Raw genomic sequence first — 115,343 nt, forward strand, 5'->3', positions numbered from 1 at the left:
CTGACCCCGTCGGAGGCGACGGGCGAGACACCGACAGCGGCCGCCGATGGGTCCGGCAACGACGACCTCGGCTGGTTCTTCGTCTTCGAGGAGCCGATGGGGGAGACGCGGTTCGGCCTCGACACCGACGTCGACGGCACGGACGTCGGAACGGTCCCGCGGGGCGTCACGACCGACGGCCCGGAACCGACCGGGAGTACCGCCGGGGAGTCTGGCTGGGACGCGCTCTCGTGGGGACACGTCACGCCGAACGGCTCCCAGCCGGCGGACACCCAGTTCCTCCGCATCAGGGACGGGCTCCCGGACGCCGGATCCTGGCGGATCGAGGGCCACGGCGACGACGCTGCGACGTGGGGCCACAACAGCGCCCACATGGCGCGAATCACGTGGCAACGCCCGGTCCGCGTGTGCATCCACGCCGCCGACTTACTACCAACCGACGACACCTGACGATGACAACCACCTCACGGCTGACAGACGCTCGCACCGATTTCCGTACTGCAGACGCGGCCCGCACCCGATTCGGCTACGCCCTCTCGACGCTGGCGGACCGTCACGCCCGCCTCGCTCGGGGCGCGGAAACCGATGGACCCGCCCGGGTCACCCGCGCGTTCGAGCGAGCATTCGAACCACCGGAAGGAACCGATCCGACCAGCAGGCGGGCCGAACTCTCGTTTCTGACGAGACCGATCCTCGAGGGCCCGGACGGCCCGGTAGCATTCGATGCCCGTGCCCGGGACCGCATCGACGCCGTCCCGAGCGGGACCGACACCACTGACCTCCACGCGTTCGTCGACGCAGTCGAGGACTACCTCGACGTCGACGGAACCCCGGCCCCCTGGCGGGATCCTGTGGACGCGTACGCGGGTGTCGCCGCGACCGACGACGTGGCGACCATCGCCGTGCTCGCCGACGTCCTGTCGCTTCTCGTCGCGGCCGCCCGCAACGCGCGAGACGACGCGGTGCTCGAATCCCGACCCGATGCGCCGGCGGAGAGTCCCGACGAGGGAGCAGCCGCTGGGAGCGACGACGGCGCTTCCGATACAACCAGTCGCGGACCGCTCGAGGAGTTCGCGGCCGCCCATCCCGACCTCGGTGACGCGCTCGCGACCGAGCCGCTCGTGTTATTGCCGGTCAGGCTGGAGACGCGGTTCGTCCGACCGTCCACGAGCGATGTCGACCGCCCGGAACTGTGGGTTCGGGTGTACCCCGACGACGTTCACACGGATACGCACGAGCCGGAACTGACCGAGGAGGCGGTGTCCTGGGGCCGTCACTACTGGGCGTCGCTGTGGTTCGCGTCGCACCCGTCCTTCGAGCCCGACGACCGATGGACGGACGGTGACGGTCGGCTCGAAGCCGCCTATGTGGAAGCAGAACTCTCGGACCCGTCACGGATCGCGATGGTCCGCGCGCTCGATCCGGCGTCGTTTCCCGAGGACCCCGACGAGCGGAAGGCGGCGGTACGCGAGCGTGCGTGGGGCCGACTCGTCGATCGGTTCGGACGCGAGCGTGCCGCCTACGTCAGGGTCGCAACAGAACCGGCGGAGGCCGAGCTCCTCGAGGGGCCGGTGGTCACGGACGGATTCGTCACGCCCGCTCTTGCGTTCGACGCCGTCGATCGGCGTTCGGAGTCGTGGACACGGGCCCCGACGGCCCGACTCCTCCCGGATCGGTGGTCGCTGTACGGCATCTGGACCGACGGCTCCGATCGGTCGACGGTCGCGGTTCGCAGCGATCCAATCCGGGAGCCACTGGCCGTCGGGCCGACGCCCGAGGCGGTCGCGAGCGCACTCCGGACGACGGACGGACGGGGCACCGACCGCGCCGCCGACCTTCCCGCCGCGTCAGCGATGGCCGACGTGGAGTGGATGCTGGAGTTCAGAAGCCGCCGAGCGAGCCGGAATGGCGCTCCGCGTCACCGCCGACGACGTGGCGGACGGCGGCGGCCCGACTGATGCGACGGTGACTGACGGCTGGTTTGAGACACTCCTCGTGGCCGGTGTCAAGGCGAGTCGCGACCCCGGGCGGACCGCCGACGACCTCGCCGACCTGCTCGATGCCCACCACTACACCGACGGCCTGGCACTGGTTCCGCCGGGCACACCGACGAACAACGCGGAGACGGCCGCGGGCTACGACTCCGGATCGGACCCCGGAGAGAGCGTGGGGATCGAGACGGGCGGCCCGCTCGTTCGCCCAGGCGACCACAGCGACGGCGATACCCTCGCCCGAACCCTCGGCGTCTCGCCGGCGTCGACGGACGCCCCGCACGTCTTCGGCCACGTCGCCGGCGCGGACGGTCGCATCGCGACCGACTCGTGGCACATCAACTCCGCGCTGTGGCCGGCAACCACCGGGTACTACCTCCAGAATATGCTCCTCTCGAACGACCGGACCAGTGCCAAGGAGGGCTTCAGCCTCTGGCCGACTATCGAGGGTGAGCGGGAGCAGGACGTCACCGTCCCGTGGCTCGCCTCGAACGTCGCAGCGGTCGACGCCGTGGGCCGCCACTTCATCGAACACGTCCGGCCTGGGGGGCCGTTCCCGACACTCAGAGTCGGGCGACAGCCGTACGGACTCCTCCCGGCAGTGGCGCGCACCGACGACCCCGTCGTTCTCCCGTGGAGTGCCGCCGGTTCAAGCGGGCCCAGTGACGGTGACGCGAGCGAGACTGAGTCCGACGATGGAACGCTCACGGGCGGTGAGTCCGACGATGGGACGTCCACGGGCGGTGAGTCCGACGATGAGACGTCCACGGGCGAGGGAGACACTGCGGACGACGAGTCTATCGGGTCCGGGACGACCGACAGTACGTCCACGGATTCGATCGATTACAGCGCCATTCCCGACCCGGAGGAGGTCGCGAAGTGGCTCGCCGGCATCGATGCCGACGGACCGGACCTGCCCGAGGGGTGGGACTGGTCGGACATCCCCGCCGACGAGTTCGCGGACCTCGTCGACCCCGAGGTCGCTGCCGAACACTTGCCCCCCGCCGCCTTCGCAGCCCGGTACCCACTCGAGGACGCAGCGGCGGTGTTCGATGTCGAGACTGTGACGACGCTGTATCCGACTGCCGACCTCACCTCAGTGTACACGGCCGACGAACTCGCGTCAGCGCTTCCCGCGAGAACCGCTGCCTCCGTGCTCGAAGCGGACGACCTCCGGGCGATGTACGCTGACACGACCCTGTACGGGGTTGGCGTCGATCCGGAGGCCGCCGGAGACCACGAGGGGGCGGACCTGTGAGTTCCATCCCGACGGTTGATATCGACGACACCCTCGACGAGTGGCTCGACGTCCTCACCGCGGCGTGGTTGGCCTCGGCCGATCCCGGCGACCCGGTCGACGATGCGGAGCCGATGCCCGGTGTTCCACGGGTCGGCCGTGCCGGGACGACTGCGGAGATCGAAGCCGTGCTCGCGATGTCGGCCACGCCGACGGGGTACCGCTACCGTCGGTACTACACCGGCGACCGGACGCTGTGGACGCTCCCGGAGCTGGATATGCATCGGCTGTTCGAGTCGTACGACAACGTCGCCGGCATCGAATACCCGATCATCGGGTCGTTCGACACGACCCTCGAGCGGCTCATCGACGGGGATCCGTCGACGGTGCAATCCCGCGTGAAGGACATCATAACGATGTTTCACAACGTCGAAACCGCCGCCGGGGGGGAACTCGGCGGTGTGAAGACGTCCCGGTCTGCGGTCGCCGAACGCCAGCGCGGGTTCGTCGCGGACTCGCTGGAGACAATCGTCGGCGATCACAGCCTCGATCCGCGGGTCTCGAACCTTCTGTATGCCGACTTCGAGAGCGACGAAGACCTGCTCCCGGTCGTCGACGACGGGATCGCCGCTCACCTGATCGCACTCGCGGTCGAGGACTACGACACGGTGACGAGTATGGGCCACGAAATCCGGTTCGAGCCCGACGGCCGGGTGTCGAACTCCTTCAAGGCGCCGTACCGGTCCGTCCCCGCCGACGATCTGTTTACCGAACACGCGACCGAGGCCAACATCGGTGACCCGGCCTACACCCTCCTCGACACCGGAGACGGGCGCCAGTTCTTCTGTGCGTTCGAACCGCGGGAGAATCGCCACGAGATCGAAAACGTCGAGGAGACGAACGCACCGCCGAATCTCCCCCCGCTGAGAGACGCCGCCACGACGCACGTCATCGACGAACGACTCGCTCGGTTCCGGAAACTGGGAACCCTCCACGAACTCGCCCAGCGACCGTACGCAGAGGGAACCCAGCCCGGCGCGTTGACGTCTTTGGCCCGGCACCTGTTCCGATTCGGAACCCTCCGTGCCTTCGTGACTGCCGGTATGCGCGACATCCTGATCGAGGGCGTCCCGGACACCGACGTAGACCCGGATCCTGATCCGGTGATCCCGTTCGACAAGCTCGAGTACCGGACCGATATCCGCCAGCGAGGGAAGTTCCGATCGGGCGCGGACACCGAGATGCGGTTCCCGACGCTCCTGGGCGGTCGGGTCAGCCGTGAGGCGGACCCACGGCTCCGACAGCTCGCAGCGACCCATCGCCACCTCGCGGCGCTTCCACCGGCGTACCTCCAGCGACTTTTCGAGACCGCGCTCGACGGGTCGAGCCACCGGCTCGACGCGTGGCTCACGGCGCGGGCGACCGCCGAGCTCACTGGCCACCTCGCGGCCCGTGGGCACTGGACGCGTCCCGGTCCGATGACGTACGACGACTTGGCGGATCAGTCCGCATACCTCCCCCCGGGAACGCTCGTCGCCGATCCGGACACAGACGAGTCCACCGGGACGCAGTCGCCCGGATCGGTCCGGATCGGCCCCGGTGAACCGGTCGATTACGACGAGGAAGTCGTGCGTGCCACAGCAGTCGCGGCGGCGGCCGGTCGTCTCCACCGACTCACCGTGGCCGGGGGGTCGCCGACGACGACGCGGTTGCTGGACCGGTTCGACGCCTTCGCCGACCGACCGCTCCCGGATGGTGTCGTCGGCGCCCACCGTCAGCTGTCGTACCTCAGCGATTCCGGATTACCGGATGATGACACATCCGCGGCGGGGGACGCGTACGACCGGATGCGCGCGGCGATCGCGAATCGGACCCCGTCGGCAGTTGCCCGCACGCGGTTTGAGGGGTTCGTGGATACGCTGGAAGCGTACGCCGCGACCGGGGACGGATACACGAGTCTCCGTGACCGACTGTCGGCTATCGCAGACACGGCCGAGGAGTCCACGCTTGAGACACTCGTCGCGGTGCTCGCGGTCCTACCGACTGCTGCGACCGCGGCACGGGAGACACGCCGACCGGACGACGACCAGTACACCGACCTTCCGGCCCGAGCGGACCGACGGACGAGCGGTCGCGTGCACGTCGGTGGCTACGCGTTCGTCGAGGACTTGCACCCCGACGACGGCGGCGACCCCGGCGAGTACGTCCACGCGCCGTCCGTCGAACAGGCGACGACGGCCGCGGTATTGCGCGGCGGCCACGCGGCCTTCGAAGCCGATGGGGGTGACGGGACAGTCTCGTCGATCGATCTCTCCGCCGACCGCGTCCGCGATGCGAAGCGACTCCTCGAGGGACTCCGCGACGGACACACGCTCGGCGCACTCCTCGGATACCGGGTCGAGCGACGACTCCACGAGACCGACGGACAGCGTCACATCGACGCCCTCAGACGGGCGTTCCCCGCCCTCGAGGGGAGTCTCGGCGACCGACCGACAGCGACGGAGGCTGCCCGTAGTGACGTCCTCGACGGCGCCGCACTACACCGGAGCCTCCAGGACGGGACGTACCCCACTGCCGCCGACCTGCCGGCCAGAACGGACCCCTCCGTCGCCCCGGCGTTCGACGCGCTCCACGACTCGATGGACGCGCTGACGGACCTCCTGACAGCCGAGAGCGTCCACCAGTTCACCCGCGGCAATTACGACAGGGCGAACGCGGTGCTCGACACGCTCGAGACCGGCGGAACGGTGCCCGAGCCGGAAGTCACCGACACACCGCGGACGGGAGTGGGCGTGACGCACCGCCTCCTCGTCGGCGCCGCCGACGCCGACGGCGTGACCCAGTCGGACGCCTGGCGATCCGACGTCCAGGTCGACCGCCCGGCACTGCCGGCTGCAGGTGACAGCCCGGAGACCCCCTCGCTCGACCCCACGGACCGTGCAGTCCGGACCGAGGCGGAGCCGACGCTCGAACGGTGGGCCGCAGAGCACCTCCCCGACCCATCAACCGTCGGCTGCCGGGCGACCTACCGGTGGACTCGCCAGCGCGGCGTGTCGGCCGGTACAGTGGCGTCGCCGGCGACCGACGGCGAAACGACCGTCTCTGACCTTGGTTTCCAGCCGGACCTGATCCGATTCACGGCCACGCCGGCCGTCGGGCCGGACGGCGAGGATCTCGCTGCGACAACCGGTCGAACCGGGTGGGCACACGGGTTCGCCGGCAGGGCGGCCGAGGGAACCATCGACCAGCGATCCGTCGGGGTTGGCGCCGGAGAAGACGGGACGGCGACGAGCGTCGTCTCGACCGATGCGGCGCTGACCGTCGCCGTCCACGATACCGAGACGAGCGTCGGCCGGATCGAGGCCCGAGTAACCGGGACGACAGACGACGGGTTTACGCTCTCGTGGACGGTCGACGACGACGCGCTCTCCGGGGAGGCTCCCCGCGTCGACGTCTCGTACATCGCGTACGCGACTGGGGGAGCTGACGGCGTCAGCGTCGGTCACGAGACGATCACAGCGGATGCAACCGACACCCCGACGCTCCAGTTGCCCTCGGGCGCGGACACGGTGTGGACCCTCGCGACCGATGCCGCCGAATCGGTGCCGGACGGCGCCGACCCGGGAGCGACGGCCGGCCGGACCGACGCGGCTCCTGTCACGCTCTCACACGGCTCCGTGGTCCGGGCCGACGCGGTCGTCCAACGCGCGGCGACGACGACGCTCACTCCGGGTGGCGACCGCGTCGTCGCCGCCCACGACGACCGCGCGATTCACTTCCCCTCGGCGGACGCGCCGACGACCGCCACCGCAGGAGTCGCCGGGGCGTCCATCGAACTCGGGTTCGACGGTGTGCCCGACCGCGACGTCGTCGTCCTGTACGCAGCGGTCGACAGTCGCGGGAGTCCCCCCGTCCTCGGAACGATCACGGGCGAGGAGACGCCGCTGGACACGCGACCCGGCGCGATCGAGTTCACGAGCGTGCCGGGCGGCACGTCGGTCGGGTCGCGCGTCTCAGCGAGTACGCTGGCCCACGGCCGCGCGCTGGGCACGACCGACCAGGCTGCGCTCCACGTCGCTACTGATGGAGAGGGCGGGGTACACGGCGCCTCGACGCGTGTGGGGATCGGGACGGCGGCTGCGGGGGTCTGTGCGAACGTCTCCGGCGTGACCGCCGACGGGTTCACCCTCGATACCGGGGGTTCGGAGGCGGACGCCGTGACCTTCTATTTGGCCTGGGCCCGCGACCCGGAGACGGTGACGAGAGACGTCCAGACGACCGTCTCCGTCGCCGACTTGGGGCTGTCGGCGCTCGACGTCGTGTACGGAAGCACGGGCCCCGAAGAGGGCGCGCGAACCCCGATGGAAGATCACGTCGCGTATCACCTGCTTCGGACGCGCCGGACGGCCGACCCGGCCGTTCCGGCGAACGCCACCGTCGAACTGGCGCTTCGAGACGCGCCCGATTGGGCCGACACGAGCGTCGCGGAACTCCTCGTCGTCGGGCGGTGCGTGCGCGACGTCCTCGAAGACGCTCGACCGGCGACCGCGGACGATCTGCTTCCCCCGGCCGAACGCGGCGGGACCGGATACACCGAGGCGACGGTCGCCGACCTCACTACGCGGGCGGACGACGCGACGTCCACCCTCCGTGGGATCGGCGACGCGCTCGCGAACCGTGCCGCGCGACTCGCACCGGTCGCCGGGAAGAGTGGCGATCCGTCGTTGGTCGTCCGATCCGCCGACGCTAGCGACACGCTCATCGACGTCGACAACGAGATGGACTTCGGCGCTATCGGTGACGCTGCTGGCCGACACGCTGGCGGGAGCAACCCCGGAGGCGACCTCCTCGCCGCGCTGGAACAGCTCGCGCAGTCGCTCCCAGCGGGTCCAACTGCGACCGCTGACGGCGTCCCCACAGTCTCTGCGCTGCGAGCACAGCCGATCACTATCCAGACGGACACGCCGGACACGGACGTCGATGTCACGGTCGTCGTCACCGACGGCGCCGAGCGGACTGTTCTTGAGGACTCCACACGTACGGACGACGACGGGATCGCGGTATCGACGTTCGACCTCACCGGGCTGGCAGCCGGTGCCGGGTACCTGCTGACCGCGACTGTGGGCGGAGACGCCGTCGCGACCGGCGCGGGCCGGATCCTGCCGCCGCGAGCCGACTTCGTCGCCGAGGGACGCACCGACGAGACACTGACCGGCGAGGTGCCGACCGTCTCCCCGGGCACCGATCTGTCAGTCACGGTCGACCGCGTCGAGAGAGGAGATGCGACGACGATCCACACCTCGACTGAAACAGTGGGCGACGATGGCCGCTTCACCGTGACTGTCGACACGAGTGGTGTTCCCGACGGAACCGAACTCCGAATGATCGCGGAATCGGGATCCACCCGGCGCCTCAGTGCGGTCGGGTTCGTCGGTGAGCGAGCCCAGGACCCCGAAGCGGTGTTAGATAGCGCGACGGGGCTCCTGCTCACCCGGTGGCTCGCCGGCAACGTCGCCCACGACACGACCGATCCGGAGTGGGCGGGCCCCGGACTCTTCGATGCGTTCGACCGCCTCGACGACGCGGCGCTGCGGGCCGAGCGCGACCTGGCCGCAGCGTGGGTCGCGTCCGCGGAGCGTGCGCCGACGCCCGCGAACGGCCGCCGTCTCGATCCCGTGTTCGAGGACGTCGCCATCGACGCCATCGACGCGCTGCTCGGGTCGACTGACGCCCCAACGACACTATCGGCGCTGGTGGACGATGCGGCGGTGATCGCGGCGCCGTTCACTGCGACAGGCGCAGACGACCTCCTCGTCACCGTCGGCGGTCCCCGGGCCGAAGACGCACGGCTCCACCTCTCGGCGACGGACGGTGCTGCCAGCGTCCGAACCGCGCTCGCGACCGCGGTCCGGAACCCGTCGGGCCTCTCGACGCCCACGGTCGCACCCGTCGCTCCGGAGTTCCGTGCGTTCGCCGCCGGCGAACCGTCGCTGCCCGAGAGCAGTGCCGACCGATTGGCGAGCCACCTGGAATCGTTGTCGACGCGGGTCGACGCGGCTGTCCCCTCGGCGGCTGACGATCCGACGGCTTCCGCGAGCGCCTTCGCGCTGGTCGCGGGGCTGAAGGACCTCCTGCTTCACCCGGAGTCGTTCAGTGCCGAGCGCTCGACGTTCGAGGGAACGGTCGGCGAGTTCCTCGCGGCCTTCGACGGGGTCGGCTACGAGAACGAACTCGACGCTGCCCGTACGGCGCTCGATAGCGTGCCGGAGTCGACCGGGGAGGCGGAGCGGTCCGGCGTGCGGAGTGCGCTGGGCCGTCTCGCTGGCGCCGGTTCCCAGTCAGCGGCGACGGCGGCGTTCGCGTCCCTCGAGACGGCCGTCGATGACCTCGATGCGACCGCGACCAGCCAGGCCGCGTCCGACGCAGTCGCCGCACTCGATGCCGCGACCAGGACACTCGATACGGCCGTGCAGGCTGCCGACTGGGGCGCACTGGAGTGGCTCACCGAGTGGCTCGGCGACGCACCCGCGGTACTGGACAGGCGAGGCATCCAGCGCGATGACGCCACCGCCGCGACCGATCTGATCGCTCTGGTCGACGCGGTGGGGCCGCGACTCACCGACTACCGGAACGCCCTCGCGACGGCACAGACCGACGAGGCGTTCGATCCGGCGGCCGCACGCGCGTCGTTCGCGACGAGACACGCCGATGCGGCCACGGGTATTGCGGACGCTGCGGCGTCTCTCGCAGGGGCGGCGAGGACTCTCAGACAGTCAGTCGACGTCGGCGACGCGCTCAGGCAGATCCTCCTCGACGGCTCACGCGTGCCGCTGTATCGGGCCGCGGCGTTCGGCGTCCCCGGCGCGGTTCCGGCGAGCGCCGCCGGTGCAGCTCTCGAGGACGCGCGCGTCCTCCGAACGCAGGTCCAAACGGTGTACACCCGCTGTGCCGAACGAACGGCCGACGCGGTCGCGGCCGGGGCCACTGCTGCCGGTGACATCGACGAGCGTGTCGAGCGCGAACAGGCCCGACTCGAGGCGCTGTTCGGGGATTCGTTCCTCGTGGCTCCGGCCTTCGAGCCGGCGAACGCGGCGGAGGTGACTCAGGCGTTCTCGGCGACTCGACGGGCCACGCTCTTGGCGGACGCGCGACCGCTCGCCGTCGAGACGTGGATCGGTCGAACGGCCAGAGTCCGGGACCGGATCGGGACCTACCAGGACCTCACGACGTATGCGGAGGCGCTCGCCGGGGCATCCCGCGAACGCGTCCACCTCGCCCAGTTCCCGGACGGGGGGACAGCCCCGTGGGTCGGACTGGATGGGACCGTCCCCGAGCGCGGGTACGTCTCGGTCGTCGCCGGGTTCGAAGCCGGAACCGCGCAGGGCGACAACGTCATCGGTTCGCGCATCGCCGCAGTGCTCGTCGACGAGTGGGCCGAGTCGGTCCCCGCGGAGACGGAGACGACCGGCATCGCGGTGAACTACGACGATCCGAACACGGAACCGCCACAGGCGATTCTTATCGCACCGCCGCCGACTGACGGCTGGTCCGACGGCGCGGTCGTCCAGACGGTCCTAGACACGTTCGACATCGCTCGGATCAGGGGGGTCGACCTGGGCGTGCTGGGGAAGCCGACCGGCGGATCGATGCACGCGCTCGGCCAGTTGTTCCCGGGACTGTACTTCCCGTTGAACACCAAACACGTGCCGGACCTTCCGTCGGTTGACTTCGACGTCGACCGGTGGGCGCTCCCGGACGGTCCACTCGAGTACAGCCCCGTGTTCCTCGCGACCGTCGGGGAGTACTTCCTGCCGGTTGTCTCGGTCGGGTCGACGGTTCCAGGTGCCGACGCGCGGACCGACGGAGGTGGCCGATGAGTTCGCCGTTCTCCCGCCCCGCCGGGCGCGAGTGGCCCTGGACGAAATCGCGGACGTTCTGGTCGCGACTCGAACCGCGGACCCGGGACACGACCCTGAGTCGGACCCTTCGCAGCGACGTGCACGACCCCGCGTGGATGCTGTGTCGGCAGTGGCAAGTCGGAGAGTTCCAGGGAGAGGACGCCGGCTCACCGATCGATGCGACGTTCGAGTACGTCACCGAACGGGTGAGTCGGTACGCCCTCGGCCCGTGGAGCCGGACGCCAGAGCCGATCGAGCTTCCCGGCGATCCGCGGGGGTTCCCGGAGTCCCTCGATCTCTCTGTCGAGCAACGGCTGCTCGAAGACGTTCTGGGCGAGACTGACGCACTCTTGAGTGCCATCGAGAACTCCGGCTCCCGCGACCCGGACGCCGTCGCGGGCGTCCTCGAATCGTGGCTCGTCGCCGGCACGTCTGCGAACGTCAGGCGGAGCGAACTTCGATACCTGCGGGTGTCGCTTCCGGTCGGGGCGGGCAGCGACGTCGACTTCTTCGACCGGACGACCTCGTACCTCGCCGCACAGCCCGCCGCGGCTGTCAGCGATTCGGGCGTGAGCGTCTTCCAGTTCCTCGCCGCGCTGGAGGCGTACGTCAACGGCTGGCAAGGGGCGAGCCAGGCTGTGTTCGCCGCTGATCTGATCGCTGCGACGGCAACTGCACCAGTCGTGCGGACGTTCAGAACTGTCGTCGGGTTCGCCCACGACGCGGCAGTCGCCGCGGCGACGCCGCCCGACGCCGACTCGTCCACGGAGACCGACGACACCGGTTCGGAACCCTACACCGGCGGCCCCCTCGAGGCGATCGTCGAGCGAGAGCCCGTCACCAGCCTCTCTGACGGTCCCGACGCGCGAACACGAGTCGAAGCGGGGCGCCGCTTTCTCGCGGGACTCACCGATGCTGGATACGTCGCCGAGGACGGACCGTTCGTCGCCGCCGACTTCCCCGGGTTCCGGTACGAGCGACCGGACGAACCGCTCGACCCGGAGAGCGAGCGGTTCATCTCGGTCGCCGCGGGACGGACCCTGGACGGGCACGCGGTCTACACAGCGCTCGTCGACGGCGTCGCGAACATAACGGACGCGGCGTCGGCCCCGGCTGACTCGTTCGCCTGGTCCGACGCCGACGTCGGACGCTTGCCACTCCCTGCAGACGAGTCGGCGACGTCGCTCGATGACCTGCCGGCGGAGTATCGCACCGCGGCCACCGAGTACTATCAGTGGTACCGGGCGTTCTACTCTCAGCCCGACCGCGACCCCGACCACGCCGGGACTGAGACTGACGACGGCTCCGACCCGCGGGCCGCGACCGCGTGGTCGGCCGACCGGATGGAGTACACGTTCCGGGTCGCGACCGGACCGGAGGCCGGGTCGTATCCGGGGAGCGACGGCGACGACGTCGTGTCCGGCGAAACCGTGTTCGAAGCGAGGGCGTACCCCGGCGGACGGCTCGACTGGGACTCGTTCTCGACGGTCACGTCTCCGTTCCACGGGTCGCTCGACGCGCCGGCGGACGCCGACCTCGTGGCGACCGGACGTGAGAGCACCCTCCCGTCGAAGGTGTCGTTCCCGGGGATGCCCGCACCACGGTGGTGGGAGTTCGAGGATGCCGCCGTCAGCCTCGATAGGCTGTCGACCGGCGCGGAGTCGCTCTCGCGGCTGCTCCTCCTCGACTTTACCCTCGTGTACGGCAACGACTGGTATGTCGTACCCCTCGACGTTCCGGTCGGATCGCTAACGAGGATCGTCTCCTTCAAAGTCACAGACACGTTCGGGCAGACGACCGACATCGAACCGGTGACTGCCGACGACGACGATTGGAACGCGTTTATGTTCGACGACCTGCCGGCGGGAGTCGCGACCGACGGGGAACCGGGGCTGTTCTTCCCGCCGGTGCTCGGGCGGTCGGCCGAGGGCGACCCGATCGAACGGGTCGCACTCGCCCGCGACGAGGCGGCCAACCTCGCGTTCGGCATCGAGGAGGTCGTCGAGAGCGCCGCCGGTCGCCCCCTCCGTCGAGCGGAGTTCCGGACGCCGGCACTCGACATCGAGGCGGTCACGATCCCGGACGCGTCGCCGACGGCTGGGACCGAATCGGAAACCACTACCGCCGGAGACACGGCCTCGACCGAGGAGCCGAGCGGTGCCGAGTCGGTCACGCTTCGCAACGTCGGCGACGCACCGCTCGCTATCGGCGAGTGGCAGGTCGAATCGGCGGACGGGACCGTCCTGTACGTGTTCGATGCCGACGCCTCACTCGGTCCCGATGCGATCGTCACCGTCCACTTCCGGACCGATGGTGTCGACGTGAACGTCGATGACGCCGACGGGGAGCACGTGGTCGTCGACCGCGAGACTGCCGTGTGGCCGGACGGGACCGGCGCGGTCGAGGTGTACCACGACGGCCCCGGCGACCGTGACGAGCGATTCATCGCCCGAGAGCCGGTCTCACGCCCCGCGGAGTGGCTCCCGGACTACCGGCTGTCGACTGCGATCGCGGAGAACTGGTACCCGCTGAAGCCCGTCCGTCCGCGCGACGAAGGACGAGACGACGACGAGTACCGCCTGGCGCTGGCCAGACTGCTCGACGCGAGGTCGATGGACGACCCGTTGGGCCGGCTTCCGAAGCCGGCAGGGGCCGTGCTCTCGCCGGAGCAGCCGCTTAGACTGTACGAGGAGGAGGTCCCGCGCGCGGGACGGCGCGTCACCCGGTCGGATCAACTCGCGCGTTGGAGTGACGGCCAACCCTATCTCTGGCGCGGGCGACGATCCACGAGCGGGCGGGGAGAGCGGGCGAGCGGGCTCGCATACGACGTCCTGCTCGAGGGGTCGCGACCGACCCGATCCACGTCCGACGACGATGGGTTCATCGAGCGCATCACGGACGGAATCGTCGTCGATGCGATCGAGCCGACCTCTCCGGGCGGTCCGAACGAACGTCTGGAAGAGGAGGCCGTCGTCCTCCTGAACCAGTCGCCGAAGCGGATCGACCTCTCGGGCTGGAGTGTTCGAGACGAGGCCGGTCACCGGTACACGTTCCCGGACGGAACGTCGGTGAAACCGGGCGCTGCGCTCTCGTTGCGAACCGGCCACGGGACCGACACAGATATCGAACGGTACTGGGGTCGTTCGCAGTCTGTGTGGAACGACCACGGGGATACGGTGTACGTCTACGACGCGGCCGAGGAACTCGTCGCCCGCCGCGGCTACCCGTTCCCCTCGGCCCCGCTCACGGAGACTCCCGTGGTGGTCGACTCGGTGGCGGCGGACGTTCCCGGCGACGACCGAGACCGTCTCGCCGACGAGACGGTCACGTTCGCCAACACCGGTGCGGACACCATCGACGTCTCTCAGTGGCTCGTGACCGACCGCGGCGGACACGCCTACAGGTTCCCGAACGGGACGACGATCGGCGGGGGCGACCGACTCACGCTGCACACCGGCACCGGCAGCGACACGGGCTCTGATCGCTTCTGGGGCGAGTCCTCACCCGTCTGGAACAACGACCGCGACGTCGTGTTGGTCTACGACGAGACCGGTGCCCTCGTCATCAGACAGGTGTTCAGAGCCGGCACAGACCTCGTCCGGTAGCCGGCGTTCGCGAGGGCTTCTCGTCGTTGACGACCACGTACATCGGGGACACGTGCTGCGCCCCGCCACCCCCTCACAGGGACGACAGACACGCAATAGGTGCAGAATATCTCACTGTGCCGTTACTGACTGGAAGGCATCCGATCTTTGAGGACGACCGCTCCGGGACCGATCGTCACGTCACTCCCCACTTTCACGCCCGCGTTGAGTGAGGTATTGATCCCCGTTTTGACGCCGTCGCCGAGGACGACACCCAGTTTGCGGCGGCCAGTATCGACCCGTTCTCCCTTTACCGTCATCCGGATCGACTCGTCGTCGTGCCGGAGGTTCGCAACGTTCGTCCCCGCCCCCAGGTTGACGTCGCGACCGAGAATCGAGTCTCCGACGTAGGACAGATGTGGTACTGCGGCATCGGCCATCAGGATCGAATTTTTCACCTCGACGCCGTGGCCGATGTGGGCGTCCCGGCCGAGCGCTGTGCTCCCCCGGATGTAGGCGTTCGGCCCGACTTCAGCCCCCGCCGACACGATTGCCGGCCCTTCGATGACGACTCCCTCCCGGACGGTTGCGCCCGCCTCGACAACGACGGCTCCCTCGAGTTGTGCGTCCGCGGCGACGTCGCCGCGAATCCGACGATCGATAGATCCGAGCAGGCGTTCGTTTGCCGCCAAAAGCTCCCAGGGGCGGCCGACGTCCAGCCAGTGGCCGTCATACTCGACGACCGAAACCTCGTGACCGTCAGCAAGGAGTAATTCGAGCGTCTCGGTGATCTCGTATTCGCCACGGGCGCTTTGCTCGGTCCGATCGATATACTCGAAGACGGACGAGTCGAAGGCATAACAGCCGACGTTCGCGAGGTTCGTCGGCGGCTCTGCGGGCTTTTCGACGATGTCCTCAAGCCGTCCGTCCGCCCCAACTGACACGACACCGTACGACTGTGGGTTCTCGACGGGCGTCGTCGCGATCGCGTGTCCCGCTGTGTCGGCCAACGCCTTCGGCAATGTGGCATCGACGAGGACGTCGCCGTTGAGAACAATGAATCGGTCGTCGACGACGGGGCGAACCTGCGCGATGGCGTGGGCCGTCCCCGCGGGATCGTCTTGCGTAACGTACGTGATCGGGACGTCCCGATACCGCTCGCCGAAGTGTGCTTCGACGTCTGCCCCACGGTAGCCGATTACGACGACGAACTCCTCGACGACGTCGAGACACGCATCAAAGACGTGTTCCAGCAGGGGACGACCGGCGGCGGGCAACAGCGGTTTCGGGCGGTCGTCAGTTAGCGGTCGCATCCGGGTCCCCTGTCCCGCCGCGAGCACGACTCCGTACATATCGTGTTCCGATGGCGTACTGTGGCATAGTGACTGTGGTATCTATGATAACACCCCCCACGAAAGAGCAACGGTTATTGCCACGCCGAGACACGAAACCGATCCCGGCACTGGGAGTCCCCTCTTTCGAATTTTGAATGAGGAGACAGCAGTCGGTCGTCCAAGATTTCCCCTCAGAGTCGCAGATGCATCCCTATGCTTCTCGTCGGTGACCCACGACGGGGGTCGGACCCTGCAGACTTTGCATCGACTCTGTGTGTCGGTGAGACGGCTGAGCAGCACCTGATTTTTCATCTCGACATCAAAGGGCAGCCGAAACACCGTCGAACCACCGACGACTAATGGCTTCATCAGTAACGGGCTATTCGGTGAACCGCGAATCGAGGATCTCATTTTTTCGGCGGCTATGTAGATAGTTCGACCGGAGAGGTAATGAAACAGACCTCCCGTACGTCTTCCTACACGACTGTCTACTACCGCCCGGGCGCTGGTGGTGTAATCACGATGCTCCCGTGCTCCTTGAGAACTATCTGGTGGTCGGCATACTCGAAGGAGACGGTTATCGCGGTCTGAGGCGGACCGTTCGTGCTGGTCTCGAAGAGCATATTTAGTGCATCGGGATCCAAGGCAGAGTGGAGAGGGGGGAGATCGAGTGGATCCGTTTGGGTTGCTTCTGCAACGGCGTATACTACTGCTTCCGTGGGCAGACGTGTACGACCATCAAATTCCGTCTGGTAGGTTCCGGTCTCCTCGCTAAATATCACGTGATCGGACGCGACAGAGTCTTTGCCCGGCGACTCGTTTGGTCTTGTTGATGAGGTCATCCGGTCCGCTCTAGAGTAAGTGACCGTATCAACCTTGACTTTTCATATGAAATGTGTTGATTTCGGGAAGGTCACGCGGTATTAATCAACGTACTTTTGATGAGCTGATTGACACCCCGGCGGAGGCGGGACCCGAATGCTTGGCCAGTAATCTCGAACTCGCCCGCAAGGTCGTTCAGTGACACCTCCCGCGGTGTCTGATAGTAGCCGCGATTGTAGGCCAGAATCAGCGCCTCTCGCTGGGCGTCAGTCAAGCCGTACTCCTGTCCAACTGTGGCCGAGGAGAGAGTTCGAATTGATGTGAGTGAAATTGGAATATCGTGCTCGCGGCAGTATTCTTGGAGATGCGTGATGGCGGTATGGGTCTCACCGCGGACTTCGAACGTCCACGAGTCGGTTGTCCCGGTCCCTGAAATGAGCGTCCCATTCATTTCACTGATGGCTCGGAGGAGTCCTTGTCTCTCTGGCTTCCATTCGACACGAAGCAAGTACGCTCCGTTGACCTTGTCGAGTTGTTTGACACTTCTGGTTTCCGATGCTTGGCTCGCGCTTGTGAGTACTGACGAGATATCGCTCTGACTCAGTCCTCTGATCCAAATATACGGAATGAGTGCCGGTCGTGTGGGAACGATGCGCTCAAGCTCAATCTCCACATCTGGATGTCCTCGAAAGAGCGCACCCAGCGGAAACGTGTCCGCTTGTACTGTGAATTTGGCTACGGTCGCCATAGGATCGACTACGCACTGGAACCTGATAAGCGACAACGCAAGAGAAGGAACTCGGTCCTATCGCCCTCGATTGACACGCACAGGACCCGCTCAGCACGAAACAGGTCCAATCAACCGAAGCTCCGTGATAGACACAGCCTCTATATTCAGCAGGGCGTTCCTGACAGATCGTAAGTAGCTAACGATCTGCTGTGAGACAGCGTTCCTCTGTACTGAGCGAACCGTACTTCAGATGTGGGACTGATTCTATGACACTCCCGGACGCTGTCGCGCTTAGGCCGGAGGATCCTCGTTGGGTTCGAGTCGAATCCGATTCACACTACTAAGCTCATCGTATGCCTGATCACTGGAGATAATACTGCCACCGGAGAGAGCCGCGTGGAATGCGTCGAACGTGTTCAGGCCGTCCTCGATGTTCTCCGAGGCCTGATACACGACATTCGGATTGCCTTCGTACGCGGCCAGTTCGAGTATCGCCGTTACGGCACGTTCCCGGTCGAACGTGAACCGCTCTGCGACGAGAAACAGTTCGATAAACGTCGCCATCGAGACTTCAAGCTCGTCCTCGTGTTCGGCCAAGAGGGATTCGGCACGGTCAGCCAACCAGTCGTCGTTTTTCAGTAACGCCAGCCAGAAATCGAGATCAGCGTACATTCTCTCCAGCCTGATCGCGTGCCGCTTCACGTGCCGCTTCTTCGAGATCTGCGAGTGCTGCCTCGCGGAGTTCATCCGAAGCCGCTGCTCGTAATTCCTTCAGTGGATCTTCTGGGATCGGAACCAACTTGATACCGCTGTCGAGTTCCACGAGCCGGAATTTCTCACCGTAGCGGTCGCGGACCTCCTTCGGAATCGTGACACGCCCACGTTCGTCCGTTCGAACCTCGCCACTCATACTCGAAACGACGACGTGGGAATGGTTAACTTTTATTCCCACATAGCCATTTAAATTGGGAAAACATCTACAGGCGGACCATATCGACCGTTGAGAGTCGTCGTTTCTTGCGATGTGTCTCTGGCTCGTTGTGACGATAGTGCCACCAGTGGCCACTGCACCGGGGGATCGCTGGTGGTCTTCTCGCAGTGACCTCACGGACAGTGCCGACGGAACCAATGATTGACCCACCTTCTGAATTCAGCATCCGAGTGCCACACTTCACGATCGTCTCATAAAACCGTCTCTCGTTAATTACAAGTCAGTTTCAGAATATATCGATGACCGCGTTCAGATCCGCTCTGGTGAGGTCGCCTTCTCGGTACAAGCGTGGACCATTGGCAATATCGACTATAGTCGTCGCCTGAGTAGCTGACTCGGGTGGACCCTCGTTGATGATGATGTCGACGTCGTCACCAATATGCTCCCGTGCCAGTTCAAGATCGATGAGCGTATCGTCGTCGACCGTTCCCGACTGGTTCGCCGAGGTCATAGCCAGCGGCCCGTCGACGTAGGCCATCAACTCGCGCCACGTCGGGTTTGCGATACATCCGATCGAGACAGTGCCCTGGTGTTGAACACGGTGGTCAGGGACGCGGTCTGAGGCCTCCACGATGAGAAACGGCGGGCCGGGCCAGAACGCGTCGACCAGTCGTTCGGCGACGCCAGCTTCGTCGGGATAGCCGTACTGCCGCCAGTCGGCCGGGTCCCGGACAAACAGCGTCAAGGGTTTGCTTTGCGATCGCTCTTTGATCTTGTAGAGTCGATCGATAGCTGCTTCCTCGTCTGGATCAACTCCGAGAGCCATGTTCGTGTCGCTGGGCGAGAGTACGACTCCCCCGTTACGAATACAGGCGGCGGCCCGTCGGAGATTCTCCGAGGTCGGATCGAGGAGTAATTCAGACATCGGTTCTCGTTCAAATGCACACCGAAATCGTCTCACGGGGTTGTGAGCTTAGTGACCACTTTACAACGAGCTATTTGAAATTTAATTGTCTTTAATTAAGAATAAGGCCTGAATCGACGATAGCGGGAAGGAATGCGCGGCCAAACTCGGTACGATCACCTGGCGCGTTCGAGCAGCGACTGTGCGTCCTCGAAGAGCGCGTCGGCGTCGGCACCGTCACGTGCTTCGGCGGTGAGGCGAACGAGTGGCTGAGTCCCGCTGGCCCGGAGCAGGAACCACCCCGAATCGGTGTCGATCCGCACCCCATCGAGCGTTCGTACCTCGGCGTACTCCTCGTTCGCGAGGTCCCGCACGCGTTCCATCACTGCTGTCTTCGCCCGGGTCTCTATTGCGTCTCGCCGGATCGGATACTGCGGAAGATCCGCAACGAGCGTCGAGAGTGGTCCTCCCTGTGCGACGATCTCCCCGAGACGGCAGGCCGCAAACGGTCCGTCGGGACACAGGGTCTCGTCGGGCCAGATCCACGCGCCGCTCGGTTCGCCGCCGAAGACGACGTCCGGGTCCGTTGCACGTTCGGCGATGAAGACGTCCCCGACGGGCGTGTAGACGACGTCGGCGTCCTGCTGTGCGAGTGCGTCGGCGACCGCCAGCGACGTATCGACAGGCACCGCAACGCGATCACCCGGGCCGGCCGCCTGCGTCGCAAAGAGTCCCAGCAGAGCGTCGCCGCCGACGAACTGGCCGTCCTCGTCGATCGCCAGCAGTCGATCCGCGTCGCCGTCGTGGACGAGGCCCAGGTCGGCATCGGTCGCAGCGACGAGCTCACACGCCGAGGCGCAGTTTTCGGCGGTCGGTTCGCTGGGTCGTCCCGGAAATCCCCCGTCCCGCTGCCCGTTGAGCGTCTCGACGTCACAGCCGGCCGCAGCGAGGACATCCGCGGTGATCCGCCCGGTCCCGTTACCGATGTCGACGACGACCGACAGTTCCTGTACTGCCGGTTCCGATCCTGACGCCGCCGAGAGCGATTCCTGCAGTACACTTGCGTGTCGTCCGGCGGCATCGTCTGCAGTCGTCTGCCTCCCGATGTCGTTCCAGTCGGCGAACTCGAACGCCGCTGATTCGATCGTTTGGGTGATGGAGTCCCGTTTCGCGGTGTCGAACGCCTGCCCGCTGGCCGACCATAGTTTGAGGCCGTTGTCCTCGGGTGGGTTGTGCGAGGCGGTGATCGAGACGCCGGCGTCGGCGTCGACGTCGCCGACGTACCGTGCGATCGTCGGCGTGGGTTCGACACCAACGTCGACGACGTCGCTCCCGCACTCGGTGATCCCCGCGACGAGTGCCCGCCGCAGCATTTGCCCGCTCTCGCGAACGTCCCGGCCGACGACAATCTCGTCTGCGCCCGTCGATGCGAGTGCGCGACCCACCTGGAGGGCCACTTCGGCGGTGATTTCGTCTCCGATGGGACCGCGGATACCGCTCGTGCCGAACATTGATTGTGGATCTGTCGACTGAGAGAAAAAGCCCCCGCCTCGGACCGGGGACCGTGTCCTGGCGGGGACGTTCGGGATGGCCGTTCACCGTCCTTCGAGGCGGAGGCCCCGCCCTCAAGGAGCGAGCCGAAAGGCCAGTGAGTAGGGCGGGGTAGTTTACTCGACGGTAACACTCTTCGCCAGATTCCGCGGCTTATCGATCGGGCGGTCTTTCTCGTCGGCCACGTGATAGGCGAATAGCTGCAGCGCGACGTTGGCGACGACGGGTTCGAGCGGCCCACACTCGGGGACGTCGAACGTTGTTTCGACTTGTGAGGTGTGGGCCGGGTCGCTCGATACCCCGATGACGGGAGCGCCGCGGGAGTTGACTTCTTTGACGTTGTTGATCGTCTTGTCGGGATTCGTGGCCTCCGTGAGCAGCGCGATCACCGGCGTATCCGGCGTGACGAGCGCCAGCGGCCCGTGTTTGAGTTCGCCCGCCGGGAACCCCTCGGCGTGATCGTACGAAATTTCCTTGAGTTTGAGGGCGCTTTCGAGCGCCACCGGATAGCCGGCGTGCCGGCCGATGTAGAAGAACGCCCTGCTGTCGGCGTATTCCGTGGCGGTCTGTTTGATCGTGGCTTCCTGATCGAGGACCTGTTGGACGGCGGCCGGTAGGTCACGGGCTGCTTCGAGCAGTGCGCTCGTGTCCGCTGTCGAGAGGACACCGCGAAGTTGGCCGAGATAGACGGTAAAGAGCGTCGCGGTCGCGACCTGGGAGACGAACGTTTTGGTCGCGGCGACACCGATCTCGGGGCCGGCACGGATGAAGACTGTATCGTCGGCTTCTCTGGTGACAGTACTGCCGAGCGTGTTCGTCAACGCGAGTGTGCGAACCCCTGCTCGTGTGGCTTCCCGAAGCGCCGACAGCGTATCCGCCGTTTCACCGCTCTGGGTGATGGCGACGGCGAGCGTCTCGTCGGGGTTCCGGCCGTCCGTCCGACGGTACTCGCTGGCGATATCGACGCTGACGGTGACGTCAGTGTACGTCTCCAGCAGTTCTTTGGCGTACAGGCCGGCGTGGTAGGATGTCCCACAGGCGATGATCTGGATCTCCCTGATCGACTGGAGGAACCTGTCGGCGAGGTCGACGTCGAGTTCGACGCCCGTCGCGAGTTCGTCGATCCGTCCGGAGATCGCCTGCCGGAGGGCGCGCGGTTGCTCGTGGATCTCCTTGAGCATATAGTGGTTGTATCCGCTCTTGCCGGCGGCGTCGGCGTCCCAATCGAGCGTTTCCGTGTCGCGTTCGACGCGCTCGCCGTCGTTGTAGATCTCGGTCTCCTCCGCGGTCAATCGGGCGATGTCGCCGGACTGGAGATACGTGACACGATTCGTGTGTTCGATGAACGCCGTCGCGTCGCTGCCGATGAACGTCGCGTTGTCGGCGTGGCCGACGAGGAGCGGACTGTCTCGGCGGGCGACGACGACTCCCTCGTGACCCGTTGCGGTGACAGCGATCGCGTAGCTCCCGTCGAGTTGGTCGGTGGTTCGCTGGACGGCGGTGAGAATCGAGACGCCGTCCGCGAGGTGCTCTTCGATGAGATGCGGGATAACTTCGGTGTCGGTTTCGCTCTCGAAGAGGTGCCGCTCCCGGAGTTCGGCTTTGAGTTCGTCGTAGTTTTCGATGATGCCGTTGTGGACGACGGCGACCTCGCCGGTACAGTCCGTGTGTGGATGGGCATTCGTCTCGGTTGGCTCCCCGTGGGTACTCCAGCGGGTGTGTCCGATCCCACAGCCGACGTCCGTCTGTGAGGGCACGGGCAGTTCGTCGACTTCGCCCTCGGTTTTCTGAACCGCGAGCGACTCTGCGGTGAGGGCGATCCCTGCCGAGTCGTACCCCCGGTATTCGAGGTTCTTGAGTCCCTGGTGGACAATCTCGCCTGCTGAATCTTCGCCGATATAGCCGGCAATTCCACACATAGTCTTACCGTCATTGGTCAGATAAATCCAATAGTAATGTGGATCGTACTGCTGCGTTATACGGTGCTTTCCGACACTGGAGCGGAACTCGCTGCTATGATAAATGGCGACCTCCGAGCAGGTGAAGCGGCACCGATCTTGCGCCCACGAGCGTCACCCACTCGGGAGTCGACTCACCCGCGTCTGATGTCCGCGCTCTCGTCGATCCGCCCGGACACGTACGTACTGTCGCCGACTTTCGCGTTGTTGCCGACCACGGCGCCTGGCTGGATGGCGACGTTGGCCCCGATTTCGACGTTGTCGCCGAGCAGCCCGCCGAACGTGACCTCGTGATACACGCGGTCGTCGAGGACGACGTCAGTGATCCCACCTTTTACCGTCGTGTTCGGGCCGATCGTGGTGTTGGCGCCGACGATACAGTCTGTTACCACGGCGCCCGGCTTAAGTGTCACATCAGATAATATAACTGCGTTCTCCACGATCGCACCGGGGCCGATGCTGACGTTGTCCCCGAGCGTGACGCCACGGAGCACCGCCGCTTGCGGGTGGACCGCGACGCCATCGCCGACGATTGCGGCCTCCACGACGACGGCGGTGGGATCGACATTTGCCGACCCGGAGTCCACTGGACCCTCGGCGGCGATCAAAGAGTTGTTCACTTCGAGCAGGTCCCAGGGCTCGGAGACGTCGAGCCACATCCCGCGATACGTGACTGCCTGGAGCCGCTGTTCCGCGAGGAGTTCCGAGAGCGTGTCGGTCAGAGCTTGTTCTCCCTTGCTCTCGGTCTCCCGGATCGCCGCGAAGATATCCGGCGCGAACGCGTAGACACCGGCGTTGATGAACTCCGACGTCGTGAGTTCCGGGATCGGCTTTTCCTCGATGGTCTTGACCTCCCTCCCGTCGAACTCGACGACGCCGTATCGACTCGGTTCCGGAACGCGGGTGGCACTCACGACCGACTCGTTCGTCTCCCGGTGGCGTTCCCAGACGCGTTCGACCAGTTCCGCGTCGATGATCCGATCGCCGTTCAGCGCGAGAAACGACTCGCCGATCACCGATTCGGCCTGGAGAAGCGCGTGGCCCGTCCCGAGCTGTTGCTCCTGGACCACATAGGAGATGTCGAAGGCCCAGCCCTGGCCGTTGCCGAAATAGTTCTGGACGCGCTGGCGGTTCGCGCCCACAACGAGCAGCACTTCGTCGACGCCCGCGGCCTCGAGTGCTTCGAGGACGTGTTCGAGGATCGGCCGGTTGGCGACCGGGATCATCGGCTTCGGCCGGTTCTCGGTGAGCGGCCACAGTCGCCGGCCCTTCCCTGCCGCGAGAACGACAGCTTTCATCGGTACTACAAATCCGACCCGCGTGCATAGCTCTTGTGTCGGACGTAGGTATAGTAGCGTTTGCAACTGATTGCTCATCCGACTGCACGCCGTCGTGCGATTAGATGAGCGAAGACTTGCAAACGCTACTATAACAACACTCTCTTCGACATATCGTCGATAGACACGTCCTACTTCGACACACGGATCTGGCAAGAGAGATCTATTCGCTGTGGGCTTCCCCCGACCGGATCGCCTAACCGGAATTTCTATACACCTCGTTTTTAATCTCCCTATATGCCGCCAGACTCGGATCCGACCGAATACAAGGTTGGACGACTTATCGACAAGTACGATCTTGACGGTCTGGGTCAAGAACTCGAGGACCGTTGGCTCGGCCGCGGCTACGAGTCACAGAGTCTCCGCTCGTTGGCCGATTGGTTCAATAAATATATCCTCGAAGAGAAGTTCAATCGGGCAGGAGAGCCCCCGATGGATGGCGAAATCGACAATATCTACCGACTACTGACTGATGACGAAGTGACGTCGGGAATGCGTCTCGACGCGGAAACCGCACTGGAGGAGAAAGATATCGATCCGGAAAATACTCGAAAAGAATTCGTCTCCCACCAGTCAGTGTACGTATACTTGACTGAACACCGAGGTGCATCGAAACAGCACTCGTCGAAAGATCGAATCGGGAGCGCCCGCGATACGATCCAACGACTGCAGAGCCGACTCATCGCGGTGATCGAAAACCATCTTGAGCAACTCCGTAACGCGGGAGAACTGACGATTGGAGAGTTCACCGTCCTCATCGACATTCAGATCCTCTGCGAGGACTGTGGTTCCAGTTACTCTCTCACCGATCTGTTCGACCGTGGTGGTTGTGACTGCGAGTAGGATATCGCGTCGGTCGTGACTCAGGGTAGCGTCCAAGCAGATTTTCGTCGCAGGATACGATCTCTGCACACCGGTATTACGGAAAACCGAGGAGAAAGCCCCGTGCTTCAGCGCGGGGAGGATGTCAAAACTCAGCTTCGTGCTCAAACGCCGCAGCAAGCCGGTCATACATCGCGTCGCGAAGATACTCACGTCGCTTTTCCTCGGAGAGGTAGTTCCGAAACACGACCATCGGGTCACTGCTCCCCTGTTCGTGGGCGACACTCTGGAGGCGGTCGATAACCGTCTCGACGGCGTCAGCGTACGCGCTGTACCAGAACCGACGTCCCATCTTCGAGGTCGGCCGCTCACCACGAACGCGCACATCCGCACGCGCGGCGATCGACTTGAACCGCCGATTGAGCGTCTCGCCGGTCACGTGCTCACGGCGGGCGTCCGGTGATGGGAACAGATATCCACCCCACTCCTCGCGACCCGAAAGCTGTGCAATCCGATCTCTGAGACCATCCTGGCCGTAGATCAACGCGACTGTCCCAGGGCCGTTCTTCCGCGTTTCGAACGTCAGATACGGCGACTCGGCCTGTAGTTCGACGTTCGCGGTGTGGAGGCTTGCCAACTCACTCCGGCGTAAGCCCCACGCACACAACCCGAGGACGATCAGTTGCTCTTCGGTGCCGTCAGCAGCAGCCACGAGGGATCCGACCTGTGCGGGCGCAAGCGCGGGGTTGTCCCGCTTGGCGACGTCCCACTCGTGGTCGTATCGAACGGGATTGAACGCTCCGTAGCCGCGGTCGACGAGCCAACTGTAGAGATCGTCGATGTCGGATCGATACCGGCGCTTTGAATCGTTGCTCTCGAGTTCTGTATCGAGCACGTCGAAGACGGCTGTGACGCGCTGAATCTCTTTGGGCTGGTCGGTCACATCGGTGATCCGAGAGACGATCGCTGCCGTTCCGTGAAGATCCTCGTAGTGGCGGAGAAACTGCCCCAGCCGGGAACGCTTCGATTGAAGAGTACTCTCCGCAGCCGATCCCCGTTGTTGTGACCGGAAATACTGTTCGAGGTACTCTATCGTCTGCTCGTTGTCGATCGGCCACGACGGGTTGTCTGCTGAGACGTCGTCCCCGAGTCCAACAGCCTGCTCGAAGAACTCCGAGAGCGTCATCCCGTGATGTTCTCGAACGGCGTACTGTAGCCCGCTGTATCCGTGGTCGACGAGCCACTGGTAGGTGAGGATATCCTGGTTCGGATCGTATCCCTCGCGCCGGCGTTCGGGAGCGATTTCGTGCTCGTAGAACTCGACGAGTTCGTCGAGTGACTTCCTCGACCAGTTGTAGGTTTGTTCACTCACGAGGATCCCAGGGGGAGAGTCCCGCTTGCTGCCTCCTGTGGTGATTCTAAGAGTGGAGATTTCATACTGCAGGGTTTATCTGACAGTGTGATAATCGTATTGGTTATGCGCGTGTCTCCAACAGACACGCGAAATAAGTAATATCTTCCGATTCGGATGCAGTAGAATAATAAACTGTATCACGATATACGAAATCCGAACCGCGCGTAAGCACACATCTCAAATTACTCTTCACAGTCATCTTCTTCCTCAACCGGGGTCAGTACCCCAGTGCTCTGGAACAACTTGCGCAACGTATCCATCCTCGCGTGTGATTTGAAATACACGCTTCAAAAGTGATATCCTCCCCCCGGTAAACAGCGGGGCTTCCCACAAGCGAAAGGTTGCTGGTTTGGGAGAGTTACGGTTTCACATTCCTAAGGGAATACTGGCAGTACCACGCTACCCCTATCCACCGTTGTGAGGGAGGATTCGGGGTTATCTTGCGCTTCCTGCACCCTGCTCGTCTTATGGAAGGGGTGCCTTCCACGACGAAAGGGCGAATCCCGATATTGTCTCATTAGGATAGGGTGGGTGGACAGCCTCGGTTAGCATTCAATTGTCCGGAAAACCTCTTAAAACATTCTGCGGGTGCTGTATCCCCGCACTGAAGAGCGAGGTTTTAGCACCCTACACCGTTAGTCGATTCTTGTTGAAGTAGCTCTTCCTAACGTTTACCTTTGCATCCGGCATCAATGTACGGAACTCAGCCTCGTACCGGGTGAAGAAGTCATTTCGAAGCGGGGGGATCGTCGTCGATTGTCTCGTGTGTAAAGTCCACGCATACAAGAGGGGAACTTCATTTTGTTATGACCCGTCTATCGTACTACTAGCGCACGGTCGTCCAGCGCTGCGACTCAGTGCTCGCGATATATCCATATAGTAGCGTTTGCAACTGATAGGGATCATCCGATCGCACAACTGCGTGCGATCGGGTTACTCGGTCTCCGGTTACTGGGGATCGAGGCCCGCCTGTGTACTCCAAAGAATCCGCGAGGATCATCAGGATCTCAGCGATGAGAGCATCATCCGGAGGTTCTTCGAGATCCCCCAATTGAACTGCATATCGAGCAGTAGCGAGGCAATCGGATAGACAATCACCCCGACGGAAACGAGGACGAAGAACTCGAGGACCGGCGAGATCTGCGTCACAGTGTAGACGTACCAGACGCCACCGGCCATAACGACGCTGGCCACGAGCGGATAGACCAGTTCGCTGCACAGTTGGGTGATCGACACATCGATAGTGCGAGAGATGATGTAGAGGTCCAGCGGCATCATCGGGAACAGATAGATCCCGGTAACAACGAGCGCGGTCCCTTCGATCCCCCACGCGGCGGTCGCGGGATAAATGAAGATCGCCATCAGAACGACCCGCAACGCGGAGAGTTTGGTGATGATGTCCGGTCGATCGGTAGCTTTCCAGACGGATCCGAACGTCTTGCCGATCGCCCGCAAAAGACCGTATATCGTCAGAATTTGCATTGCGGTGATCATTCCGGTCCACTCGCTCCCGAGGAATGCGCGAACGAACGTCGGCGCCACGGCGAGAATTCCGAACGCCATCGGGAAGGTGATAAACGAGATCAACTGCAGCGTCTTCAGGTAGCTACTCCGGAGCGCATTTGGGTCGTCCTGCATCTTCGAGTAGGCGGGGAACATAACGCTCGTAATGACCGAAGAGATCTCAGTCGCCGGGGCGTTCGAGAACCGGTAGGCGTACTGATAGAGCCCGAGTGCAACAGGTGCAAGAAACCAGCCGACGAACGCGTCGTCGCCCTCACCGTAGATGAAATACAGGATCGACGACCCGGTTATCCACTTCCCGTAGCTGATGAGATCCCGAGCGGCGCTCCGGTCGAACGAGAACTGCGGCCGATAGTCGTGGAGGAGGTACGACATCAGTGTTCGTGCGACGTCGGCAGCGAGAAATCCGACGACATACGCCCACGCAGTCGGCCAGACGAGCGCGTAGCCGACGGCCACGAATACCTCAATGATATTTCCGGTGATCCGGTATATAAACTGCTTGTGGAACGTCAGATTCTTCTGGAAGTAGACGACGCCAGGGTTACGCAATCCGACGATCAGCGGGGAGAAGGCGATCGCTATGACGAGTTGTTCCGCACGGGCCGTATCGAAAATCCACGCGACCAGCGGCGCGCTCGCCACCAGGACGATCAGAATCAACAGGCCGCGTCCGATTTCGAGGAGCCACGTCGTGTTCAGGTAACTGTCGACGTTATCCTCTTTGCGCTGGATCAGGGCAGTGTTGAGCCCGATGTTGGTGAACTTCCGCATCGCGCTGAGCGTCAGTAACGCGATTCCGACGAGCCCGATCTCGCCGGGGCCGATGAGGCGTGCCAGAATGAGTAACATCAGTAGTTGGAGTGCACGACCGACTGCATTCTGACTCAGAACCCACGCACCGCTCTTGACGACGCGTGAGCCCAACCCCCCACTCGGTATAAACCGCGTGAGAATCCCACAGATAATCATCAGAAGCTAGATTGCTCATATGAAAGAAAGTGGGATACTTCGTTATTTAACTCCTACTGCCAGAACGACCTTTTTGGATCATCGACAGCGCCTCAAGGGTCCAAGCGAAGCCTGACACGAAATGTCTGTGTAACAATATGCGTAGTAGCCAATCGGGAGGTGATGTTCAGCACTGACCGGCGTAGAACAGCCGTGCTGGAGTCGAACCGTTCCCAAACAGAGTTCAGTGGGTGATCGGTGATGCAGACAGAGATACCGGCGCCGCTCGACGGCGCGTCCGTCCTCGTGACGGGCGGCGCAGGATTCGTTGGCGGGCACCTCGTACGCGAACTGGACTCGGTATGTGACGTCACGGTCCTCGATGACCTTTCGAGCGGTGACCCCGCTGTCGTTCCTGACGGCGTCGAGTTCATCCACGGTGACGTTCGGGACAGAGAGACCGTCGCGGAAGCAGCAAGCGGAACGGACGTCATCTTCCATCAGGCAGCGCTCGTGGACGTCCCAGAGACGATACGCCGACCGCTCGAGGGACACAGCCGCAACGCGACCGGCACGGTGACCGTCCTCGAGGCTGCACGCCAGCAGGGCACCCGTGTCGTCGTCGCTTCGTCGGCGGCCGTCTACGGGCATCCCGATTCGCTTCCGGTTCACGAGTCGGCTCCGAAGACGCCGATCTCGCCGTACGGGATCGACAAACTCGCATCTGACCAGTACGCGCGTGCGTACGCTGATCTCTACGATCTTCCGACGGTCTCCCTTCGATACTTCAACGTCTACGGCCCGAGCCAGTCGAAGGACGGCGGCAAAGGCGTCGTCGACGTATTTTTCGACCGCGCGTCCCGTGACGAACCAGTTACTATTCACGGTGACGGCACACAGACACGGGATTTCGTCCACATCCGGGACGTCGTGCGGGCGAACCTCCTGGCCGCCTCCACCGAGCAGGTCGGGCGCGTGTACAACATCGGGACGGGGACGGCCGTCTCGATTCGCGAGGTGGCAGATGAAATCATTCGGATCGTCGACTCCGACTCCGAGGTGATCCACGAGGACCCCCGGGACGGCGACATTCAACACAGCCGCGCAGACGTTCAACGAGCGCGTATCGAGTTGAACTTCGAGCCGCGGTACGGCTTCGTCGACGGTCTGGAGACGATGGCCACACACCGAACCGATTCGAACTGACTGGCCGGCGGGCGAGAGACGAATCGCCGACGCCGGAACATTCCTACTCGGTCGACTTCGGGTTCAGTTCACCAGATTCGACCATACTCTCCAGCGGGTTGTCGTCGATTTCGAGTATGAGATCGATCCGGGCGCGGCGGCGGAACGAATCCCAACTCGCGAAGATCAGTTCCGTCGTGCCGAGGGCTGACTGACCGCCGATCTCGCACGGACGACCCAGCGACCGATTTCTCGACGTCGGTCCAGACAACGAGGAAACCTGCGTCTTCGACAACTGAGCCGATGGACGGATGGCCGGGGACGATGACCGCTACGCGCGGGAGGGGAAGCCGGTCCCATCCCAACTTTGGCGCACCCGCCGTGCTCGCGCTACGCGTCAGTGGCCTGTTACTCCACAGGAAGTGAAAATGAGGGCGTCACTCGCAAGGGTCATCGGCAAGGGTACTGCACGCTCGCATATTAACTATCTATCGGGCAGTTCATCCCGATGGTCGTGCATCAACTGGAGAAGCGGGGCGATTTCTTCCCAATTCGGCCCCATCGAGAGAGTGCCCGACTCACGATGCCATTCAATGAAACCCATATCGGCAACCTTCGGTAGGTGGAAGTGTCTCAATTCGAGGCGGATGGCAGCAAGGTCATCGGTCGTTGCTCCGTCCACCAGGAGGTCTAGTGGGTCGAGATGGTCGCCATCCTGCGGCTGTGCATCGAAGAGGGCGAAAAGCAGCTGTCGTCGAGAGGAGTTTGCAAGTGCCTTGAAGACTCTACTTTCGAGAGGGCACCCGGACATACTTTATCGAATCTGTAAACCCAGTTAAATAACATTTGATTGACCAGTCAACTATACTAAAACTGGAGAAGCCAATCGTCTCGCCCACCGGACGGGAGTAACACCTTCCGGAGAATCTTCTCGTTGCCGCGCCGGATCCGGTTCGAGAGCGCCTGCCGGGAGATAGCAAATTCGTCGGCCAGTTCGTCGAGACTCGTCTCGCTTGGCGTCTCGAAATATCCGTCCTGGAATGCGAGAAGGAGAGCTTCGTACTGTTCCTGTGAGAGATCGAAGCGGTGAGCGACACCGTTCGCCTCTGTCAACGGATAGGTCCGGTCGATGTGCAGAGTGATATCGTGCTCAACGGTGTAGCTGTGGAACGTTGAGAGATTGTCGTGATCGGGGAACCGTAAGCGAAACGTCCAGTCTGTGTGACTGCGGGCTTCGAGAACCACTCCGTCAGCTGTGGAAATCCCCTCGATCAGGTCCATCGGGGGTTCTTCCCACTCTATGCGATACAACCGCTTTTGCCGATTCTATCGAGCTCAAGGACTTCCCGGACGTCGGGTTGGGACCGTACCGACTCCGCGAACGCCTCGTGGTCGTCGCCGTCCGCCCACACGAACGGCATAGTCATCTCTCCGGTCGGAACGATCCGTTCGAGTTCGAACTGTAACGATGAACCTGACAGTATCTCGCCGAGCCGGAACTCCGTGGCCGGGATCGTAAACTCCAGGATGACGCTCATACCACACCGCTGAGCGCCAGTTAAGTAGAGCTTACCCCTGTACAGCCCGATGGAGGTCGATCAGACTCGCGGTGACGTGTCAGTCTGCGATAGATGAACTCGCACTCCCGGTCCCGACGCGGAACTGATCGAACCGCGGTGGAACTGGTCAGACACGCCTGTCGGTCGCTCCCGACGGACGACCAGACGAATGACACTGGTGGGTGTGCGCGTCGACGACAATGGTGGATACCCGGCCCGGTCACATCACGAAACCGCAGATGCGCTAATTTGGCGAACAATCTCGTTGTTCTAAGATTATTTTTGAATAATTACACTAATATATTCAGATCTAGATCACATATCGTTCGATTCGGTGCTCGCAACAAACATATACGGCTACGCCGTAAACCTATACAGAAAGAATTCCCGTGGTGGCCCCATCTCCTCTCAGTCCTCCACCGACACAATCAGTAACCATAATGTCAAACAAAAATAATGAATCGGATGATGCAGACATCCTCGATTCAGACGGAGAGACGCACTCGACCACAGTTCGTCACGACTGGGTGAAGCACGACGAGGTCAGTGTGACGATCGTCGAAGCAGTCGCTGACGCCACGGATCGAACGACGACTGCGCTCCCGCAACTCCATCAGACTGTCGACCCTGATGGGCTCGATGCACTGCTTGGCCAGGGACCGTCGTCGTCAGTGACACTCTCGTTTGAGTACGCCGGCACCACTGTCTGGGTAGCCGCGGATGGTACCATCCAGGTTCAGGTCGACAAATCCGCCAGGGACGGAGACGAGTAAAATCCACCGAGCCCGCTGCTGGAGACCAGCCGAAGGCGGACACCAGGGTGGATACAGATGCCGTTTCCGGACCGTATCACGGAGAGCCGATCGTCAGGCGATATTCGTCGCGGTACATCTTCTCGGTAGCTGTCGACCACGCAGAGGGAGAGAGACCAATTCCCGCTGGGATCGTCGGAGCCGTATTCCGCGGATATGTATTGCGCCGGCCGACAGTCGTCCCATCGGCCGATTTAGCCTCCGGGTATGTCCGTCGTTTCACTCGGCGCTCAGATCGGAAAGCCGAGTCCGAATTTCATCAGCATTCGCATCGGAGAGCGCCTCGAGACCGAACTGCACGAGGAGGGGGTAGAAGTGTCGACTCTTCTTGAACTCGTCTTGACCCGCTTTTCGTAGCTTCAGCTGTGACTCCAGGTACGTGTCCTCCATCTCACTGAGGATGTCGTCCGGGATGTAGATTGTCCGCCCGTTCCACTCGTCCTTGATATTAGCATTCGTTTTGCTCGTTTCGTTCGTTTCGCTCGTTTTGTTCGTTTCCCCCGTAGTATCCGCGTCGGGCGTTTCAGTCGAAGAGCGGGGTTCCCCAGCACTGTCTGCCTGACTCACGTCACCCGAATCTCCTCCCTCGTCTTCGTAGTTTCCCTCGATACCGGAGGCATCTCCCCAGCCATCGGTCATACTTTCACCTCCTCAGGAGGGGTCTTCGCAAACGTCTCGTCGAACAGGTCGGCGATATCGTTGAACAGGTCGCGAGCATCCTCGACGCGTTTGTTCTCCTTGCCGAAGCCGAAGATGGACACGCCTTCGCCGATCGACTGGGAGAGATCGGTACGCTTCGGGATCTCGAAGACGGGAAGCGAGTACGCCGACTTGATCTCTTCGATAGTGCCTCGGTGCTCGCTGTTCTGCTCGACACGGTTACACACGATTGCAAGCCGGTTGATGTCGCCGTACGCCGGTTCGAGGGAGCCCAGCTGTTTCGCAAAAATCTGCAGGCTGTTGGCGTTGAGTTTCTCGGGGATCACGGGGATCACGACATTGCCGGTCGCCACAAGGGCGTTATCAGTGAGGACGTTCAGCGACGGTGGCGTGTCGACGATGATATAATCGTACTCCCTGTCGAGTTCGTCGAGTGTCATTCCCAGCCGCTCTCGACTCTTTGGCGCTTCGAGCAGCGTCTGGATGTTCTTGTTGTTCGCGAGCTTCTCGCTCGCGGGGAGGATATCGAATTCCTCGTGTTCGACGATGATGTCGGTCACCGACTCCATCTGATCGAAATCAAGCACGTCGAACAGCGTCGGTCGGTCGGTGTCGTAGTACAGTTCGTCGTAGCCGAGCGAGCAGGTTAGCCCGCCGTGGTAGTCGATATCGACCAAGAGAACGTCGTGTCCCCGGGCAGCGAGTGCGCCGCCGGTATGGATGACGTCGGTTGTCTTTCCTGCGCCCCCTTTCTGATTCGCTACGGTGATTCGTGCGGTGGTTGTGTCGGTCATATCGTCTCCATCCTGCACTGATTCGTTACGTTCGTTTCATTCGTTTTACTCATCTCATTCATTTTGTTCATTGCGATCGTTTGACTCAGTGCGTTCAGTGAGTATGTTTGCTCGATGGAAGGTGCACTACTATCTTAAAACCAGTTGTTCGTTCCGTTCGTTGAAATATATCTGTTCGTTTTCATCATTGCATTCGTTTTTCTCGTCCCGTTCATCTCGCTCATTTTTACAATTCCATTTAACGACCTTGACCCCTGTCTCTTTTCAACTGAATAGTTCGCTTCTATAATTTCGTTCGTTACGATCATTCTATTCGTTCATTTCGTTTTTCTTATTTTGTTCGTTGATGTCGTTTCGTCACCGTAAGTAACAGGGGACAGGACGAAAGTAGCCAGCCACCTCGGCAGTAGAGATCGGAGCAGCCATCGAACTGTCGTCACCAGTACGGGAACAACCGGAGTACCGAACAGACGATCGATATCACCGACGACTCACCTCCTCGGTGTCCCTGGATCCGCAGCGCATCCGCAACCTCAGTCACGGTGGTCGTCACAGCGGCCCGTTTTGCCGGCGCAGTAGCGGAGGAACGGTCTTTCCTCGATGGCAACCCGGCGAGCGAGGGACCGGAGCAGACTGCCGACGAACCGTCGATCGCTTGCTCGGATGAGGTGCTCGATAGATCGTAACTGGATTTATCCTCGGTCCGCGTTTCCAGAACGTTGGCGTTCGAAGACGACCCGGATTTCATCACTCGGATAGGTGATCGAGTTCGCTTTGGACGTCTATGGCCGCGTGTTCCTCTGCTCCGTCGGGCGTCTTCTGAGGATGTCGACGTGGTACAGATACGGGAGGCGGACGAACCACCGGGCGTGGTCGTAGCAGTCCGAGTGTTCGATGTGAACACCACCCGAATTGGTCGGTGAGTGATGCACTCCGGTCTCTCTCGCTTCGACTGGTGTGTCACGAAGCGCACGGAGGTAAGCGATAGCGAGTATTCCCCAAACGTGGATGTGGACGATCTCACGTGGTCCACCGCGTCACTCCTGCCACCGAAGTGTTCCCCGACGAGACGTCGGTGTCGGTACGGACGCGCCGACAGCAGGTTAGCTAGTGTTTAACCGATCCAAACGGCCGTCGAGCGACGGTATGAGCTAAATAATAATAACGGCAGATTCCGTCATCCCCGGCTATGCGGCATCACACTCCTCCACAGCCTTCCGAGAACGCCAGCTCCGGACTCATCCCGACTGCCGCCCGCGTTGCCCTCGAGCAGTCTCCTGTGAACCACGAACTCAGGCGGGGAGCGAAGGCCCTCGTCACGTCGCGTGGGCGCGCGCTGCTCATCAAGGAGCGCCGGAGCGACGGATCATCGTTCTGGAGCCTCCCCGGTGGTGGTGTGGAGTGTGACGAGTCCAGGCAGGAGTGTCTCAGACGGGAGATCGTCGAGGAGATCCGGTGCCGATCGCGTATCGGTTCGTCGGTCGGTTCGTGCATCTACTGTCACATGACTCGCCCCGTCGCAACTGTCTACACCGTGTTCGAGGTGACGCTCGAAACGGAGCCGGAGCCCAATCCTGCCGAGGGGATCGTCGACTACGCCTGGCGGAGGCCGACAGATCTCCCGACGACGACGCTGACGCCCATCGCGAAGGTCGTCTCCGACACGTTACCCCGCGAGTAGGCCGGATGGAGGGTGTCATAGAACGAGTCCCACACCAAATAGCAGGGTGAAACCACCGGAGCTGACGTGTAGTTTCCTCCGCTGCTACTCCCGCGACACCTACGGCATTCGTTCCGTCCAACGATAGCGGCACGTTCCACGTTTGGAATAAGTCAGAAGCCAGTGGGCAGGATCCGCCTGCTGTGGTTCGTCCGTCGGCCGCCTCAGCTCCGGCGAGTGGTTCCTGACCGTTCCGGCTGCCGGTCGGTCCCCCCTGATGAGTACGGCGAGCCGAGCGGGTATAGGTCAGGCTTACCCGCTCGATATGCGGCCCATTACTTCTTTCCCCCTCATCCGATTCCGATCGATGGCTCAAGCTACCGTCGAAAGCTCCGGCTCCGAGCTCCCCCAATCGGCGATCCAACTGCACACGCTCCGTGACGTCGACGCCTCGCTTCCCGAGACGATACGACGCGTCGCAGACGCCGGGTTCGAGGGCGTCGAGTTCGCAGGGGCATTCCTCGAATCGAATCCACACGCCGTCCGGGAAGCGCTCGACGACGCCGGCGTGACGCCCGTGGCCGCCCACGTTGATTTCACCAGAATCGAGGCGAACGTCGAAGCGCTGGCCGACCGGATGCACCACGCCGGCTGTCGGCACGCCATCGTGCCACACCTCAGTGGCGACCACTTCAGGACGAAGGCCGATGTCGACGCGCTCGCACTGCGTCTCGAAGCGCTCGCAGGTCGCCTCGACAACTACGGGATACAGCTTTCGTATCACGTCTCCCGGGAACCGTTCCTTCCACTGCTCGATCGCTTCGGGCTCGCGACGCCGGCGAGATTGCCGTCTCCGGGGATTGTCTGGCGACTCGCCGCGGAAGCGGCCGACCGTACGATCCGCGGGTCGGCTCGCACGCTCGACGTTACGGCGTTCGATCGCCTCGTCACCCGGACGGAGAAGCTGACGTTCGAGGTCGACGTCGGCTGGGTCGCTGCGGCTGGCTACGACCCCGTGACCGTCATCGACCACCTCGGCGATCGGATGCCCCTGATCCACATCGCCGACGTCCGGCAGACGAACCGATTGCCGCCCGTCTACCGGTCTACCCCACCCGGCAACGGAATTCTCGACCTCGACCACGTACTCGAAACCGCCCGACGGAGCGACATCGACTGGCTCGTCTACGAGGACGATGATCCGGAGACCCCCGAAGCGGCGATCGAACACGGCGGCACGCTGTTCGCGCGGGAGCTGGACGGGCGCTAGCGCCACGATCGGCCCTCCTCTCGCTGTGACGACTCCGCAGCCCGCGGGTCAGCCGTTCCCGGACCTTCCTAACCGACGGATCGGCGTGGTGACCACCGCCAGACCGGGACGTCCGTTGAGAAGCCACAGCGCGGCCGTGCTCCCGGCGAGGGACCTCCCGCTTCGATCGGGATGCGTTCCGAGATTGGCCACAGGACCGGCGCGAGATCCAGAGCCCGCTTGGAAACGGAGGCGGGCAGGACATCGCCAACGAGGTGGAGGGAGTGCCCGATGCCGAACGCAGTACCAGGGGTCCCGCCCGTCTCCGCCGCGCGAGGACGTACACGACGAACAGTGCGGGGACGACGACGAACGCTGAGTGTGCGACCGCGTATCCCGTCTCGAACAGGTCGAACTGCCACGCGAGCGGTTTGTCCACGAGGTCCGGAAGCACCGCTCCGAACGCCAGCACGCCACGGCCGCATCCGCCGCTCGCTCGTGGTGTCGGCCGTGCACGTACAGCGAATACCGGCTTTGCGTTCCGCTGACGATTCAGCGAAACCCACGAACCACCGTGGTCCCGTGGCGGTCCGCCGTGAGTGTCGAACCTCCTGAGGAACCGACTACCGGACTTCGACACCGTCTACCGTGACAGTGGCGTCCCCATCGACCTGCAGGTCACGGAGGGCACCGCTGAAACGGTACCGCCTGTCGCCGGTCGTGATTGCTCCTTCGGCGTTACACTCGGAGACGCGGGCCGCCGCGTCGGCGTCCGATCCGGCGCCCGGAACCAACTCCCCGTCGACGGTCAGTTCGTACGTCGACGCGGTCCCCGACCCGCGGATCCGGAGGCAGTGCTCCGCGGCGTCGCCGCCAGCCTCTGCCGCCACGACCGTCGGCACCGATCCGGCGATCGATAGGACTGTTGCGGCCACTGCACCGCCGAGACGAAGGTACTGTCGGCGCCCGATCGTTCTGTTCCCGCTCGATCCCCCATCGGGCGGGTCGTTCCCGCTCGACTCCTCGGTTTCATTCGACTGTCCGCCGTGTGCCAGCTTGCGTGCCATACGGGCATTAATACGAGCTTACCAGCAATAGTTGTTTGGAATGTTATATATACTCTGGACGATGAATGTCCTCGGAGCCGATAGGTTCGTGATTGGTCCGCGCCGGCAGAGCGGTCGGGGGTCCGTTCACTCCGCTAGTCCACCGAGTTGGCCTGCATCGTACATCCCTTCGAGGGGGTTCTTCTCGATCATCCAAATCGTGATTGGGCGCACGCGAGCAACAGGCGATGGATGTGCTTCCACGCCCCGAGTCAATTCCTTCGAGAACGCGGGGACACGCAGAGCTGCCAGACAGCGTCGAACACACCACAGCGTTTGTACGTCATCGTCGACCTGATCGAACATCGACCGGGCGATGTGCAGGCGGAACGCCAGACGTGTCCCAGACATTCTGGCACCGGGACGGTCCACCGGCGTGTGTTTTTCCATCCATCGAACGAGGGATGAAGGGGTCGCTCTTCCGACCCCCCGTTTTAGCTCCTCATAACAAAACATCCGGGGAAGATAACGGGTAATATGTCCAAGCCATTTTTCGGGCTCACCAGCTTCCAGCGGGACCTTCTCTACGTGATCGCAGGGCTCTCCGAGCCGTCGGGCCAGGAAATCAAAGCGGAACTCCGGGAAGTAATCGGGGAGATCACTCACGGGCGCCTCTATCCGAACCTGGATACGCTCGTGAACAAGGGGTACGTGGAGAAGGGCCAGAGCGACCGTCGCACGAACGTATACGAGATCACGGACAAGGGAATCGAGAGCCTCAGGACCCGACGCGTGTGGGAAGATCAGTACGTCGAGCTGTAGTGGCCGGTGGCTGGTACTGATTACTCTCGTCTCTTTCCGCCGAGCGCCGCCAACAGGGGTGGCGCTCGGCGGGCAAAAGTGAGTGTAATCAATATGAGTGATCGCTCCCCGAACACGTCCGGCGTGTATCAGCGTCGATCCGAGCACCGTCGTCGCCCCCGAGTAAACGATTCCTTCCCGCGTCGACCAGCTCAGTAAACATCATCTAACTCGGATAATAACCCGCTATTACCGGCTGACAGCGGCGAATACCGGCTTCCCGATTCTCTCGAATCGACAGGGTCAGCGAACGACTCGGCCGCCGTCTCCGAGAGTACTGAAGCAGTCTATAACAAAACCCACGTAGAGCGCCTATATTGCTGTGATCCGCCGTATCGCTGCGACTGCATCGACCACGCCGGGTGGAAACGAAAGATGAACCTACACAGCACCCAGCTCGACCGCCTGTACCGACACCCTCCGCGACACAACGTGACAGACGTACGTTCGACCCCGCAGGAGGCCGGGTACTGACGATGTACGACGAACAGAAGGTCGGCGTCGTTGTCCCGGCGTACAACGAGGCGGGGTTCGTCGGCGACGTGATAGAGACGATACCCGCCTACGTCGATCGGATCTACGCCGTCGACGATGGCTCTACCGACGGGACCTGGGACGAGATAGTAGAGTCCGCCCGGCGCGTCAACGGCGGAACGTGGGAGGACGAACTCTTCAGCCTGGACAGCGAGCACGAACCGCGCGTCGTCACGATCCGACACGAGCGTAACCGGGGGGCGGGCGCCGCCGTCAAAACCGGGTACGCGTGCGCGCTCAAGGACGGGGTCGACGTAGCAGCCGTGATGGACGGCGACGGACAGATGGATCCGGCGCAGCTCGATCGGATCATCGACCCGGTGGCCAGCGGCGAGGTGACCTACTCCAAGGGGAACCGGCTCACCTCCCGGGAGGATTACGAGTCGATGTCGAACTGGCGCCTGTTCGGAAACTTCTCGCTGACGCTGTTGACCCGGATCGCCAGCGGCTACTGGGGGCTTTCCGACCCACAGAACGGGTTCACAGCGATTTCGAACGAGGGGCTGCGGTCTATCCGGATCGACCGGCTGTACGACGAGTACGGGTTCCTGAACCACCTTCTCCTCGCGCTCAACGTCAACCGGGAGCCTATCGCCGACGTCTCACACCCGGCCGTCTACGCGGACGAGACGAGCGGCATCAACTACTGGAGGTTCATCCCCAGCGTCTCCATGCTGTTGGGCCGGAATTTTCTCGAACGGCTCGTTCGCTCGTACGTCGTCCGCCGGTTTCACCCGCTCGTCGCGTGCTACGTGATCGGACCCCTCGCGACGATCACCGGGGTCGTTGGCGGACTGTACGCGCTCTCCTCGTCGGTCGTGAACACGTTCCTCGGCGGAATGATGTCGGTCGCTGTCGGAACGCTCGGCGTCCTATTGTTCGTGTTGGGAGTGTGGTTCGACGTCTCCGAGAACGAGGGGCTCGTCACGAAGGTCAAATACTCGAAACCGAGGGTGCTGGATGCGGAGGTCGAGGAGGTGCCGAACGTCCAGCCCGGATTGGAGGCGTACCAGAACCGCGGGACTACTGCGACGTCAGCGGAGGGTGAGTCGGAATGACCGACGTCGCGTTCGTTCTGGGAACGAGACCCGAAATCATCAAACTCGCTCCGGTCGTTCAGGCCTGCCAGCGCTCCGGGATCGAGTTTACGATCATCCACACGGGCCAGCACTACTCCGACACCCTCGATTCGGTCTTCTTCGACCAGCTCGAGCTCCCGGCTCCCGACTACAACCTCCGCGTCGGGTCGTCCTCGCACGGCGAACAGACCGGCGAGATGCTGATCGCTATCGAACGCGTCCTCACCGAGATCGACCCGGACGTGGTGTTGGTCCAGGGTGACACAAACAGCGTGCTCGCCGGGGCGATCGTCGCCAGCAAGGCCCGAGCAGAACTGGGTCACGTCGAGGCCGGGCTGAGGAGTTCCGACCGATCGATGCCCGAGGAGATCAACCGGATCGTCGCGGACCACGTATCCGACTACCTCTTTGCCCCGACGGAACAGAGCGAGTCGTACCTGCTCGACGAGGGAATCCCCGCACACCGGATTACTGTCACCGGAAACACCGTCGTCGACGCGTTGGTACGGAACCGGGAGATCGCCCATCGGAAGAGCACTGCTCTCGCGGACCTCGGACTCGTCGACACCGACTTCTTCCTGATGACGGCCCACAGACAGGAGAACGTCGACGACGAAAAGCGGTTCAGGGACATCCTCGCGGGCGTCGAACGGACGGCCAAGACACACGGCGTCGAGGTGATCTATCCGGTCCACCCCCGCGCTCGCGAACGGATCGAGGCCTTCGGTATCGACGTTCCCGACCCGATCCGGACGATCGAACCGCTGGGCTACCTCGACTTCCTGCGGCTCTCGGTGGCGGCAGACCTGATCCTGACCGATTCCGGCGGCGTCCAGGAGGAGGCGTGTATCCTCGGCGTCCCGTGTGTGACGATGCGGGACAACACCGAACGCCCGGAGACCACGGACGTCGGAGCGAACCAGCTCAGTTCGTCCGACCCGAATCGGATCGTGATCACCGCGACGGAAATGCTGCTGCGAGACGGGGAGTGGGAGAACCCGTTCGGGGACGGCGATGCTGCCGAACGGATCCTCCAGGCGCTGCCGCTCGACGCCGAGGTCAGGGAGGTTGCACGATGAGTTCGATCTGTGTGCACGGGCTTGGATACATCGGGCTCCCCACTGCTGCGATGCTGGCCACGCACGGTCACAAAGTGTACGGGTACGATACGGATAGGGCCCACATTGCTGAGCTCCGAGACGGCGAGGTCGGACTCGACGAACCGGGACTGGAAACGCTCGTCGCTCGGGCGGTCGAGTCCGGACGGTTGCGGATCGTCGACGAGGCGCCGGCCGCGGCGTATCATATGATCTGTGTTCCGACGCCGTTCGACGAGGAGCGGCGTGAAGCCAATCTGGATTACGTCGCCGACGCCGCGCGGACAGTCGGAGCAGTACTGAGAGCGGGAGATACGGTCGTCCTGGAATCGACCGTGCCTCCGGGAACGACAGAGGGACGCGTCCGTCGGATCGTGGAGGACGAGTCGGGACTGACCGCCGGTCGTGACTTCGGACTGGCCCACTGTCCGGAGACGGTCCTCCCGGGGAACGTCGTCGCCGAACTCCGGGAGAACGACCGGATCGTCGGCGGTATCGACGACCGGTCCGCGACGGCGGCGGCAGAGCTCTACGAGTCGTTCGTCGACGGCGAGATTCGCACGGCGGCGGATCCGACGACCGCGGAGTTCGTGAAACTGATCCAGAACACCGCCCGCGACGTCGAGATCGCCCTCGCGAACGAGGTTGCCCGTATCGCACACGACTATGGTATCGACTCGCGGGAGGCGATCTCGATGGCCAACGCGCATCCGCGAGTCGAGATCCTCGATCCGGGCCCAGGCGTGGGCGGCCACTGCCTCCCGATCGACCCGTGGTTCCTGGGCGTCGGCTCCGACTCGCTCGACCTCGTCCCGACCGCGCGGGCGGTGAACGACGGGATGACCGGGTTCGTCGTCGAACTCCTCGAGGAGTTGCTCTCCGGCCTCGACGGGAAGCGAGTTGCCGTGTTCGGCGTCGCCTACAAGGGGAACGTCGGCGACACCAGAATGAGCCCCGGCCTCAGGCTGGCCCAGGAGTTACAACACGGGCAGAAGCCGGCGACGCCAGCGACGGACGGCGGAACGCCCGACACGCCCGGCGTCGCGATTCACGACCCACACGTCGTGGATCCGACGTTACAACTCCTGGACGCCGAGGAGGCAGTGAAAGACGCCCACGGGATCGTGATCACCGCCGATCACGACGAGTTCGGCGCACTCAACCCCGTCCGACTGCGGGAGTTGATGGCGGAACCGAATGTCATCGATACGAAGGGCGTAGTCGATCCCGACCAGTGGCGAGACGCCGGATTCGAACTCCGGCGGGTGTGATTCCTGCTCCTTCCCCGGTGATGGCTTGGGCGGCTTGGTGAGTGGCGAGGATCACGTGTTAGCTTCCGAGGTCGGTTTGCTCGCGCACGTCGTCGTAGGCGAAGGGTTGTACGTCGCTTTTGGTGTTGCAGACGTTCCACGCCATATTCGTGGCGGTTTGGCAACCACGCATCCACTCAGAGATGGTTTCTTCAAGCAACTCGCGTTGCTCGTCACCTACCGAGAGGCGAGTGATTGCCATCCGACGCACTTAGTCGTCGGAGACGGTGGAGTTGTGGGCCGTGCCAGTGCGGCCCCGGACCGAGATAGCGGGCTTCATCTACCCTCGCGGTGGGTGCGTATCCTTACCTCGGACTCGGTACCACAGCCGACGGGACGCACCGCGGTAGGTGTTTCGGCTCGGAATATCTCTCAGTAGCCACTGCCTTCGTGAAAGACGGAGTAGTACACGACTGCCCGTGCCCTCACATCGCCGATCGGTCGGTCGCGTCGCGGTCGACGGGAGTTTCAGAGAGTCATCGATGCGCCGTCTTCGAGGGCGTTCGGCCAGTAAGGTTTCGTTACTAGCCCGGTAGGAAGATCCAATTAGATACTCTGAGCGGCGAATGGCGACGAACTCGCCGCCGTCGTTCACACCTGATCTGATAATCGAACCGGAAAGTCACGAGTTCGTGAATATATCATAAAAGAAATACTTATGTGGTGTAGGGTTACACTACTAATTGCGGTGGCACACAGGCTGGCACGCAGCGACGGACCCGGGAGTGGTAGTCACTTGACCGACAACCGGGGATAGCCGGGGCAAGTGGACGGTTCACGGGCGGGGCTGGCTCAAGTTCTCAGGGGCCGCTCTTGCGTCACTACTTCTCGGCGGCGCCGCGAGCAGCGCCGCAGTCGGGGGCGACGAGACGACCGTCCACTGGACGAACTTCAGCGAGGCACAGCGCCGACTGTCTTGAACCCCCAAGACTCCGGCGCGAAGGAGGACGGCTCCACGGACGAACGGGATGCGATCCAGTCAGCGATAGACGCGGCAGGAGCCGGTGACGAGGTGTACTTCCGCGACGAGCGAGGCGTACGCCGTCGTGCGATCGGATGCGTATATCAGTTGCCAACACCACGATATCACGTAGCGGGAGGAGTTTCTTCGGATACCGCCATTCCGGCGAGTTGCCCAGCCTCGAGCATCTCTTCGAGTGGATTTCCCTCGATGTCGAGTGGCAGGTGAACCCGTCCTCGCTGTCGGGCGGACTCCCAACTGGCGAAGATCAGCTCTGTTCCGCGGAGGACACGCCGACCGGAGAAGAGAGGCTCCGTTCCGTTCTGCAACGACGAAACGAGGTGTTCGATGGCCTGTTCGTAGTGATTCGGGGGCAGTGAGGGAGAAGGGACGAACGGAAGCCGACTCGTGACCTTCTCAAGCCCGAGAAGAATCAGGCCGGGCGTCGGGCTGTAGACGCTCTCGCCGGTGTCGATTGCGTCCCACCCACCGTCCGTGCGGATTCGCAGCGCTGGACCGTCTTCGGGTTGGATCTCGATCACGCCCTCGTCGCCGACGATTCGGAGGTACGCGTCGACGACGGTGTCACCGTCCTCGGCCGTCGAGGCGAACCCGATCGTGCCGTCGGCGTACCGCCATCGAGCGATGGCCCGCGTCTCGTTGAGCGCCCCGAACCAGCGGTTCTCGTAGGCGCAGTCGATCCCAGCAAGAACCCACTCCGCGCGCGCGCCGTCGACGAAGTGATCACAGAGGTCGAAGAGGTGCGAGCCGGCGTCGAAGAGGTTCACCTCCGACCACTCCAGCCGTCTGAGTTCCCCGATCTCGCCGTCGTCAAGCAGCTGCTTCGCACGCTGAACCGGCTCCGACAGCCGTCGCTGGTGATCGATCGTTAACTGGACGTCCTCCGCTTCGCACGTTTCGACCATCCGCTTGCAGTCGCCCCACGTGGTTGCCATCGGCTTCTCGCAGTGGACGGCGTCGACGGAGGGCGTCGTGGCGCTGTCAACGACGAGGTCCGCGTGAGCTGCCGGCGGAACACAGACGCTCACGACGTCCGGCTCGACCTCTTCGAGCATCGATTCGTGGTCCTCGTAGACCGCTGTGAGGTCGTGGTGGTCGGCGAAGGCTCGGGCGTTCTCGGGGACGATGTCCGCGCAGGCGACGAGCGAACACGAGTCGAGTCGCTGATAGCCGGCGGCGTGTCGGTACGCCATCGCATATCCATCGCGGTCCTTCGTCTCGGGATCGGCTCCCGTCCCGATTATCGCGACACGGTATGTCATAGTCGGCCGATCACCGGGCTGAAAGAATAGTATGCGTCTACTAATCTCCATTCCAGCGCGTTTATCCCGACACGACAGACTCCAAACAGCGCGAGCCCCCGTACTACGACGCCCACTGCCGCTCCAGGACGATATCGTGGTTCAGAACGCGAACGATGTTCTCGACCTGCTCCGTCAACGAGACCGTCTTTTCCTCGCTGTCGGACCGGACGATTCCGACTCCTTCCAGTTTCGGAACGTGTGTCTGGTACAGCGAGACATAGAACCCGTTTCGCCACGTCGTCCTCGACCGATTCTCCCGTCTCGTCGGCAGCAGTATCTCAGGCCATAGTTCGGAAATCAGCAGTGCCGCCACGCTGATAGAGCTGAGAGAGGACCCGATCGGAGCCCTTCACCGCTCGCGGCCACAGCCTCCGCGTTCAGCGAGCAGACCGTCTTCGCGAATCGATCCGACCCCGACTCCGCGCAGGAGGCGGTCCGCTCCCGTTCCGGCGGGTGCCGGGGCTCCCGGAGGGAAGAGGTCGTGCAGTTTGTGACCGATTACGCAGCCGATCGCACGTTCGAGAGTGCGTGATTGTGAGTTCGTCGATCAGACTGCCGCGGTATCGCGCGTTTCACCAAGATACCCTCTGACGTCCCGGAATCGATCCCAGCCAGTCGGACGCATTCGAGCCCTCACGACGGCCCCTCGTGACCCGAAGTCGACTCGCTCGCTTCGAGGTCGCGCAGGTCCGGGTGATCCTCGATCGGGAGATCGGGGTCCTCACCGTGTGCGATCGCACGGCGGGTCTCCATCCACTGCGCGTGCCGTACCAGGAACGTCACGGGGATCTCGTCGAGACCGAGCGTACGCGCGAGATAGTACCGGTGCTTCCCGCTCACGAGAAGCAGTTCGCCGTCCCGCCCGATGTCAACGACGATCTCGTGTTCCATATGCCGAAGAAATCGCATCTCACGCTGGGCCGGTGGCAGCAGTTCCCGGTAACTGAGACAGCCGTGGCGACGCATACTTCGATAGATCTCTTCGAGGCGGCGGCACCGCGCGAAGACGTCCTCCCGCGAAGAGCAGTCGCGCCAGACGGAGTCACGCCCGTCATCGAGGTACTCGAGAACCCGTTGGATAAACCTCGTTTCCGCCCAGGGACGGCCGTCGACGAAGTGGGACTCGATCGCCCGATACAACAGTCCCTCCTCGATCGGGTTCGCGTAGAATAGGTCCATCGGCGGGCCGCCGTGTGACGGAGTTTCGTCGTACGGCTGGCGATCCCACTCGCCGCTTTCGACCCGTCCGAACGACTCGTGCCGATCGTACCAAGGCGGGTACACTCGGGGAGTGAACCGGCGGATCCGTCGCGGGTCGACGCACTCGATTTTGAATTGATCGGGAGCGGCCACAGGATCGGCGAAATCCGTCGGTGACAAGCGTCGAAAGACGGTCGGTGCAGTGGCCCAGTAGAGTGATCTGGTGAGCCGTCCGCTGGTCGGCGGGTCGAACACGAGCCTCTCGAGAACAGCTTCCGCACAGCGACGGAGGGTATCCGATGGCTCATCAGGAGAGACGATCGCCAACAGCACTAAGTCCGCTGTCGTTCCCACCCGGTTTAATTATAGAGAGTCAAACTCCACGTGAATAACGGTTCAACATCGTAAGGATGATACTATCCGTCCATCCGGTCTCGGGAACTGGTTAAGATGTGTTTACTGAAGTACGCGAGGGCGTTGTCGGCCAACTATGCCGCTGGTCCCCCGAGCACTGACTATCGCACGGGAAGACGGCGTGAGGACACTGTTCCGGAAGGGACGCGCCCACGGTCTGTCGGTGATTGGAGCGACGCTTGCTGACGGGGTCCAACGATTGAACCGAATCAGGTACCGGGCGACGGGCGGTGAAACCCGGATCACGGACGCGGACTGGGACGACCTGATCCTCCTTGACGGGTGTCGATACGACCAGTTCGAACGACTCCACACGCTCGGCGGCGACGTGGAGTCACGGGTCTCGGTTGGGTCGGCGACGCCTGAGTTCCTCGAGCGGACGTTCGCAAACGAGACCTGTTTCGACACCGTGTACGTCACGGCCAACCCGATGTATCGACACGTCGGTCTCGATGATGTCTTCCACGCGGTGATCGACGTTTGGCGGTCAGACTGGGACGAAGAGCGAAAGACTGTCTGGCCCGAGGCGATGGTCGAGGCAACGCACGAAGCCCACCAGACGTATCCGAACAAGCGCGTCCTCACCCACTTTATGCAGCCACACTACCCGTTCCTCGGGGAGACGGGGCGAGAAATCGCTCACTCCGGGTTCGAGTGGTCGAAGCGTCTGGTAGGGGACGGCGAATCCTCCCGGGACGACCCGACCGTCTGGACCCTCGCGTCCGCCGGCCGGATCGACGAAGACACCGTCCGGGTCGCCTACGACGAGAACCTGCAATTAGTGATGCCACACGTCGCAGAGCTCGTCGACTCGACCGACGGCCGGACCATCGTCACCGCAGACCACGGGAATCTGATCGGCGAGCGGATCGCCCCCCTCGACGGGAGGCGGTACGGCCACCCGCGGGAAACGTACATCGACGGCCTCCGGAAGGTACCGAGGCTCGTTATCGAAGGAACGCGCCGTCGCCAGATCGAAGCGGAGCCGCCCGGGGAGGAAGCCGAGATCGACCGGTCTACGGTGCGAGACCGGTTCGCCGACTTCGGGTATCTGGATCCGTGACGACGGTAGCCCGTTCGAGTGGCTCCCGGCCGGTCAGTCCTGCCGATACCAGACATCGACGTGGCAGTCAGGACCGTACGATTTTCCGACGATATCGAGCGAACCGTCGCCGGTGACGTCGACCGCCTTCGCTTCGTGAGTCGCGACACCGCGATCGATCTCAACGCGCTCGAATCCCACATCGGTATTCCGGTAGATGAACATCCGTGGGGTCTCCTTGCCGTCCAGGCCCATCTCGGCGACGAGCAGGTCGGGTCGGCCGTCGCCGTCGAAGTCCTCGATCTGGATCGTGTGTGGATTATACAGGTCGTCATCGAGTGTCGTCACGGACCAATCCGGCGGATCGAACACCCCGACACGACCCCGTCGATCGCCTTGGAACGGGAGGTCACCCTCGGTTAAGACGATCTCTATATCGTCGTCATCGTCGAGATCTGCGACGCCGACCCGCGTCCACTCCCAGTCGTCGCCAATGCGTTCGCGGTCCCAGTCGTCCACGGATCCGTTCCGCCGAAACACGTTCGGTCCAGCGACGAGTTCGGTGGTCCCGTCGTGGTCGAGATCGATCGCGGCGACACCCTCGACGTTCAGGCCCTCGGCGATCACGTGTCGGTGATCGTCGGGCCAGGGGGAGACAGAGGGGTCCTCGGGAACGTCGTAGTAGCAGACCGTCTCGCTCTGCTGCGAGAGGACGACGACTTCCGGGTCGCCATCGTCGTCGATATCGACGATTGCCGTGTCGTGGTACTTCCGGAAATCGTCGGTGATCAACCGACGGGTCCAAGTCTGTCGCGGATTAGACGGGATCTCGAACCAGTAGAGGTCGGTCCCCGCGTTCTGGCCAGCGACGAGTTCGAGGTTCCCATCGCCGTCGAGATCACCGACCGATCCACCGACCGAGAGGTCGGGGATCTGGGCGACGTCGTGGCGCTCCCAGCCAGGATTCTCGTACCAGAACACGTTGGATTCGAGACGTTTGATCGCCGTCCCGACGATCGGCAGGTATCGGAGTATGATCTGTTTGCCGAACACGTTCACCGGCTTCTTCGCGCCCATCCCGCCGACGAGTACGTCAGGCCGTCCGTTACCGGTGAGGTCGGGTGTAAGACAGAATCCGAGTCGACCGCAGGGAGGATCATCGTCGATGCATTCGTGTTGGAATTCCATACAGGAATTTCGAATCGTCCGGTCAAGAGTAAACGTACCTTAAACGAGATCCGGATCACTCGATCCGTTCCATCCATCTCCCAGCTTGCCGTCGAGTTCGGGATCATCCCCCGGTACCAGAGCGAAACGGCGGCGTCTGAGCGTTCAAAAGTCCATAACAATGCCCCTAGTCTGTCTCACCGCTTGTATGGCAGCCGAAAACACGACCGGACGGTGGCGATGACCGATCCCGACGACGACCGGATCTCAGTGCTAATGTGCCCGGATTACCGGGACTCGAACCCGTATCAGTCCGAACTGATCGAGGCGTTAGCGACCCACGGCGTCGACGTCACGGCAACGAAGGGGGGGTGGGCGTTTCCGCTCCTCGCGGGCGTCCGTCGTCACGGGGTGCCAGATGTTCTCCATCTCCACTGGCTCCACCGCTTCGTCATCACCGAACGCCGGTTTTCTGCCGTATTCACCGTGCTGCTCGGCGTGAGGCTGTGTTTCGAGCTTGTCCTGTTGCGGGCCCTCGGGGTCCGGATCGTCTGGACCGTCCACAACCTCCTGGATCACGAACGGACAACCCCGCACAGCGAACTCGTGATCAGACACGCAGTCGCGCGGCTCGTCGACAGACTCGTCGTCCACTGCGAAGCGGCGGCCACGTTGGTTGGGAGGACGTATCGACTTCCCGAACGAGTCTCCGAACGCATCCGCGTCGTCGCCCACGGTAACTTCGAGGACGTCTACGAGAACGACGTGTCGCGGTCGACGGCCCGCGAGCGACTCGACCTCTCGTCCGACATCCCGGTCGTTGCCTTCTTCGGGCTGATACGGCCCTACAAGAACGTCCCGGCGCTGATCGAGACGTTCAAACGCGTTCCCGGTGATGCGAGGCTCCTCGTCGTCGGCAACCCCTGGAACGAAGACGTGGCGAACCGCGTACGCGCGGCCAGCGCCGACGACGATCGGGTACGCACAGTTCTCGAATACGTTCCCGAAGACGAGATCCAGGTGTATATGCGCGCTACGGACGCGGTGGTACTCCCTTTCGAGTCGGTGCTCACCTCCGGCAGCGCGGTCCTCGCGATGACTTTCGGCCGCGCCGTCGTGGCGCCGATGATGGGGTGCCTTCCCGGACTGGTCGGATCCGAAGGCGGATATCTGTATGATCCCGAAGACCCCGACGGGCTCCGTGTCGCGCTTCGGAAAGCGATCGACGACCGCGAGCAGCTACGAGAGATGGGACGACGGAACCGGAAGGAAGCGCAGGAGTTCGACTGGGACCGAATCGCCGAACGGACGCGGGACGTGTACACGCTCGAAGCGGGGCGAGAGTGTCGTTGTTGATACTGGGGGCTGTCAGTCTATGAATGACGGATATCACGCGTCGGATCTACGTCCGACCAAAGGGAGTCAGTGTCTACACGAAGAACACCGAGAAGGAACAGCCTAACGAAGTTCATACCCGTCTAAGCGACGGTCACAGGGAACGCTGCACGTCGACCTCACGTCTCGCACTGAAGTCGAATCCGGCGTCGACGCCGATTCGTCAAGCAGTCTGTCCGACGAGGGATCGTCGAGGCGAGCGGTCGAGCAAGACGACAGCAACTGAGATCACAGATGATTGAGAACTCATCCAATCGAATACTCTCGCGGGATGTTGTCGCGGTGCTCGTCTACACCGCAGCAGTCGTATGGCTCCATTGGATCGGACTCCCGTCGCCGATCCGGCTCGTTCTTCTCGCCCCGGTATTGCTGTTCCTGCCCGGGTTTACCCTCAGTACGGTGCTTTTCCCGGGACAACCGACCGAAGACGGGGCGACAACGGACGACGAAATTTCGCGGCTCGGTCTCGTCGAGCGTGCCGCAATCTCCGTGGGAATAAGTGTGGGGCTGCTTCCGCTGTTCGCGTTCGGTTTCGACGTTGTTCTCGGACGGGTAGTCGGCCCAATAATCGTCGTCACGGGCGTCTTTTCAGCGGTAATGGCCCTGATCGGAGGGTATCGACGGTCGCAGTTATCCGAGCGTGACCGCTTCGAGATTCCGATCGAGACGTGGTTCGGGGAGATCAGTACGGCGGGCGATTCGACGGAGACTGCTGTGGTCAACATCGTACTCGCGGTCAGCGTGCTGCTGGCCATCGGAGCGGTCGGGGTAGCCTTTGCCGTCCCCCAGGATGGTGCGACGTTCACCGACTTCGCCGTCGGAAGCGATCAAAACGGCGAGTTCGTCACCGACAACTACCCGGACGACCTCGCAGTCGGCGAGACCGCCGATATGGCTGTTCTCATCGAGAACAACGAGGGTGAACCGACTGAGTACTCCGTCGTGGCGCGCTTCGAGCGAGTTCAAAACGGCTCGGTAACGGCCGTCGAGGATGCCGGTGAGTTCACGGTGACCGTCGAGTCGGGCGAGACTGTTATCCAGAGTCACAGCGTGACCCGATCGATGACGGGTGAGGACGTTCGACTCCGGTTTTTCCTTTACCGTGGTGAACCCCCGACCGATCTGGGAGGTGCTGACACCGCGTACCGATCGGTTCACGTCTGGGTAGATGTCGAATGAGCGGACGACACTGGACCGGATTTCTGGCCACCTCAGACATCCATCGTGGAGTGCAGTAGAGCTACCGACGGACGTCCACCGGACGCCGAGTCCTGACCAGCCGACGCCTTATACGGTTGTACATACCTGTGAGTAGATAGTCGACACTCGCTATGCCGAAATCAGCCACAAACGCACGTCCGACCGTCTCTGACGTTGTTGGTCGCGATCGTGAGGTCGTCCATAACCAAGTACGTATGATTGTTTGAACCAGGCAAGCCGCAGGGCGAGCACATCCTGCGGGAGACCGCGACAACGAAGAACTATGTATCGAAGCTATCCACGAGACGCGAGACGACAATCCGAACCGATTCCCACCAACAGCATCCTCTCCGTCGGTGCGAACGAACGGATCTCCAGCGTATGGACTCTGAGATGACCGGGACAAACGTATGGCTCGATCTGATAAGTCCGTCACATCCGTTCCTTTTTGCGGGCCTACTGGACGGTATGTCGGACATCACGTTCCGGACGACCGTCCGAAAGAAGACGGAGACCGTTGACCTCGCCCGTGAGGGCGGGTTCGATTTTGAGATCCTGGGTCGTGATTTCGAGAACGTCGCCCTGCGGACGGCGGCCGTTCCGCTTCGCACCATCCAAGCTAGCGTGCAGGCACCGACCGCAGACGTGTCGTTGTCCGCCCGGAACGCGATGTGTGTGCTAGCGTCGCGAGCACGGGGGATTCCATCAATTCACTTCACCGACAACGACATCACGGCGTACGTTGATGCACCGCTCGTCGAGCGGGCGTTCTGTCGGTTCAGGTCGGCCGCAACCCACCACGTCGTGCCGTCAGCGTTTCGGACCTCGGAGCTGACACGATGGGGGACGGATCCGGAGCAGATCCACACGTACGACGGCTACAAGGAGGATATCTACGTTGCGGACTTCGAGCCCGATGAGTCGTTCACCGAGAGGTTGCCCTTCGAGACCTTCGTCGTGCTCCGTCCCGAGGCGCTGGGTGCGGCCTACGTCGACGAGGAGGTGTCGCTCGTTCCCCAGCTGCTGGAAGCGCTCACAGCGGCAGGGGCCAATATCGTGTACCTCCCGCGCAGGCCCGGAGACCGACCGCACGCGGACTCCTACCCGGACGACCGCGTGTACGTCCCCGACGGTGCCCTTGACGGCCTCCAGCTCGCCTGGCATTCGGACGGCGTCCTGACCGGGTCGGGAACGATGGCACGGGAAGCGGCCTGTATGGGGAAGCCGGCCGTCTCTTTCTTCCCCGGGCCGCTGCTATCTGTCGACCGATCGATGGTCGAGGACGGACTGATCGTTCACTCCCGTGACCCCGACGAGATTACCTCGCATCTGGCATCCGTCAGAACCACGGACCGGATGCCGGACCGGGATCGATGCTTCCAAGTCCGCGAGGAGGCGTCCTCGCTCGTGCGGGCGTTGATCGAGAACCCTGAGAACCCGGCGCTCGGCTCGAATCCGGAGCCTATCGAAAACCCGAGTCTGAGCCAGGCGGAGTGATTTGACGGACGTAACTATGTGTAGATATTATCATCTAAGGTGCCGGAGTCGGTCATAACGTTGCGTCCGACAGTACGAAGATCCGGTAGGATATGACTAACTATGCGAACGGCGAAGCCGTGAGCAGAAGGAGACTCTGCGCTACCGCTTTAGTTGAACTCCGACACGGGGCGACGATCGGAGGAAACAGCTCTATAACTTACTGATGCCGATCCAAGACACGACTAAATGGGTCAGGATGTACATAGCACGGACGATGACGCCGATCGATCGCGAGCGCGGCCGGCGGGCAGGACGAACGCGGACGGGGCTAATGCATCGGGATGGGAGAGTCCGGTATCAGCGGACAGGAGCCGAAAAGACACCGGGTTCCTCACGGATGACGTGGTTGGGGAAGCTGAACGCAACGGAGTCGACGTTCAAGATGGCCCCGAGGTCGCGGGCTACGATACGGTGGCCGTCTGTCGAAACGCCCTCACGTGGGCCCGCGAACGTGACTACGCCGGCTACGACCCGTATGACGGACTGAACAGTCCGATCCTTTCGGCTATCTCCCGACACTGGCTGCTCCGACTGTTGTCGATCCACGGCGTCCAGAAGTTCCCGCTGAACCTCAGATCGTACCTTGGCATCCCCGAGCAACGAAACCCCAAGGGGATCGGATTGTTCGCCAGCGCGTACCTGAACGAGTACGAACGGACGGGCGAGGATGCCGCCCTTGAGGAGGCTGAACGGCTGCTGGATTGGCTTGCGGATAACAGATCACCTGCCTTCGACCGCTCGTCGTGGGGATACAACTTCGACTGGCAGAACTCGACGAAGTTCTTCCTCCCGGCGACCCACCCGTGCGGGGTCGTGACCGTGTTCTGTGCCCGGCCCTTCCTCCGTCACTACGACCTCACAGGCTTCGATCGGTCGCTTGCGGTGGCTCACGATGCAGCCACATTCCTCATCGAAGATATCGGGACGGAGTTTGTCGACGGCTACGAGGTGCTCACGTACACACCGTACGACTCGTACGTGGCGGTTAATGCGAACGCTCTCGCGGCTGACCTCCTCTGGCGGGTGGGGAAGCGGCTCGACGACGAGACACTTCTCAGCCGCGCCCGGGAGCTGTTTTCGTTCGTCGTCGACGCTCAGACCGAGGTGGGCGGCTGGCACTACTCGGTCCCGGCGTCGGATTCGCATTTGGGGTACGACAACTTCCATACGGGATTCGTACTCGAGAGTCTCAGCCGGTACGCCCGGGAGCAGGATGTCGACCACCCAGCCCGAGAGGCGTACGAGCGGGGAATGCGATTCCACCGCGAAAACCACTTCGAGTCCGATGGTGCGCCGAAGTTCGAGGACGACCAGTCCCGACCGTACGACGTGCACGCCGCAGCACAGGCGCTCGTCACGTTCACTCGCCGCGACGATCCGGAGGACGCTGCACTCGCCAGTCGCGTCCTCAAGTGGACGCTGGACCGACTGTACGACCCCGAGGGATACTTTTACCGCCGGATCGGGCGGTTTGTGACCGACGAGACGCCGTACATTCGGTGGAACCAGGCGTGGATGTGTCTGGCGCTGTCGGCGTTCCTCAAACAGGAGCACGGAGTCGATCCGAACCAACTGTAAGGAGGTGCCCTGTGTCGCAGCGCCCGGCGTGAGAGAGACCCGTGGTCTCGGACCGACCACCGCAACGGAAGTCGGGCGTGACCGTGTGCCCGTTATAGTGCTTCCCGGTCAAATCCGCCGTCTAATCGCCTTGTGAGTGGATTAGGACGCTTCTAACAATCCCTTTTGACCCACAGGTCGAACTGATGAGCGATCGTCTGGGGTCATCCAATACGGGCTCGGCCGGCATCTGGCGCAGGCTGATTCTCGCGATCGGCTTCGCCGCCGTCGCAATCGGCACGGTCGTCGCGTGGCAGACGCCGGCGACGGGGTACGAAGTATCTATTTACGCGGCGACGCCAACACCGTTTTGGATCGGTGTCTCGATCGGCTTCCTCGCTGCGGCCGTCGTCACCCTGGAGTCGTGTCACGACAGAGTAGCGGGGTTAGCGGTGGGGCTAGGCTGGTTAACTACCGTCTCTATCGGATCCTTACCGGTTATCCGTAGCTACCGATTTTACGGTCGCGCGGACTCGATGAGCCATCTCGGATGGGCAGTTGAGCTGTTGGCGGGGCGTATGCGGTTCGGAGACCTGTTCTACCCGGGCGGACACAGCACGGCCGCATTGCTGGCGGATACGATGGGGATCCCAATTGAGCGGGGGGTGCTCCTGTTCGCCGCGTTGTACTTTGCGCTGTACGCGCTGTTCATCCCGCTGATCGCGAAGGCGATTTTCAATACTGACCGGACGACCGTGATCGCCGCGTTCTCCGGATTTATGGTGTTGCCGATCAACCAGATCGGCAACGGACTGTTCTTTCACACGTACTCGATGGCGACGTTTTTTTTCCCCGTGTTTCTGTACGCGCTGGTGGAACACCTCAAGAGCAGCAGAGGAGGAGACTCACTCTTCGATCTCATTGGCAGGTGGAATATCTTGCTCGCGATGCTGGGGATCACGCTCATTTTTACGCATCCGCAATTGGCGTTGAATGTCGTTATCCTTCTTGGAACCCTGGTAGTATTACATCTGTTATTGCGTAAGCGTCACAACCAGTTTATTTCGGATCTTCGGCCCGTCTACGGCGTGTTCGTTCTTCTGACTCTCTGTTGGGTAGCGTGGGTCACCCAGTTCGAGATGGTATTTATCGTCGGAGAGCGGGTGCTCGTATCGACGTCCGAGGTGATCCTCGGCACTGCCCAGACTGGTGGGTCGGTAGAGGCCCAGTACGAATCGGCGCGCGCGGTTGAAGCGACGTTACCCGAACTGTTCGTGAAGCTGTTTTTAGTACCGACCGTGTACCTCGTGTTAGCGTTCTCGATGGTCGTGTTCACGCTCTGGCATCAGTTTACGAACACCGATCAGGGAACTCGATTGATGGACGATGACTCTTTAAGTCGGTCGGTCGTTGGCTATTTCGGATTTTCGGGACTCGTCCTCGGTCCGTTCTTTTTAGCACACTTTATGGGTCCGATCTCGCACCTCTTCTTTAGACACTATGGGTTCGGGATGATGTTCGCTATCGTTCTCGGAGCCGCGATGATCCACCACATCGGACCGCTGATCCCAACTAGGGGATGGCGGCGGGCAGCCAAACCTGTCGCGGCCGTCCTTCTCGCTGTCGCGCTGACGCTGTCACTTTTGACCGTCTTCGCCTCACCCTACATCTACAACGCCTCACATCACGTGAGCGATCAACACATAGACGGCTACGACACCGCGATCACCTACAGGGCCGAGGATATTAAGTGGAGCGGAATCCGGAACGGCCCAGGTCGGGAGTTCGACGTGCTGGTCCCAGGACCGGTGCTGTATGACCGCCCGGACGTGACTCGGGGTAATTCCACATACAACGACGAAGAGCTTCGAGTCCTCCTTTTGGGGGGGAACGAGGAAGCCAAATACCTGCCGGTATCGGAGGCTGACGTGGACCGCGAGGTGATCGCATACCGGGAGGTACGGTACTCGACAGAGTTGCTCGGATCGATCGGTAGTCGATCGGGTGTTCACCACGTACAGGACAATGGCGAGTTCGATCTGTACTACGTCACACCGCGAAACTCCGAAAGTGGGCCCGCAGAGAACGAGGCTTGAATGCCGGGGCTGAAGCTCGGAGGTGTGAAGGATGGCATCGTCTATGTCACTCAAGGACAGTCGGCCGGGACATGGAGCCGGAGTCGCGGATTCGAACGACTCGGATCGATGCCTGGTTCCGACGTTGTCGCACGACTCTTCGACGTCCCAGCCGTCGGCCGCCTGCTCGGTCGCCTCACGGGATTCGTCACGACGACGAACCTGTGGCCGATCGGCGACGATCGGCTGCTGGCGACGGTCGGGGACGAACTGTTTTGCTCGACCGATCGAGGGCAGTCGTGGCGTCTCGTCCACCGGTTGCCGGGGTCTTCCGGACCGATGGGTGTGCTTCCAACTGCCGTCTGCCAGCACGAGAATCGTATCTATCTCGCCGAGTATCCCCTCGGGGACGAAACGGCGAAAGTCATCGTCAGCGACGACGGACGAAAGTGGTCGACGTACGTGAGCCGCTCCGACGTGCGTCACTTCCACGGCGTGTTTCACGATCCCTACACCGATACACTCTGGGGAACTACGGGAGATACGAACGAGGAGAGCACGATCGGGCGGTTCGTCGATGGCGAGTACCATCCCGTCGGGAGAGGGAGTCAGACCTGGCGGGCCGTCGATCTCGCGTTTACCCCGGAGTCGGTACTCTGGGGAATGGACTGCTCGTACGCTCCGCGAATCGAGATACTCCGGCTTTCACGGGACGACATTCCCTCGGGGTCGGCTGACCCGCGTGCCAGCCAACCTACCCCGGAAGTAGTCGGGGCGGTCGATGGCCCGGTGTTCTACGCGGAGACTATCCACTCGGGGGGAACGACGTGGGTAGTGTTCTCAACCGCGGCGACGACGGGGACGGACAGCACCGGTCCGGAGACCAGCGAAATCGGCTCGGATTCAGTCAGGGTGGTCGCCGCCTCCGAGCGGACCGGTTACGAGCGGTGGCACCAACTTGCTGCCGTCGAGAGATCGACAACGCTTGGTGCGGTTATTCCGGCGATTCCGACGGCGAACGCGTACGCGTTTTTGTCGTCCAGTCCGGATGAGCGTCTACTTATCAATCCGTACAACACGAAGCGGAACCACGGAGAGGTGCTCGTCCGTGAGCCCTCATCATTCGAGGAAGCCCCGCAACTGTCCACAGTCATCAGTGGGTCGGGTAGCCAGTTCGTAAAATGATTACTTCTGCGGAGACTCGCCCGAGACAGTCGCCAGGTTCTCGGTAGCACGAGACCGCTTTGCTACTCCGTCAACGGATTCTCACAGGAACCATCGACGCTGATGTTTCGGACGTCGCCGTCGCTATCGGTTAATTTGACTGACTCCCCAGCAACGTTGATGTTCGAATTTTCAACGAGGATATCTTTACAGTTGTTGAAGTGAATTCCGTCTAAACTCCCGTTTGGAGCCTCTATACAACAGTTCGAGATCGTAGACCCGTCACGACCGGCTTCGATTTCACATACGGATCTTTCGGTCTGTTCGTCTGACGTGACTTTCACGTCGAGGTTTTCCAGAGTGACCCCCCGTGGTCTTATGGCATTCGGTTTCGCAGACTGGACCCAGAAGGTCTGGGCTTTTGTCTCGTTTATAATCCGGCAATTCTGCATCGTGAAGCCGCTGGGATTCGAGTATCCCGTATTCGTGACCCGGACTACACCCCAAAGGACTGCTTCATCTCCGATTACTCCGGAAATATCGTAATACTCGATATCACAATCACGAATTGTCGGTCCGCGGCGGCCGCCGTAACTGTCGATGTGAATCCCCATAGCGTGATATGGATGTGACTGTGGATCATCCCCCGTGGATTTCAAGCGTGAGTGGTCTTGAACGATACGTGCTCCCTCAATAAGAGAGTCTTTCGTAGGATGGTTGCCATTGTCGATTCGTATGCTCGACACGTCGTTGTTCAAGAAGGTCCCTCCATCAACAGTCACGATACCAGGGTTGTTGATGGATCGTATTGCATTGTGTCCGCATTGCTCGAAGTGAACGTCCTCAAGACGGAGTTCGCCGATATGGCTCGGAGTGTGACGCATAAACGTTGTTCCGGGTGTCGTTTCAGTGGCGGATTCGTGGCCCCCCATAAATGTGCCTTCTCGTCCCATAGTAACCCGACGTGCGATGTTCACGCCGTCGGATGTCGCGCCATACTCCCTATTGACGTTCATACGTAAGAGTGATCCGTATGATACATTTTGTGGTGGAACAAATCCGAGCCATTCGAGGTCGGCGGCGATACCGTTGTCGTTGGCGTCCAGCAGAACGGAGACGGAGGTACGCTTGTCGTCGGTCAGCTGGATGGAGAAGTTGGCCAGGAGGATGTCCTCTCCACCCTTCTGATACACGAACCAGAATCCCTCCTGGTCAGCAGCGTTCGGGAAGTGGAACTGGACGTCTCTGTGTGACTCGCCGACTCCCACGAGGCCGAACCGTGACGGGTTGTGTGGTGGATCGACCGGTGGCTCCTCAGCGACGGTGTAGTCGCCGGGAGGAAAGTCGATGCGGGTCCCCGTCTCGAAGGCTTCGTTCAACGCATCGTCGATGGGCTCCTCGCCGGACGGATCCATTCCGAGGTCCTCGACCGCGTTCACAATGCGGTCGAACTCGATGTCGTACGCGTCGGGATCGAACCCGCCCAAGTCGTAGCCGGGTCCCGGGGTTTCCGTGCTAACGTCACCGGGGGTGTCAGTGGACGTGACTTCCGAATCGTCCGGAGTAGTACAGCCACTGACCGTAACAAATCCAGCAGTAATACCACTGAGGACTGCTCTCCGACTCAACCGCGTCATCTTTCTTCCGATAGGCACGGCCAGTATATTGTTAGCGTTCTCCTTCCGGGTAAGCAGAGAATTAACTAACTTGTTACCTGCTGATTGCGCGTACAGTGTCGATGATCGAGGACCCGAGCGACGAGGAGCCGCCTCTAGTGAGCGTTGTTCTGCCGACACACGACCGCCCCGAGTATCTCAAGCGGGCAGTTCAGAGCGTGTGCAATCAAACGTATCCGTCGATCGAACTACTCGTGATCGACGATCGATCGCCCGAACCCGCACACGAGACACTCAGCGACGTGAACGTCGACCTGATCTCGTCTATGCGATGCGTTCGACACGAAAAAAATCGAGGCGCGAACGCGGCCCGAAACACCGGTATCCGTGAGGCCAATGGCGAGTTCATCGCGTTCCTGGACGACGACGACCGATGGTTACAAGAAAAGGTCAGCAGACAGGTCGACCGGTTCAAAAGAGGTCCAGATGATTTAGGAGTGGTCACCGTTGGGAGTCGGATCACCGACGAGAACGGAACTCAGCTCGGAGTGAAGCGGTCCTCGATCGAGGGAGACGCAATCGGCCCACTCCTGCACGGCGGGATCGTCGGATCATTCTCGCGGGTGATGGTCCGGGCAGAGGCAGTCTTGCGTGCGGGATTGCTCGACGAGTCGTTCCCGAGTTGGCAGGACCGAGAGTGGTACTTCCGACTCGCGAAACACTATACGTTCGCCTCGGAAAGGGAGGTCCTCGTAGAGCGGCGGCTCGACGCCGGTGATCGGATCAGCGATGACTTCGAACAGAAGCGCGACGTTTCCTACCCGAAGTTCATCGAAAAACACCGTTCTTTCGCCGCGGAACAGGGGCCGCTCGCCGAACGCCGATTCATCGCTGGGCTCTCGAGGACACTCGGCTTTTCCGGCCTCTCAAACGGGTACTATCGGGACGCGATGAAGTATCTCCTCGTCGCGCTCTGGTACTATCCGTTCGATCCGAGAACGTACCTGTACCTCTGTCTGGCCCTGGGTGGACCATTCACATTCGAACCGGCGAGCCGGATCAAGCGGATACTAAGCGGCGTGATACCGAGCGGGAAACCGTAACGAACTTCGAAAAGGACCACTGAAAAATAGCGGCCAGTGTCAGAATCTGTCGGGCTCGAACGGCACATTCCCTCTATCGGGAGGGAAATTCGCACGGACGGCAGTCGTTCGAACTGCGCCCTACACAGATCGGCCGGAACGACGGCTTCCAAACCCGATCTGAGGAGTGATCACTCCTCGTCGAATCGGAGTTCGGCGGTCCCCTGGATCCGCATCATCGTCACGTCGCCGTCGAAGCGGTATCCGTCGACGTCATCGGACACCGATCCAATAACCATCCCGTCGCTGATAGTGTCCTCGGCCTCAGCGGAGCCGAGATCCGGCGACTTGTGGAGGCTTCCCGAGACGGCGAACTGGTAGGAGGTCTCTCCTTCCGCCCCGTCGACGGTGAGCCAGTTCCCGAGGAACGGGTCCGTGTCGGTCCCGAGTAGGTTGGCGTCGACCTGTCTGTCGTCGAGGTAGACCCCCGCCTCGCCGTCCAGCGAAAACTCGGTCACTTCGCCGTCGAAGCGGAACGAGGCGGTACCCGAAGACAGTTCACCAGCGACCTCGGTGCCGGAGATCGCGTCGACGCACTCCGATCCACAGTCCGGTGCAGCCACGATCTCACCGTCGACGGCGAAATCGTAGGTGGACGTCGTTCCGGTGCCGACGATCCGCAGGGAGTGTTCGTAAACACTGTCGACGACCTCCTCGCGGGATATTTCGGTGCCGTCTCGCTCGAACTGCATATCGTCGCCGGCAGTGAAACTCCGGATCGCACCGGTGTAGTCGAACGCGTCGACGCCGGAACGGATCGCGCCGGCGACGCGGACAGTCCCGTCGTCGAGCGCTTCAACCGTGCTGACGGTGCCGTACTCGCTCAGTTCGGTGTTCTCGCGGGCATCGCCATCGACAATGAACTCGTACTCCGAGAGGGTGTCGAAGTCGATGCCGTCGATCACGAACGAGGTCCACTCGCTGTCAGACGTGTCCGTTCCGTCGGTCGAGTCGTCAGTCGAATCGCCCGAAGTGGAGTCGTCGGTCGAATCGTCCGCGTCGACGACCTCGTCTCTGGCGATCGGCTCTCCGTTTCGCTCGAAGTCGATATCGTCGCCAGCGGTGTAGCTTACGATCCCGCCGGTGTAGTCGAACGCGTCGACACCGGAACGGACTGCGCCAGCGACGCGGGTACCGCCATCGTCGAGCGATTCGATCGTATTGACGGTATCGTACTCGCTCAGTTCCGTATTTTCACGGGCGTCGCCGTCCACGATGAACTCATACTCCGAGACAGTGTCGAAGTCGATGCCGTCGACCGCAAACGAGGCCCACTCGGTGTCCGAAGTGTCGGTTCCGTCGGTCGAATCGTCCGTATCGGATTCGCTGTTAGTCGAATCGGTGTCGGTTGAATCGTCCGTCGAGTCGTCGGTGATGCCCGTGTCGTCACACGTTCCGTCGTAGGTAATGTTTCGAACCATCCCGTTGGTATCTGTCAACTGGATAGCCTCGCCGGTGACGTTGACGTTTGAGTCTTCAACGACGACATCGTCACACCCTCTGAACTCTATTCCATCGACATCACCGTTAGATGCGTGGAAACACGAGCCTGTGATTCGGGATCCGTCCCACCCAGAATCCACATAGATCATCCGCGGACCTTGACTGGTCGTGCTGTTGCCGAAGCTGAACTGGATGTTTTCGAATACGTTTTCACTATTGGTGGCCCCTTGCTGTTTCTCCTGTATCCAGATGTTCGGTGCGGAGGTCTCGTTGTGGATACGTGTATTCTTGATTGTAATTGGGCCGGGATTCGATATTCCGGTTTTTGTTATCCGGATAACACCCCACAAGTAGTTCTCAGTATCAGTTGCTGCAGAGATGTCCAAATACTCGATATTGCAGTCACGAACAGTTGGACCATCGTATCCCTGGTAACTATCCCCCAATATGGCCAAACAGTGATACGGGTGTGAATCGGCCGCAGAGCCAGTTGTTTTCAACCGAGTGTGATCTTGGATTATATCACAGTTTTCAACCACCGAATCCTTGGTGGGGTGATTGCCGTTGTGGACGCGAACGGATGCAAGGTCGCAATTCAAAAACGTGGAATCAGAAATCCAGACAACGCCATCGCCTCGAATAGACCTGATAGTGTTGTGTCCACACTGCTCCATCCAGCAGTCTTCAAACCTCATTTCGCCCGTGTGTCCAGAATAAGCAAGGACAAACGTAGTTCCGGGATTATCGGCTGTGTCAGCCGCGTGACCACCCATAAACGTACCATCACGGCCCATCTTCACCCGTCGAGCAAGATTCACACCGCCCTCTGAACTTACGTCCATCCGTAGCAACTGCCCATAAGAATGAGCATTAGAAGGGACGAAACCGAGCCATTCGACGTCAATGATATTTCCATTGTCGCTTGTCTCCATCATTACCGAGATGGCGGTCAGTTCATCAGACGATTGCTGGATGGAGAGATTCTCCATCAAGAAATTCTCTCCACCCGTCTGCTTGAAGAACCACCACCCCGTCCCCGAAGTGTCTGCGTTCGGGAACGTAAACTCGACATCGGTGTGTGAATCACCGAGACCCCGCATACCGAAATTACTCTTGTGGTCATTCCAGAGCAGTTCGGAATCAACACGATACGTTCCCTCCGGGAACTCGATGAGCGTCCCGGTCTCGTATGCACTGCTTAACGCATCGTCGACCGACTCGTTACCGTTCGGATCCATACCGAGATCATCGACCGCATCCAGCACACGGTCGAATTGGATTCCGTGCCGCTCGGCAGCGGCCGAGCCTAATCCGGATGATCCGAGAACCGCGCCTGCCGTCACCGCGCTCAGCTTCACGTAATCGCGCCTGTTCAGCAACCGTCCGGCGGTATCTTCGTCCGATTCCTCGACTTGGGTGAACCCGTCGCTATCGACGTCTTCACCTACCAGCTTGCGTGCCATGCGGGTAGTAGTAACTACCTAACCCGGATAAATATATCGTTAATTATATATTCATTGTTTCGTGAATGTCACAGAATATTATAAGATCGCACTGTAGTGTTCAATAAAATAATAACTTGGCGGGGCACTCAGACAGCGGCTATCCAAGCTGTGAATCCCGAGTTAATCGCATCTTAACGTAGATATAGTCGGTAGATTGGCGGGTCGGGGTGCGGTTACGACGATGAGATCCACCAATAGAGCCACCGACCCACGCATACAGAACAGTTCTGTCGGGTTCCGCGACGACAAACGGAATTGAGACGTTGTACGCGTGTGGTGCGAGCGATCGTCGTCTGTCCCCCCAGAGCAATCAGAGCAGCAGTGCGTACAACAGAGACAGAGGCGGAATTAGCCACATCGTAACGATGACTGATCGCACGCAAATCTCGGACGATGGCGACGACTGACAGAGTCTATCGATCTGACGAATGGCGGAACGGTTTCATTCCCGGCGCAGACCCGGACCAGACCGATTCTGAGGACGAGCGGGACATCGAACGGGTGCTGGCCGTGTACGGACCGACGAACGTCGGGAAAATCGAGCGGCACATAAAACCCTTAGCCGATGTCGTCGACGCGACAACGCTCGTCTGCACCCGTCCCGATCCGGACGTTACCGGGATCAGGCAGCTCGCTCCACCCTCGACAGGCGTCCGTCTTCTAGACATCGTATTGCTGTCTCTGCTCACCGCAGTCGAGTCGGTCAGGGGAGACTACGACGCCGTCGTGTCCGTGTCCCTCTTCCCGCACGGTTGTCTCGGACTCCTCGCCGCTCGATTGAACGGGATCCCATCCCATCTCGGAATTATCGGGTACGACATCGACGTACACGCCCGCGCGTGGTACGGTCGCCCGGTCCGGTGGCTCATCCGTCGATTCGACGCGGTGACGGTTCCCGGACCCACGCACAGACGCAGACTCCACCAGTTGGTTGGCGTCCCTCGGGATCGGACTGCAATCCTCGCGAACCCGGTCGATATCGATCGGTTCCCTCGAGAGGACGACGTCGAGCGACCGTATGACCTGCTCTGGGTCGGTCGGTTGACGGTCGAAAAGCGTCCGGTGCTGTTTGTCGACGTGGTCGCGGCGATCGCCGAACGGAATCCCTCGGTACGGGCGGTTATCATCGGAGACGGTCCGCTCTCGGCCGCCGTTGAAGAACGAATCGCACACCACGGACTCGGGGACGTGATCGACACGCCAGGCTGGATCGACGACCCGGCCCCGTGGTATACGGACGCGTCGGTATTCGTACTGACATCGGAACGCGACGCGCTCCCGTTAACACTGATCGAAGCGATGGCCAGCGGAACCGTTCCGGTAGCGCCCGCCGTCGGTAACGTCGCTGATCTCCTCGTCGACGACTGGAACGGCCAGGTCGTCAGCCCGGCGACTATCGAAGGGTTCTCGAAGGCTATCGAGGGACTGCTGGGGAATTCGGAGCGGCGGGCTCGGCTCGGGGCGAACGCTCGGGGCGTTCGAAACCGGTTCACCGCCGCCGACGCCACCGAGGATTGGAGACACGTTATGCGTATTCTCGCCCGATCTGGTCGAGGGTGACCGCATCAACGAGTCCATAACGAAGCCAACACCGGCACTCCACGCACGCATGAAGAACCCCGACGTCCTGTTCGTGATTCTCGACTCTGTTCGCCGGGACCGTGTCTCCGCATACGGGCACGACCGCCCAACAACCCCGAACCTCGACCAACTCGCGTCGGAGGCGACGCTGTTCGAGAACGCGTACACGCCAGCGCCCTGGACGTTACCTTCGCACTGCTCGATGTTCACCGGCCTGTTTCCCAGCGAGCACAGCATCACGAACGGCTTCTCCGACCAGTCGTTGCGGCTCCCGGAACCGATTGAGACGCTCACAGAACGGTTTTCGGCCGACGGATACCGGACCGCCGGATTCTCAAACAACCCTTGGGTCGGATCGCTATCCGGACTCGACAGAGGGTTCGACGAGTACGTGGAGTGGGATCTCGAGATCGGGGTCGACGGCGACACCGACATCTCGACGACGCGAGACCGGCTGTACTCAGCGGCACACGGGCTGCTCGCTCAGGCCGCCCGCCAGCCCGTGTTCCTGCTCAAACGACGGTTGTTCACGTCGAACCTCGTTGACCGGGCGACCAGGTGGCTGCGGGCGACCGCTCGCGACGAACCGCCGGCGTTCACCTTCTTGAACCTAATGGAGGCACACAGCCCCTACTTCCCCCCGAAGGACGCCTTCGAGGCGCTTGACCTCTCAGCGCCGGGACCGATCGAGCCACGGCTGTTGAACACGAAACTCCTCGCGTACGTCCTCGGCCGGAGCGACCTGCCGCCGGAACGACGCGAACGGGTACTCGAGTTCTACGACGCGAGTCTCCGGTATCAGGACCGGAAACTCGGCCAGTTGCTGTCGGTTCTGAAAGAAACTGGGAAGTACGACGACACGCTCGTGGTGATCGTTGCCGATCACGGCAAGACCCTCGGAGAACACGACCGCGACGGGACGCCCCCACACTCCACCCGAGGAGTCAACACGAATGTCCCACTCATCGTCAAACAGCCCGGTCAAGACACCCCGGAACGAGTGTCGGACCCCGCGGAACTGATCGGGCTCTTCGATCTCATCACCGATCCCGAACTGTCGCCGGTGGCGGCGTTGTGCAGGGAGGAGGGTGCCCTCGTAGAAGACTACGTGCCACACACCGGACGGACCAGCGAGCCGACCACACGGTGGCGGGTTCTCGCCGACGGCACGCACCGATACATCAGGGCCGAGGACGGCAGAGAGTTCCTGTTCGGCCCGGACGGAAGACAGCTTTCCGAAGACCAGGAGTCGCTACGGAACCAGTTCGCGGAGGCGCTAGAGAGCCGGGTGGCGAAACTCTCGGAGCGAGGAAACGAGGCCAAAAAGAACCCAGAGAAGCTCTCTCGGGGTATCGAGTCACAGTTGGAGGATCTCGGCTACCTGGAATGAACGGTACTTGAACGCCGACGTTACCAATTCAAACATTGTTGTGACTCCGAGCGGGTAGACCGTTCTGTTACGGGATCGCATCCCGGATCCGTTTCGGCACGTACGGGCCGATTCCGCTTCGGAACCGGGTGATAGCGCCCCGGTCGTTGTTTAGCCTGAACCAAAGCGGCCCCTCCAGATCGTGGATCCGGCCCATCTCGGCGTCCGTGAGTTCGAAGTCGAACACGCGGAGGTTCTCCTGAAGGCGATCGGGTGTCACGGTCTTCGGAATCGTGACCACGCCATCTTGTTGGACGAGCCACCGGATGGCGACCTGTGCCGCCGACTTCCCGTACCGTTCCCCGATCCGCGAGAGGGTTTCGTCCTCGACAGCGAGACCCTCAGCGAGCGGGCTATACGCTGTCAGCAACATATCGTTGTCGCGGCAGAACGAAAGCATCTCGTTCTGATGGAAGTACGGATTGTACTGAACCTGATTGGTCGTTATCGGGACTTCGGATGCGTCTATCGCCTGCTGGAGTTGCTCGATCGAGAAGTTGCTCACGCCGATATGGTCAATCTTCCCAGCCTCTACGAGTTCGGAGAGCGCTCCGAACACCTCCTCCATATCCCCGTCGTGGTGCCACCAGTGGATCAAGACGAGATCGATCCGGTCCGTCCCAAGCCGCTGAAGCGATCCTTCGACCGCCTCAATCAACCGTTCACGGGACAGGAACTCGGGATACCCCTTCACCTTGGTCGTGATGAAGACATCCTCTCTGTCGACCGTCGAGGCCTCGATTGCGCGGCCGACGGTAGCCTCGTTCTCGTACGCCATCGCCGTGTCGACGTGACGGTAGCCGATCTCGAGCGCCTTCACGACGGCGTTGAAACATTTGTACCCCCCGGTTCGGTAGGTTCCGAGTCCGAGAGATGGGATCGCGGTCACGGCGTCGTCTAACTTGTCTAGCGATTCGGGAGCCGATGTCACGCTCAGTTGGTTCGATTGCACTGTGAATCACACCGACGTGGTTGTCGGTTGGTTGGCCACAATTCCCGAGACGAGCGCCGATGCGTCGTCGCGTACACAAAACACACAGTGTCGACAGTTGTCTGATGATTCCAAACTCCGTCTCTGGAATCGTTTCAGCCTCATATGCCAGACAGGAGTGTCCCAAATATTGTTATATCAATCATAACTCCCGGTGAGAGTCAACCGAAATCAAGCGAGCATCGACGGTAAACGAAATCGATTGAATCGGTCTTATGCTGTATGTAACAGAATGACGCGCCGGGAACAGTGACCGCTGTCGCGACTCGCCGTCGATCGATCAGCCGGGACGTCCGGCGATCGATCGGATGTCGTCCTCGATCTGCCACGACGAGTACCGCGCCGAGAGGAGACGGATCACTGTGTAGACGATGATCACGGTAGGAATCAAGACGTCGAGTTCGACGAGGCCTCGAGTATCGTGCGTGACTGCCAGCGACCCGAGATCAGTGCGAGCCCGAAGAGCCCGAAGAGCCCGAAGAGCCCGAAGAGCCCGAACTACCGGGGCGCGAGTAGTCGCGCGAGAACGACCAACATCAGAACCTGCAGGAACCGACTCGAGTACTTGATCCCTTCAGCCCACACCCCACTCTGAACAGAGCGATCGAGCAACGCTCCGTTTGGAATAACGTGCCACCACGGTCCGGCAACCAACGCCGTCGCGGGTTACCTCGAAAATCAGGACGCAGAGCGGTCTCGAGCGCTTCTCACTGCGCGAAGTAGAGTTTCGCGTACTGGCCGTCGTTCTCGAGTAACGACTCGTGTTGTCCTCTCTCGACGATCGTTCCGTCCTTGACCGTGTAGATCCGATCGGCGTGATTGATAGTCGAGAGGCGGTGCGCGATGGCGAGAATCATATAGTCTCGATCCATCGACTCGATGCCGGCCTGGACTCGGCTCTCGATGTTCGTGTCGAGATCGCTCGTCGCCTCGTCGAGAACCAGGATGTCTGCGTCCTCCAACAGCGCGCGAGCCAGCGCGACGCGCTGCCGCTGTCCGCCCGAGAGGCGGACTCCATCGTCCCCGAGTTCGGTCTCGTACCCGTCCGAAAGGTCATCGAGGAACTCCGTGACCTGAGCGATCTCACAGACGCGCTCCAGTTCCTGTCGGGTCGCGTGTTGGTTCGCGATGCGGAGATTCTCCTCGAGGGTCGTGTTGAAAATGAAGGGGTCCTGTCGTACGTACGCCACCCGCGAGCGCCACTCATCGATATCGTACTCGCTCACCGGTCGGCCAGCCGCCGTTATTTGCCCCGAATCCGGTGTGTACAGTCTCGCGAGAAGCGAGGCGATGGTCGATTTTCCTGCCCCGGATTCGCCGACGAAAGCGATGAATTCGCCGTCATCCATCCGGAAGGAGACGTTTGAGAGTACCTCCTCGGACCCATCGTACGAGAAAGAAACGTTCTCGAACTCGACCGGAGAGGGGTCGTTTGGAACGGGTTCGTCCCCGCCCTCAATCTCCGGATTCTGTTTCAGGTTGTTGATGAATTCCTCGGTTCGGACGAGATGGGGGAGCATCCCTTCAAGCTGGTAGAAGCGCTTGTTCGTGCCGCTTACCGCTGGCCCGAGTTTGAACATCACGAACAGGAACGCTCCAAGCACGCCGAAAGACATACTCATAAACGCGAACGCTGCGTAGATCAACGCGAATATCAGCAGTGCGATCGAGAGGTTGTACGCGTTTCCGATCAGCGCCTCATTGCGTTTCACCCGGATCGAGGAGCCGACATACTGTTTCATCGCCTCGGAGAAATCGTTTCGCAACGTGGAATCGTATCTGAGCGTCTTCACCTCACGGATACCCTGCGTGCCAGCCTGGACAGCCCGCTGGATCCGCTCGTTGGCCTCGGCGACGCGATCCCCGATCGTGTAGGCTGATTCGATGGTGTTCCGCAGACCGAAGGTCAAGATACCGACGAGGCCCGCCGAGACGACCGTCAGGACTGGGGCGAGATACAGCGCGATTCCGAGGTACATTAGGATGATCATACTCCGCTGGAACACTCGGACAAACGCCTCGATCGCCTCTCCAGCCTTCTGTGCCTGTGTGACGATCGCGTTGAGGATGTCGTCGGACCCCTCGCGATCGAAGTAGGCGATCCGAGCATCCAGGGCGTTCACGAAGCCACGGGACTGGAGATCACGGACGTAGTGGGTCCGCAGGTACACGCGTGCCCACTCGGCTAGGAACGTAGACACGTACCGCACAGTGAGCACGACCCCGACGCCGACGACAATCGATCCGATCGTGAATGGCAGTCCGAGAAACTCGTAGGCACTGGCAAAGACACCAGCGATCCCGCCGTCGGGCGGTGCTCCCGATGACTGAGCGACCTCGATCAGCGGGACGATCAGCGTCACACCGATCCCTTCAAGCAGCGCGGTCAACACGCCGAACCCGACGATCGCAGCGGTGAACCGTGGCTTATACGACGCGATCAGATACAGGGCATCAAGCTTTTCTCGTAATCCCAAGTCATCCGACATCGTCTAAGCGTATCACCAAGCAGGTATTGTTAGTAAGAAGCTACTAACTCTGGATCTGTCGTCGTCCGTAAGTGAGGGCGTTCCGGAAGTCCTCGGCGGCGTTCCAGCCCGGACGCCCGAACAGCGACGCCGCAGCCCCGGCACCACATTTCAATTTCTTCGTCGGCCCGTTCGCGTGGTAGGCGGCTCGGAAGAAGTGAGAGACCGCTTTGGAGGACCAGAGCTCCTCCTCGAGCCAGTACACTGCCTGCCGCTGATGCCAATAGCAGAGGAGTTTCCGTCGAATAGACGGGTACTGGTCGTACAGTTCGCGCTGATGCTTGACGTTCTGTTTCACCTTCTCGAACCGTCTGGGTCCGGCCCACCGTTCGTTCGTATCCTGTCGGTAAACGGCGAGACACTCGTCGACATAGTCGGTCCGCGTTCGTCGAGCCAGCTCGATTTTCAGGTCGGTGTCACCCAGTTCGATTTCCAGGTCGTGGTCTTCGCCCATCCCCGCAAGCGGCAGACAATCGAGTAACACGTCTCGCTCTATCAGCGTCGAACCAGTCCACATCGGGAACGTCTGGAAGGCCAGCGCCTCCTCTAAGAACTCGCCAGAGACACTCGGTTTGGGGTAGTGTCGTTCGTCGCCCCTGATGACGCCGCAGTACGAGACCCCGACCTCCGGGTTCTCCCGAAGCACCTCGGCCGTCTTCGTCAGCTTTCCCTCGAGAAGTTCGTCGTCGTCGTCGAGGAACTGAACGTATTCGCCAGTCGACGCCTCGATCCCCGTCGTCAACGCCGCCTTCCAGCTGCCGTTTTCTTCGTGGATAATCCCCTCTGCCTCGTCGTACCGCTGTATCACTGGCTCGGCGTGCCCTTCCCCCGAGTCGTCCACGACGATCAGCTCGATGGGCTCGTAGTTCTGGCGGAGGACACTCTCGATCGCTTTCGGAAGGAGATCGTTCCGATAGTAGGTAGGAATGATAACTGAGATTGTTGGCGCCATATGCGACGCTTGGAGGACGAGTTAATTTGTTAATATGCACATAGTGTAATGTATGACAATTAGATGATATTCTGAACCCACCGGACCACTCGATCGATGGCAGCCGACGAGCGATCGGACCAGTACCATCGTTCGCGGTGCCGTCGCCGCCTTAGAGGTCGGATACGAGTTCAGTTGAATCCGTTAGGCCCCGTGACCGACCACGGCTCTAGCCGCTGTACGGTGTGCGGTATCTCAAGACAACCCGTGGTCTCCTGCCGATAGCTATTCGACGAGTTGACACACGCCGGTTCGGGAGGGTTGCCCACAGTTCGACGCAATGTTCGATCGCGTCGATTAATCAGCCCGCTTACATCCGATCGTACGCCAGACAGTGATCTTTACCAGCACGAGACCGGGACGTCCGTCGAGGATCCACAGTACCACACCGATGATGACCGATCCGATCTGCAACGCGATCACCGCCGTGACGTCCAGGGTGAGCAGTTGCGCGACATACTCACTCAACAGCGTTCGCACACCGTCGGTGAACGATCCACGATCGATGATGACTCGATTAGGGGCGACCGGCCACAAGACTGGCGCGAGATACACCATTTCGCGTGAAAGCGACACGGGAAGTACGTCTCCGACCAGATGGAGCAGATGGCCGATAGCGAACGCGATCCCTATCTGTTCACGTTGGTATCGTTTTCCGACCGCGATGATGAGGATTGATGCCGGAACGGCCACGAATACCGAATGTGCGGCCGCGTGTCCGCTCTCGAACACACCGAACTGCCAAGCGAGCGGCTTGTCGACGAGATCCGGAACCATCGATGCGAACACCAGCGCAACGACCGGCCAATCGTCGGGTCGTGATCGATACCGTCCCCTGAGATACAGCGAGTAAAACACGTAAGCGAACAAGGCGTGCTCCCAAGGCCACATTACTCGATGGAACCGCGTACGTGGGTTAGTTAGTAGCAGATTATCGCGATTCTAATCCTGCCAGGCCGACTGTCTCGAAGTCTCATCCGACGGCGGGACGACGGATCTGCCGTCAAGTGTGATTTCCGCTGTCGCCGTCAACGGTGAGAGCGCAGAGCCACAGTGAACACGTAATTAATACTGTCAGACGGAACTGTGTAGATATTCGGCGTCCTCAGTGCCGAAATCATCCACGAATGTACGTTCGAAAGTATGGGGTAGTCCTATCCATCGACCGGCTGACTGCGCTCGTTGACGACGATCCGGTTCTCGGCCGGTTCGGATCCTGCTTCCACCTGGCAGGCGGAACCCTACGCTGAGACCACGGAGGCGCCGGTGAATCTCGAACCGCCGGTGACCAGGACGCGTCGTGCTTCCATACACCGAACGTGGAGCGACAGTGGGTTTAGTAGCCGCCGCCTGGCAGATAACAGTCCGTGACCGGAAAACCGGGGTAGGGGTCGACCGTTTCGTCTCCCGGGGAACGGCAGAGACGTCGCTCACCGCAGAGAGTCGGGACCCGGATCGTGGTACACAGTTGCTGGCACACAAGCTGGTTTTCTCGATCAGGTCCCGACACAACGTACGTTATCAGCTGTTATCAAATTGACGGACGGCACACGCCACCCTGCGATGCAACAGGGAAGCTCCTGGCGAGATTACGCGGCCACTACCGCTATGATGGGGTTGCGGATGCGCACCCGCGTGACATTGTCCTTCGTGCCGCTTCGGCCGATGTGTATCGCGATGACAGTGGTTGGTTCGGAAACGAGCGCGAGCGCGTGGAGACCCGACGCCGACAAGATCGTGTGCCGTGTCCACTCCGACTCCCCATCGTGGTGGCCCGTTCCGGGGATCTCATACCAGAATAGATCATTTTCGAGGCGCCGGAACAACCGCCCGAGAATCGGGATGTGTCGGTCACCGAGAACAGGGAGGTCTTTCGCACCCCACGATCAGATCCGGGTACCCGTCGCCAGTCAAGTCGGTGGGTTGGCGAACGAAGAGCCGCCCACACGGCGGCGAATCGTCGACGGTGCAGTGCTCAAATCGCATTGTCCGAACGACCAGAACGGAACGGGTTCTGAGTATAAAGTGCCTATTAGACAGTTGTGATCGATTCTCAGATCGACCCATATGTCCTCTGTTATGAGTCAGAAGTCGCTTGATACGATCAAACTTCCGGACTGGTCCGCTCAAAGAGGTGGTTAACGAATTCGAGGAGGACATCGACCTCTCCCGCGAGAACACAAGGGGACACCACCGACTATCTCATCTAACTGGTCGGCGCCGGCAGACGGTGGCCGCTGGCGGGCTCGTTCGCGTACGTGCCCAACCTACCCACACCGTTTATAGAAGTTGAGAAGATCGGCGTTGATAAACAGAATCGATTTCCTCGGCTTCGCCCTTCTAATCCGTAGTATCAGCCGATTAAGTTGCTATTCAGCACGGCGGAATATTGCGGTTTGTTCGTGACACGTCGGCAGATCGGCCCGTCGAAATTTAACATATTTAATATATGATTTTGATGATACTACTAACTATTAAGTCATCGCCTACTGAAATAGGTGTTGTACATGTCAACCGATACCATAGGGAGGACGGGAGACACCGACGCGGAATCGACGGCTCGGGAGAAGAGCGATTTCTCGAACCAGCCGTCTCACGGGGATCCCCCAAAGGGGACTCAGGACACCGAGTCCGAATCCACCGACGAGACTGTCCCGCAAGGAGTCGTATTCGATATCCTTCGGAACGAGCGTCGTCGTCGCGTGCTGCAATACCTCGAGGAACGGGGCGGCCGTGCGACACTGGGGGAGATGGCCGAGCGATTGGCCGCGGTCGAGAACGACAAACCAGAGTCCCAGATCACCTCACAGGAGCGCAAGCGACTCTACGTCGGTCTCTACCAGTGCCATCTCCCCCGGATGGACGAATCCGGAGCCATCGAATTCGACGGCGATCGGGGGACCATCGAAACGACCGAACGCACGACGTCGTTTCTCGAACACCTGCCGAAGGACGATGCGGGCACCGACCACGACAGCCGCTGGATCGCGTACTACTTCACGATCGCGGCTGTCGGCGCAGGGCTGCTGATTCTGAATGTGGCCGGCGGTTTCGGAGGGATTGCGGGAGCGCAGATCCTATTGGGAGGCGTCGTTACCGCGGTCGGCCTCTGTTCGGCTCTGCACTGGTATACGACCGCGGGAGACGCAGCGTCCGAATCCGACGCGGCCTGATTTATAACGAGCGGAAGTCCACCCGTTCACCCACTGAGACGCTGATCGAGGGTACTTCGCTTCGTCTCTGTTCGGAGAATCATCCGTGCCGTCCGAGATCGATCGACGAAGCCGTGGAGATCCCACGTTCTTCTCGGCGATGGGTTACAGCACGGATCGGCCCACCCACACGACCCCGTCCCTTCGAAGCCGAGACGGGTCGAAAACGGCCTATCACGCCGTAAGAGGACCCTACTGAGTCCCATATGATCTGTTTCGCTTAGGTAGGAACATCCATCTGATCCGACATCGGTGTTTTGTCCGGTTAATTATATCATAACTAATATGACGCGGGCCGGAAAGCCTGGAACCGTTCCGGATAATGGATTGAACGTATCTGGTAACTATATGGATGTTACATCGATACCTTTCGTCTCTACCTAGAATAAAAACGTGGCTATTTGGTGAAAAACTCTTTTTCAGTAAGGGTAATCCTACCGAGTATGTCCGACCGAGAAAAACTAGACGGGGAATCAGTAAGAAAAGATTACCGGGGGCAACGCGGGATATCCGGCAACACTTACGACCGGCTGCATCTGGATGGTGACGCCTCAGTCCCGTTCGGAGAGTGACCCGGATGCGAACTACCCACTCCGTCCATTCCGGATCGGCTGCCGACCGTATCGGTGACACCGCTCGAGCGGCCCGATCTACCGTCACACGGTGGGGAGTGGGCCGATGACGCAGGACGCCGTCACCGAGGAGTGGCGCCAGCGGCCGGCCGACCCAGAATCCAACCAGGACCTCGGCTACCATCTCGACGACTGGGAGCGCATTCGGGCCCGGGATGCCGACGAGGAGAAGTACCTCTATCTCCCGGAGGACGAAGAACTGCTCCGTCAGGAGGCGTTCATCATCGTCCCTCCTGACGGCGTCTGCGATCTCGACGACCACAGATAGGGAAACGTCCCGATATCCGCCCGCAGCGGTCAGGCCGGAGCGACTGGGTCACCCAGCGGTCAGCACGGGCTACTGGATCGTTCGGCGTGACGAAACGAGTAAGCATCTCCCCTTCAAAGGGAATGTTATGGAGCCTCCAGCTGACCCAGCGACCGAGGCGGCGCAATACCAGTACGACGACGGGACGGTCGAGATCGTGTTCGCCGCCGAGGAGGGCCGAGTACTGACCGTTCGGGAGTATCCCGATGACGCAAGTTTCAAAACCGAGATCGAACCGGCGACGTACCTGGGTCGCCACTCCGGGATCGCCGATTTGCCGCCGGTCGAGGCCTTTACCTCCGGGGACGAAACCGACGACGGGCAGACAAACAGCTGAGACGACTTGGAAGGGATTACGACAGTCCTTATGCGTCCACGGCGTTAGTGTCTGTCGGGTCGGCGATCTCACGCAGTTGCCCGTATGCCGTCGCGAGCGCGGTGAGGTAGCTGAGGAGAGCGAATATGAGCTTTTCGGAAACCGATAGGGTCGACCACTCGCGGATCGAGCGCTTGAGGAACCCCGGCGCGGGTGGCAGGAAGGCCAAGGGGTTGAGCGCGTAGACGAGCGGAGAGCCGTACCGGTCTGGGTAGTGCCGCCGGAGCTGCGTCTTGCCGCGGCCGACCCGAACGGCCTTTCGCAACAGCGCGGCGAGACTGGTTCGCGTCGGGTGGTACATCCGTAGTTCCGGCCGGTACTCGACCTGGCGCCCGTCGTCGTGGACGCGGTTGCCAAACTCGAAGTCGCCACCCAGGCGCACCCGCGGATCAAACAGGCCCAGCTCTTCGAACACGGTCCGGCGTACGACCAGACAGCAGGACGGCGCGAACATTTGTTCCTGAATAAAGCGCTCGACGTGCAGGTCGTTGAGTCGGTTGTACTTCGCGATTATTCCCTCCTCTTCCTGGCTGAATAGCTCGACGTCACAAGCGAGGTATTCGGCATTCGAGGCGGCCATCGCCCGAGCAACCCCTTCGATCCACCGCGGGCCGACGATCATATCGGCGTCGATGAACGCCACGACGGGGCCGGACGTAGCGCGGATACCGCGGTTGCGGGCAGCGTAGGAACCCTGAGTCCCGTCTTCGATAACCAGCTCGATCGCCTCGAACGTCTCGCTGTACTCCTGGACCACGCTCGGCGTCCGATCGGTCGAACCGTCGTCAACCACGACGACTTCGTGGCGTGTACTGGAGTACGACTGTCGAACTAGGGAGTCGAGCGTCGCGCTGATCCCCGCCGGATCGTTGTAGACCGGCACGACGACCGAGACGAACGGCAGCTCCGACTCCGGCGCGGGGAAGTCCTCACTACTCCAGCCGGATGTAGCCGCGTTCACTGTCGAGAATGCGCGATCGGTACTCACTACCACAAAGGTTTCGTGGGAGTCTATATAGTTATACGAACCGTTCGATGTCCTGCGACGACGTCAGTGCGGTGGATGGACGAGTAAGAGGCTGATACTCTACATTCCAGTCACGCCCCGAGCGAGTGAGAATGTTTATAAACTGCAGTTATCGGCACCGGTCCCGATCCGGACGGGTCAGGCCAAAAGTGATAAGCGATGGGGTACCGATACGGGGATCCTACCGCGGAACGACGCGTGCGAGCTGGTGGCCTGTACCGAGATTGGTGTCGAAGACGGCCCGGGACTCCGGGTCCGGCAGGAGGACAGCAGCTGGTGGACGATCGACACCGGCGGGGAGAGGATTCACGGCTGGATCTCCCCGGGATACGTCGGCGCTGCGGTGCGGAAGCCCAAGGAGCGACTACCGGTGGTAGCACCCAAAGACAGGAGCGGCGAGGTGTTCATCGAGCGGGCGCTCGCGGGCGTCGTCGACGCGATCGTGACCGATCGGACGCCGGAATTGGCCGCCGAGACGGCACTTCGATCGATCGAGATCATCTTCACCAGCTGGGAGTCAGCGCGCCGGGGCGGGCGGGTCGATCTCCCACTGGAAATCGAGAACAACCCGCTGGCCGCGACGATCGAGGCAGGACAACTGGGGCCCGAGGAGCACGCGAACGACGGCGGAACTGACGCCGGTGGCGACGCCGACGAGCAGAGGGGCGCAGCCGACAATCGCGGGCGACAGTCGCTCTCACCCTGTCAGAGACAACTGGTTGAGGAGACTTCGCCCCGTGTTAAAGAGATTCAGTACAGACCTGTGTCCGACGATCAGCTATCCTCGAACTGCTCCCAGTAGCGCTTCCTGATCGTCTGCTGCTGCTCGTCGGTCAGGTTCTCGTACTCGCTGTCGTAGTCCTGGCGGGCCAGTTCATCCCAGGACTCGATCCGGTCGCCGGTCTGTGACTGGAACTGCGCGTCGAAGTCGGCCTCAATCTGCTGTTGGGTCTCGACGTCGATCGCGGAGAAGTTGAACTCGTCGCCGGCTTCCACGTTGAGGCCGTACCACTGCCGTGCGATCTCTTCCCGAGTCAGCACTTCAGTGACCACCAGCCCGTCCGCAAACGGCTGGCGCTCGTGAATCTCCTCGACCTGGGTCTGGGTCTCGCCACTAATCTCGTCGAAGTCGTAGCCGTACTTCGACTGAGTGATCTCGTCGAGCGACGCCGTGTCGACCTCGCCGCTCGTCCCACTGCTCGTCGTACTGTCGGTATCGTAGTCGGGCTCGTAGGCGGCGACCGCGGTCGCACTGTCGTCCTCGCTGTAGACTCCGTAGATGTGACTGCCGGACATCTGCCCCGGCTCGGCCGCCTCGGCGAGCTCGTCGTATTCGACGCTGAATTCGACGGTCGTCTCTTCTCCTGGATCGAGCGCGACAGACCGTTCGATGCCGTACGGTTCCGGCTCGTTGTCCCCGTTCAGATCAATCCGGAACTCGACGGACTGGTTGTCCTGGAGGTCACCAGTGTTGGCTATGGTCGCCTCGAACCGCCTGTCCTCTCCGATGTCCAGCGTCTGGGTTCCTGGGATTCCGCCCACCTCGAAGTGGCTATCCCGCACCCGCAACGGGACCGACGTGGTCTCGTTCGCCACCGTGAGGTCGGGCGAGTAGTTGCCGCGGTCAAGGGTACTCGTGTTCAGGGTGAACTGGAAGGTCTGTGAGTCCGCCCCGTCGAGCCGGATCGACTGCGTTTCCGCCTCACCGGTCTCGTTGGACGGGTCGAAGCTGAGCGTCGCTGCGCCCGACACGTCGCCCTCGTTCCGAACCGTCCCCGTGACGTTGATCTCCTCGCCACGGGTGACGTTCGCGGGAGCGTCGACCGCTTCGAACCGGAACGTCGCCGGCTGCAGCACCGTCAACGTTCCCTCGGTAGTCGTGTCCGGACCCGAAACTCGGTACGCGTAGATCCCCGGCCGGAGGTTTTCAGTCGGGACCGCTAGCGCCAGCTCCGTCTGTTCACCCGGAGCGACGACCGGGTCCGTCCTCACGACCATCTCAGTCTGGCCCCGCGGCCGGGATGAATTCCTGTCAAGCCGAAGTTCGATCGTCTGCATTCCCTGGAAGTCTCCCTGGTTACGGATCGTCGCCCTGACCGACGCCTCTTTGCCTCTGACGACCGTCGACGCGGTCGTATCCGTCGGGACGAGCCTCGGTGGGTCAAGGTTGACGGTCCCGTTCCTGCGAATGAACGGTTCGTTCCCGTCAGCTACAACGACCGCGTACGCGACCGTCCCCGACTGGACCGCTGCCGGAGCCACATCGAAAGACACAGTCTCGGTCGCGCCCGGCGGGATCGTCACCCTGCGTTCGGCAACTTCCGTTCGGGCGGTCCCGGTCTCGTTTCCGTCGATCAGCAACGTCACCGACCGGGTCTCGCTCGCCGTGCCGGTGTTGTTGAGAGTCGCACCCACTCTGAGGGCGGAGTCGGTTCCCTCGGTGGGAGTCGCCTCGGTCGCGTCGATACTCACCTGCTGTCCGCCGATGTCGAACCCGGTTACTACCGCCCCCGTGGCGGCCGTTACGCTGAGGCTTGCAACCAGCAAGATCGCTATTTTCGTGTTACCGAATTCCATAGGAGTGGGTTGCTCCCAGACTTATATTGTAACGATCTGTATAATTCCGCGGACAGCCCAGTTGTTGGCCGTCGTTTCACGACCTCTGTCCTGTCGGGCCTGCTGTCAGTCACGGCACTCGAACGGCGGTGGAGAGCAGCGCGTTCGGCCCTGTAGCTGTGCCAGATCGATACCGGCTGGAAACCGAGGAGTTGCCTCCCGGCGGCTCAGCTGCGATCGACGCCGCTCGTTCGAATCACCCAGCGGAATCGTCATCGTCGGGCGCAACAGCAGTACACGGACTCGTTATGCGTGATACTGCCGAATAGTACTGTTGCAGGCGAATCGTCACCGCGGGTGCTGGGAGTCGTTGCAGACTGATGGCCGACAGTGCAAATTGCCAGTCAGCGCCAAAAAGCGGTGGGTTTCCCGGGATAGTATCCCGGGGGGGTGGGGAGCGCGCCGGAATGGTGGGCAGGGGGGTATCCTCCGGCGCAGTTACCTCTTTTCCGCTCTCGCGTATTGTTATGAGCTCATTAACACGTGCGCAACGACGCACGGAACAGGTGCGGCCCGTTGAGGCGAGTCAGTTACCGACTCTTCGCTTCCAACCCGCCCCGTACCTGACCGTCAATCAGAATCCAAATTTATTACATTTTTAGGGCTGTAATCTGACCGCGGAGTTTATATAGACCACCGGTGTGCACCACAGGTTTTACCAGACTTCACTCGTGGCACGTTAAGAGCCGCGGAAACCGTCGGTCGAAACGCGATCGCCGTCTAAGCGTCGTTCAGGCGACGGGAGTCACTCGCAAGTAATCAGTTCATACCGGGAACAGCCAGTTAATAACAAATACCTCGGTGTCGACATCGATCCCCGACCGCGTGGCGACGCTGCATACCGGGGAAAACCCGTTCGAGAACAAACCCGGCCTATCGGCGCTAGTGACCGACTTGGTCGAGGACGGCCGGTTCCGGCCGACGATCGACGGCGAAGCGGCCGCCGCCAGTGCTCGCATTTACGTCATCACCGTTCCGACGCTCATCGACGAAGCGGCCGCCGCCAGTGCTCGCATTTACGTCATCACCGTTCCGACGCTCATCGACGAAGCGGCCGCCGCCAGTGCTCGCATTTACGTCATCACAGTTCCGACGCTCGTCGACGAAGCGGGGGCGCCTGACCTCTCGTATCTCCGGGCGGCGACGAGGACGGTCGCCCTGTTAGGAGTCACTTACCGTCCCGACGTCCCCGAGACCCGGGAGTCCCCGGCCATCGATATCGCCGAACGGCTGGCGGAACCCGGCGCAACGGTGCTCGCAACCGACCCGCTGGTCGACGACTCCCCGGAGATGCCCGGCGAGTTCATCTCTCTTGAGGCGCTCGAATCGCGCGAGATCGACGCCGCGATCCTGGTGACCGCCCACGAGGCGTACGAGGCGATAAACTCGGACGCCTTCGCGGCCGAGAGGAACGCCGCGTCGAACGGCGTGGATGGCGACGCCGTACCCGCCACGGACGGCAACCGGAGGGGTTCAGCGGAGCGACCATCCGATGAGCAGCCTGGAATCGTCGTGATCGACTGCCACCAGGCGCTAGACCTCTCCGGGACGCCTCACCGCCAGTACACCATCGGCAAGTGGATCGAATGATGTTCGCGGGAAGACGATCGGCAGCGGCGTCGCCGCCAGGTGGTACCTCATAATCGTGTCAGCACTGACGGCCGGCCGCGGTGTCAGGTCCATATCATCCGCCAGCCGGACGTTGGACCGCGAGCAGGGCCCGGCTTCGACCGCTCGTCCCCGACCGGAACGCCGTCCCCAGCGCTCCTGGCTAACGGGGTGGTGGCGGTGAGCGTCGTCGCGGCCACCGCCGCTCTCGGGGGGGGGCGCTGGTGGCGATCCAGAAGAATCCCGGCACGACCGATCTCCACCGACTCACCGAATCCGGCGATCAGCTCGTCCTCAGCGACCTCTCGGAGACGCTCCGGTTCGACGAGTCCGCAAACATCACAGTGGGAGTCACGAGCGACGAACATAAGTCGGTCGACGGCGGCGAACAAGATATGTATCTGTGGCTGGAGATAGAATCTGGTGCGACGGGATCCTCGAACTGATGTGGCCGTGGAGTCATCTAGCCGTCGGCTACGTCGCCTACTCGGCGTTCGAGCGACTCCGGGGGGCCGGAGCGCCGTCCCAGCGGAACGCCTTCGTCCTCGCGGTGGCGACACAGGTGCCGGATCTCGTCGACAAGCCGCTCGCCTGGCAGTTCGGAGTGATGGAAAGCGGCGTCGGCATCGCACACTCGCTTCTGGTCGGCGTGCCGATCGCCGTCCTCCTGGGCGCCTGGCTCTACCGACGTGGGCATCCCGGAGCCGGCGGGGCGATCGCAGTCGGTCACGTCACCCACGTTCTGGGCGACCTCCTGTTCGGCTGGCTGTTCGGCAAACCGCCGTTGCTTCCGGCGTTCCTGTGGCCGCTCCGGTCGACGGTAGAACCGGCATCGGCGTCAGCCGGCTTCGCCGACAGGGTCTGGGACCTCCTCCTGAACAGTCAGGAGCTTTTCGCCACGCCGACCGGGAGACAGTACTTCCTGCTCCAGGGCGTGCTACTGCTCGTTACCGTCGGCTTGTGGTTCAACGACGGGATGCCCGGACTCAAGCCGTGGCGACGCGCTGAAAAGCCATAGCGTCGACGGAAGAGCCGAACTCACAGGAAAATGGACAGCGAGGCGCGGTCTATCGTCGACGACGACCCGCGGGGCGCCGACGGAAGGCGACGGCAGATACCGGCCGCTGTACGCCTCCGGATAGTGACCCAGGGCTGCGACCGCTGCACGCTGCCGGATAGTGGCCCAGAGTTGCGACCGCTGTACGCCGACGGATAGTGATCCGGGGCGATAGATGCGGGAATTTATTTCTCCTCGAGGTAGTGGACCACTGCCAGTCCGGCCAATCCCAGAATCCAGATGAGGCCGATCACCGTCGTCCAGAACTCGCCGACGCCGGCTATCAGCGTGCTCGCGGCGTAGACGACCACGCCGGTGACCGCGAGCGCGAGATAGTACATTGCCCAGCGCCGGTCCTCCTCCTCGATATCCCCGTGGAGGTAGACATTGAGGTCGTCGGCTCGGTCGGTGAGCGTTATTTCGCCGCTGTCGCTGTCGTATTCGATGATCTCCGCGTCTTCAAGTGCAGGGATGTGCGTCTGGTACAGCGAGACCTGTACGCGCTTTCGTTGCTGGTCAGTGAGGTTCTCCGCGTCAGTCTCGTTCTCCCAGGCAGCCGTCTCTACCGATAGCTCCTGAAGGGTCACTGGGGTATCGACCCTGTTGAGGTACTGCAGGACGAACCGTCGTCTTGGATTGCTGAGGAGGCTGAAGAGGGTATCCTGGCTGAGTTCTTCGTCAGGTACGTTTGACATCTGGATGCTCTTGTGTTGGCGAAGGGTCGGTCCCGTACTGGTGCTACCCGACATTTTTTCTCCCTTGTCTTTGTTAAGAGTCGTATAGTAGCTTCCACTTCCCAGTTAGAGAGAGCAATAGATGGAATTTCCTCGCCTGCAGAGTGCGACCGTCCGCCAAGAATCGGTGGCTCGTACTTTCGAGGCGCGAGATATCGAAATACATCCGGGTGCCCTTCTCCGGTCCGTGAGTCGACAGCGGCGTTACAGCTCGGGAATCGGGAGACTCCGCGGGGGTAAGCGCGGTCCACCCGATGCCAAGACGGCGACCAGATCGTTGCGTTCGTACGTCTTCACCCACCCCAATCGCGCACTATCGAGGGACCGGCCGAACGATGGTTGCAAGCGCTACTGTGCCCGACGGCTCGTTCAATAAGGTTTGCTTACCGGGAGCAGTCGGGCGGTTTGATCAGTTTCCGTTCGAGTCGTTCGTTCGTGTAACTGGTCGGCCGATAACCGTGAAACATCGACTCGTATATCCGCGAGGCGCACCTCCCGACAGTATCACCAACGATGTCTAACGAGGCGGACGACACTGATGAGTGGGACGAGATCGGATTTGTCATCAGTTCTAAATATCGGATCGCGGTACTCGAGACGCTCGCGACCGGTCCGTCGATACCGTCGAGTATCGCTGCCGAGACGGGGCTCCCGATCACCCACGTCTCCAGGGCGCTTCGGGCACTCCGTGAACGGTCGCTGGTCGAACTCCTGGTATCGAAGCAAAAAAAGAAGGGTCGGATCTACGGGATGACAGAGCGCGGGCAACAGCTCTGGAAACGGATCGAAGCCGAGGGACTGATCGACTGATGCGAATACTATTGTACTCGTCGTCGCCGGGACCGGAGAGTACAACCACGAGGGTACCGGAGAGCACGACCACGGGACGGTCCGTGTGAGTGCTGCCATCGCCCGGTCGCTCCCGGGGATCACTGCTCGACAGTCGCGGCTGCGGTGCCAGTGCGGAAACTTTCCTCGGAGAAGTCGGTGACGAGCCCCGCATACAGCGCGAGGAGGTCCTCGATGATCCCATCCCACGCGTAGGAGGCCTCGACCGGGCGGCGGCTCACCCGTCCCATCCGCTCGATCTTCGCGGGATCGGAGAGCAGCCGGTCGAGCTCCGCCGTCAGTTCGTCCACGTCTCCGGGAGGGACGACCGCTCCGTTCCGATCGTCCACGACTGACGGGATTGCCCCCACGTCTGTCGAAACGATCGCGTTGGCGCCGGCCATCGCCTCCAGCACCGCGATGGGAAGTCCCTCCGCGTAGGTCGGAAGGACGTAGACGTTGGCCTCGCTCAACAGTTCGCGTTTGCGTGCTTCCGGAACGAACCCGACGTACTCCACCTCGTCGTGCGTCGACGCCAGCGCTTCGGCGTGTTCGGAGAGCGGTCCGGCCCCGGCGATCGTCGCCCGGAACTCGACCCCGGCAGTTCGGAGCCGATCGATCGCCCGGGTCAGTTCGACGATCCCCTTGCGTTCGATGTGGTTGGAGACGAAGACGAGGTGCGGTGGATGGGCCGACGGGTCCGGAACGTACTCCGTAGGGTCGATCGCGTTGGGGAGCACGACCAGTTTCTCCGCAGGCGCACGCACAACGAGGGCGTCGCGCCAGTATTCCGAAAGAACCACGATCGCGTCGCTTGCACCAAAGACCGCACTTTGCAGTGCTGCGAGGGGGCGGGAGGCGTCCGCAACGTACTCGTCGAACGACGAGCCGTGGACGTGCAGGACGACCGGCCGGTCCCCTCTCGGTTCAGGCGGTCGAGTCGTCCTGTGACAACCCCGAGAACCACGCCGGACGCGAGCAGCGCGAAGACGGCCTCGATGCCGAACAGTTTCGCGAACATCTCCCAGATGCTCACGCCGATGGTCTCCGCGGATTCGGTCTGACTTTCGACCCGTGGCGTGGTTCCGGCCGTCCCCTCGATGAACCCGATCACCGACTCCACCATCGTGTTCGCCGTCCTGACGAAGGCTTCGTTGTGCGTCTGCACCCAGGCGATGAAGATTACCAACAGTACCGCCGCCTGCAGGACGAGGGCGCGGTGTGCTGCGAGGGACTCCCCAGGGCGATAGCGCCGATACACCAACTGCACGACCGCGATGCTACCGAGGAGAATCAGAACGTTCAGCGCCACCTGCGGGTGGAAAAGTACCAGTGCGAGCGACAAAAGCGGCAGCAGGTAACTCGTCGGTACCACCTCGATTGAGCCGAGTTTGAAGCCCACCGATTCACGGTGGGTGCTCGCCCTTGCGCTGGCAGTGCGACCCCCGTCGCTCAGGCGAGCCCCGATGGCCGCTCTCGACTCGTCATCGAGCAGGTGTGTGAACGCCACGTAGAGAAGGAAGGGGACGAAAAGCATCGCCATCGAGTACGTGTGGAAGTGCAGGTGCGTGCTGACGTTGTTGATCGGAAGCAGGAGGAATCCCGAGAACGCGCCGATGGCAAGCGCCCGACGGTCCGGGAAGATGAACCACACGCACAGTGGCACGCAGATGAAAAAGAGCAGGATGTAGAGCAACACGACGAACATCATCGCCCGCGGGACCTCCGTCCCGGCGACCTTCGAGAGACTCACCGACAGCAGGTGGCTGCCGGGGTAGAACAGGTCCAGTGGGTCGCCGCCGACGTTGATTTCCCGCGCCCAGCCCAGGTGGACGAGCGAGTCCGCACGGCCGTAGAAGTAATACCCTCGAATCAGCGGCAGTCCTGCCACGGCGACAGCGGACATCCCGCCGAGCAGCAGGGGGCGGGAGCCGTCCGTCGTCACGCAGCGACACCCCGACAGCGGCCGCCGTTGCGATAGCCAGCGCGACCCAGAACTCAAGCGGTGTCGCCGCGTAGATCGACACCTCGTAGCTGCTCGCCGGCGAATCCTACGCGACGACGACGCCCGCTGCAAGCGAGAGGTAGCCAACTGCGAGCGCCAGTTTACCGGCGAACACACCACCAGTATTCCGGACTCGCTTCATCCACGATCTCCTCTCTGTCGGCCGGACTGACTGGCACCCCCAGCAGGGTGTCGCCGCTGTTCGCGTCCGTTAGTGTTCACGCCCGGTTTGACTTCGCTTATGGGCTTTGTTATACATCGATTACCGTCCGCTGCGTGGCGATGATCCATTACCGTCCGCTGCGTGGCGATGATCCTGGCGGGTACCCCGAATTCGGCACTCGACTCAGGCACCGCGTGGGTATCCAGTTCATACTTATACAGCCGTCTGGTCTTGCTAAACCTGCAATGAAACGAACACGACTCCTGCTGCTTGTCGGTATTGTTATCGGGATCACCGTTGCGCTCAAAAAGCGTCGTCGGGGAACTGAGTCGGGGTGAGGATCGGTTTCGAACACAGCGGACCCCCGTGAACCGAATAACAACTGCAACTGAGTACTCATATTGGCTGTTGTAACTTTTTACCGCTGCTCGCCACCATCGTGCCGGCGAGCGCCGAGAAGAGACGACAACAGTCAGTATCAGCACCCGCGCTTCGTCGTGCGATCGTGTGATCGGAGACGTGCAAACGCTACGATCGGGACAGCCCGTTGATCCGGTGTAATTGCGTTTTTCGTTGCGCTAACCGAAAATCGCAACCTCACAGCAGATCGGCTGTTCCGCCCCGTCCGAAGAAGTACAGACCTCTTATACAGGTCTTAATTGGATTAGTAATATATTAACAGACTGTTAAACAAATGCAGAGGGGCGTAACAGCGGGCGAGCGGTTGGATCCCGTCGCAGTCAGCGAGATAGTAGTCCAAATCGTCCGAGCGATACGATCGTAAATCGGACTGAGTTGCAATCGCGGCATAAAGAAGCTTTTATAAATATACCATATCAAGCTGGTCCCAATGACCGAGAAAGGCTGGCGCTCGTTTGACCGTCCGGATATCGAAATTGACCGCGACAAACAAGTCCGGGTTTTTCGAGCTGACGATCCCGAGCAAGGCGTTTCTACCGATATCGTTCTCGCCGTCGCAGAGCTATCGGGGTCAGATCCCACCGAACTGCGACCGTTGAACGACGTCATCGACGCCGACGCCCTAGACAGTTTGTTCTCTCGAAAGCACCCGGGCAGCGAGAACGACCGGGTATCGTTCAACTACCAGGGCTACCGGGTCACGGCCTATCGAGACGGGGAGATTATGCTCCAGCCGCGAGAACGGAGAGACGCATAGTATTCCCCGGTAACTCCGAGACCCGGGCGTCACCGACTCGCCCGAGTATTCTACGTGACCCGCCCCCTTGTTCGACCTCCGGCGCGAATTGGACCCCTTTACTACAGGGAAGCCCACGTAAACACCGGATTACTCCACAATCTTCCGGGAGTCACCAGTGTCCCGTCAGTCCGAAGATTCGGCCCGAGACGACTCCTCGTTGGCCTCTGTCGGGACCAGGATGTCCGGATCTTGCGCGTACCACGGTGTCTCATTGAATTCCTTGATTCGTTCTATGTCTTCGTCTGACAACCCGACCATACTATACAATGGCCCCTGATTACCATAGTTACACTCCTTATACCCGTATTTAAGAGTGTTATAACGGCTTTTGTAGCAGTACTGTACTATTATTAATTATAATAAGTTACGTTTACCACCGGAGGGGTACGGACGATCGCACTCTTTGTATTCGGGTTCGGCTACGCGTCGCCAGTCGAAACAACGCGTTGAATCTACTGTAAAAACCGCAGTACGTGTTACTCGTTTAATCAAGTATAAAAGAGTATTAAAAAAGCGGTGTGTTTTGCTTATGCCTCACGAATATAAACCTGTGAAACAATCAGACCGAATTACTTCTTTCGATACGCTGGTAGATGCGTTAGCAAGCGTTCAGCGACGCAAACTGCTGATTGCTCTACTAGAGCACAATCCACAGGACGATTCACCAGTTGTGCTCGCCGATTCTGAAGAGGAAGCTGATTCCGTTGAGCGTCTGGTGACGATGCGGCACGTCCATTTACCGAAGCTGGTTGATTACGGGTTATCGAGTGGAGCGAGGACAGCCACGAAGTCACCAAAGGGCTGAATTTCGACGAGATCAGACCGCTGCTCGAACTCCTCAACGATCACGAAGACGAACTGCCGCCGGGCTGGCTGTAGGTGCTCGGGACTGTCATCCGAGACGATATCCGAACACCGCGTAGGGAGAGACGCTCGCCTCCCCCGTGGGGCAGCAATCTGACGTCACCGTGGTCGCAAAAAAGGAGGCAAGATCTCCGAGTCGGCGCGGCGCGATCGAGCGCGATTACGACGAAATCACGACGGCGGCGGTCACCTGAGCAGACGCAGGACGAGCGCACCGATGACGACGATTCCGATCGCGAGGGCCGGTGCGGAAATCTCTGATATCGGAGAGAGGCCTGTCTTCACGGACTGTTCGCCCGGAGTCGACCCACCGATTTCGGCCCGCTCCTCGTCGCTCGTCCCGTCACTGGTGTCGCCGGAGTCAGCGTCCCCGCTGTCGTCGGACTCTGTGTGTCCGATGTCGCCGGAATCAGCGTCGTCGCTGTCGTCGTTACCGTGTGCTGGTCCGACCGTATTGTCGCCGCTCGTCTCGCCGTCTGTCGGCCGTGGCGCGGTCCGGTCATCCGACGAGGATTCGGACACGTCGTTCACAGCGATCGTCGGGCGATCGACGGTGCCGACGGAGTACGCCGTGCCGTCTTCGTCGCCGAGCACGCTGAGGTCCACGTCGACGGACGTCCGTCCGGGCTCTTCCCCGCGGAGGACGACAGTGGCGACGATGACGTGTCCGACGTCCTCAGTGTCGGCGAGTACGGCACTCAGTCCGACGCCGTCGGCGCGGTCGGTGATCCGCTTGAGATCGGGATTCCCGTGAAGCGTCACACTCTCGACCGACGCCACGTCCGGATTCGAGAGAGAGACCGTTGCGTTGAGCGCGCCGACGCCGCCGTCCGCGTCCACGACGACGACCTCGACGGTCGTCGCCTCTCCCGGAGCGAGGGCGTCGCGATCGGCCACAACCCCGATGTCCGTCGTGCCGGCGGCGGCTGCGCCCCCGACGGTCGACGCGAACAGGACAGCGAGGGTGAGCAGACACACCACAGCGCGGACACCGGACTGAGTGCGGAAAGCCATAGTCCCGATCAGGCGACCTCCTTGTTGTAGAGCGCTTGGACGTCCAGGATGTCGAACTCGCCGTCGCCGTTGAAGTCGAACGCGTCCGGCGACCCCTGGACGGTCGCGCTGTCGCGCTCGGTGAACAGCAGTTGGACATCGAGTTCGTCGACAGTACCGTCGCCGTTGACGTCCTCGTAGACGCCGTCGTCGTCGGGGTCCTTGGCGGGCTGGTCGGCGCCGCCGACCACGAGTTCGGAGACGGTGAGCGTGGCGGGATTCGTCCCGGTCACCTCGTACGGAGCGCCGCTCTCGGTCCCGAGGTTCGAGACCGCCACGGTGACATCGCTTTCGCCATCGGCAGTGCCCTGGACGGTGACAGTTCCGATCGGCGCGTTTCCGGAGTCCGCCGTGTCGATCAGAGCAGCCTCGATAGTGGCCGTGGAGCCGTCGGACGCGATCTGGACGTCCGTGAGTTCCATATTCGAGGCTCCTGCGAGTTCAACGTCGCTGATGGACGCCACGTTCGAGTCCTCCACCGCGATCGTCATCGCGTACGCGCCGACACCGCCGTCGACATCGTCGACAATCAGGTCGAACGTCGTCGATCCGTCCACTCCGACGAGTTCCTCGCTCGGCGAGAGGCTGACCTCGGTAGGCGGAGCGTCTGCTGGCGGCTCCTCCTCCGCGGCCGCGACAGTGATCGTCGTTCCAGCCGTGGCCTCGACGAACTCGTCGGTGGACGGGTCGATAGCCGAACCGTCCGCGGTGATGGTGTAGTCGTCAGCGGCGGTGTCGGCCGGCACCTGCACCGTGTAGGTGACGTCGTACTCGCCGCCCGAGAGCCACACCCACTCGTTCGTGGACGGCTTAAACGTCACCGGCCCCTCGGCCGACTGGCTCGTGATCGTCCAGCCGTCCGGCAGCGTGACGTCGAGCGCCGGTGCGTTCGTTCCGGTCGCATCGATCGTCGCATCGATCGTCATCGTCTCGTCCGGAGCGACGACGTCGGACTGGGCGGTCTGTCCGACCGAGAGGCCGACAGTGGCCGGTGGTTCGTCGCCCGGCGGGTCCGCCTCGTCGGTGTCCTCGACAGTGACCGTCACGTCGTCGGTGGCAGTCTCCTCGCCGTCAGAGACTTCGACCTCGAAGGTGAGCGTCTCGTCAGCGTCGACGTCGGGTGCCGTGAACGACGGTGTCGCAGACGAGGCGTCCGCAAGCGTGAGGTCCGGTCCGTCGGTCTGCGTCCAGTCGTACGACAGGTCGTCGCCGTCGAGGTCGCTGGATCCGGTCGCGTCAAGCGTGACCGAATCACCCTCTTCGACAGTCTGATCCAGGCCGGCGACGGCCGTCGGAGGCTGGTTTTCCGACTCGTCGGCAGCTGCGACGCTCACCGTCGTCTGGGCCGCGTTCTCGACGAACTCGTCGGTCGACGGGTCGATGGCGGACGCCACCGCCTCGACGACGCCGTCGCCGGTCGAGGCGTCAACCGGCACCTGCACCGTGTAGGTGACGTCGTACTCGCCGCCCGAGAGCCACACCCACTCGTTCGTCGACGATTTGTAGGTGGCGGGCCCATCGGCCGACTGGCTCGTGATCGTCCAGCCGTCCGGCAGCGTGACCGCTAGCGCAGGGGCGTTGTATCCGGTCGCGTTGACCGTCGTCTCGACGGTGATCGTCTCGCCTGGTGCGACGGTCCCGCCGCCCGCGGACTGTTGGATGCCGACAGTTCCGTCGGGCTGGGGGATGGCTGCGACCGGCGCGAAGGCCGACAGCAGGACCGCTAGTGCCACGGCGAGAACGCCGAGGCGCGTCGTGAGTGATGTGTCAGTTGGTTTCATCAGTTACTACCTCCGCCTGTTGAGCCGACCGGCTCGTCTTCGGCCCACATATCGATCAGCTGTTGCATCTGCTGGGTCGAGATGGTCTCACCGCCGGTTTCTGGCACCGGCTCGTCCTCGACCCAGAGGTCGATCGCCTGCTGAATCTCCTGGGTCCCGATCGCGGAATCGTCGCCGGCGTCGTTCAGACTGGCGACGGCTTCAGTGACCGACATCGGGTCGGGTTCGGGCGTCGTTTCCGGGGCAGTGACGGCCTGGCTCGTCGAGTCGGTCGCAGCGTCGTCGTCAGTCACCGTGAGCGTGATCTGGTAGTCACCCGCCGTCGACGGCGTGAACGACGCCGTCTCACCGGTCATCGTCATCGGCCCTGAGCCAGCGGACATCGCGGTGACCGAGACATCGTCGACGTGCCAGTAGTCACCGCCCGCGATCGAGGCGCCCTGCTGGCGGAACCGGATCTGCAGTCCGTCGTGCAGCGCGTCGTCGTCGAGCGTCAGCGTCTGCGTGATCTCGGCGCCGGGTTCGACGCTGTCCTCCACGCGGTCGGCCTCGACCCAGTTACCCGCATCGTTGAGGTACTCCACGACCATATCCTCGCCCGCGCCGGCGTCGGGATTCTCGCTGAACTCCTCGGATCCCTTCTGAATCCAGTAGGAGACCTCAACGGCGTCAGCGTCGCTCGCGTCGAGTTCGTCCGACACGACCGCGCCCTCGCCGCCGAGGTGGTACGCCGAGTAACTCCCCGAGTTCGACGTGGCGTCGCTCACGCCGGCGTCGGCGGAGTCCTCTATGGCGTCGTGACTCCAGCCAGCAGCCGAGAGCGAGCCCTCCTCGAAGTCCGAATCGAGGAGCGTCTCTTCGGTCTCGCCACCCGGCGGAGTGATCGTCCACGCGTAGCTGTCGATCGATCCGTCGGGATCGACCGAGTCGCCCGCGTCGAGGGTCACCTGCTCGCCGACCGCGGGGTCAGCGGGCGAGGCGTCGAACGCGGCCGTCGGATCCTGGTTCGGCGGCTCCTCGACGGTGAGCTGGAAGCTCTCGGTGGTCGTGGTGGTGCCGTCGTCGGCCGTCACCTCGACCGTGTACGTGCCTGCATCGTCCGACTCGGGAGCGATGGTGAGCTCGCTGTTCGAGAGGCTCACGAAGTCGGGACCGCTGACCGACAGCGACACCGCGTCGCCGTCGGGATCGTCAGCGCTGACCGGGACGGTCGCCGAGTCGCCCTCGGTCACCGTCTGGTCGGAAATCGCGTCGATCGTGGGCGGACTGTTCTCGCCGAGTTCCAGCACCACGTAGTCCGAGATCGGACCCGTGTCACCGTCGGGTTCTTCGACCCAGGCGGTGAAGTAGTTCAGACCGCTCTCCTCCACGTTGTCGGCGTCAGTCAGCGTGACGTCGACCGTGGCCTCACCGTTCTGGTCGGTCGTGACCGTGTAGTACTCGACGTTGACCGCGTTGTTGGCCTCGTAGTCCTCGATGTCGTAACCGACGGGGACGTTGTTGAGGTTCAGCTCGCCCTCGACGCGCAGCAGCGTCACCTCCGCGTTCGCGGGCGCGCCGCTGATGGTGACGGTCTGGTCGGCCGAGGTGACCGTCGCGGCGGAGTGCCGGTCCGAGAGGCCGACGTCCGAGAGCGAGACGCCCTCGACGCCGATCGACGGCTGTGACTCGTCGGTGTCTTCCGTCACCGTCGCCATCGCGCCGCCGGCGCTGCCGTCGCCGACGACGGTCGATTCGATCGGGGCGCTACCCGAGTCGACGGAGACGGTCATTCCGGTGGTCTCCAGACCGGAGACCGGACCGGCGGCCTGCGAGCCCAGATCAGTCGAGCTGATGCTCGTCGGATCCATATCGATCGAGAACGACATCGTCTCGCCCGGCTCGAAGTCGGACACCGTGACCACGAGGGTGTCGTAGCCAGCCGAGTTGTTTACGCCGTTGTGGAAGTTGGTGTACTCGACGTTCTGGACGGTGACGTCGCCGCCGTCGAGGGTGAACTCCTTACCGACGTCGTCACCGGCGGTGTTGTACGGGTCGAACACCATATCCGGCAGCATCGTCTCGCTCGTGTCCAGCGTGATTGTCTGGATGTTCGTGTTGCCGGTGTTGGTGACCGCGTAGGAGCCGCCGTTGTAGGTGGACGCTTCGACCCCGCTATCGGGGGTGACGGCTACCTCGGCGCTCGTCACGTCGGGCGTCGGGTCCTCGCTCGGTGCCTCCTCGACGGTGAGCTGGAACGACTCGGTGGTCGTGGTGGTGCCGTCGTCGGCCGTCACCTCGACCGTGTACGTGCCCGCCTGGCCCTCCTGGGGCGAGATGGTGAGCTCGCTGTTCGAGAGGCTCACGAAGTCGGGGCCGCTGACCGACAGCGACACCGTATCGCCGTCGGGATCGTCAGCGCTGACCGGGACGGTCGCCGAGTCGCCCTCGGTCACCGTCTGATCGGTAATCGCGTCGATCGTGGGCGCCTGGTTCGCGGGCTGGGTCGGCTGGACGGTCACGCTCACCGAGTCGGTGTCGGTACCGCCGTTGCCGTCCGCGACCTCGACCTGGAAGCTGAGCGTCGTCTCGCTGTCGACGCTGGGCGCGGTGAACGTTGGCGTCGCCGTGTCGGCTCCCGAGAGGCTCACCGAGGTCCCCGCGTCGTCGGCAACCGACCACGAGTAAGTCAGCGAGTCGCCGTCCGGATCGCTGGAGTCGGAGGCGTCGAGCGTCACGGTGTCGCCTTCATCGACCGTCTGATCATCGCCCGCGTCCGCGGTGGGCGCAGCGTTGGTCTCCTGAGGCTCGACCGTGATGGTCGTCGTGTCGGTAGTGCTCTCGCCGCTATCCGATGCCGCCGTCACCGAGACGTCGTAATCACCGGAGGTGGCGTCCTCGGGGACACTGATCGTGTACGTGACAGTGTCGGATCCCGAAACGCCGCTCTGACCGCCGAACCAGAGCCAACCGTCAGGTCCGGTGATGAAGCTGTCTCCGGGGTTTCTACTGGTCACCTCCCAGCCGTCGGGGGTATCGGTCTGGAGTCCGATACTCGGTGTGGTGATCTGTGAGTCATCGACGCTCACGTCCGTCGTGTACGTGATCGTATCGCCGGGGTTGACTGTCGTACTGTCCGCCTGTTGTGTGACGGTGATGCCGTCTACCGCCGCGACCATCCCGATCGGTGAAAGCACCGACAGGACGAGCATAAGCGCGGCGAGCGCGGCTACCGTCCGAGCGAATCGTTTCTGAGCGTTTTTCATAGCTGATTGCTGTTTTGTCGACTGTGTTCGTGCTGCTCGGGTCGCGTGAGGTCGGTCAGCACACTCGCGCCCCGAGGTCCCGCGACCGGGAGCTGGGAGGTCCTCTGACCGTGTCGCGTCCGCAGACCGCCGGGACTCGCCCCGACCGCCGCGATTCGGTCTCGGTGGTTACCCCCGAAGGGCACCGGTCGGTGATCGGCGACGAGATGCCGCGTCGTCCGGCCGTCATCGGCCCGCAGGCACGCGTCGCTGACGGGGCCGGCCTCGGTAGCCGACTCCGGGAGTCCATCGACGGCGGATGCGGGATTCTGATTCTCGTTCATCGGCCTAGATGTCACTACTGCGAGCTGCTGTCCGACGATTCGAGGATCTCGATGGCGCGGATCTCTGGGTTCTCGGCCGCGCCCTCCTCGAAGGCGACCGCGATCGTGCCGTCGCCGTCGTCGGTGACGGTGAAGTTCTTCACCGTCCCCGTCTCGTGGCCGACGTCGGCCACCGGATCGTACTGCGTCAGGACCTGCTGGCCCTCGATGGAGACGTTGAACTGCCGGTTGCCGGGTTCGCTGGTCTCGGAGTAGGAGTTACCGACGTAGAGCCGGACCTCGACCTGCTGACCCGAGTCGACGTCGAACTCCCACGTCATCTCCCCGTAGCGCTCGCAGTTCCACACGCCGTCGGGCGTGCTCGACGGAACGTTCGGGGTCGTCGAGGTGATCTCTCCGATGCAGGTGTTGCCAACGGCGTCGGAGCTCCCTACGGATGCGAGATACGGCGAACTCGTATCGACGACGCCGGTCCAGTCGGGACCGTCGTCCGTCGCGGAGACGGTCGTGCCCTCGCCCGCGTTCACGCGGTGAAGAACCTCCTGGGTCGACGCGGCGCTCGATTCGTAGTCGAGGATGATCGTGTTAGAGGCCTGTCCGGTGTCGCCGTCGCCGTCCTCCACAGCCGCGAGGAAGTAGTTCAGGTTCGACTCGGCGAGGCTCACCGGCACGGTGGCCTGGCCGTTCGAGTCGAGCGTGACCGTCTGGTAGCTCACCGACTGAGCGTTGTCGGCCTCGAAGGCTTCGACGTCGTAGCCGTCAGTCGGGGGCTCGCTGGCCTCGACGTGGATGAGTTCCACCGTACCGTCCGCGGGGCCGCTGAGGCTGAGCGCCTGGGAGCTGTCGTCGACCGAGGCGGCCTCGTGACCGGCGAAATCGGTCGACTGCAGGCTGACGCCCTCCACGCCGAGCGTCGGCGCATCGGGCACGTCCGCGTCCGCAGTCGCCTGGGCACCCCCGTCGCTGCCGTCACCGAACAGGTCAGTCGTCTGCGTCGAGCCGTCCGCGTACTCGACCGACGTCGTGCTGCCGGCGATTTCCAGCCCCGAGATGGAGCCCGCGCCGCCGGTCGTCGAAGCATCCTTGATCGTCGTCGGGTCCATATCGATGGACATCGAGACCGACTCGCCGGGATCGAAGTCGGTGAACTCGACGGTCATCACGTCGTACCCCTCGGCGTTATCCTCGCCGTTGTGGGGCTGACTGAACACGTCGTCGTCGGCAGTGGAGACCACACCGACGCCGTCGCCAGTCTGGCTGTCGACGCTGAGCTGCTTTGCTGTCGCGTCGCCGGCCGTGCCGTCCGGGTCGAACACCGCGTCGGGGAGCAGGCTCTCGCTGGCGTCGAACGTGACCGACGTGATCTGCTCGTCGCCGGTGTTCTCGATCTCGAAGGAGCCACTGCTGTACGTGCTGGTGTCGATGCCGCTGTCCGGGGTGACCGAGATATCGGCGGCAGCCACGGCGGTGTCGTCACCGCCACCGTCCGCGGGTTCCGCGGGTTCGACCTCGATGGCCGACACCTTCGCGTTGTCCTCGATGCTGCTGAACTCGACGTTCAGTTCGCCGTCTGTGACCTCCACGGTGACGGTCTCGGTGACGGCGGCGTGCGCACCTCCGGCTTCCGCGTAGATGTCGTACGTGGAGAGGACCTGTTCGCCCTCGACGGAGGTGTTGAACAGGCGGTCACCTTCGCCGCCGTCGTTCGCCACGCCCTGGTAGAGTTCGACGAAGTGCAGGGTGACCTCGTAGGTGCCGTTCTTCAGTGGCACGTCGTAGCTGAAGTCGCCGTACCGCTCGGTGTAATACAGCTCGTCGTCCTCGGTGTTCGCGATCTCGGGATTCGAGGGCGTTCCGAACTGCCCGGTCGTGAACGTCTCGCCGCCCGTGAAATTGGTGTCCGCCTGGAACTCCGTACCGTCCGCGGCGGTGTAGGCGTCGCCGCCGGCGTTCACGGCGAAGGCGGTCTCGCCGTCAGCGGGTTCGTCGTCGCCGGCGCTCGCCTCGTATTTCAGGACGACCACGTTCGAGTCGAGGCCGGTGTCGGTACCGGGCTCGCCGTGGGTCGCCACGAAGTAGTTGTAGCCGCCGACTGCGGTCGTGTTGAGGAGCGTGACGGGCACCTCGGCCTCGCCGTTCGAGTCGAGCGTGACCGTCTGGTAGTCGACGTTCTCGACCTTGTTGGCCTCGTAGGCCTCGACGTCGTAGCCGGGCGTGCCGTCGTACTCGGGGACGTTGTCGAGTTCGAGTTCGGCCTCGGCGTGCAGCAGCGTGACCGTCTCGTCGGGCTCGCCGGTGATCGTCACGGTCTGGTTGGCCTCGCTCACAGTGGCCGCGCTGTGGTGATCGCGGAGCGCACCGTCGACGAGATCGACGTTCTGCACGCCGATATCCGGTGCCTGTGCGATCGATTTGTCGAGCGTCGCCTGTGCGCCGCCCGCGCTGCCGTCACCGAACAGGTGTGCCTCCTGGACGTCGCCGCCATCGTACTCGACGCTCACTGTCGAGCGGGCGAGTTCGAGCCCGGAGACTGGCCCCGCTTCCTGGGAAGAGATGGTCGAGTTCTTGATACTCGTCGGATCGTTGTCCGCCGAGAACGACACCGACTCGCCGGGATCGAAGTCGGTGAACTCGACGGTCAACACCTCGTACCCGTCGGAACCGTTCACGCCGTTGTGCGGCTGGCTGAACACGTCGTCGTCCGCCGTACTCACGACGCCGACGCCGTCACCGGACTCCGAGTCGATGACGAGGCCCTTCGCGGCCTGGTCGCCGGCCGTCCCGTCGGGATCGAACACCATATCCGGCATCGCCGAAGACGAGAGGTCGAAAGTGACCGACGCGATCTGCTGGTCGCCGGTGTTCTCGACGGTGAACGAGCTGCCGCCGTAGGTGCTCGCCTCGGTGCCGCTGTCGGGCGTGATCCCGATCTGTGCCGAGCCGACGGCCGCACCTGACTCCTCGACGGTGAGCTGGAAGCTCTCCGTCGTCTGGTCGGTGCCGTCGTCGGCCTGAACCGTGACGGTGTACGGCGAGTCAGTGGCGTCGCCCGACTGCGGGGCGATGGTTATCTCGCCGTTCGAGAGGCTCACGAAGTCGGGGCCGCTCACCGACAGCGACACCGCGTCGCCGTCGGGATCGTCAGCGTTGACCGGAACGGTCGCCGAGTCGCCCTCGGTCACCGTCTGGTCGGAAATCGCGTCGATCGTGGGCGCGGTGTCGTCGCCGCCGTCGCTGACGGTCTCGCCGTTCGACCACAGACTGATCAGCTGCTGAACCTCCGAGAGGGAGATGGTCTCCCCGCCGGTGTTCGGCACTTCCGCGCCGTTCGACCACCAGTTGATGGCCGTCTGGATCTCCTGTAGACTGATCGTCGAGTCGTCGCCGTCACCGGCGCTCGCGACCGCCTCCTCGACGGTCATCTCGTCGGCGGGCTGTTCGTCGACGGCGACGATCTCTATCGCCGAGATCTTCGGGTTCTCCGCCTCGTGGAGGAACGTCACGTTGATGTCATCGTCCGAGGGCGTCACCTCGAAGGACTCCATCACGCCGACGTCGTGGCCGTACTGGTTGTGGAGGTTGTAGTCATCGAGGACGGTCTGTCCCTCGAGGACCACGTCGAACTCCCGCGGTCCCTCACTCTCGAGGGTGGCGCCCTCCTCCAGGTAGATCTCCGCGAAGTACAGTCGGACCTCGTAGGTCTGATCGGACTGCGCGGGGAAGTGCCACTGCATCTCGGGGGCGTCGCCCGAACTACCGGTCGTGGCGTTGGGGTCCCAGCGCTCGGTCTGGAACAGGGAGGATGGCGCGCTCGATGGGACGGAGTCGTCGAGCGTAATCGCGTCGTCCGTGCTGTAGGTGTCACTGCCGCTCTCGTCGGCGTTGGTGAACTGCGAGGGGTCGTTCAACGTGTCGGTCGACCAGGCGGGGCCGTCCTCGATCGCGGCGAGTTCGGACCCGCCGGCGTTGACGCGGTAGACGATCTCGCCGTCGGTCGGCTGAGTCGCCTCCGTGTTCTCAACCGTGACGTTCACCGTGTCGGTAGCGGAGTCGGTCCCGTCGGAGACGGTCACCTCGAAGGCGAGCGTCTCGTCGGCGTCGACGTCGGGCGCGGTGAACGTCGGCGTCGCCGTGTCGGCGCCCGAGAGGTCGACCGACGAACCGGCCGTCTGGGTCCACGAGTAGCTCAGTGAGTCGCCGTCCGAATCGTTAGACTCGGAGGCATCGAGCGTGACCTGCTGACCCTCGTCGACCGCCTGGTCGGCGCCCGCGTCGGCAACGGGGGGCTGGTTCTCGGGCGGGGTCACGTACTCGACGCCGATGTTCGTCCACGTCGCGTCGAACGTCGAAGTCGCGCCGTTCGACGTCGAGATGATGCCAACCGCGGGCGCAACGCCGTCGGAGGTGTCGAGCCAGCTCGCCGGCATCGCGACGGTTCCGACCTCGGTGGTCGTCCCGTCGACTTCGTACTCGGCCGTGACCGCGACCTCGTCGACGCCGTTGTCGGGCGCCGGATCGGTCGTCGGGTCGACCGTCATCCGAAGGGTGACGTCGTTACCCGTGACCGCGCTTTCGTCGGTCATCTGCCCGTCGAACGAGTCGTCGACTTCCTTCGCGAACTCGACGCCGCCATCGCCACCGTTGGCCGCGGCGACGAGCTTGACGTAGTTCGACTGGTCGCCGGGGCCGATGAACAGCCCGGCGGACTGGTAGTCCTCGGGATTCTCCGGGAAGGAGGCAACCGTCGTCTCGACCGTGAACGGCTCGTCCGGCGGGTCGACGCCGAACTGGAACGCGTACTGCTGCGTGTTCGTGGTCGAGTAGGCGTCACCCTGGGGGACGTTCTCGACCGTCAGGACCTCGGCGGCGCCACCGACGGTCATCTGCGTCTGGTCGTAGAGGGCCTGGTAGTCCTCTCCGTTCGTCATCAGGCCCGTCCAGCCCTGGCCGTTCTCGCCGAACAGGCTCAGCTCCGAGAGGTCGTGCTGGACGGGAAGAGTCGTGTCGAGCCCGTTGTCCGGATCGACCGCGAACGGATCCTCGGTGTCGTCGAGCCCGTCGTTGTCGTCGTCGGGGTCGAGCTCGTTCGGATTGCCGTCGTCGTCGAAGTCGGCCGGCGTGGAGGCCGACGAACAGGGGTCGGTCCCCACGGCAAGTTCGTCGCCGTTAGTGTAGCCGTCACCGTCCGCGTCGCCCGACGGGTCCAGGGTGTCGGGATCGCACTGCTCGCCGGCGTCACCGTCGCCGTAGTCGACCGGCTCGAAGACAGTGACGTCGTTCCCGCCGTGGTTGGCGATCCACACGGTTCCCGGGAAGACCTCGTCGTCGTCCTGGGCCGCGATTCCGAGCGGACCGTCGGTGTTCGCGATGGTCTCGACGTTCGTGACGGTTTCACCGTCGGCGCTCAGTTCGACCCGCTTGATGCTCCCGTAGAGTTCGACCTGCAGGAGGTCGCCCTCCATAGCGCCGCCGAAGTTCGAGGCGGTGTACTGCGCCATTCCGCCGGTCGGCCCGAAGAGGACCTTGTCGCCGTTCCCGAACTCCATCGTGTTCGCGCTACCGGCAGGGGCGCCCGGGTCGGGCGACCCGCTCGTCGGCGGGATGTAATCGGCTTGACGGGAGTCAACCATACTCGACGGAACCGGGGAGTTCGACCCGGTGACGTCAAATCTCATCGTCCCATTCGCGTAGTAGATGTCCGCCTGCGTCGGGTTCGCGCGGATGGGGGCTGCGTGGCCGGCGTAGTCGCCCTCGTCGGGCGCGATGAGTTGGTCGCTCGTCGTGTAGCTCCCGTCCTCGTTGGGATGGTTAGTCACGTCCGAGGCGTCGGCCACGATGTTGCCGTCCGCGTCAGCCGGCTGGCCGCCCCAGCCGCCGTTCGGACCGTGGTCGCTGACGAAGAGCTGGCCGCTCTCTGCGAGGACCAGGTCGTAGGGGTTCCGGTAGCCGGGCGAGTAGATCTGTACCGGACCGCCCTCGACGAGCTTCGCCTGATTGATGCCGTCGTTACCGCCGAACGGCAGGTCGCCGCCCTGGATGGTCGGCAGGGCGTACAGGTAGTCGAGGTCGGGGTACTCGCTTTTGTGGGTCTGCAGACTTTTCTCCTGGTAATTGTTCTCGATCTGCGCCAGGTCGATCTCGAGGATAGCCGCCGACAGTGCGTACTCCGGCGTGTGACCGAAGTTGTCGCTCGGCGCACCTTTGTTGGTGTGGCCGCCCTGGGCAACGTAGAGCGTGTCGCCGTCGGGAGACAAGTCGAGGCCGTTCGTCGCGTGGTTCTCCTCGGACCGCGGCAGCCCGAGCACCATCACGTCGTGCTCGACATCGCTCGTCTGGAGCGTGTCGTCACTTCCGGGAGTGACGGTCAGCCGCGAGATGGCCCCGGAGTTGGTGTCCGTGTCGTCGTCGTCCTGACCCACGTCGATCTCGGGGTCACTCGAGGAGACGTAGACAACGGGCTGGGAGGCAGTGCCCCCAACGGTCAGGCCGGTGATCTGTCGGTTGTTCTCGCTTGAGTCGATGTTCCCCAAGTCGTCGTGGTTCGGGATGTCCTGAATGACGTCGATCGCGACCTCGTTTGTGACTTCGTAGCTGTTGTCACCGGTCCGGGTGACGTTCAGCGCGTACACCATCCCGCCCTGCGTCGAGACGTAGACCCGGCCGTCGGGCCCGAACTCGATGGCCGTCGGGTTACCGGCGCTGAACCCTTCCAGTGTGCTCTTCTCGAAGGAGGGATCAACCGAACTCGCGCCTTCGCCCGAGAGATTCACCGTCAGCGGGGAGTTCGATCCGGAGTGGCTGATATCGAGCGACGCGCTCAGGGAGTCGGCGCTGGACGGCGAGAAGGTCAGGGGAATACCGGCAGATTCGCCGGGCGCGAGTGTCGTCTGCGAGGGCGCCCCCGCGGAGAACGCGTCGTCGCCGGAGACGGAGAGACCTTCGAGAGTGATATCTGAGTCGCCGTCATCACCGAGGTTCGTCACCGTAACTGTCTTGGTCTCGGTGTCGCCGACGATCACGCTCCCGAAGTCAACGCTCGACGGGCCGTCGAGCGTGTCCGGCTCGGGTTCGGACTGGACGATCTCGATGGCCGAGATCTTCGCGTTGTCGATCTCGGTCGTCAAGTCGACGTCGATCGTGCCGTCCGAGGGCGTCACGGTGACCGACTTCATCGTGCCGACGTCGTGACCGACGTCGGCGTAGATGTCGTAGTCGTTCAGGACCGTCTCTCCCTCGACGGCGACGTCGAAGGAGCGTTGATCCGGGGACTCCGCGTAGGTTTCAGCGAAGTACAGTCGGACCTCGTACGCCTGACCGGACGTGACTTCGAAGTCCCACTGTTGGTCGCCGTACAGTTCGCTCTGGAACACATCAGACGGTGTGCCTGGCGGAACGGTACCGTCGAGAGTGATCGAATCACCCGTGTTGTACGTCGACGGATTCCCACTCACGGTGACGCCGCTCGTGGAGCCCGGTGGTGTCCAGTCGGGACCGTCGTCGGTGGACTGGACTGTAGTATCGTGTCCGTTCACCCGATACAGTACGTTTTCGCCTGTCTGTGCCTGCGCGGTGTTGGCTCCGACCGCTATCGAGGCCACCCCCATCGAGGTGACCATCAACAGTGAGAACAGCAGTGCGAGAGCCTTCGTCGATAGTGTTGCTGACATTGTTTGAGCGTCCGTCAGGTGACGGGGGCCGGGTCGCGTCCCACTGCAGGGCCGAACCGACGAAATATAGATGCGTAATCATATTCTATTGTAACACGGCTCATGACCTCGGTATTATCCTTTTAACACCCATTTAGCGGATATTACAGACGTAGCATATACTCGGTGACAAGCGGACTGAATCGTGACCCGGCCCAGAGACGGGGCGACAGCATCCGCACCTCGATTGGTTCACGCGCGAGAAAGTACCACTGAACAGCTGTAGCGTTTGCAACCGATTGCTCGTTCGATCGGACGCCGTCGGACGATCGGATGAGCGAAGACACACAAACGCTACTATATCGAGACCGTGACGACCCGGCCGTCGGAATACCCAGCCCTACCGAGAAGACAACGGTCAGGGCAAGCGTCGGTTTTGAACGGGCAGCCCACTGCCGACTGATACTGGTAACTCTCGTCTCTTCCCGCCGAGGGCCGCCACCAGGGGTGACGCTCGGCGGGAAACAGTGAGAGTAAGCATTGGAGTCTACCGCCGAATAAGGCGGTTCATACTTTTGGGGGTGTTCCGGTGAGGGGCGAGTATGAAGGCAGTCATCCTCGCGGCGGGGAAGGAAACCCGACTCAGACTTCTGACCGACGATACGCCGAAGGCCCTGGTCGAAGTGGCCGGGCGACCGTTGCTGGATCACGTCTTCGAGCAGCTATAGTAGCGTTCGCAACTGATTGCTCATCCGATCGCTCGCAGTCGTGCGATCGGATGAGCGAAGACTTGCGAACGCTACTATAGTCGGACTCGGCATCTCGGAATTCGTCGTCGTCGGCTACCGAAAACAGCAGATCATCGAGCGGTACGAGGACGAATTCCGAGGGGTGCCGATCACGTACGCCCACCAGCGCGAGCAGCTCGGCCTCGCACACGCGCTCCTGCAGGCCGAGCCCTACGTCGACGAGGACTTCGCGTTGATGCTCGGAGACAACATCTTCCGCGCGAATCTCTGGGACGTCGTCGAGCGCCAGCGCCGTGGGGACGTGGATGCCGCCTTCCTGGTCGAGGAAGTTCTGCACTCGGAGGCCGGGCGCTACGGGGTCTGGGAGACCAACGGCCGCGGTGAGATCGTCGAGGTGGTCGAGAAGCCCGACGATCCGCCGTCGAATCTGGTTATGACCGGGTTTTACACCTTCTCATCGGCGATCTTCCACGCCTGCCACCTCGTCCAGCCTTCCGATCGCGGCGAGTACGAACTCCCGGACACCATCGATCTACCGCTCGAATCCGGTCGGACCATCGAGACGATTCCGATGAACGGCTGGCGGGTCGACGTCGGGTATCCCGAGGACCGCGACCGCGCCAGTCGCCGACTGCGAGCCGACGACGGTGGGTCGTCCGTCAGAAGCGGGGGGCCCACCTCCGACTGAGACCGAGTGGTGGAGTCAGTTACAACAGTCATTATGAGTGCCTCGACATTATGAGTGCCTCAACCGAACAGGAGTGCTCACCGGCGTTGCTTCCGCCGTTATCGCTCTCGGGGACGTCGTACGCTCCCAGGGGCAGGGTGAAAGGGATCCGGCCGGGCCGGACAGTCGTGGTAACGGAAGCACGATTCCACCGGACGGCGTGGGCTTGTAACACCGACCGAAGACACGCTGGCCTGGTCGGCGTAACTCCCCGCTCGCGCTGTCGCTCCGAGTAGGAGGTGTATAATAACGTACTGGACCTCCCATTGGGAGAGTAGATGAAACGGGTAGCCTCGGCCGCGATTTCACCGCTCACCCGAGCGATCCGACAGCCCGACGTTTCGGCGGATTCGCGGCCACCTGTGGGTCCAAATCTGTGTCGGAGTCACGGTTCGATCTTGTGTCGAAGTCACGGTTCGATCTCGTGTCGGGGGAACCATCGATGATCGACCGGCGCATCTTCTCGATCGCGGTCGTGGTCTGTTGTCTCCTCGCGATGGTGAGCCTCTCGGCGTCACTGGAGTCGACCGTCGAGACGTCCCCCGGGGAGGCGATCGAATTGGATTTCGCGTCACTTCCGCTGAGTGTCGGGCAGGCCTCGGAGTTGAAACAGTCCTACCACTCAGGGAGCTCTAGTGAAGACCAGGAGGCTACCAGTGCGTCGCGTTCGACCGAGCCCGAAAGTGAAGCCGAGCGCTCTGGTGGAACCAGTGAGGCCGAACGTTCGGGCGAGACCAGTGAGAACGAGCGCTCCGGCGAGGCTGATAAGAACGAGTTGACCGGGGGAGACAGGAGGGCCGACCCCGACCAGGGGTTGCTGGCGAAACTCGCGGCATTCCTGTCTGCTCTGGATTCGTCGTGGCTGTGGCTGGTGGTGGTCGTCGGCGTCCTGCTCTCGGTCTCCCAGCGCAAACGCATCCTCGCGTGGGTGAAACGTCACCTAGACGGTCGCTTGTCGACGGCCGACGATCCGGCTCCCGGCCCGGATGACGACCGACCGTTCCACCCACCGGAGAATGTCGTCGAACGGTCGTGGCTCGAGTTGCTCTCGTGGGCCGACATCGAGCCCGATCCGAGCGCGACACCACGGGAGACCGCCGCGGAACTGGTCGGTGCCGGTCTGGATCGCCGCGCAGTGAGGGAACTCACGGAACTATTCGAGGAGACTCGCTACGGCGACGAGCCGGTTACGACCACGCGTGCAGACCGCGCGCTCAGGTGCCTCCGACGATGTCGACGGCAGGAGGGGACAGCGGAATGAGCGGATCAATTCGGGGAGAGAGGGCGGATTCGCCGAATGTGGTGCAGGTCGCAGTCGGCACGGCAGGGCTCCTCACACTGCTTGCTGCCTTCACACTCGTCGACGGCACTGCCGAGGCGCTGGCAGCGACGTTGCGCACGACATTCGGCAGCGATTACCTGCTGGCTGCCGTGCTCAGTGGGTGCGCGTTCCTGTTTGCCGCCGCGACGTTCGCCTCGAGCGCAGAGGCCGGATACCAGGCCACGATGCCCGAGGTCGAGCGCCCGACGCCGGTCCCGACGCCCGGCGAGAGGTTCGATCAGCGACTCGCCGGGTGGCACGGCCTGGTTCCCGTCGTGACGCCGACCGCGCGAGCGGCCACGATCCGGCGGCTTCGCCGGACCGCAGTTCGCACCATCGTCACTGCCGAGGGCTGTCGCCCGGCCGATGCAGAGCGACGTGTCGCGGAGGGTTCGTGGACAGACGACCCCGTCGCGGCCGGGCTGCTGGAACGGGACGCCGGACCGCCGCCCATAGCGATCCGGCTAGTCGCGCTCCGGCGGAGGGAGACCTGGCTCGCCTACGCCGCTGACCGGACGGTCGATGCCATCGTCGCCCGTCGAAACGGAGTGACGGGGCAGTGAGGACGTAAATGCCCGACTCGTATCCGACCGACCGCTGGCTGGGGATTCTTGTCGTCACGCTCGGGACGGGCGGGTTCGGGTTGCTCGCGAAGCGGCCGTCCCTGCTCCTGGTGGCGGCGCTGGGTGTGGTGTTCGCGGCCTATCCACGGGTGTCTTCACCGCCGGAGCCAGACCTCCACCTGGAGCGGCACGTCAGCGATGACTCGCTGACCCACGGTGAGTCCTTCGAGGTGACGACCACCGTCCGGAACGTGGGGGACGGGGGGATACCGGATCTCCGCATCATCGACGGTCTCCCGCCGGCGCTCCCGGTCGTCGAGGGGACCCCACGCCACGGCACCGCCCTCCGAGCCGGCGAGACAGCGTCATTCTCCTACGTCGTCGAGGCTAGACGGGGAAAGCACCGATTCGAGCCCGCGACGGTGGTGGCACGCGATATCAGCGGCGGTCACGAGGTGGAGCTCAAGGTGGACGCCGGGACGGAAACAGCCGTAGACTGCACAGCGAGCGTCGCGCAAGCCCCGCTCCGCGCGCAGACGACGGACGCCACCGGGCGGATCGCCGCCGATCACGGAGGAAACGGGACCGAGTTCTATCAGACGCGGGCCTACCGCCGCGGCGATCCAATCAACCGCGTCGACTGGAAGCGCTACGCCCAGATCGGCGAGTTACGGACCGTCGAGTTCCGAGCCGAGCGGGCGGCGACGGTCGTTCTCGTCGTGGATGCCAGACCGGCGGCCTACCGAGGGGCGAACGGCGAGCCACACGCGGTCGACTACAGTATCGCCGCAGCACGAGAACTGGTGGACACGATGCTGGCGAACCGGAACCGGGTGGGAATCGCTGGCTTCGGCCGGGATGTTCCCTGGCTTTCGCCGGGCACCGGCCGCGACCATCGGATGCGCGCACTGGTTCTCCTTTCGCAACACGCCACCTTTCAGTCCCGACCCCCCACTGGATCCGTCCCGGAACTCGCAGAGCAGGCCGCCCAGTTGCGCGCGCAGCTTCCCGAGGACGCACAGGTGCTCTTGCTCTCGCCGCTTTTGGACGATGAGCTCCCGGAGACGATCCGCCTGTTCGACGCTCGCGGTCACGCCGTCAGCGTCATCTCTCCCGACGTCACGACGTCCGCCGGCTCCGGTGAGACGCTGGCGGCCATCGAGCGCACCGACCGGCTCGGTCGCCTGCGCGCGGCAGGCATTCCCGTCGTCGACTGGTCGCCGGAGCGATCCCTCGCGGCGACACTCCAGGACACGCCGGAGCTGTTCGACAAATGACCGTGAGAGAAGCGACCTTCAGACCGGCTATGCCGAGTGCGGCCGTGGCCGTCGCGCTCGTAGTCGGGGTGGTGGTATCGCTCGGCGCTCGCGAGGCGGTTCTCACCACGCTGGCCGTCCAGGGCGGCGGCCTGGCGGCGGTTGGGGTCGGCATCGCGAGCCGACGTCGCGGCCACCGGACACTTGGAACGGCGCTCGCAGTCGCCGGTGTGGGCGCTATCGTCGGGGGACTCACGCTGTTCGTCGATGAGCCACGCGCGCTCAGTTACACGCTCCGGTTCCTCCCAGGACTGATCGGCGTTCCACTACTCGTGGGGACGCTGTTACCAGTGAGGGCGAACGGCTCGCGTCTCGTGTGCAAACTCGGTACTGGCGGGGTGTTTCTGACGGTCGTGCTCTCGGGGCTCTTCCGTGCGGTCGGTGAGTTACACCTGCTGCTCGTCGCAGTGGCCACGATCGTCGCCTGGGACGCCGCCGACAACGCTGTCAGCATCGGCGAACACCTCGGGCGGGCGGCGACAGCTTGGCGACTGCAGGCGATTCATACGACCGGCAGCGCGATGGTCGGCCTGGCGGGAGTCGCCGGCATCTATCTCGTGCGCCGCATCGCGGTGAGCGACCTGTCGCTGGCCGCATTCGCGCTGTTGTTCGTCGCGCTTTTGCTGTTCCTCGCGGCGATTCGTGGGTAGCACAGCGACACCAGCGCACCTCCTCGTGGACGTTCTTCGGAACGAGAGTCGTCACTGTGGGCACGAGAATCGGTGTGATAGTCCTCATCTGATCGGAACGAGAGTCGTCATTCTGTCGACGTGATAATCGCTGTTCTGGGTCGGGAATCCCGACAAACGAGCACGCTGCCGATCTTAATCGGTCGGTCGCTGAGTCTCGTATCCGACGCTCGGGACCGGGAGGTCCGCGAGGAGGTCGTCCACGAGATCGCGTTCCTCGGTGCCTTCGACCGTAGCCTCTGCCGTGAGTCCGAGGCGATGGGTCATCACGGGCTCTGCGACGGCCTTGACGTCGTCGGGGGTGGCATACTCGCGACCTGCCAGTGCCGCCCAACCACGGACGATCTCGAACAGTTTCTGGCAGCCCCGTGGAGAGACACCCACCTCGACGCGGGCGTCGTCCCGAGTCGCTCGAACGAGGTCCACGATATACCGCTTGAGGTCGTCGTGAACGCGGACGTCCTCGGGAACACGCTGGAGGGCGCGAACCGTCTCGCGTTCGAGTACCTGCGATGCCGACGGCGTGGACTGTTCGCGTGTCTCCCGACGGTTTAGCAGTTCTAGCTCCCCCGCAGCGTCGGGATACCCCAGGCTGCTTTTCACCAGGAAACGGTCCTTCTGTGCCTCCGGCAGCCGAAAGGTTCCCTCCCCCTGCTCGACGGGGTTTTGCGTCGCGATGACGAAGAACGGGTCCGGGAGGTCGTGTGTCGTCCCGTCCATCGAGACCTGTCCTTCTTCCATCGCCTCCAACAGCGCCGCCTGAGTCTTGGGCGATGCCCGATTGATTTCGTCGGCGAGAATCACGTTTGCGAAGATTGGACCCTCCTTGAACTCGAACTCGCGGGTCTTCTCGTTGAAGATGTAGGTCCCGGTTACGTCGGCGGGGAGCAGATCCGGCGTGAATTGGATGCGACCGAACGACAGCCCCAGCGCGGTCGCAAAGGCTCGTGCTGTCAGCGTCTTGCCGGTCCCGGGCACGTCCTCCAGAAGCACGTGCCCGCGCGAGACGACACCGGTCAGGATCACCCGGAGGACGCGCTCTTCGACGACCACCACGTCCGACAGTTCTGCCAGCACCTCTCCGGCGAGTTTCTCGGCCTTACCCACGTCCATACCAGTCTCTCAGGGAGGCCGGTCTTTGTTATGGAACGGTTACATCGGCGACTGGAAGGGAGATCGGTGGCCGACATCAAAAAAAGTCGGTGGCCGACACCGTGAGAAGGTCATCAGTGTCGCGGTCCGGTGTGATCGTCGTTTAGCTCGCAGCGGACGACCTCTGAACGTTTCGTCGACGGCAACGAGAGTGTTCAGCAAGTGGAATGTTCGACACGATTGCGCGACAGGGTGCGGTCGGACGAGCAATGAGTCGCAAACGTTACTCCAGTAGGTCACTGCTGCCAATCCGCATTTGTTTGTTGGTGTAGGTATGGAGTAGCGAGAATACGAAGATAGTCACGACGAACAGTGCAGCTACCATCACCACAGACACCTCGGCAAACGGGCCGAAGGCGAAGTGGACGCAAACGAGGAGCGTTGCAAAAGCGATCGAGATGGCCGTATAGTAGAGACTCCACGGAACGTCGTATCCAGAAACCACGTCGAGGTAGATGTCGAGGTCCGCTGCCTGTTCCGATAGCTCTACCGTGCCTTTTCGTTTGTCGAACCGAACGACTCCCTTATCAGCCATCTTTGGGAGGTGAAACTGACGCAAGGCTGTGTAGGCATTCTTGCGCTCGGTGGACCGAACCTCTTCAAGAGGTTTGCTATTCTCCCGGCTCGCGATCTGTTCGGCGAGCTCCCCGAGTTCGGCCGGCCCCTGTTTTCGTTTCAGGTGATGTAGGACGTACCGACGCCGATTCGAGCTGAGCATCTCGAATATCTCGTTCTGTGAGAGCTGTCGACGTTCAGATTTACTACCCACATCGGTCTCAGGGCCGGGGGTTTCTTCATCACCGCTTTGACCCTGTGTGGGTCTCGTTTTGCTCATTCTTCTCCAACTGCATACTTTCGGGCATTAGTTATACCACGCATGCCGTCGCAAGTGAACTCGAATCCGTATGACGAATATACGGGAAGTAAGCCCGTCGAAAGCCAGGGACCCGTTCCGAGAGTGGCGTTTCGTGCTTGGGCCTCCGCTGAAACGCAGTAGCCGGTTGATAACGGCACTGCCATCAACAACCAGAGGAGATGACACGAATTAGGTGCCGCTTACAGTCTCCGAATGCGGTGACTGACGGTGGTTACGGCTATTCGGGTGACATTTTCCAGATGGCGTTTTCAAGATTATTGTCGGGAAACAATCACGGCTGCGTAGATCGTCCGTGCTGTAATTGACGTCGATTCCGGGATTTTCAATTCCTCTTTGAGCGGGTCTCTAACACCGCTTGAGGATCTTCTGGGTGTATTCGACTCATTTCTATCAGCGTACAACAATGTGGATAGCAGAAAATGCTGGAGATGTCGCACCTGGCGGATACAACCAACACAAGCCGGGTGCCGGTTCGCAGACTACTGCGGGAGAAAACTATGAGCGACAAAGAATTCAGCCTGTCGCGCCGCAAAGCGCTGGCAAGTTTGGGAAGTATCGGTGCGGCAACCGCACTCGGTGGTATCGGGACGTACGCGCAATTTAGCGACACGGAAGAGTCCTCGTTTACGTTCACGGCTGGTGGCGTGGACGGGACTATCGACTTCTCTGCGAGCTACAACGGCGACGATGTTAGCTCGGGTAGTAGCGCAGTTGTCCCGAATACGTCCGAGAAGATCGTCAGCGAAAACGAGGCGGGACTCGGTCTGAGTTTTAACGATGTGAAGCCGGGCGACTACGGGAGTATCCTGTTCGAGCTCACTGTCGAAAACAACCCTGCGTGGGTTGCGTCGTGTGTCAGCGTTGCGAGTGATACCGACGGTGAAGTCTACGAGCCCGAGCTCGAAGCCGAACAGTCCGCTGAGACCGGTAGTGTTCCGAACGCAGATGTCGGCAATATGGCGGAGACAGACGGCGAGCTCCCCGAAAATACGTGGATCATCCCGTTCTACGACAGTGACTTCAGTAGTACGTTCTTCGATTCGGACGGTCCGGATCTGAGCGGATACAAGAGTGAGGGCGCTACGTCATCGGCGTTCTGGTCAAACTCGGAAGGCACGTACGCGGCATCGCCGCCCCGGACAGACGGATACCTTCAGCCGCGCACCATCGCGGACGTGGTTAGCTCGCCCGGCTCGGTCCACACGCGGCAATGGAACGGGAACAGCGGCATCAGCGATCAGATCGATGCTCCGGACGGAGCGTCTGTCGGAAACGGCTGTGTTATGCTCGACGGTGGTCTGACGGCTGGCCAGGATTCGTCTGACAATAGTCGGTACGTTCAGCCGCTTCAGCCAGGCGACACGATGTACTTCGGCTACGACTGGCACATTCCGTTCGAGACTGGAAACGTCGTGCAGGGTGACTCGATGGAAGTTCACCTTCCGTTCAAGTTCCTTCAGACGCGTCACACGTCGACGCCGGAGTTCGGAACGTACTCGCCTGGCGACAACACGCCGAGCTAACCAATGAACTACAGCAGGGCGCTAAAGCGAGTGGGTGCGTTCGCCCTGCTTCTCGTAGTGGCTTCGTTCGCCCTTCAAGCCTTTCCGGGGCTTGTTGGGGCCGACTACGCTTTTACAGTTTTATCGGGAAGTATGGAGCCAGCGATCGGGACCGGTTCAGTTGTGTTCGTCGCGGAGGTGCCAGCTGACCAGGTTCAAGAGCAAGACGTTATCACGTACCGCGATGATGGTGGTTATCTGATAACTCACCGTGTAATCGAGAAGCATCAAGCCGATGATTCGCTACGGTTCGTAACCAAAGGTGATGCTAACGATGCTCCTGACGGTGAGCCGGTATATCGGGGTGATCTTGTTGGAACTGTGCTGTTCAGTATCCCGTTCATCGGATACGTGGTCGCCTTCGGCAACACGACCGCGGGATATCTGATTCTGGTACTGCTCCCGGTTATGCTCTTCATATTCAACGAGATATGGGAGTTGTGGAGGGCAGGAACACGGAAGGAGGAACACTCATGAGTGAGAACAATACGATGACGCGACGGAAGCTCCTCGGGGGGATGGCCCTCGTCGGGGCAGCCAGCGCCAGCGCAGGCGCCGGCACGTACGCGTACATCAGCGACAGCGGGGAAGCAAAGTTTAGCTTCCAAGCGGGAAGTATCGTGCTGAAAATAAGCCCGGAGACGGTAGGCTTCACCTCAGACGCCGGCACGTCCGGAAACCAGGATGACGGCGACGAGATGACCAAGGAGATACAACTCTCGAACCGTGGGACGCTCGACGCGGACGTCCTCGAACTCTCGAGTCTCGGGTTGTCGGGCCCACAGGATTTGAGAGAGGGAGCGATGGTAACGACGTTCGAGTTCGACGCGCCCAAAGGGTCAAAATTCGACCTCCCGACAGGTCAATCACTGGCCCAGTTGCAGTCGTCGATAGAGAACTCACCGATTGCACTCGATAACGGCGAAATGGAACCGGTTCTTGAGCCGATGGGTGATGCTGGAACCCTGACGATCGGGATCACCTACGACTACGAGGTCGTCACGACGAACGGGGGGATGCTTGAGGTCGACTTCGGGTTCACGGCGAGCCAGTGATTATGGCTCGGCCGATTTTCGTGACCTATTGCAATCGACGCATCTACTCAAGCGGACGGGGCTCCGAGGAAATCAACCCAGGAGCAAACAGATTGGAGGTCGATCATCGAGTGAGCGTTCCCAGGCGTCCGGTGCTGTTAGTCGACCGCGGGCGATGCTATAGCGACCACCCCTCTACCGTCGGCTAGATACCCTGCGTACGCTGGAGGTGGTTCCACGTTTCTCGCGCCCGTTGGCCCTCTAGAGACCTATTTCGGCCTATACGTGCAGTCTGTTCCTGACGGGCATCGAGTATACGATCTCGAATTCGGGTGAAGCGGCGAGCGAGGAGATTCTGCGTGGCGCGGAGATCGCGACGTTCGCCGACGAGAAGCGCGAACTGACGATTGGAATCGAATTCGACTACTCGAACATCGATGGAAACGGCAGATTTACCCTCACAGCCAAACCCGCCTTCTCTATCGAACAGTAGACACATCCGTGATTTTTTCAGTCGGTAGTCACCGAGCACGTTGCTAGCGAACGAGAATACCTCACGAGGTTTGGGTATACTGGCGCGCGATGCGGTCGAACCGTATGATTCGTCGTACGACGGAACAGAACTCATCCGAGCCGTCGAACGTGCCTATTCGCCGTCGGGAGTGCCCTGTTCCCGGTGGAAGTGGAAATAGTCGGTGATCCGTCGAGTGCTCGCCAACTCCCGTATGCCGGAACTGACTGCGGTTCCAAGCAGGGAGAGTATTTAACCAACAAAACCTGTGCTGAGATGAACCGTTGGTCAAGACTGGGCGAGTTTGACTTGCCTGATGGAACGAAACAGAGTCGCCGGGTCGACACACACCCCTCTATCGATGTGTTCCGGTGAAGTACTCCGGGTGGGTGAGTCTCGAGAGGACCAGAGGAAACGGTCTGTGGAACGTGAGGTAACAGACACACCCCTCTATCGATGTGTTCGAATGGGATGAGTACAATGGGGAAGGATCCACTGGATAGGACTTGATGTCAGAAGTGGACAACAAAACTGCGATTTCGTCGAGGAACTGCGGTTATAGGCGATGTGAACTGCGGTTATAGCGAATATGAACAGCGATTATAGGCGATAAGACAATTGGAAGAAGGAAAAAGAGGAAAAATAAATCTGACTGAATTTAGCCGACAGAATGCGGATGAGAAAACACATCGAACACATCGATAGAGGGGTGTGTGAGTGTGCTTTCTAGTAGGAGACTAGTAGAAGACTAGTAGAAGACTAGAAAGAGAAAGAAAAAGAGAAAGAAAAAGAAGCTATAGAACAGTGTTAGAGACCGTCCAAAGTGGATATAGACCTTCTATTCGCGGATAGCAGTCGATTCGACATCGACCAATTCGTCATCAACGACGACGTTATGCTGTCAGTACACCCCCCTACGGTTACAGCTCGAACACATCGATAGAGGGGTGTGTCTGTCTCCGTTCCGACCCCCGATCGTAGCAAACACTTCGTTAGCCGTCCTGGAAAACTTGCCCAGATACGACCTCAGAGCGCTGGAAACCCCGCTAATACCGTTTGAATACGTGAATTACACATCGATAGGGGTGGGGAACGTTTTTATTCCCGGCTCGTGTGGTCGCTCGTATGGATACTCACGAATCCGACGCTTCCGGTACCGACCCGGAGTCGTCGGAGAATGAGACCACGACGGGGGCGGACCTCTCCTCGGGTACCCCCGAATCGGATCCGTCCTCGGCATCCACAGTTCAATCGTCGTCTGAAACAACAGCGGATACTGACGAGGCGTCAGAGTCGCAGTCCATCGAGGATATGCTGCTCGAGTTCGACGAGCAGGACGGCCTCATCCGTGACCGGTCTCTCCTCGATCCGAACTACGTCGTCGAGGAGGACCGAATCGTCGGTCGCGACGAACAACTTCAGAAGGTCACGAAGATGCTCCGAGTCGCGCTCGGGGACAACCGGCCGCCGAATCTCTTCCTCTACGGTCCGTCCGGGACTGGGAAGTCGCTCATCACGAAAGCAGTCTGTAAGAACATCAGTCGCATCTGTGACTCCCGGGACATCCAGTTCGGCACGATCGAGGTCAACTGTCAGGACCTCGATACGCTCGGCGTCGCTGTCTACGAACTCGCCCAGCAGGCCGCCGACGAGGCAGGCGTCGACGTCGAAGTTCCGAAACACGGCGTGGCGACGAAAGAGAAATGGGACGAACTCTACCGTATTGTCAACGGGAACTTCGATTCTGTCGTGTTCGTCCTCGACGAACTGGATATGCTCGTCGGCCGTAGGGACAAACAGGACCCTGCGTTCTCGCGATTACTCTACCAGTTGTCGCGAGCTGGCGCCGCCGACGACCTCACCGCATACATCTCCGTGGTAGCCATCTCGAACGACACGAAGATGATGGAATCCGTCGGGAGTCGCGCACTGAGTTCGTTCACACCCGAGGACGTCCATTTCGACGACTACGATGCGAACCAACTGCAGGCCATCCTCCGCCGTCGCCAGGACGCCTTCCACGACGGCGTCGTCGAGGATGAAGTCATCCCACTGGCAGCAGCGTTTGCAGCCCAAACACACGGTGATGCACGGAAGGCGATCGATCTGATGCGCGTCGCCGGTGAACTCGCGGAGCGAGAGGGCAACGAGCGTGTTCGCGAAGAACACGTTCGGCAAGCCCAGGATCGTGTCGAAAAGAATCGTGTTCTCGAAGTCGTCCGTGGCATCAGTACACAGAAAAAACTCTGTTTGTACGCCACGGCGGCTGTCGCAGCCGAAACCGAAGATGGTACCGCTCGGAGCACTACCGGCTACAGGGTGTATCAGTATCTGACCGATTCGATCGACGCAGACCAGTACCAGCAGGAGTCGTACGTGAACAAAATGAAGGAACTGACGACGTACTCGCTGGTCGACTTCGAGCGTCGGAGTCACGGCCCAAGTTCCGGGATGTTTCTCGAGTTCCAGTTCGGCGAACGACCGGAAACCATCTTAGAGACGTTGAGCGAGGATGCCCGTATTGGGATGGTCTCGGAGTCCGAAGTCGAGTCGGTCGTGAAGGCACAGGTTCGGAACGAGGCTTGAGCCACACTCACCTCTCTCCGGATCGGGACCCTGTACCCTCCTCTATCGATATGTATACGGGAACGACTCACACGAACTGGACACTCCCCCATTTTCTCGGGCACCGATCGAGCCGTCGGTTCCAATCACTGCCTGAGAACACACCTCTATCGAAGTGTATTCCCAACATAGAATTCCCAAACCCGCCGAGGTCAACTGATATACGGAATTTTGTATATCCATCTGTCAAGCAAGCTGCAAGGATCTTTCGAGCACACACACCTCTATCGATGTGTTTCGGGGTTTTGATCGGAGAGACACCCTCCACTATCGATGTGTTTTGATGACCTGCTCGGAGAGCAACACCCCGTTATCGATGTGGTCGTATTCGTCGTAAGGAGTATGTTAGGGAACACTTGAGATCGCCGTAAAGCGGTTCCTATACGCTGTCGGTCGACCTGTGGAGCGTTCCCCATATTTTT

At 62.0% G+C, this 115,343-nt stretch carries 81 protein-coding genes and 3 pseudogenes (1 of these 84 only partly in view); 43 read left to right on the top strand and 41 right to left on the bottom strand.

All coding sequences use genetic code 11. From position 1 onward, the window contains the following. The 5 genes in view from RJT37_RS18695 to RJT37_RS18715 are tightly spaced (at most 2 nt apart) and all read left to right on the top strand, a layout consistent with a single transcriptional unit that may run on beyond the window. Nucleotides 1–450, top strand: the 3' portion of a protein-coding gene (locus RJT37_RS18695) for a hypothetical protein (protein WP_313690292.1). 204 nt of this gene lie to the left of the window's left edge; the window shows 450 of its 654 coding nt (coding positions 205–654); its start codon lies off the left edge, out of view; it ends in the stop codon at nucleotides 448–450. A 2-nt stretch (nucleotides 451–452) separates the two neighbouring features. Further along, nucleotides 453–1,958, top strand: coding sequence for a hypothetical protein (locus RJT37_RS18700; RefSeq protein WP_313690294.1), 1,506 nt, complete (start codon nucleotides 453–455; stop codon nucleotides 1,956–1,958). Next, nucleotides 1,906–3,249 (top strand): hypothetical protein, encoded by a 1,344-nt coding sequence (locus tag RJT37_RS18705; RefSeq protein WP_313690297.1) that lies wholly within the window; start codon nucleotides 1,906–1,908, stop codon nucleotides 3,247–3,249. Before RJT37_RS18700 ends, RJT37_RS18705 begins: the two co-directional genes overlap by 53 nt. Continuing rightward, a complete protein-coding gene (locus RJT37_RS18710; protein ID WP_313690299.1) occupies nucleotides 3,246–11,105 on the top strand; it encodes a hypothetical protein in 7,860 nt (2,619 codons plus the stop codon). The genes RJT37_RS18705 and RJT37_RS18710 overlap by 4 nt, the downstream gene beginning before the upstream one ends. Further along, nucleotides 11,102–14,731, top strand: coding sequence for a lamin tail domain-containing protein (locus tag RJT37_RS18715; RefSeq protein WP_313690302.1), 3,630 nt, complete (start codon nucleotides 11,102–11,104; stop codon nucleotides 14,729–14,731). The genes RJT37_RS18710 and RJT37_RS18715 overlap by 4 nt, the downstream gene beginning before the upstream one ends. A 122-nt stretch (nucleotides 14,732–14,853) precedes the next feature. Here RJT37_RS18715 and glmU read toward each other — a convergent pair whose 3' ends face one another. From glmU to RJT37_RS18760, 9 genes are all read right to left on the bottom strand, one after another. After that, nucleotides 14,854–16,062: a bifunctional sugar-1-phosphate nucleotidylyltransferase/acetyltransferase gene (gene glmU / locus RJT37_RS18720; RefSeq protein ID WP_313690305.1), complete on the bottom strand. Its 1,209-nt coding sequence runs from the start codon at nucleotides 16,060–16,062 to the stop codon at nucleotides 14,854–14,856. A gap of 473 nt (nucleotides 16,063–16,535) precedes the next feature. After that, nucleotides 16,536–16,886, bottom strand: a complete 351-nt coding sequence (gene ddfA / locus RJT37_RS18725; protein ID WP_313690307.1) for a DdfA family disk-determining factor — start codon at nucleotides 16,884–16,886, stop codon at nucleotides 16,536–16,538. 71 nt (nucleotides 16,887–16,957) lie between these two features. Beyond that, nucleotides 16,958–17,614 (bottom strand): helix-turn-helix domain-containing protein, encoded by a 657-nt coding sequence (locus tag RJT37_RS18730; protein ID WP_313690308.1) that lies wholly within the window; start codon nucleotides 17,612–17,614, stop codon nucleotides 16,958–16,960. Nucleotides 17,615–17,887: 273 nt separating this feature from the next. Next, nucleotides 17,888–18,268 (bottom strand): type II toxin-antitoxin system VapC family toxin, encoded by a 381-nt coding sequence (locus RJT37_RS18735; protein WP_313690309.1) that lies wholly within the window; start codon nucleotides 18,266–18,268, stop codon nucleotides 17,888–17,890. Beyond that, nucleotides 18,258–18,506, bottom strand: a complete 249-nt coding sequence (locus RJT37_RS18740) for an AbrB/MazE/SpoVT family DNA-binding domain-containing protein (RefSeq protein WP_313690311.1) — start codon at nucleotides 18,504–18,506, stop codon at nucleotides 18,258–18,260. The genes RJT37_RS18735 and RJT37_RS18740 overlap by 11 nt, the downstream gene beginning before the upstream one ends. Nucleotides 18,507–18,813: 307 nt before the next feature. After that, a complete protein-coding gene (locus tag RJT37_RS18745) occupies nucleotides 18,814–19,452 on the bottom strand; it encodes an L-threonylcarbamoyladenylate synthase (protein WP_313690313.1) in 639 nt (212 codons plus the stop codon). A gap of 155 nt (nucleotides 19,453–19,607) precedes the next feature. Next, on the bottom strand, nucleotides 19,608–20,942 hold the full coding sequence (gene glmM, locus RJT37_RS18750) for a phosphoglucosamine mutase (RefSeq protein WP_313690315.1): 1,335 nt from the start codon (nucleotides 20,940–20,942) through the stop codon (nucleotides 19,608–19,610). Between the two features lie 156 nt (nucleotides 20,943–21,098). Next, complete coding sequence (gene glmS / locus RJT37_RS18755; protein WP_313690317.1) at nucleotides 21,099–22,901, bottom strand: glutamine--fructose-6-phosphate transaminase (isomerizing); 1,803 nt, start codon at nucleotides 22,899–22,901, stop codon at nucleotides 21,099–21,101. A 173-nt stretch (nucleotides 22,902–23,074) separates the two neighbouring features. After that, nucleotides 23,075–24,238: a sugar phosphate nucleotidyltransferase gene (locus RJT37_RS18760; RefSeq protein WP_313690319.1), complete on the bottom strand. Its 1,164-nt coding sequence runs from the start codon at nucleotides 24,236–24,238 to the stop codon at nucleotides 23,075–23,077. A gap of 276 nt (nucleotides 24,239–24,514) precedes the next feature. Between RJT37_RS18760 and rdfA the strand changes: the two genes are divergently transcribed. Further along, nucleotides 24,515–25,120, top strand: a complete 606-nt coding sequence (gene rdfA, locus RJT37_RS18765) for a rod-determining factor RdfA (RefSeq protein WP_313690321.1) — start codon at nucleotides 24,515–24,517, stop codon at nucleotides 25,118–25,120. Between the two features lie 124 nt (nucleotides 25,121–25,244). On the opposite strand, the gene RJT37_RS18770 is transcribed toward rdfA, so the two are convergent. After that, nucleotides 25,245–26,471 carry a tyrosine-type recombinase/integrase gene (locus RJT37_RS18770; protein WP_313690323.1) on the bottom strand — a complete coding sequence of 409 codons (1,227 nt, stop codon included), beginning with the start codon at nucleotides 26,469–26,471 and terminating at the stop codon, nucleotides 25,245–25,247. 1,041 nt (nucleotides 26,472–27,512) lie between these two features. Beyond that, nucleotides 27,513–29,009 (bottom strand): lipopolysaccharide biosynthesis protein, encoded by a 1,497-nt coding sequence (locus RJT37_RS18775; protein WP_313690325.1) that lies wholly within the window; start codon nucleotides 29,007–29,009, stop codon nucleotides 27,513–27,515. 240 nt (nucleotides 29,010–29,249) lie between these two features. On the opposite strand from RJT37_RS18775, the gene RJT37_RS18780 reads away from it, so the two are divergent. Beyond that, on the top strand, nucleotides 29,250–30,194 hold the full coding sequence (locus RJT37_RS18780) for an NAD-dependent epimerase/dehydratase family protein (RefSeq protein ID WP_313690327.1): 945 nt from the start codon (nucleotides 29,250–29,252) through the stop codon (nucleotides 30,192–30,194). A 463-nt stretch (nucleotides 30,195–30,657) separates the two neighbouring features. On the opposite strand, the gene RJT37_RS18790 is transcribed toward RJT37_RS18780, so the two are convergent. The 3 genes from RJT37_RS18790 to RJT37_RS18800 are packed head-to-tail and all read right to left on the bottom strand — an operon-like array spanning nucleotide 30,658 to nucleotide 31,711. Further along, nucleotides 30,658–30,984: a DUF7344 domain-containing protein gene (locus RJT37_RS18790; RefSeq protein ID WP_313690328.1), complete on the bottom strand. Its 327-nt coding sequence runs from the start codon at nucleotides 30,982–30,984 to the stop codon at nucleotides 30,658–30,660. Nucleotides 30,985–31,040: 56 nt separating this feature from the next. Beyond that, nucleotides 31,041–31,454: a helix-turn-helix domain-containing protein gene (locus tag RJT37_RS18795; protein WP_313690331.1), complete on the bottom strand. Its 414-nt coding sequence runs from the start codon at nucleotides 31,452–31,454 to the stop codon at nucleotides 31,041–31,043. A gap of 17 nt (nucleotides 31,455–31,471) precedes the next feature. Then, on the bottom strand, nucleotides 31,472–31,711 hold the full coding sequence (locus tag RJT37_RS18800) for a bacterio-opsin activator domain-containing protein (protein WP_313690333.1): 240 nt from the start codon (nucleotides 31,709–31,711) through the stop codon (nucleotides 31,472–31,474). 461 nt (nucleotides 31,712–32,172) lie between these two features. On the opposite strand from RJT37_RS18800, the gene RJT37_RS18805 reads away from it, so the two are divergent. Next, the gene (locus RJT37_RS18805; protein WP_313690335.1) at nucleotides 32,173–32,505 is read left to right on the top strand and encodes a HalOD1 output domain-containing protein; all 333 of its coding nucleotides are present in this window, start codon (nucleotides 32,173–32,175) and stop codon (nucleotides 32,503–32,505) included. Between the two features lie 258 nt (nucleotides 32,506–32,763). On the opposite strand, the gene RJT37_RS18810 is transcribed toward RJT37_RS18805, so the two are convergent. Together RJT37_RS18810 and RJT37_RS18815 are read right to left on the bottom strand one after the other, a co-directional pair. Further along, nucleotides 32,764–33,183 (bottom strand): DUF8160 family protein, encoded by a 420-nt coding sequence (locus tag RJT37_RS18810; RefSeq protein WP_313690336.1) that lies wholly within the window; start codon nucleotides 33,181–33,183, stop codon nucleotides 32,764–32,766. Next, the gene (locus RJT37_RS18815; protein WP_313690338.1) at nucleotides 33,180–33,998 is read right to left on the bottom strand and encodes a ParA family protein; all 819 of its coding nucleotides are present in this window, start codon (nucleotides 33,996–33,998) and stop codon (nucleotides 33,180–33,182) included. Before RJT37_RS18815 ends, RJT37_RS18810 begins: the two co-directional genes overlap by 4 nt. A gap of 1,189 nt (nucleotides 33,999–35,187) precedes the next feature. Between RJT37_RS18815 and RJT37_RS18820 the strand changes: the two genes are divergently transcribed. Together RJT37_RS18820 and RJT37_RS18825 are read left to right on the top strand one after the other, a co-directional pair. Continuing rightward, the gene (locus RJT37_RS18820) at nucleotides 35,188–35,679 is read left to right on the top strand and encodes an NUDIX hydrolase (protein WP_313690340.1); all 492 of its coding nucleotides are present in this window, start codon (nucleotides 35,188–35,190) and stop codon (nucleotides 35,677–35,679) included. A 346-nt stretch (nucleotides 35,680–36,025) separates the two neighbouring features. Further along, a complete protein-coding gene (locus RJT37_RS18825) occupies nucleotides 36,026–36,928 on the top strand; it encodes a sugar phosphate isomerase/epimerase family protein (protein ID WP_313690342.1) in 903 nt (300 codons plus the stop codon). Between the two features lie 602 nt (nucleotides 36,929–37,530). Here RJT37_RS18825 and RJT37_RS18830 read toward each other — a convergent pair. Further along, nucleotides 37,531–37,974, bottom strand: coding sequence for a hypothetical protein (locus RJT37_RS18830; protein ID WP_313690344.1), 444 nt, complete (start codon nucleotides 37,972–37,974; stop codon nucleotides 37,531–37,533). Nucleotides 37,975–38,100: 126 nt separating this feature from the next. Next, nucleotides 38,101–38,364 (bottom strand): hypothetical protein, encoded by a 264-nt coding sequence (locus RJT37_RS18835; protein ID WP_313690346.1) that lies wholly within the window; start codon nucleotides 38,362–38,364, stop codon nucleotides 38,101–38,103. Between the two features lie 126 nt (nucleotides 38,365–38,490). Here RJT37_RS18835 and RJT37_RS18840 point away from each other — a divergent pair, with 126 nt between their 5' ends. From RJT37_RS18840 to RJT37_RS18855, 4 genes are all read left to right on the top strand, one after another. Then, the gene (locus tag RJT37_RS18840; RefSeq protein ID WP_313690348.1) at nucleotides 38,491–38,775 is read left to right on the top strand and encodes a PadR family transcriptional regulator; all 285 of its coding nucleotides are present in this window, start codon (nucleotides 38,491–38,493) and stop codon (nucleotides 38,773–38,775) included. A 515-nt stretch (nucleotides 38,776–39,290) separates the two neighbouring features. After that, nucleotides 39,291–40,406 (top strand): glycosyltransferase family 2 protein, encoded by a 1,116-nt coding sequence (locus RJT37_RS18845; protein ID WP_313690351.1) that lies wholly within the window; start codon nucleotides 39,291–39,293, stop codon nucleotides 40,404–40,406. Continuing rightward, nucleotides 40,403–41,506 carry a non-hydrolyzing UDP-N-acetylglucosamine 2-epimerase gene (gene wecB / locus RJT37_RS18850; RefSeq protein WP_313690353.1) on the top strand — a complete coding sequence of 368 codons (1,104 nt, stop codon included), beginning with the start codon at nucleotides 40,403–40,405 and terminating at the stop codon, nucleotides 41,504–41,506. The genes RJT37_RS18845 and wecB overlap by 4 nt, the downstream gene beginning before the upstream one ends. After that, nucleotides 41,503–42,795 (top strand): nucleotide sugar dehydrogenase, encoded by a 1,293-nt coding sequence (locus RJT37_RS18855; protein WP_313690356.1) that lies wholly within the window; start codon nucleotides 41,503–41,505, stop codon nucleotides 42,793–42,795. The genes wecB and RJT37_RS18855 overlap by 4 nt, the downstream gene beginning before the upstream one ends. 61 nt (nucleotides 42,796–42,856) lie before the next feature. Here RJT37_RS18855 and RJT37_RS18860 read toward each other — a convergent pair. The 4 genes and pseudogenes from RJT37_RS18860 to RJT37_RS18870 form a co-directional block, all read right to left on the bottom strand. Next, nucleotides 42,857–43,036, bottom strand: a pseudogene (locus RJT37_RS18860) (RNA-guided endonuclease InsQ/TnpB family protein); the annotation flags it as partial. Nucleotides 43,037–43,920: 884 nt separating this feature from the next. After that, nucleotides 43,921–45,078: a Gfo/Idh/MocA family protein gene (locus tag RJT37_RS18865; protein ID WP_313690358.1), complete on the bottom strand. Its 1,158-nt coding sequence runs from the start codon at nucleotides 45,076–45,078 to the stop codon at nucleotides 43,921–43,923. A 103-nt stretch (nucleotides 45,079–45,181) separates the two neighbouring features. Further along, nucleotides 45,182–45,433, bottom strand: coding sequence for a DUF7344 domain-containing protein (locus tag RJT37_RS20745; protein WP_425604927.1), 252 nt, complete (start codon nucleotides 45,431–45,433; stop codon nucleotides 45,182–45,184). Between the two features lie 320 nt (nucleotides 45,434–45,753). Then, on the bottom strand, nucleotides 45,754–46,299 hold the full coding sequence (locus tag RJT37_RS18870) for a ParB N-terminal domain-containing protein (RefSeq protein ID WP_313690361.1): 546 nt from the start codon (nucleotides 46,297–46,299) through the stop codon (nucleotides 45,754–45,756). Between the two features lie 511 nt (nucleotides 46,300–46,810). Here RJT37_RS18870 and RJT37_RS18875 point away from each other — a divergent pair. Continuing rightward, nucleotides 46,811–47,797 (top strand): hypothetical protein, encoded by a 987-nt coding sequence (locus RJT37_RS18875; RefSeq protein ID WP_313690364.1) that lies wholly within the window; start codon nucleotides 46,811–46,813, stop codon nucleotides 47,795–47,797. Nucleotides 47,798–47,830: 33 nt separating this feature from the next. On the opposite strand, the gene RJT37_RS18880 is transcribed toward RJT37_RS18875, so the two are convergent. Continuing rightward, nucleotides 47,831–48,964, bottom strand: a complete 1,134-nt coding sequence (locus RJT37_RS18880) for an FG-GAP repeat domain-containing protein (protein ID WP_313690366.1) — start codon at nucleotides 48,962–48,964, stop codon at nucleotides 47,831–47,833. A 219-nt stretch (nucleotides 48,965–49,183) separates the two neighbouring features. Between RJT37_RS18880 and RJT37_RS18885 the strand changes: the two genes are divergently transcribed. From RJT37_RS18885 to RJT37_RS18910, 6 genes are all read left to right on the top strand, one after another. Further along, nucleotides 49,184–50,299, top strand: coding sequence for a glycosyltransferase (locus RJT37_RS18885; RefSeq protein WP_313690369.1), 1,116 nt, complete (start codon nucleotides 49,184–49,186; stop codon nucleotides 50,297–50,299). A gap of 273 nt (nucleotides 50,300–50,572) precedes the next feature. Beyond that, nucleotides 50,573–51,517 carry a DUF1616 domain-containing protein gene (locus RJT37_RS18890; protein WP_313690371.1) on the top strand — a complete coding sequence of 315 codons (945 nt, stop codon included), beginning with the start codon at nucleotides 50,573–50,575 and terminating at the stop codon, nucleotides 51,515–51,517. A 414-nt stretch (nucleotides 51,518–51,931) separates the two neighbouring features. Then, a complete protein-coding gene (locus RJT37_RS18895; RefSeq protein ID WP_313690372.1) occupies nucleotides 51,932–53,035 on the top strand; it encodes a DUF354 domain-containing protein in 1,104 nt (367 codons plus the stop codon). A gap of 384 nt (nucleotides 53,036–53,419) precedes the next feature. Next, nucleotides 53,420–54,655 carry a glycoside hydrolase family protein gene (locus RJT37_RS18900; protein WP_313690374.1) on the top strand — a complete coding sequence of 412 codons (1,236 nt, stop codon included), beginning with the start codon at nucleotides 53,420–53,422 and terminating at the stop codon, nucleotides 54,653–54,655. A 431-nt stretch (nucleotides 54,656–55,086) separates the two neighbouring features. Further along, entirely contained in the window at nucleotides 55,087–56,730 is a 1,644-nt protein-coding gene (locus RJT37_RS18905) for a hypothetical protein (RefSeq protein WP_313690377.1), read from the top strand. Nucleotides 56,731–56,838: 108 nt separating this feature from the next. Then, nucleotides 56,839–57,894, top strand: a complete 1,056-nt coding sequence (locus RJT37_RS18910; protein ID WP_313690379.1) for a glycosyl hydrolase — start codon at nucleotides 56,839–56,841, stop codon at nucleotides 57,892–57,894. A gap of 62 nt (nucleotides 57,895–57,956) precedes the next feature. Here the strand turns inward: RJT37_RS18910 and RJT37_RS18915 are convergent, their stop codons facing one another. Then, entirely contained in the window at nucleotides 57,957–59,510 is a 1,554-nt protein-coding gene (locus RJT37_RS18915) for a hypothetical protein (RefSeq protein WP_313690381.1), read from the bottom strand. A gap of 101 nt (nucleotides 59,511–59,611) precedes the next feature. Between RJT37_RS18915 and RJT37_RS18920 the strand changes: the two genes are divergently transcribed. Further along, entirely contained in the window at nucleotides 59,612–60,592 is a 981-nt protein-coding gene (locus tag RJT37_RS18920) for a glycosyltransferase family 2 protein (RefSeq protein WP_313690384.1), read from the top strand. Nucleotides 60,593–60,762: 170 nt separating this feature from the next. Here RJT37_RS18920 and RJT37_RS18925 read toward each other — a convergent pair whose 3' ends face one another. Continuing rightward, nucleotides 60,763–62,070, bottom strand: coding sequence for a hypothetical protein (locus tag RJT37_RS18925; protein WP_313690386.1), 1,308 nt, complete (start codon nucleotides 62,068–62,070; stop codon nucleotides 60,763–60,765). A gap of 1,902 nt (nucleotides 62,071–63,972) precedes the next feature. Here RJT37_RS18925 and RJT37_RS18930 point away from each other — a divergent pair. Both RJT37_RS18930 and RJT37_RS18935 read left to right on the top strand, forming a co-directional pair. Then, nucleotides 63,973–65,139, top strand: coding sequence for a glycosyltransferase family 4 protein (locus tag RJT37_RS18930; protein WP_313690389.1), 1,167 nt, complete (start codon nucleotides 63,973–63,975; stop codon nucleotides 65,137–65,139). A 49-nt stretch (nucleotides 65,140–65,188) separates the two neighbouring features. Beyond that, on the top strand, nucleotides 65,189–66,550 hold the full coding sequence (locus RJT37_RS18935; protein ID WP_313690392.1) for a sulfatase: 1,362 nt from the start codon (nucleotides 65,189–65,191) through the stop codon (nucleotides 66,548–66,550). 67 nt (nucleotides 66,551–66,617) lie between these two features. On the opposite strand, the gene RJT37_RS18940 is transcribed toward RJT37_RS18935, so the two are convergent. From RJT37_RS18940 to RJT37_RS18955, 4 genes are all read right to left on the bottom strand, one after another. After that, a complete protein-coding gene (locus RJT37_RS18940) occupies nucleotides 66,618–67,541 on the bottom strand; it encodes an aldo/keto reductase (RefSeq protein ID WP_390209072.1) in 924 nt (307 codons plus the stop codon). Nucleotides 67,542–68,287: 746 nt separating this feature from the next. Continuing rightward, entirely contained in the window at nucleotides 68,288–70,069 is a 1,782-nt protein-coding gene (locus RJT37_RS18945; protein WP_313690096.1) for an ABC transporter ATP-binding protein, read from the bottom strand. Between the two features lie 43 nt (nucleotides 70,070–70,112). After that, complete coding sequence (locus RJT37_RS18950; RefSeq protein WP_313690098.1) at nucleotides 70,113–71,060, bottom strand: glycosyltransferase family 2 protein; 948 nt, start codon at nucleotides 71,058–71,060, stop codon at nucleotides 70,113–70,115. A gap of 336 nt (nucleotides 71,061–71,396) precedes the next feature. Continuing rightward, nucleotides 71,397–71,990 carry a metal-dependent hydrolase gene (locus RJT37_RS18955; protein ID WP_313690100.1) on the bottom strand — a complete coding sequence of 198 codons (594 nt, stop codon included), beginning with the start codon at nucleotides 71,988–71,990 and terminating at the stop codon, nucleotides 71,397–71,399. A 1,616-nt stretch (nucleotides 71,991–73,606) separates the two neighbouring features. Here RJT37_RS18955 and RJT37_RS18960 point away from each other — a divergent pair. The 3 genes from RJT37_RS18960 (at nucleotide 73,607) to RJT37_RS18970 (ending at nucleotide 75,587) form a co-directional block, all read left to right on the top strand. Next, entirely contained in the window at nucleotides 73,607–74,272 is a 666-nt protein-coding gene (locus tag RJT37_RS18960) for a DUF7344 domain-containing protein (RefSeq protein ID WP_313690103.1), read from the top strand. Nucleotides 74,273–74,989: 717 nt separating this feature from the next. Further along, on the top strand, nucleotides 74,990–75,211 hold the full coding sequence (locus RJT37_RS18965; protein WP_313690105.1) for a hypothetical protein: 222 nt from the start codon (nucleotides 74,990–74,992) through the stop codon (nucleotides 75,209–75,211). A gap of 127 nt (nucleotides 75,212–75,338) precedes the next feature. Next, the gene (locus RJT37_RS18970; RefSeq protein WP_313690106.1) at nucleotides 75,339–75,587 is read left to right on the top strand and encodes a hypothetical protein; all 249 of its coding nucleotides are present in this window, start codon (nucleotides 75,339–75,341) and stop codon (nucleotides 75,585–75,587) included. Between the two features lie 28 nt (nucleotides 75,588–75,615). Here RJT37_RS18970 and RJT37_RS18975 read toward each other — a convergent pair whose 3' ends face one another. Then, nucleotides 75,616–76,614, bottom strand: coding sequence for a glycosyltransferase family 2 protein (locus RJT37_RS18975; protein ID WP_313690108.1), 999 nt, complete (start codon nucleotides 76,612–76,614; stop codon nucleotides 75,616–75,618). Between the two features lie 247 nt (nucleotides 76,615–76,861). Between RJT37_RS18975 and RJT37_RS18980 the strand changes: the two genes are divergently transcribed. Further along, the gene (locus tag RJT37_RS18980) at nucleotides 76,862–77,455 is read left to right on the top strand and encodes a hypothetical protein (protein ID WP_313690111.1); all 594 of its coding nucleotides are present in this window, start codon (nucleotides 76,862–76,864) and stop codon (nucleotides 77,453–77,455) included. Here the strand turns inward: RJT37_RS18980 and RJT37_RS18985 are convergent. Next, the gene (locus tag RJT37_RS18985; protein ID WP_313690112.1) at nucleotides 77,428–79,230 is read right to left on the bottom strand and encodes a CARDB domain-containing protein; all 1,803 of its coding nucleotides are present in this window, start codon (nucleotides 79,228–79,230) and stop codon (nucleotides 77,428–77,430) included. The genes RJT37_RS18980 and RJT37_RS18985 overlap by 28 nt on opposite strands. A gap of 840 nt (nucleotides 79,231–80,070) precedes the next feature. Between RJT37_RS18985 and RJT37_RS18990 the strand changes: the two genes are divergently transcribed. From RJT37_RS18990 to RJT37_RS19000, 3 genes are all read left to right on the top strand, one after another. Beyond that, nucleotides 80,071–80,859, top strand: coding sequence for a UDP binding domain-containing protein (locus RJT37_RS18990; RefSeq protein ID WP_313690114.1), 789 nt, complete (start codon nucleotides 80,071–80,073; stop codon nucleotides 80,857–80,859). Between the two features lie 242 nt (nucleotides 80,860–81,101). Continuing rightward, on the top strand, nucleotides 81,102–81,323 hold the full coding sequence (locus RJT37_RS18995) for a hypothetical protein (protein ID WP_313690117.1): 222 nt from the start codon (nucleotides 81,102–81,104) through the stop codon (nucleotides 81,321–81,323). Further along, nucleotides 81,281–81,895 (top strand): metal-dependent hydrolase, encoded by a 615-nt coding sequence (locus RJT37_RS19000; protein ID WP_313690119.1) that lies wholly within the window; start codon nucleotides 81,281–81,283, stop codon nucleotides 81,893–81,895. The genes RJT37_RS18995 and RJT37_RS19000 overlap by 43 nt, the downstream gene beginning before the upstream one ends. Before the next feature lie 224 nt (nucleotides 81,896–82,119). On the opposite strand, the gene RJT37_RS19005 is transcribed toward RJT37_RS19000, so the two are convergent. Next, a complete protein-coding gene (locus RJT37_RS19005; RefSeq protein WP_313690121.1) occupies nucleotides 82,120–82,629 on the bottom strand; it encodes a DUF7344 domain-containing protein in 510 nt (169 codons plus the stop codon). 552 nt (nucleotides 82,630–83,181) lie between these two features. Here RJT37_RS19005 and RJT37_RS19010 point away from each other — a divergent pair. Next, nucleotides 83,182–83,478, top strand: a complete 297-nt coding sequence (locus RJT37_RS19010; protein WP_313690123.1) for a winged helix-turn-helix domain-containing protein — start codon at nucleotides 83,182–83,184, stop codon at nucleotides 83,476–83,478. A 119-nt stretch (nucleotides 83,479–83,597) separates the two neighbouring features. Here the strand turns inward: RJT37_RS19010 and RJT37_RS19015 are convergent, their stop codons facing one another. Both RJT37_RS19015 and RJT37_RS20750 read right to left on the bottom strand, forming a co-directional pair. Next, nucleotides 83,598–84,236, bottom strand: coding sequence for a glycosyltransferase family 4 protein (locus tag RJT37_RS19015; protein ID WP_313690125.1), 639 nt, complete (start codon nucleotides 84,234–84,236; stop codon nucleotides 83,598–83,600). Between the two features lie 33 nt (nucleotides 84,237–84,269). Further along, nucleotides 84,270–84,668, bottom strand: a pseudogene (locus RJT37_RS20750) (hypothetical protein); the annotation flags it as partial. A gap of 1,846 nt (nucleotides 84,669–86,514) precedes the next feature. On the opposite strand from RJT37_RS20750, the gene ddfA (RJT37_RS19025) reads away from it, so the two are divergent. Further along, nucleotides 86,515–86,841, top strand: coding sequence for a DdfA family disk-determining factor (gene ddfA, locus RJT37_RS19025; protein WP_313690126.1), 327 nt, complete (start codon nucleotides 86,515–86,517; stop codon nucleotides 86,839–86,841). 1,092 nt (nucleotides 86,842–87,933) lie between these two features. Here the strand turns inward: ddfA (RJT37_RS19025) and RJT37_RS19030 are convergent. The 5 genes from RJT37_RS19030 to RJT37_RS19050 are packed head-to-tail and all read right to left on the bottom strand — an operon-like array spanning nucleotide 87,934 to nucleotide 101,816. Further along, nucleotides 87,934–88,761, bottom strand: a complete 828-nt coding sequence (locus RJT37_RS19030; protein WP_313690127.1) for a hypothetical protein — start codon at nucleotides 88,759–88,761, stop codon at nucleotides 87,934–87,936. A gap of 8 nt (nucleotides 88,762–88,769) precedes the next feature. Continuing rightward, complete coding sequence (locus tag RJT37_RS19035) at nucleotides 88,770–90,581, bottom strand: PKD domain-containing protein (RefSeq protein ID WP_313690129.1); 1,812 nt, start codon at nucleotides 90,579–90,581, stop codon at nucleotides 88,770–88,772. After that, nucleotides 90,581–93,826, bottom strand: a complete 3,246-nt coding sequence (locus RJT37_RS19040) for a PKD domain-containing protein (RefSeq protein ID WP_313690130.1) — start codon at nucleotides 93,824–93,826, stop codon at nucleotides 90,581–90,583. The genes RJT37_RS19035 and RJT37_RS19040 overlap by 1 nt, the downstream gene beginning before the upstream one ends. Further along, on the bottom strand, nucleotides 93,823–94,149 hold the full coding sequence (locus RJT37_RS19045) for a hypothetical protein (protein ID WP_313690133.1): 327 nt from the start codon (nucleotides 94,147–94,149) through the stop codon (nucleotides 93,823–93,825). The genes RJT37_RS19040 and RJT37_RS19045 overlap by 4 nt, the downstream gene beginning before the upstream one ends. Nucleotides 94,150–94,163: 14 nt before the next feature. Beyond that, a complete protein-coding gene (locus tag RJT37_RS19050) occupies nucleotides 94,164–101,816 on the bottom strand; it encodes a malectin domain-containing carbohydrate-binding protein (RefSeq protein ID WP_313690134.1) in 7,653 nt (2,550 codons plus the stop codon). 581 nt (nucleotides 101,817–102,397) lie between these two features. On the opposite strand from RJT37_RS19050, the pseudogene RJT37_RS19055 reads away from it, so the two are divergent. The 6 genes and pseudogenes from RJT37_RS19055 to RJT37_RS19080 all read left to right on the top strand — a co-directional run. Next, a pseudogene (locus RJT37_RS19055) lies at nucleotides 102,398–102,524 on the top strand (nucleotidyltransferase family protein); the annotation flags it as partial. Nucleotides 102,525–102,599: 75 nt separating this feature from the next. After that, nucleotides 102,600–103,232, top strand: a complete 633-nt coding sequence (locus RJT37_RS19060) for a sugar phosphate nucleotidyltransferase (RefSeq protein WP_390209077.1) — start codon at nucleotides 102,600–102,602, stop codon at nucleotides 103,230–103,232. 481 nt (nucleotides 103,233–103,713) lie between these two features. Then, complete coding sequence (locus RJT37_RS19065) at nucleotides 103,714–104,532, top strand: DUF4129 domain-containing protein (protein WP_313690141.1); 819 nt, start codon at nucleotides 103,714–103,716, stop codon at nucleotides 104,530–104,532. After that, on the top strand, nucleotides 104,529–105,155 hold the full coding sequence (locus RJT37_RS19070; protein ID WP_313690144.1) for a DUF7269 family protein: 627 nt from the start codon (nucleotides 104,529–104,531) through the stop codon (nucleotides 105,153–105,155). Before RJT37_RS19065 ends, RJT37_RS19070 begins: the two co-directional genes overlap by 4 nt. A gap of 8 nt (nucleotides 105,156–105,163) precedes the next feature. After that, nucleotides 105,164–106,432, top strand: coding sequence for a DUF58 domain-containing protein (locus RJT37_RS19075; protein WP_313690147.1), 1,269 nt, complete (start codon nucleotides 105,164–105,166; stop codon nucleotides 106,430–106,432). 29 nt (nucleotides 106,433–106,461) lie between these two features. After that, nucleotides 106,462–107,121, top strand: coding sequence for a DUF7519 family protein (locus tag RJT37_RS19080; RefSeq protein ID WP_313690149.1), 660 nt, complete (start codon nucleotides 106,462–106,464; stop codon nucleotides 107,119–107,121). Between the two features lie 174 nt (nucleotides 107,122–107,295). Here the strand turns inward: RJT37_RS19080 and RJT37_RS19085 are convergent, their stop codons facing one another. Then, nucleotides 107,296–108,273 (bottom strand): AAA family ATPase, encoded by a 978-nt coding sequence (locus RJT37_RS19085; protein ID WP_313690151.1) that lies wholly within the window; start codon nucleotides 108,271–108,273, stop codon nucleotides 107,296–107,298. A 262-nt stretch (nucleotides 108,274–108,535) separates the two neighbouring features. Continuing rightward, nucleotides 108,536–109,147: a DUF7344 domain-containing protein gene (locus tag RJT37_RS19090; protein ID WP_313690153.1), complete on the bottom strand. Its 612-nt coding sequence runs from the start codon at nucleotides 109,145–109,147 to the stop codon at nucleotides 108,536–108,538. A gap of 539 nt (nucleotides 109,148–109,686) precedes the next feature. Between RJT37_RS19090 and RJT37_RS19095 the strand changes: the two genes are divergently transcribed. The 4 genes from RJT37_RS19095 to RJT37_RS19110 all read left to right on the top strand — a co-directional run bounded on the left by RJT37_RS19095 (nucleotide 109,687) and on the right by RJT37_RS19110 (nucleotide 114,882). After that, nucleotides 109,687–110,712, top strand: a complete 1,026-nt coding sequence (locus tag RJT37_RS19095) for a SipW-dependent-type signal peptide-containing protein (protein ID WP_313690155.1) — start codon at nucleotides 109,687–109,689, stop codon at nucleotides 110,710–110,712. Between the two features lie 3 nt (nucleotides 110,713–110,715). Next, nucleotides 110,716–111,228: a signal peptidase I gene (locus RJT37_RS19100; RefSeq protein WP_313690157.1), complete on the top strand. Its 513-nt coding sequence runs from the start codon at nucleotides 110,716–110,718 to the stop codon at nucleotides 111,226–111,228. After that, nucleotides 111,225–111,806 carry a TasA family protein gene (locus RJT37_RS19105; protein ID WP_313690159.1) on the top strand — a complete coding sequence of 194 codons (582 nt, stop codon included), beginning with the start codon at nucleotides 111,225–111,227 and terminating at the stop codon, nucleotides 111,804–111,806. The genes RJT37_RS19100 and RJT37_RS19105 overlap by 4 nt, the downstream gene beginning before the upstream one ends. A 1,615-nt stretch (nucleotides 111,807–113,421) precedes the next feature. Next, nucleotides 113,422–114,882, top strand: coding sequence for an AAA family ATPase (locus tag RJT37_RS19110; RefSeq protein ID WP_313690161.1), 1,461 nt, complete (start codon nucleotides 113,422–113,424; stop codon nucleotides 114,880–114,882). Nucleotides 114,883–115,343: the final 461 nt, after the last annotated feature.

This window comes from Halobellus marinus (assembly GCF_032113415.1).
Classification (GTDB): Archaea; Halobacteriota; Halobacteria; order Halobacteriales; family Haloferacaceae; genus Haloquadratum; species Haloquadratum marinus.

What these genes read in the sequence shown, in the direction of transcription:
- RJT37_RS19050 (WP_313690134.1), bottom strand. Translation starts at nt 101,816, where the DNA reads ATGTCAGCAACACTATCGACGAAGGCTCTCGCACTGCTGTTCTCACTG.
- RJT37_RS18865 (WP_313690358.1), bottom strand. Translation starts at nt 45,078, where the DNA reads ATGACATACCGTGTCGCGATAATCGGGACGGGAGCCGATCCCGAGACG.
- RJT37_RS18795 (WP_313690331.1), bottom strand. Translation starts at nt 31,454, where the DNA reads ATGGACCTGATCGAGGGGATTTCCACAGCTGACGGAGTGGTTCTCGAA.
- RJT37_RS19040 (WP_313690130.1), bottom strand. Translation starts at nt 93,826, where the DNA reads ATGAAAAACGCTCAGAAACGATTCGCTCGGACGGTAGCCGCGCTCGCC.
- RJT37_RS19005 (WP_313690121.1), bottom strand. Translation starts at nt 82,629, where the DNA reads ATGTCAAACGTACCTGACGAAGAACTCAGCCAGGATACCCTCTTCAGC.
- RJT37_RS18985 (WP_313690112.1), bottom strand. Translation starts at nt 79,230, where the DNA reads ATGGAATTCGGTAACACGAAAATAGCGATCTTGCTGGTTGCAAGCCTC.
- RJT37_RS18895 (WP_313690372.1), top strand. Translation starts at nt 51,932, where the DNA reads ATGACCGGGACAAACGTATGGCTCGATCTGATAAGTCCGTCACATCCG.
- RJT37_RS18760 (WP_313690319.1), bottom strand. Translation starts at nt 24,238, where the DNA reads ATGAAAGCTGTCGTTCTCGCGGCAGGGAAGGGCCGGCGACTGTGGCCG.
- RJT37_RS18915 (WP_313690381.1), bottom strand. Translation starts at nt 59,510, where the DNA reads ATGACGCGGTTGAGTCGGAGAGCAGTCCTCAGTGGTATTACTGCTGGA.
- RJT37_RS18960 (WP_313690103.1), top strand. Translation starts at nt 73,607, where the DNA reads ATGTCAACCGATACCATAGGGAGGACGGGAGACACCGACGCGGAATCG.
- RJT37_RS18815 (WP_313690338.1), bottom strand. Translation starts at nt 33,998, where the DNA reads ATGACCGACACAACCACCGCACGAATCACCGTAGCGAATCAGAAAGGG.
- RJT37_RS19075 (WP_313690147.1), top strand. Translation starts at nt 105,164, where the DNA reads ATGCCCGACTCGTATCCGACCGACCGCTGGCTGGGGATTCTTGTCGTC.
- wecB (WP_313690353.1), top strand. Translation starts at nt 40,403, where the DNA reads ATGACCGACGTCGCGTTCGTTCTGGGAACGAGACCCGAAATCATCAAA.
- RJT37_RS18775 (WP_313690325.1), bottom strand. Translation starts at nt 29,009, where the DNA reads ATGATTATCTGTGGGATTCTCACGCGGTTTATACCGAGTGGGGGGTTG.
- RJT37_RS18875 (WP_313690364.1), top strand. Translation starts at nt 46,811, where the DNA reads ATGCCGCTGGTCCCCCGAGCACTGACTATCGCACGGGAAGACGGCGTG.
- glmS (WP_313690317.1), bottom strand. Translation starts at nt 22,901, where the DNA reads ATGTGTGGAATTGCCGGCTATATCGGCGAAGATTCAGCAGGCGAGATT.
- ddfA (WP_313690307.1), bottom strand. Translation starts at nt 16,886, where the DNA reads ATGACCTCATCAACAAGACCAAACGAGTCGCCGGGCAAAGACTCTGTC.
- RJT37_RS18800 (WP_313690333.1), bottom strand. Translation starts at nt 31,711, where the DNA reads ATGAGCGTCATCCTGGAGTTTACGATCCCGGCCACGGAGTTCCGGCTC.
- RJT37_RS18730 (WP_313690308.1), bottom strand. Translation starts at nt 17,614, where the DNA reads ATGGCGACCGTAGCCAAATTCACAGTACAAGCGGACACGTTTCCGCTG.
- RJT37_RS18885 (WP_313690369.1), top strand. Translation starts at nt 49,184, where the DNA reads ATGACCGATCCCGACGACGACCGGATCTCAGTGCTAATGTGCCCGGAT.
- RJT37_RS18840 (WP_313690348.1), top strand. Translation starts at nt 38,491, where the DNA reads ATGTCCAAGCCATTTTTCGGGCTCACCAGCTTCCAGCGGGACCTTCTC.
- ddfA (WP_313690126.1), top strand. Translation starts at nt 86,515, where the DNA reads ATGACCGAGAAAGGCTGGCGCTCGTTTGACCGTCCGGATATCGAAATT.
- glmM (WP_313690315.1), bottom strand. Translation starts at nt 20,942, where the DNA reads ATGTTCGGCACGAGCGGTATCCGCGGTCCCATCGGAGACGAAATCACC.
- RJT37_RS18870 (WP_313690361.1), bottom strand. Translation starts at nt 46,299, where the DNA reads ATGGACCTATTCTACGCGAACCCGATCGAGGAGGGACTGTTGTATCGG.
- RJT37_RS18700 (WP_313690294.1), top strand. Translation starts at nt 453, where the DNA reads ATGACAACCACCTCACGGCTGACAGACGCTCGCACCGATTTCCGTACT.
- RJT37_RS19045 (WP_313690133.1), bottom strand. Translation starts at nt 94,149, where the DNA reads ATGAACGAGAATCAGAATCCCGCATCCGCCGTCGATGGACTCCCGGAG.
- RJT37_RS19090 (WP_313690153.1), bottom strand. Translation starts at nt 109,147, where the DNA reads ATGAGCAAAACGAGACCCACACAGGGTCAAAGCGGTGATGAAGAAACC.
- RJT37_RS18735 (WP_313690309.1), bottom strand. Translation starts at nt 18,268, where the DNA reads ATGTACGCTGATCTCGATTTCTGGCTGGCGTTACTGAAAAACGACGAC.
- rdfA (WP_313690321.1), top strand. Translation starts at nt 24,515, where the DNA reads ATGCCGCCAGACTCGGATCCGACCGAATACAAGGTTGGACGACTTATC.
- RJT37_RS18950 (WP_313690098.1), bottom strand. Translation starts at nt 71,060, where the DNA reads ATGGCGCCAACAATCTCAGTTATCATTCCTACCTACTATCGGAACGAT.
- RJT37_RS18945 (WP_313690096.1), bottom strand. Translation starts at nt 70,069, where the DNA reads ATGTCGGATGACTTGGGATTACGAGAAAAGCTTGATGCCCTGTATCTG.
- RJT37_RS18705 (WP_313690297.1), top strand. Translation starts at nt 1,906, where the DNA reads ATGGCGCTCCGCGTCACCGCCGACGACGTGGCGGACGGCGGCGGCCCG.
- RJT37_RS18845 (WP_313690351.1), top strand. Translation starts at nt 39,291, where the DNA reads ATGTACGACGAACAGAAGGTCGGCGTCGTTGTCCCGGCGTACAACGAG.
- RJT37_RS19105 (WP_313690159.1), top strand. Translation starts at nt 111,225, where the DNA reads ATGAGTGAGAACAATACGATGACGCGACGGAAGCTCCTCGGGGGGATG.
- RJT37_RS18715 (WP_313690302.1), top strand. Translation starts at nt 11,102, where the DNA reads ATGAGTTCGCCGTTCTCCCGCCCCGCCGGGCGCGAGTGGCCCTGGACG.
- RJT37_RS18855 (WP_313690356.1), top strand. Translation starts at nt 41,503, where the DNA reads ATGAGTTCGATCTGTGTGCACGGGCTTGGATACATCGGGCTCCCCACT.
- RJT37_RS18820 (WP_313690340.1), top strand. Translation starts at nt 35,188, where the DNA reads ATGCGGCATCACACTCCTCCACAGCCTTCCGAGAACGCCAGCTCCGGA.
- RJT37_RS18780 (WP_313690327.1), top strand. Translation starts at nt 29,250, where the DNA reads ATGCAGACAGAGATACCGGCGCCGCTCGACGGCGCGTCCGTCCTCGTG.
- RJT37_RS18830 (WP_313690344.1), bottom strand. Translation starts at nt 37,974, where the DNA reads ATGGCACGCAAGCTGGCACACGGCGGACAGTCGAATGAAACCGAGGAG.
- RJT37_RS18890 (WP_313690371.1), top strand. Translation starts at nt 50,573, where the DNA reads ATGATTGAGAACTCATCCAATCGAATACTCTCGCGGGATGTTGTCGCG.
- RJT37_RS18920 (WP_313690384.1), top strand. Translation starts at nt 59,612, where the DNA reads ATGATCGAGGACCCGAGCGACGAGGAGCCGCCTCTAGTGAGCGTTGTT.
- RJT37_RS18825 (WP_313690342.1), top strand. Translation starts at nt 36,026, where the DNA reads ATGGCTCAAGCTACCGTCGAAAGCTCCGGCTCCGAGCTCCCCCAATCG.
- RJT37_RS18805 (WP_313690335.1), top strand. Translation starts at nt 32,173, where the DNA reads ATGTCAAACAAAAATAATGAATCGGATGATGCAGACATCCTCGATTCA.
- RJT37_RS18910 (WP_313690379.1), top strand. Translation starts at nt 56,839, where the DNA reads ATGCCTGGTTCCGACGTTGTCGCACGACTCTTCGACGTCCCAGCCGTC.
- RJT37_RS19095 (WP_313690155.1), top strand. Translation starts at nt 109,687, where the DNA reads ATGAGCGACAAAGAATTCAGCCTGTCGCGCCGCAAAGCGCTGGCAAGT.
- RJT37_RS19085 (WP_313690151.1), bottom strand. Translation starts at nt 108,273, where the DNA reads ATGGACGTGGGTAAGGCCGAGAAACTCGCCGGAGAGGTGCTGGCAGAA.
- RJT37_RS18810 (WP_313690336.1), bottom strand. Translation starts at nt 33,183, where the DNA reads ATGACCGATGGCTGGGGAGATGCCTCCGGTATCGAGGGAAACTACGAA.
- glmU (WP_313690305.1), bottom strand. Translation starts at nt 16,062, where the DNA reads ATGTACGGAGTCGTGCTCGCGGCGGGACAGGGGACCCGGATGCGACCG.
- RJT37_RS19065 (WP_313690141.1), top strand. Translation starts at nt 103,714, where the DNA reads ATGATCGACCGGCGCATCTTCTCGATCGCGGTCGTGGTCTGTTGTCTC.
- RJT37_RS19080 (WP_313690149.1), top strand. Translation starts at nt 106,462, where the DNA reads ATGCCGAGTGCGGCCGTGGCCGTCGCGCTCGTAGTCGGGGTGGTGGTA.
- RJT37_RS18955 (WP_313690100.1), bottom strand. Translation starts at nt 71,990, where the DNA reads ATGTGGCCTTGGGAGCACGCCTTGTTCGCTTACGTGTTTTACTCGCTG.
- RJT37_RS18935 (WP_313690392.1), top strand. Translation starts at nt 65,189, where the DNA reads ATGAAGAACCCCGACGTCCTGTTCGTGATTCTCGACTCTGTTCGCCGG.
- RJT37_RS18970 (WP_313690106.1), top strand. Translation starts at nt 75,339, where the DNA reads ATGGAGCCTCCAGCTGACCCAGCGACCGAGGCGGCGCAATACCAGTAC.
- RJT37_RS18740 (WP_313690311.1), bottom strand. Translation starts at nt 18,506, where the DNA reads ATGAGTGGCGAGGTTCGAACGGACGAACGTGGGCGTGTCACGATTCCG.
- RJT37_RS18880 (WP_313690366.1), bottom strand. Translation starts at nt 48,964, where the DNA reads ATGGAATTCCAACACGAATGCATCGACGATGATCCTCCCTGCGGTCGA.
- RJT37_RS18965 (WP_313690105.1), top strand. Translation starts at nt 74,990, where the DNA reads ATGACGCAGGACGCCGTCACCGAGGAGTGGCGCCAGCGGCCGGCCGAC.
- RJT37_RS19030 (WP_313690127.1), bottom strand. Translation starts at nt 88,761, where the DNA reads ATGGCTTTCCGCACTCAGTCCGGTGTCCGCGCTGTGGTGTGTCTGCTC.
- RJT37_RS19010 (WP_313690123.1), top strand. Translation starts at nt 83,182, where the DNA reads ATGTCTAACGAGGCGGACGACACTGATGAGTGGGACGAGATCGGATTT.
- RJT37_RS18745 (WP_313690313.1), bottom strand. Translation starts at nt 19,452, where the DNA reads ATGTCTGAATTACTCCTCGATCCGACCTCGGAGAATCTCCGACGGGCC.
- RJT37_RS18930 (WP_313690389.1), top strand. Translation starts at nt 63,973, where the DNA reads ATGGCGACGACTGACAGAGTCTATCGATCTGACGAATGGCGGAACGGT.
- RJT37_RS19035 (WP_313690129.1), bottom strand. Translation starts at nt 90,581, where the DNA reads ATGAAACCAACTGACACATCACTCACGACGCGCCTCGGCGTTCTCGCC.
- RJT37_RS19070 (WP_313690144.1), top strand. Translation starts at nt 104,529, where the DNA reads ATGAGCGGATCAATTCGGGGAGAGAGGGCGGATTCGCCGAATGTGGTG.
- RJT37_RS19100 (WP_313690157.1), top strand. Translation starts at nt 110,716, where the DNA reads ATGAACTACAGCAGGGCGCTAAAGCGAGTGGGTGCGTTCGCCCTGCTT.
- RJT37_RS19110 (WP_313690161.1), top strand. Translation starts at nt 113,422, where the DNA reads ATGGATACTCACGAATCCGACGCTTCCGGTACCGACCCGGAGTCGTCG.
- RJT37_RS18835 (WP_313690346.1), bottom strand. Translation starts at nt 38,364, where the DNA reads ATGTCTGGGACACGTCTGGCGTTCCGCCTGCACATCGCCCGGTCGATG.
- RJT37_RS18790 (WP_313690328.1), bottom strand. Translation starts at nt 30,984, where the DNA reads ATGTCCGGGTGCCCTCTCGAAAGTAGAGTCTTCAAGGCACTTGCAAAC.